Source organism: Arthrobacter sp. UYEF20, from assembly GCF_040546335.1.
Classification (GTDB): domain Bacteria; phylum Actinomycetota; class Actinomycetes; order Actinomycetales; family Micrococcaceae; genus Arthrobacter.
This window is the reverse complement of sequence record NZ_JBEPNP010000011.1, coordinates 55,903-170,025: the sequence shown is the minus strand read 5'-3', so window position 1 is coordinate 170,025 and position 114,123 is coordinate 55,903. Positions and strand designations below refer to the sequence as shown.

The following is a 114,123-nucleotide window of genomic DNA, read 5'->3' as shown; positions in this document are numbered from 1 at the left end:
GCCCCGGAGGACGGCCGGATGGACTTCGGCCCCGAGGCGATCGAGGTCCTGCTCAAGCGGATGGAGGACCACCGTCACCGCCTGGTCGTGATCGTGGCCGGGTACCCGCGGCTGATGGAGTCCTTCTTGCTCTCGAACCCCGGGCTGCGTTCCCGGTTCGCCCGCGAGATCATGTTCCCCGACTACTCCGTCGACGCACTCCAGACGATCTTCCACCAGATGCTGGCCCAGCACGAGTACACGCTGGAGCCGGGTGCGGACCAGATGCTGCGCCGCATCTTCACCGGGCTCCACGCGGGCGAGGACTCCGGCAACGCACGGTTCGCCCGCACGCTTTTCGAGCAGGCGCTCAACCGCCAGGCGCTGCGGCTGTCGCTCGACGCCGAACAAAGTCTCGACGCGCTCGATCGTGAGGCCGTCATGACGCTCACCGCGGACGACATCGTCGAGGCCGCGCTGGCCTTGGGCGAGAAGCCGGAGCCGGAACCGACGCCGGAACCGGAGCGGTCACGCTGGTGGCGCTGGCTGGTCTGACCGGATCTGCGGCGGCTGTCAGGCGAAGGCCCGTCCCGCCCCCGAGCGGGAAAAAGCACAACTATTCCACTGTTGTGCAACCGGAGGACAGCTTTCCTACCCACCCCAAGCTTGCTCGCTACGGCCCTGGACCCCCAACGGTCGCAAACAGCGCCACCGCGGCTTCGCGCTGCTCCTCAGACAACGAACTGCCCTTAAACCTGAAACTGCTCCCCGTAAGTTAGAACTGAATTTTCAGTCCAACTTTCGGGGAGCAGTTCACTAGCGACCCACTACCGTCCAGGATGGCCTTGCTAAGTACATCAGTAAGGGTCGTTTTTGACCGGGGATATGCTCTGGATATCGGCACAGCGTGAGCACCGCGGGGGACTCGGCTTCCGATGCATCTAGGGTGGCCTCCACTGCAGCTAGGCTGAGCGGCGTCCTGGGAGGCACTCTTAGAGGTCAGAGCGTCGGGGAATGACCGCAGCTAGCTTCTCCTGGGCTGCCCCGATGATCGTCGTCAGTTGGGGTGTATAGCCGGAATAGTCGGCGAACCGCAGAACGCCGTAAGTAAGCACCGCATCCGCCAGTTTCAGGACTTTCGTAATAGCCCCAGGATCGGGAGTTCGGTCAGTTGCGAACTGACCGGGTGAGATTTCTCTTCCTGGCTCCACTATTTGCAGCTCCAAGGCAGGCCACCTCTTGCCGTGCGCAGACCCCGCGGAAGCCCGCCACAAACGTTCAACCACCTCTGGGTCCGCCAGGTCGGCGTCCGCTGAACCCTTGACTGCCACTGTCGCAGCAGCCTCTTTGACAGCGTTCATATATCCGGGAAATCGACCTATCTCCTTCTCGTTGATGAAGGGTTCCAGTCGTTCCAGAACGACTTGGCGTGCCAGCCTAAGGCGCGTTTTTCTCTCATCACCCACTGCAGCTTTGCGCTGCTCATCCAGGTCGTCGAGCACAAGGCAGATGTGGCGTCGGGCGCGCTCTCGGGCCGAATCACCATTCATCATCCATACAGCCTGCGATGCTGACTCAATCGCGGCACGCGACAGGGTCTGAACCGGTCGAAACGTATGGGTCACCTCCGCGGCCTCATGGAAGTGGAGCGGCGCTACGTGGTCCGCCCATAGCGTCATATGCTCAATCCCCGCCGTCAAGAATTCTCGACACCAGTCAGAGGACCGCTCACGAGGGTAGTGGGCGGTTATCTCCTCGAAGTTGGACCCCTTCACGGGCTCCCCGATGTGTGAAAGCACGTCGGCCAACAGCCTAGACGACTGAGCTACTGCCACCCACGGTTCAACCGTTGATCTATCGACTGCGATTCTTCTAGCCACCGCCTCACTCTAATTCCCGATTCGGCGGGCGGACGGATAAACGTGGTCCGGAGTAATTGGTGTCCCTTCGAACGAGCTCTCGCGGGTTCTCGTCGCTTCGAGCTAACGAACGTTAGGATGCTGGCATGGCGTCAGTAAGCTAGACCGTTGCACGCGATTCATCAACTGCGAGACAGCAGCAATGAGTTCACGGCCTTCCGACGCTCGTGACGAGATTGCGGTGCCGGCGGCTGTCCGGACCCGGGCGCGAAAACTGGGCATGTCCTCCCGACCCGAAGAGGTCCTGGCCCTCACCCCCCGACGAATTTACGAAAATGACCACTAGCCGCCACGCCTGAGCAGCCACGAGCACGCACCGGCAGCCTGACCCGACGGCCTCAGCGAAAGTGACCCCCGGTCAGGACATGCCCCGCGCCGGGCGCCGCCGGAGGACATAGTCCGGCTATGCCCTGTCCCGGCGGCGAAGACTGGGCGGTGATGTCCTCCCCGAGCGCGAAGACTGGGCCTCACCCCCCGACGAATTGACGAAAATGCCCACTAGCCTTTGTGTCCTTGCCGGACGCGCGTTCCGGGCTGAAAATGTCATTTTCGACTGGTCCCTTTCGGTTGCGGGAGGGTCCGGGCAATGAGTCGGGTACGGCCACATGAATGATGAAGCCTTCGGCACCGGGAAGGACGAAAAGCCCCAACGTGTCAGGCGACACTGTGGGCCGCGAGGTGGGCTTCCTGGCTTGTTGAGTTTGAGTTGATTGCCGGTGAGACTCTGATAGTGTTCGGTAATCCACGGTCCTCCCGGCCACCCCTTAGGCCGGTTGTAGATAACGGGTGGGAGCTCGCGAAGTATCGCGAACCAAGGAGTTCTCAATGCATTTGTCGCCCAGGGAAAACGAAAAACTGATGATCGTGGTTGCCGCCGATCTTGCACGACGGCGGCAGAAACGCGGGCTCAAGCTCAACCATCCGGAATCCGTCGCGATTCTCACGTATGAGCTCGTCGAGGGCGCCCGCGATGGACGCCGGGTCGCCGACCTCATGAGCTACGGTACGAGCATCCTTACCAGGGAAGACGTAATGGAGGGTGTCGCTGACATGATCCGGGACGTCCAGGTCGAAGCGACGTTCCCCGACGGCACAAAGCTCGTCACCGTGCACAACCCCATTCGCTAGGCGAAGGAGACACCCCTTGAAACTCGGCGAATACATCCTGCGCCCGGAGCCCATCACATGCAATGCGGGCCTCATTCCCCGCGCACTGGCCGTGATCAACCGCGGTGACCGCCCCATCCAGGTGGGATCCCATTACCATTTCTTCGAGGTGAACGATGCCCTCGAGTTCGACCGGGAGGCGGCCTACGGCTTCCGGCTGGACATCCCGTCGGGCACCGCAGTGCGCTTCGAGCCGGGCGACGCCAAGACGGTCAATCTGCTTGCCCTGTCGGGCGAGCGGGAGGTCTACGGGTTGAGGGACCGCGTGAACGGCCCGCTCGAGCACAGCCGCGGTCTCATTTCACTTCAGGATGACACCAAATGAGTTTCCAGCTGAGTCGCAAGCAATACTCGGACCTCTACGGTCCCACCACGGGCGACGCCGTTCGCCTTGCTGACACTGATCTGTTCCTCGAGATTGAGCATGACCACACCAACTACGGTGAGGAGGTCGTGTTTGGCGGCGGCAAGGTCATCCGTGACGGCATGGGCCAGAACGGGCAGCTGGTTCGCGACGATGACATTCCCGACACGGTGATCACGAACGTGATCGTGTTTGACTACACCGGCATCTACAAGGCCGATGTGGCCCTGCGCGACGGACACATCTTCAAGATCGGCAAGGCGGGAAACCCCCAGATTTCCCGGGGAGTCAACATCGTCATCGGCGTCGCAACCGACATCATCGCGGGAGAGGGCAAAATCCTCACCGCTGGCGGCATCGATACGCACGTGCACTTCGTGAGTCCGGACCAGGTGCCGGTGGCGCTGGCTTCGGGAGTGACCACCCTGATCGGTGGCGGTACTGGCCCGAGCGACGCGAGCAAGGCCACCACCGTGACGCCGGGCGCCTGGCACATTTCACGCATGCTGCAGGCCACGGACAACCTGCCCATCAACATCGGCCTGCTTGGTAAGGGGCACGCGAGCGCGATCGAGCCCCTCGCCGAGCAGATCCGGGCCGGCGCCATCGGGCTGAAGGTTCACGAGGACTGGGGCGCCACCACGTCCTCGATCGACATGTCGTTGCGCGTGGCTGACGAGTATGACGTGCAGGTGGCCATCCACTCCGACACGCTCAACGAGTGCGGCTTCGTCGAAGACACCATCCGGGCCATCGCGGGCCGGGTCATCCACACGTTCCACACCGAGGGCGCCGGGGGCGGCCACGCTCCCGACATCATCAAGATAGCGGCGCTTCCCAACGTGCTGCCGGCGTCGACCAACCCGACGTTGCCGTACACGGTCAACACCATCGACGAACACCTCGACATGCTCATGGTCTGCCACCACCTGAGCCCCGACATCCCCGAAGATGTGGCCTTCGCGGATTCGCGTATCCGCAAGGAGACCATCGCAGCGGAGGACGTGCTGCACGACATGGGCATCTTCTCCATCACCAGCTCCGATTCCCAGGCCATGGGCCGGGTAGGCGAGGTGGTCCTGCGAACGTGGCAGGTGGCGGATGCCATGAAGCGCCAGCGAGGCAGGCTCGAGGGCGACCCCGAGGTGGGCGACAACTTCCGGCTCAAGCGCTACGTGGCCAAATACACGATCAACCCGGCCATCGCCCACGGCATCTCGGACTCGGTCGGAAGCATCGAGGAAGGGAAATTCGCCGACCTTGTGCTGTGGGACCCGATGTTCTTCGGCGTCAAACCCGAGCTCGTGCTCAAAGGCGGACAGGCCGTCATGAGCGTCATGGGAGATCCGAACGCATCGATCCCCACCCCGCAGCCGCGCCTCCTGCGCGGCAACTTCGGGGCACTCGGCACGGCCGTGCACTCCTCATCTATCACCTTCCTCTCCCAGGCCGCGATCGCGGCAGGCGTCCCCGGTCAGCTGGGCCTGCGCCGAGTGATCCGGCCGGTGAGCGGGATCCGGACCCTCACCAAGGCCGACATGAAACACAATGGCGCGACCCCTGACATCCAGGTCGACCCGGAAACCTACTCGGTGACCGTCGACGGCGAACGGATCACGGCGGAGCCCTCGACGGTGCTGCCCATGGCGCAGCGCTACTTCCTCTTTTAGACACGATTCCCCAAGGGGTATGCATGATCATCGACCACGTCATCGCCAACCGGCATGATCTCCCCGACGACGAGCTGGCCGGCCTCCACGAGGAACAGGTCCTCCTGCCGAGCGCGGAACTCGTCAAGAAAATCCAGCGGGTGACCACCGACCACGGCCGTGAGCTGGGCATCCGGCTCAGCAATGCCGCGGGCCCGGTGCGGGATCTCCGCGACGGCGACATCCTGTTCCGCGACCACAAAACGGTCATCGTGGTGACTGCCCTGGCAACCGACGTTCTTGTTATTGCCGCGCGCAGCATCCGTGAAATGGGGGTCGTGGCGCACAATCTCGGCAACCGGCACATGCAGACGCAGTTTTTCGACGCCGACAGCGAGTACACGGCCGAGGTGATGGTGGTGCAGTACGACCACACGATCGAGGCCTATCTGATCCACGTTGGCGTGCCGTACTCGCGCCAGGAACGCGTGGTGCCTGTGCCGTTTCGCCACGCCGAGCACACCCACTGAGCGCGTGAACGAGCCGCCGTCGTACCTGCTGCCGCTGTTGCAGCTGTCTGACTCCGCGCTCCCGACCGGGGGCTTCAGCCATTCTTTCGGAATGGAGACGTTCCTGGAACGTGGGCTCGTCGATGGTGAAGCGAGCTTCGCCGTCTGGTTGTGCCATTTTGTGCGTATCCAACTGACCCACAGCGACGGGTTCGCCCTGCGCCTGGCGTTTGAGGCGACCTCGCCCGAGGACCTCGCCCGGGTGGACCGAATGCTCGCCGCGGCGGCGTTGCCCCGTGAAGTTCGCGAGGCAGGAACCAAGATGGGCGCGCGGATGCTCGCCATCGCGGGCACGGTGGCGCCGAGTGCCCAACTCGCGGCGTACGCGGCCGATGTGGTGTCGGAGCGCTGCGCTGGGCATCCGGCCGTGGCGTTCGCCGTGGCAGGCCGGCAGCTGGGCGTGCCCCTCGGGGAACTGCTCGCGAGCTACCTCTTCGCCACGGTAACGTCACTGACCCAGAACGCCATTCGCGCTATCCCGATCGGGCAGAACGCCGGGCAGCGCGTGCTTCTGGGCGCCCACCACGAGGTCATGGACGCCGTCCGCCGCATCCAGCTGCTCGAACCCGATGACTTCGGGGTTGCGGCGCCTGGCCTTGAAATCGCCCAGATGCGCCACGAACGCCAGCGCGTCCGCATGTTCATGTCTTAGAAGTCCCGCGGTCCGCCGCACCCGGCACCCCCACACCTAGCAAGGAGCACCATGGAACTAATCAAGATCGGCATCGGCGGTCCCGTCGGAGCAGGCAAGACCCAGCTGGTGGAACGCCTCACCCGCCACCTCAGCGGCGAAGTTTCGATGGCCGCGATCACGAACGACATCTACACCATCGAAGACGCCAAGATCCTCGCGGCCAACGGCATCCTGCCCCTCGACCGCATCATCGGAATCGAAACCGGCGGCTGCCCGCACACGGCGATCCGGGAAGACACCTCGATGAATTCGGCCGCGGTGGAGGAGCTTCGGCAGCGCCACCCCGGCCTCGAAATCGTCTTCATCGAAAGCGGCGGAGACAACCTTTCCGCCACGTTCAGCCCGGAGCTCGTGGACTTCTCGATCTACATCATCGATGTGGCGCAGGGCGAGAAGATCCCGCGCAAGGCCGGCCAGGGAATGATCAAGTCCGACTTCTTCATCATCAACAAAATGGACCTGGCCCCGTATGTGGGCGCGGACCTCTCCGTGATGGAGGCGGACACCCTCGAGTTCCGCGGCGACAAGCCCTTCTGCTTCACGAACCTCAAGACCGACGAGGGCTTGGAGCACGTCATCAACTGGATCAGGCGCGACGTGCTCATGCTTGACCTCTCCCAGTGACGGCGGCGCCCGCCACTGTATTCCCTGTGCCTGGCACCGCTGCCGAACTCGCCGGAGTTCTCTCGCTTGTGGTGGGCGTGCGTGGCGAACGCTGCGTCGCCACGAGCCAGTACCATCAGGGAGCGCTCCGCATCCTGCGCCCGCACTACCTCGATGACACCGGCCAGGTCTGCTACGTGGTGGTCAATCCCGGTGGCGGGTACGTCGGCGGCGACGAGTACGAAATCGACATCACCGTCGAAGCGGATGCCCGGCTCCTGCTGACCACACAGGCCGCAACGAAGGTCTACCGCACTCCCGGCACCCGAGCCGAACAAAGGACGCACATTCGGCTCGGGCCCAACGCCAGCCTGGAATCCGTGCCTGACCAGTTGATCGCGTATCGCGGGGCAACCTACCGGCAGGCCACGGTGATTGAGATGCACCCGAGCGCCTCGCTGGTCATGGCCGAGGTGGTCACTCCGGGTTGGTCGCCGGACGGCACCCTGTTCGGCTACGACGAGATCCGCTTGCGGAACGAGATCGCTGTTGACGGCCGGCTGGCAGTGCTCGACAACCTGCTGATCCGCCCAGGGTCCGGCGGCGCCCCGGCCGTCGGCATGGCCTTTCTCGAGGACTACACCCACCTCGGTTCCCTCCTGGTGATGGACGCCCGCGTCGATGCCGCCCTACTCAACGAACTGCATGACCTGCTCCTGCCGCTTGCCGGCGGCTGCAACCTGGGCATGTCACTTCTCGACGGCGGCCTGGTGCTGCGGGCGCTGTCCCACGCCACCGAGCCGCTGGATGCGGTGATCCGCGCCGGGATCGACTTTCTGCGAGTTCGCTGGTTCGGCCAGCCCTGCCTCAACCTTCGGAAGTACTGATGAAGGCCGTCCTGACCTACCGGGAGCGGGAAACACTCCCGGCAGTCCGCCGCCTGGCGGTGACCTTTTCGGCCGTCGCCGCCCTCCACGGCGTGGTGCTGGCGCTGCTGGCCTTTTCGCTCAGCACCAATACCAGCCCTCTCTCCCTCGGCCTGCCCATCACCGCGTACCTGGCCGGGGTGAAACACAGTTACGACTGGGACCATATCGCCGCGATCGATAATTCCACCCGCCGCTTCGCCGCCCAGGGCCGCGCCCCGGTGAGCGTCGGGTTCGCCTTCAGCATGGGCCACAGCATGGTGGTGGTGGTGCTCGCCGGGGTACTCGTGGTCAGCGGCGCCGGAATAATGAAGAACCTGCTGAACGACGGATCGGCGGCGAATTTTGTTCTGAGCCTCACCGGGGCATCCGTATCGGCGCTGTTCCTGCTGACCATCGGTGTTTACAACGCCGCCGCGTTCCGCCGTACCGTCGTGTTGTATCGCCGGGTTAAGGGCGGCGCGCATGTCACTCGCGAGGGGCTCGCGCCGACCGGGCTCATAGCGCGCATGCTCGACAAACCCCTCTCCCGAGTCAAGCGCCCACGCGACATCTTCGTGCTGGGGTTCCTCTTCGGCCTCGGCTTCGACACGGCCTCGACCATCGCCTTCCTGCTGCTCACGGCGACGGCGGCCCTCGCCGGCATCTCCCCGGCCGCGCTGATGACCCTTCCCCTCGGATTCATGGCGGCGATGACACTGTGCGACACGGTGAACGGCGTCGCGATGATGAAGATGTACCGAAGCGCCGTTGTCCACCCCGCGCGCCGTATCGGCTTCAACATGGTCATCACGGGCGTCTCCGCGGCCTCTGCCCTGTTCATCTCGGCGATCACGATCTCCGGGATTCTGCACCGGGTTCTCGGGCTCACCGACCCTGTGACCACCTTCCTGGCCGAGCTCGACCTCGGCCACGCCGGGCTCGGCCTCGTGGCACTGCTGCTGGTCATCTGGGCCGCGCATACATGGGCGCGCCGCGCCGGCGAGGCCACGGCGACGACATCGCGGCGAAACCCGCGCGCATAAGGCGGGGCCATTGGTGGTGTGTTTGTGCGCGCCAGTCATCGGCCCGGCGGTTCAAAACGACCGGTACATGGTCCACTGCGGGCCGGCGTCGCCGCCGAGGTACTGTCCGCGGTCCTCGAAGCCGGCCTTGCGGTAGGCGGACTGCCCGGCCGGGTTGAGTTCGTTGACGGAAAGCACGACGCCGGTCTGGTCGCCGCCGAGCGCTGCCGTCAGTTTGGCGGCCTCCCGGACGGCAGCCTCGGCGGCCAGGGTGCCGAGGCCCATTCCCTGGTGCCGGCGGTCGATCAGGAAGCCGCGGAGCAGCCAGGCGGAATCGTCATCCGGCCACCCCGCGAGGGTCGCGGCACCGGCCTGCAGCGTCAGCACCCCCACGGCGGCACCGTTGGAGTCGACCGCAAACGGGTAGCGTGATTCCTCTTCCAGCGCAATCAGCACCATCCGCAGCGGATCGCCGACGAAGTTCCGCTGGTCCTGTCCGAGTTCAAGCTCCGCGATCTCCCCCAGTTTGATGGCGCGGGCGTCGTCGTCGAGGTTCTTCAGCGGAAGCAGCCACACATTTTCAGACATGACAGAAGCGTACCCAAGCGGGAGGTGCGGTCCGTCGTCGGGCGCGAGGATCGCGCTAGAGTGCGGCGTCCTTCGGCGGTCCGGCGGGATCCATCCAGAAGACTTCCCAGAGGTGCCCGTCCGGGTCCTGGAAGCTGTGGGTATACATGAAACCGTAGTCCTGGGCTTCCTCGGACGGCGTGCCGCCGGAGGTCAGCGCCGCCCGCACCAGCTCGTCGACGGCGTCGCGGCTGTCCACGGAGAACGCCATGATGGCCTCCGCGCTGCTGCTGGCGTCGGCGACCGGCTTGGAGGTAAAGGTCTTGAAGTAGCCCTCCACCAGCAGCATCACGAACGCGTCGTCATTGATGATCATGGACGTGGCGTTCTCGTCGGTGAAGTCGGGGTTGAAGGAGAAACCGAGCGCGGTGAAGAACGCGACGGATTTGTCGAGGTCCTGGACGGGGAGGTTGAGGAACATTTGCTTGGCCATGGGCCCAAAATAGCACCGGGCCAGCGGCGTGTCAGCACCCAGCGCTCCCCGTCGGGAAGGTGGGTCAGAGAACCTTGGAGAGGAAATCCTGGGTCCGCTGCTGCTGCGGGCTGCCGAACAGCTCCTCCGGGCGGCCTTCCTCGCAGATGACGCCGTCCGCCATGAACAGCACCCGGTCCGCGACTTCGCGGGCGAAGCCCATCTCGTGGGTGACCAGCACCATCGTCATGCCTTCGCCGGCCAGGTCCTTGATGACCTGCAGCACCTCGCCCACCATTTCCGGGTCCAGGGCCGACGTCGCCTCGTCGAAAAGCATGATGTCGGGGCTCATGGCCAGCGCCCGGGCGATCGCGACGCGCTGTTTCTGGCCGCCGGAGAGCGACGCCGGGCGGGCGTCCGCCTTCTCCGCCAGCCCCACGCGCGCCAGCAGCTTCACGGCGTTGGCGCGGGCCTCGTCCTTGCCCTGTTTTTTGGACTCGACCGGGGCGAGCATGATGTTTTCGATCACGCTCATGTGCGGGAACAGATTGAAGTGCTGGAACACCATGCCGATGTGCCGGCGGACCTCGTTGATGTCCACCTTGGGGTCCGTGACGTCGAAGCCGTCCACCGTCACGTGCCCGGCGGTGATGTCCTCAAGCTTGTTGAGGCAGCGCAGGAACGTCGACTTGCCGGAACCGGAAGGACCGATCACGCAGACCACCTCGCCTTCGGCGACTTCGGCATTGATGCCCTTGAGGACCTCGTTGGCTCCGAAGGACTTTTTCAGGTCCTTGACGGAGATCTTGCTGGGTGCCGTGACTGCCGTACTCATTTGTTGAACCTCTTATCTGCGACGTTGGCCAGCTTGGTCAGCAGCATGATGACCACGAAGTACAGGACGGCGACGATCAGCAGGGTTTCGGTGATCCGGAAGTTCCCTGCGTAGATCTGCTGGCCCTGGTAGAGCAGTTCGGCGAAGCCGATGGCGAGCAGCAGCGAGCTGTCCTTGAGCATGATGATCAGCTGATTGATCAGCGAGGGCGTCATGATCTTGAAGGCCTGCGGGACCACCACCTTCTGCATGGACTTGGCGTAGCCCAGGCCCAGGCTGCGGCTGGCTTCGAGCTGGCCGGGGTCCACGGACTGAATCGAGCCGCGGACAATCTCGGTGATGTAGGCGCCGGAGTTGAGGCTCAGCGTCAGCACGCCGGCCACCCAGATATCGATCGGCTGGCCGGTCAGTTGCGGGATGCCGAAGTAAAAGAAGAAAGCCCAGACCAGCAGCGGCGTGCCGCGGAAGATGCTGACATAGGTGGTGGCGATTCCGCGCAGCACCACGTTGGTGGAGATCTTGAGGAAGCCCATGAAGAGGCCGATCACCATGGCGACGGCGAACGAAATGGCCGTCACCAGCACGGTGTTGCCAAGGCCCTTCAGGAGGGCGGGAAAGCTGTTGACCAGCAGGTCCCAGAAGCTGGACGGGGTCACCTGGGTGGGATCCTTCAGGTATTTGTCGAGGATTCCCTGGTATTTTCCGTTGGACTTCAGCTCAGCCAGTCCGGTGTTGAACGCCTGCAGCAGCTCGGGATTCTGGCCCTTGTTGACGGCGAAGCCGTAGGAGCCGCCTTTCTCCTTCTCGGAGACGGCCTTCAGCCCGTTGTTCTGGCTGATCCCGTAGGCCAGCACGGGGTAGTCGTCGAACACCGCGACGGCGTTGCCGGACTTGACCAGCTCATACATCGTGGCCGACTGGTCCAAGGACTTGACCGTGAAGCCATACTGCCCGGCGATCGACTTGGCGAACGTCTCGCCCTCGCTGCCGGTTTTGGCGGTGACGGTCTTACCCCTGAGGTCCTCGTAGCCCTTGATGTCCGTGTTGGACTTGGCCACTGCCATCTGTACGCCCGACTCGAAGTACGGATCGGAGAAGTCGTAGATCTGTTTGCGCGGTTCCGTGATGGACATCCCGGCAATGACGCCGTCCACCTGGTTGGAGGACAGCGCCTGCAGGGCGGCGTTAAAGCCGAGCGACTTGATCTCGACGGCGAAGCCCTGGCTCTTGGCAATCTCACGGATGATGTCCATGTCGATGCCGGTCAGTTCACCGCCGGCGTCGCGGAATTCAAAGGGCGCGAACGTGGTGTCCGTGCCGATGACGTAGGTCTTTCCGGAAAGGCTCGACGGCGCCGGGCCGGCCTGCGCTGCTGTGACCTGGGCTGCTGTGACTGGTGGTGCGCTGTCCGGTGCGGCGGCGGCACCGGCGGCACCGAAAAACATTGCGGCAAGTGCCAGCAATGCTCCGATGACGGCGGCGGTCCGCCCTCTGGCGGCCCCGGTCGGCTGAAGTGTGGGCAAGAGTAACCACTCCTTGTTAAAGTGCGGAGTTAATGTTCGGAGTTAATGTGCGGCAGCCGGACTCAGGAGTCCGGCAAAGTACTTATAGAGGCTACCCGCATTTCGGCGGACGCCGTCGTGCACCCCCACCGGTCAGGTTCACCGGACGGGGTTCACTGGCCGTAGAAGACCCGCTCGAAGACACTCCGGGCGCGCCGGCTGAGCCGCAGGTAGTCCTCCTCAAGCGCGGCGGCATTTCCTTGGCCGTAACCGCACCAGCGCGCCACGGCCTCAAGGTCCCGGCGGGAGGACGGCAGCAGGTCCGAGGCCCGGCCGGTCCAGATCACGTTGGCGGACCGGATCCGGCTGGCCAGGCGCCAGGACCGGAGCAGGATTTCGACGTCGTCCTCCGCCAGCAGCCCCAGGCCGGCCGCCGCCTCGAGGGCTTCCACGGTGGAGGTGGTCCGCAGCTCCGGGTGCCGTCCGGCGTGCTGGAGCTGCAGCAGCTGGGTGAGCCATTCGACGTCGCTCAGGCCGCCGCGGCCAAGCTTCAGGTGGCGGGCGGGGTCCGCTCCGCGCGGCAGCCGCTCCGATTCGACCCTCGCCTTGACGCGGCGGACCTCCCGCCCATCGTGCTCGGAGAGCTCAGCCGGGTAGCGGATGGGGTCGATGAGCGCCACGAAATCGCGGGCCAGTTCATCGTCGCCGGCCATCGGCCGGGCGCGCAACAGCGCCTGGGCCTCCCAGATCAGGGACCACCGCCGGTAGTACTCGGCGTAGGAATCCAGGGATCGCACCATGGGCCCGCTCTTGCCCTCGGGCCGCAGGTCGGCGTCGACCACCAGCACGCGTTCGGCGGGGATGGCGGGTCTCAGCGGCTGGGTGAGGAGGTTGGAAAGCCTGCCGACGATCCGGGCGGCCTGGTTCTGGGCCTCTTCGTCGGGAACGCCCGGCAGGCCGCGGTGGACGTACATGACATCGGCGTCGGAACCGTAGCCGATTTCCCGTCCGCCCTGGCGTCCCATGGCGACGACGAGCACGTGCGTCTTGAGCGGCTCCTCCGCGGTGACCATGGTTTCCGCCACCCGGAGCGCCGCCAGCACGGCGGCGCGGTCGGTGTCGGCGAGAGCAGCCCCGACCTGGTCCTGGTCCAGCAGCCCGGCGCTGTCGGCGATGGCGACCCGCAGGATCTCCCGGCGCCGGATCAGCCGGATCAGGCGCATGGCGCTTTCCGGTTCCGCGTGCCGGGACATCTTGGCGGCGATCTCCTGCCATTGCGCCTCGAAGCTCCGCGGCGCCAGTTCCTTGTCCGAGCCGAGCCAGGCGACGGATTCGGGCGAGACCTCGAGGAGGTCGGCAATCAGGCGGGAGTTTGCGAGGACGTGGCAGAGGCGTTCGGCCGCGGCGGTCGAGTCCCGGAGCAGGCCCAGGTACCAGTGCGTGGTGCCCAGCGCCTCGCTGACCCGGCGGAAGGCCAGCAGCCCGCCGTCGGCATCCACGCCGTCCGCGAGCCAGCCCAGCAGGACCGGCAGCAGCTGGCGCTGGAGCGCGGCGCGGCGGCTGACGCCGGCGGTGAGCGCCTCGATGTGCCGCATGGCGCCCTGCGGATCGAGATAGCCCAGGGCCGCGAGCCGTCCCTGCGCGGCCTCCGGGGTCAGCCGGGCCTCTTCGCTGCTGAGCGTCGCGGCAGTGTTGAGCAGCGGCCGGTAGAAGATGCGGTCGTGCAGTTCGCGGACGGAGCGCTTGGTCTTGCGCCAGGCGGCCACGAGGGCATCGGGCTTGGGCCGCTCGCTGGAAAAGGGTCCGAGCACTGCCTTGGCCAGGGCGCGCAGCGATGCTTCCTGGACCGGCATCAGGTGGGTGCGGCGCAGCTGGAAGAGCTGGATCCGGTGTTCGAGCAGCCGCAGGTACCGGTAGTCGCGGTCGAACTCGGCGGCGTCCGAGCGGCCGATGTAGCCGCCGGCTGACAGCGCGGCGATGGCGGAGGTGGTGTCGCGGCGGCGCAGCGATTCGTCGGATTTTCCGTGGACCAGCTGCAGCAGCTGGACGGTGAACTCGACATCGCGCAGCCCGCCGCGGCCGAGCTTGATCTGGCGCTGTTCCTCCTCGGCGGGGATGTGCTCGGTGACCCGGCGGCGCATGGACCGGACCGATTCCACGAACCCATCGCGGCCGGCCGAGGACCAGATCAGCGGCGCGACGGCCGCCTCGTAGCGGGCCCCCAGCTCGGTGTCGCCGGCGATGGTCCGCGCCTTGAGCAGGGCCTGGAATTCCCAGCTCTCGGCCCAGCGGGCGTAGTAGCTCTCGTGCGAGGCCAGGGTGCGGACGAGCGGGCCGGACTTACCCTCGGGCCGCAGATTGGCATCGACTTCCCACAGCCCGGGTTCGCGGCCGGTGGACATGATGGCCCGGGAGATGCCGGAGGCGAGGGCGGTGCCGATGGTGTTGGCGCGGGAATCCTCCAGCTCACCGGATTCGATCACGTAGATGACGTCGACGTCGGAAATGTAGTTCAGTTCCCGGGCGCCGCACTTGCCCATGCCGATAACGGCGAGCCCGACGTCGGCCACTTCGGCGGCGCTGAAGTGCTCGGCGGCCTCGGCCCGGGAAACGGCGAGGGCCGCCTCGATGGCGGCGCCGGCGAGGTCGGCCAGCTCGGCGCCCGCGGCGGGCAGGAAGTCCAGCGGATCGGCGGCGCAGAGGTCCTTGACGGCCAGCTCGACGAGGCCGCGCCGGTAGGCCGTGCGGAGGGCTTCGTAGCCTTCCTGCCCCAACAGGCCGGCGACCGGCCGGGCGGACTTCGGATCGGCGTGCACGGACTGCAGCAGCCGGGCGCGCAGGCCGGCGGCGTCGGCCGCCCGGGGCTCCGGGCTGGCCGTCACCTCGAAGGCGTCGAGGTGCTCGGGGTGGCGGATCAGGAATTCGCCCAGCGCCTCCGAGGCGCCCAGCACCCGGTACAGCGGTTCGCTGGTTTCCAAGTCCGCCGCGGCCAGCTTCCGCAGCGCCGGGTGCTTCTCGATCAGCCGGACCAGCGACTGCAGGGCGGTGTCCGGGTTGGCCGCCAGCTGCAGCCCTGCAAACAGGACCTCCTGGTCCAGTCCCTCCAGTTCCGGGGCGGCCAGGAACCGTTCGCCTTTCTCCAGATCACTGAATCCGGCGGCAATGAGGCGTCGTGCCAGGCTCACCGGGGGCGCCTAAAGGATGCCGAGGTTGCGCCGCAGTTCGTAGGGCGTCACCTGGAGGCGGTAGTCCTGCCATTCGGCCCGCTTGTTGCGCAGGAAGTGCTCGAACACCTGCTCGCCGAGGATCTGCGGCATGAGCTCGGAGTCCTCCATGGTCCGGATGGCGTCGTGCAGGCTGGCCGGGAGCGGATCGTGGCCCATGGCGCGGCGCTCGGCCGAGCTCAGCGACCAGATGTCGTCCTCGGCGGCGGCGGGCAGCTGGTAGCCCTCCTCGATGCCCTTGAGCCCGGCGCCCAGGAGCACGGCATAGGCGAGGTACGGGTTGGCCGCGGAGTCGATGCCGCGGTATTCGATCCGGGCCGACTGGCCCTTGCCCGGCTTGTAGAGCGGCACCCGGACCAGGGCGGAACGGTTGTTGTGGCCCCAGCTCAGGTAGCTCGGCGCCTCTCCCCCGCCCCAGAGTCGCTTGTAGGAGTTCACGAACTGGTTGGTGACGGCGGTGAACTCCGGGGCGTGCTTGAGGATGCCGGCGATGAACTGCCGCGCGGTCTCGGAGAGCTGGAACTCGGCGCCGGCCTCGTAGAACGCATTCGTGTCGCCCTCGAAGAGCGAGAAGTGGGTGTGCATGCCGGAACCCGGATGCGCCGTGAAGGGCTTCGGCATGAAGGTGGCGTAGGTTCCCTGCTGCAGCGCGACCTCCTTGATCACGGTGCGGAACGTCATGATGTTGTCCGCGGTCTGCAGGGCATCGGCGTAGCGCAGGTCGATCTCGTTCTGCCCGGGTCCGGCCTCGTGGTGGCTGAACTCCACCGAGATGCCGACCGATTCGAGCATGGTCACGGCCGTGCGGCGGAAGTCCTGGGCCACGCCGCCCGGGACGTGGTCGAAGTAGCCGCCCTCGTCAACCGGGACCGGCGAACCGTCCGGCCCGGGCTGCTGGGACTTGAGCAGGTAAAACTCGATCTCGGGATGCGTGTAGCAGGTGAACCCCATGTCCGCGGCCTTGGCCAGGTTGCGCTTGAGCACGTTGCGCGGATCCGCGGCGGAGGGTTCGCCGTCGGGCGTCAGGATGTCGCAGAACATCCGGGACGTCGCTTCCGTCTCGCCGCGCCAGGGCAGGATCTGGAAGGTGGCGGGATCCGGCTGGGCCAGCATGTCCGATTCGAAGACGCGGGCCAGTCCCTCGATGGAGGAGCCGTCAAAGCCGAGGCCTTCCTCGAACGCGCCTTCCACCTCGGCCGGGGCAAGCGCCACCGACTTCAGCGATCCCACGACGTCGGTGAACCAGAGGCGCACGAACCGCACGTCGCGCTCTTCGATCGTCCGCAGGACAAACTCTTGCTGGCGGTCCATACTGGCCTCTTTCCGGTTCATGCGTCCGTGCCCCAGGCCCTTCGTGCATGGGTCCGCAGCTGCTCACCGTTCACTTTACTAAGCATTGCCACCGATTGCTGGCGCAGCCGCCGCCCGTAACACAGCGTTAACACAAGGAACCGGAAATACGCCCCGGCCGGCCCGGAGCGGGACGTTGTCCGCGCGCCGTTGTGACGCGATTCACCGGTTCCGGCTGTGGTACACGGTAGCTAGTGCGCGCGGTATCGCACTACGCTCGTGCCATGGCCACAAGCAGCAGTCCTGATTCGAGCACGCCCGCAGAGGTTGCGGCCCCCTTCGGCAACGGCCCGGCAGGGTCCGCCTCTCTGTCCACGACGGCGCCGGACGCCTCCCGGAAGCCTGCGGCCAGGATCCGCACCCATCACCTGCGCGACGCGAAGGTCAACGGGGAACGCTTCGCCATGCTGACCGCGTACGACCAGTACACGGCGGAGATCTTCGACCAGGCCGGCATCGAAGTCCTCCTGGTCGGCGATTCGGCCTCCAACAACGTCTTCGGCAACGAGACCAGCCTCCCGGTGACCGTCGACGAGCTGATCCCGCTGTGCCGCGCCGTGGCGCGCTCGGCCCGCCGCGCCCTGGTGGTCGCGGACCTGCCGTTCGGCAGCTACGAAGTGTCCGCGCAGCAGGCGGTGGCCACCGGCGTGCGCTTCCTTAAGGAGGGCCTCGCGCACGCCGTCAAGATCGAGGGCGGCACATTCTACGCCGAGACTGTACGGGCCATGGTCCACGCCGGCATCCCGGTGATGGCGCACATCGGCTTCACACCGCAGAGCGAGCACGCTCTGGGCGGCTACCGGGTCCAGGGCCGCGGTGACGATTCCCGGCGGCTGATTGACGACGCCGTCGCGCTGGCCGATGCCGGCGCGTTCTGCGTGCTGATGGAAATGGTTCCGGCCGCGACGGCGGCCGCCGTGGACGCCGCCGTCGACGTCCCCACCATCGGGATCGGGGCCGGCAGCGCCACCACCGGGCAGGTGCTCGTGTGGCAGGACATGGCGGGCCTGCGCGGCGGCAAGATGGCCAGGTTCGTCAAGCAGTACGCGGACCTGCGGACCGCGCTCAGCGACGCGGCGAAAGCCTACGGCGAGGACGTGCGCTCAGGGCAGTTCCCCGGCCCGGAACACTCCTTCTGAGCCATCTGAGGCGGCCGGGCCCGTGCCGCCTTAGCCCGCCTTAGCCCTCGGGGGTTCCGGCACTGACCTCGCTCTTGATAGCGGACACCTCGAACTCCAGGGTGATCTTGTCCGACACCAGCACACCACCGGAGTCCAAAGCAGTGTTCCACTTGAGCCCGAAATCCTGGCGGTCGATTCGACGGGATCCTTCGAAGCCTGCCCGGAGGTTGCCCATGGGATCCCGCTCGACGCCGATGAAGTCGATCGGGATGGAAATCTCCTTGGTGACGCCTCGGATGGTCACGTCACCGCTGACAATGAAGTGGCCCTCGTCCACCTGATCTACCCGGCTGCTCACAAAGGTGATCTCCGGGAACCGGGGGGCGTCAAAGAAATCGTTGGTCCGCAGGTGCTGATCGCGGTCGGCATTGCGGGTATCAATGCTCCCCACCTCGACAGTCAGCTCAACCTTCGAGCGTTCCGGGTTCTCGGCGTCGACCGTGATGAAGCCTTCAAAGTCATTGAAAGCTCCACGAACTTTGGTGACCATTGCGTGGCGGGTGGAAAATCCGATGCGCGTATGGGTGGGATCAAACCGCCAACGCCCTGAGTATTCTGACTTGAGTTCGGCCATGGATTGCCTCCTTGGGTTCCGGCAGGCCCGGTATCCCGATTCGAGTAGTACCGCTTGGCTGGGGGTGGCCGCCGGAGTAGGCATGGTTCGCAGAACCCGACGGCGGCACTGGGGTGCCTGTTGACGGTGTTAGTCGTCCTCGCCCTTTTCCCAGGTCTCATTGCGCGCCTTGACTTTTTCCAGGGCGTGCTCGGCTTCCTCACGTGTCTTGTAGGGGCCGATCAGCTGGCTCCAGTCGGACATGGCGTCCTCTTCAACCTCGTGCGTGTTGACGTTGTACCAGTATTCGGGCATCGCTGCTCCTCACGTTCCGCCGTACATTCCGGAGTTGTTTTCCGGAATTGTTTTCCGCTTTGTTTTCCAGCGTTTGGCCGGGGCCTTATATGATCAATCTATGCCCTCTCTCGCCTCGACTGCACCCACCGGCACCCTGGTCCCGGGAACAGTCAGCCCGCAGCTGCCCGTACCGGCGTCGATCCCGCGCCCTGAATACGTGGGGAAGCCGGCACCGGCGAAGTTCACCGGGTCGGAGGTCAAGACGGCGGAGACCATTGAGAAGATCCGGATTGCCTCACGGATCGCAGCCCAGGCGATCGTGGAGGTCGGAAAGTATATCCAGCCCGGTGTCACTACCGACCAGCTGGACCGGGTGGGCCACGAGTTCCTGCTCGACCACAAGGCGTACCCGTCCACCCTCGGCTACCGCGGTTTCCCCAAGTCGCTGTGCTCCTCGCTGAATGAAGTGATCTGCCACGGTATCCCGGACAGCACCGTTGTCCAGGACGGCGACATCCTCAACATCGACATCACGGCGTTCATCGGCGGCGTGCACGGCGACACCAACTACACCTTCCTGGCCGGCGACGTCGACGAGGAATCCCGGCTGCTCGTCGAGCGCACGCAGGAGTCGCTGCGCCGCGCCATCCGGGCGGTGGCGCCGGGCCGCGAAATCAACGTGATCGGGCGGACCATCGAGTCCTACGCCAAGCGCTTCGGCTACGGCGTGGTCCGGGATTTTACCGGCCACGGCGTCGGCGAGGCCTTCCACACCGGGCTGATCATTCCGCACTACGACGCCGCCCCGGCCTACAACACTGTGATGAAGACCGGGATGGTCTTCACCATTGAACCCATGCTGACCCTGGGGATCGTCGACTGGGATATGTGGGCGGATGACTGGACCGTAGTGACCCGGGACCGCAAGCGCACCGCCCAGTTCGAACACACGCTGCTGGTGACCGAGTCCGGCGCCGAGGTCCTCACCCTCCCCTGAGCCCTGCACTTCCCCCGAAGATCCCGTCTTCGCCGCCGGCCCTGGGCCGCACCTTTCCTAGCCCGCCCCCTGCCACGAACGGAACCACATTGGCCAAGAAGGACGAGAAGTCGCACAAGAACGCACCCCTGATCGGGATTGACATCGGCGGTACCGGGATCAAGGCCGGGCTTGTCGATCTCAAGAAGGGCAAGCTGGTGGGTGACCGGCTCCGCGTGCCCACCCCCCAGCCGTCAACTCCCGAGGCTGTCGCCGAAGTCGTAGCGCACGTCGTGGCCGAGCTGTCCAAGCGTCCCGACGCCCCGGCCCCTGATTCCCCGGTCGGAGTGACCTTCCCCGGCATCATCCAGCACGGCGTGGTGCACTCGACGGCCAACGTCGACAAAGCCTGGCTGGACCTCGACATCGACGCCCTGCTCACCGCCCGCCTCGGCCGCCCCGTGGAGGTCATCAACGACGCCGACGCCGCCGGCCTGGCCGAGGCGCGCTACGGCGCCGGCGAAGGCGTGGCAGGCACCGTGCTGGTCATCACGCTAGGAACCGGGATCGGTTCCGCCTTCATCTTCGACGGCAAGCTCGTCCCCAACGCCGAGCTGGGCCACCTGGAAATTGACGGATTCGACGCCGAGAGCAAGGCCTCGGCCGTGGCACGTGAGCGGGACGGCCTCAGCTGGGAAGAGTACGCCGTGCTGCTTCAACGCTACTTCTCCCACGTTGAGTTCCTTTTCTCCCCCGAGCTGTTCATCGTCGGCGGTGGCATCTCGAAGCGCTCCGACGAGTACCTCCCGCGGTTGAAGCTCCGCACGCCGATTGTCCCGGCGGAGCTGAAGAACGACGCCGGCATCGTCGGCGCCGCCGTCCAGATCGCGCTGCAGCACAAACTGGCCAAGTAGCACCATGGCTGGCTCCGGGCCCGACGTCGTCATCGTCACGGGCGGCAGCCGCGGCATCGGCGCGGCGATCGCCCTGCGGGCCGCCCGCGCCGGGTACGCCGTCGTCGTCAATTATTCAGCCGACGCCGACGGCGCCGCCGCGGTGGTCGGCACCATCCTCGCCGGGGGCGGTTCCGCGCTGGCAGTCCGGGCAGACGTCGGCGACCCCGACGCCGTGACCGCCCTGTTCGACGCCGCCCGGGCGCTGGGTCCACTGGCCGCCGTCGTCAACAACGCCGGGATCACCGGCAACCTGATCGGACCCCTCGCGGAGGTGCCCGCGGCCACGGTCCGGCGCGTCCTCGAGGTGAACGCGGCTGGCCTCATCTTTGTCTGCCAGGAGGCAGTGCGGCGGCTCAGCCGGGACCGCGGAGGCCGCGGCGGTTCCATTATCAACATCTCCTCGACCGCCACGAAAGCCGGCTCGCCCGGAACGTGGGTGCACTATGCGGCGTCCAAGGGCGCCGTGGACGTGCTGACTGTGGGCCTTGCGGCCGAAGTGGCGACGCAGGGCATCAGGGTGAACTGCGTGGCCCCCGGAAGCACCAACACCGGACTGCACGCGGCCGCGGGCATGCCGGACCGGGTGGAACGGCTCAACTCCACAATTCCGATGGGACGCGGGGCCGAGCCGGACGAGGTCGCAGCCGCCGTGCTCTGGCTGCTGTCTGCCGAGGCCGGGTACATCACCGGCGCCGTGCTGCCGGTGTCCGGCGGCAGATAACTCCCGGGGACCCAACTGGCTCGCAGTTGTTGTCGTTTGGAGCGCTCTAAACGACAACTATTGCGGGTCAGTTGGGTGTCAGGTCCTTCGCGCCGGCCTCGTGGCGCAGCAGCGAGATGGCGGACTCGAAGTCCTCGAGGGATTCAAAGGCCTGGTACACGCTCGCGAAGCGCAGGTAGGCCACCTCATCCAGCTTCTGCAGCGGGTTGAGGATGGCGAGGCCGACTTCGTGGGCGTCGATCTCCGCAGCGCCGGAGGCACGGATGGTCTCCTCGACCTCCTGGGCGAGCATGGCGAGGTCGTCTTCGGTCACGGGACGGCCCTGGCAGGCCTTCCGGACGCCGTTGATGACCTTGCTGCGGCTGAACGGCTCGCCGACGCCGGAGCGCTTGATGACGGTCAGGCTGGTGGTCTCCACGGTGGTGAACCGCCGGCCGCACTCGGGACACTGCCGGCGGCGCCGGATGGCCGAGCCGTCGTCGGCGATCCGGCTGTCCACCACACGGGAATCAGGATTACGGCAGAACGGGCAATACACGTCGTTTCCTCCCCTGTCGCAATCCTGGACTCGCTGCGCACCGGAACGGCCACCAGCAGTCTGCTGTCGTCATCAGTTTACGACTAGATGTAGCTGAATAACAAGCCTGTAATTACTACATGTAGTGGTCAGGCACCTGCGTTGAACCCTTTGCTGAACCCTGTACTGAACCGGGCCGTGACGGCCTCGCCGTGGGCGGGCAGGTCTTCCGCGCCGGCGAGGCTCACGATGTGCCCGCTGACCTCTTCCAGCGCGGCCTGGCTGTAGTTGATGACCTGGATGGCGCGCAGGAAGGTGGCCACGTTCAGTCCCGAGGAGAAAGCCGCGGTGCCGCTGGTGGGCAGCACGTGGTTGGACCCGGCGCAGTAGTCCCCCAAGCTGACGGGGCTGTAGTCGCCCACAAAGATGGCGCCGGCATTGCGGATCCGGGCAGCCACCCCGGGGGCGTCCGCCGTCATGATTTCCAGATGTTCCGCGGCGTAGGCGTCACAGGCCGCGATGCCCTGCTCGAGGTCTTCCACCAGGACGACGCCGGACTGCGGCCCGGAGAGGGCCTCGCGGACCCGCGCGCTGTGCTTGGTGGCGGCGGCCTGGCGCTCCAGCTCGGCGCGCACCGCGGCGGCAAGCTCCTCCGAATCCGTGAACAGCACGGAGGCTGCCTTGGGATCGTGTTCGGCCTGGCTGATCAGGTCCGCCGCCACGAGGTCCGGCCGGGCGGTGGCGTCGGCCAGGATCGCGATTTCGGTGGTGCCGGCCTCGGAATCGATGCCGACGACGCCCTTCACCAGGCGCTTGGCGGTGGCGACGAAGATGTTCCCGGGGCCCGTGACGACGTCGACCGGGTCCAGGCCGGCGTCTGGGTTGCCCTCCGTCCCGGAGTCGGGGTTCCCGGAGTCGGCGGGGATGCCGTAGGCGAACGCGGCGATGGCCTGCGCCCCGCCGATCGCGTAAACCTCGTCGATGCCCAGCAGGCAGGCCGCCGCGAGGATCGTGGGGTGCGGGAGACCGCCGAAGTCCTTCTGCGGCGGAGACGCCAGGGCGATGGACTCGACACCGGCGGCCAGGGCCGGGACGACGTTCATGATCACCGAGGACGGATACACGGCCAGGCCGCCGGGAACGTACAGGCCCACCCGGGCCACCGGGACCCACTTCTGGGTGACGACGGCGCCTTCGCCGAGTTCGACGTCGGTGTCCGCGGGGCGCTGGGCGTCGGCGAAACGGCGGGCCCGCCGGATGGATTCTTCCAGGGCGGCCCGCACCGCGGGATCGAGCCCGGCCAGCGCTGCCTCCAGGGCCTCCGCGGGGACCCGGGGGTGCTCCAGCTCGACGCCGTCGAACGTCAGGGCCAGCTCGCGAAGGGCATCGAAGCCGCGGCTGCGGACCGCCGAGATGATGCTGAGGACCTTCTCTTCGGCGTCGGCCCTGGTGCCGGTCTGCGCCCGCGGCACTGCGGCGCGGAGCCCTGCCAGGGTCAGCCGCTGGCCGCGCAGGTCAACGGTGCGGAAAGTCAGGTCGGCGGATATCGGGGCCGCAGGAACCGAGGGCGCAGTAGCCGGGGGCACGGGGCTGTCAGGAGTAAGGGTCACCCCTACATTTTACGTGCCGGCACCGGGGAGCCCTGACGCTGTTACGCCGCGGGGTCCCCGGACGCTGGCTTCGGCGGAGTCGTGAAGACGCCGCCCAGGAAGACGGAGAGGGCGACGGCGGCCGGCCAGATGGCCAGCATGGCGTACGACCGCAGCGAAAAGGCGGTGCTCGCGCTGGCCGAGGCGTCCGCCGCCGGCCCCCACCAGACGCCGCACAGCACTCCGGTCCGCCAGGCGATGACCGCCCCCAGCGCCCCGGCGAGCACCGCCAGGGCAACATCCCGCGACGGCGGCCCCTGGTCTTTCGTGCCGGAGACCAGGGCTCCGGCGATGCTGCCGGCGAGCAGGAACAGCCCGGCCAGCACCAGGTCCCGTGGCAGCCACGTCTCCATGTTGCTGCCGTTCCGCAGGGCCGCGTTGCCCGAGAGCAGGTTCAGGCCCGATGGCGCCAGAAGCCACCAGAGGATCCCCACCGGCACGCCGGCCGCGGTGATGGCCGCGGACTTCCGCCACGGCGTTGAGCCTCGGCCACGCTCAGGTTCCGGACCGGGCTGCCCCTGGCCGTCTTCCATAGACCCGTCCGGGCCGTGTACTGCGGACTGTGTCATGCAACAAACCTTAACAAGCTTTCCGCCGGCCGGGCACATGACACCGGGCGTCCCCGGATGACGTTCCCCATGACGGCCCGGGTAAACAAGTACCGCGGCCGGTCGCGGACGCAATACGCTGGCAGGGTAGGAACATCACACGCATGTGCAGCAGGGAGTCGGATCGCAGTGGCCTCAGAAGACGGAGCCTTCGAAGGAACGTTCAAGGAAATGTTCCGCCGGCATGCGGCCGGCGTGGCGATCATCACCGCCAACTCCAACGGCGTGCCGTTCGGTTTCACGGCGACCTCGGTGGCGTCGCTCTCGGCCAAGCCCCCGCGGTTCACCTTCAACATGGCGCGCACCTCGAGTTCGTGGCCGGCGGTGGCCAACACCACCTACATCGGCGTGCACATGCTCGGACTGGAGAACCAGGAGCTGGCCGACCGTTTTGCCCGGACCAGCAACCGCTTCGAAGGCGACCACTGGCAGCTCGGCCCCCACGAGGTGCCCATCCTGAAGGACGTCTCCGGCTGGCTGATCGGCAAGGTCCAGATGCGGCTCTCCTTCGAGAACAACGCCGTGGTGGTGGTCGAGGTGGTCGAAGGCGAGGTCGGCGAGGACGGCACTCCCCTGCTCTACCACTCGGGCTCCTACAGCCAGCCGGTCCCGCTCGACTACGAGATCTGAGCCCTTACCCAGGCAGCAGCGGCGTCAGCTATCCAAGCAGGTCGGGCCGAGGAGCACCTTCAGGTCACCGAACAATGACGGACTCGGGTTGACCCGCAAGTGCACGGGCAGCCCCATGACCTCCACCCGGGTATCGCCCTGCAGGTGCAGCCGGACCTCAGACTTGCCGCGGTGCGTCCTGAGTACGTCACCGAGTTCGGTCACCACGGCTTCGGTTGCCTTGTGCGTCTGCATGGTGATCACCAGCGGGCCGTTCAGGCCCTCGCTGAGGTCCGGGACCGAGAGTTCCATGCAGTTCAACGCGACGGCGCCGTCGTCCCGGCGCTGCAGCCGCCCCTTGACCACCACGATCAGGTCTTCGGCCAGCACGGAGGCGATGGGGCCGTAGACCTGGCCGAAGAACATGACCTCGACGGAACCGCCCAGGTCCTCGATCTCGGCGCGGGCATAGGCGTTGCCGCTGGCTTTGGCGATCCGCCGGCTCAGGGAGGTGATCATGCCCGAAATGGTGACGATGGCGCCGTCGTGCGGTCCGTCCTCGGCGATGAGCGAGGTGATGGACTGGTCGGCGTGTTGGCTCAGGAGCCCTTCGAGCCCCTGCAGCGGGTGGTCCGAGACGTAGAGCCCGAGCATGTCACGTTCGAACGAGAGCTTGTCCTTCTTCTCCCACTCGGGAAGGTCGGGAATCTCGATGCTCAGGGACGACTCCGATTCGGCTTCGTCGAAGCCGGCGAAGAGGTCGAACTGCCCGATCGCCTCATTCCGCTTGAGCGTGATGACGGAGTCGATGGCTTCTTCATGGATCATGGCCAGGGCGCGCCGGTGGTGGTTCAGCGAGTCGAAGGCACCGGCCTTGATCAGGGACTCGATGGTGCGCTTGTTGCAGACAACCGCCGGGACCTTCATGAGGTAGTCCTTGAAGGACGTGTAGGCGCCTTCCTTCTCGCGCGCCGCCACCATGGCTTCGACGACGTTGACGCCGACGTTGCGGATGGCGCCCATGCCGAAGCGGATGTCGGTGCCGACAGGGGTGAAGTTGAGCGCGGACTCGTTGACGTCCGGCGGCAGCACCGTGATGCCCATGCGGCGGCATTCGTTGAGGTAGATCGCCGACTTGTCCTTGTCGTCGCCGACGCTGGTCAGCAGGGCGGCCATATACTCCGGCGCGTAGTGCGCCTTGAGGTAGGCGGTCCAGTAGGAGATGACGCCGTAGGCGGCCGAGTGCGCCTTGTTGAAGGCGTAGTCCGAGAACGGCAGCAGGATGTCCCAGAGGGTCTTGACGGCGGCCATGGAGTAGCCGTTGTCCTGCATGCCCTGGGAGAAGCCGGCGAACTGCTTGTCCAGCTCGGATTTCTTCTTCTTGCCCATGGCGCGGCGCAGGATGTCGGCCTGGCCGAGGGTATAGCCGGCGAGCTTCTGCGCCACGGCCATGACCTGCTCCTGGTACACGATCAGCCCGTAGGTCCCGCCGAGGATTTCGGAGAGCGGCTCCTCCAGCTCCGGGTGGATCGGAATGACGTCCTGGATCTTGTTCTTGCGCAGGGCGTAGTCGGTGTGCGCGTTCGCGCCCATGGGGCCCGGCCGGTAGAGGGCCAGCACGGCGGAGATGTCCTCGAAGTTGTCAGGCTTCATGAGCTTGAGCAGGGAGCGCATGGGCCCGCCGTCGAGCTGGAACACGCCCAGGGTGTCACCGCGGGCCAGCAGCTCGTAGGACGCGGCGTCGTCGAGGGACAGGGAGTCGAGGTCCAGGTCCACGCCGCGGTTCATTGTGATGTTTTCCAGGGCGTCGGAAATGATCGTGAGGTTTCGCAGGCCGAGGAAGTCCATCTTGATCAGGCCGAGGCCCTCACACGTGGGGTAGTCGAACTGCGTGATGACCTGGCCGTCCTGGATGCGGCGCATGATGGGGATGACGTCGATGATGGGGTCCGAGGACATGATCACGCCGGCCGCGTGCACGCCCCACTGCCGCTTCAGGCCCTCGATGCCGAGAGCGGTCTCGAAGACTTTGGCGGCTTCGGGGTCCGTGGCGACCAACTGCCGGAAGTCCGCAGCCTCGCTGTAGCGCTTGGAGTCCTTGTTCTGGATGTCCGCCAGCGGGATGTCCTTGGCCATCACGGCCGGCGGGAGCGCCTTGGTGAGCTGTTCGCCCATGCTGAACGGGTATCCCAGCACGCGCGAGGAGTCCTTGAGCGCCTGCTTGGTCTTGATGGTGCCGTACGTGACGATCATGGCGACGCGTTCGTCGCCGTACTTTCGCGTCACGTAGTCGATCACTTCGGAGCGGCGCCGGTCATCGAAGTCGACGTCGAAGTCAGGCATGGAGACGCGGTCCGGGTTCAGGAACCGCTCGAAGATCAGGCCGTGCAGCAGCGGATCAAGGTCGGTGATGCGCATGGCGTACGCCACCATGGAGCCTGCGCCCGAGCCGCGTCCCGGACCTACCCGGATGCCGTTTTTCTTGGCCCAGTTGATGAAGTCGGCCACCACGAGGAAGTAGCCCGGGAATCCCATGGAGGTGATGACGCCGAGTTCGTAGTCCGCCTGGGTGCGTACCTTGTCCGGCACGCCGCCCGGGTAGCGGTACGCCAGTCCCGTGGCCACTTCCTTGACCAGCCAGGAAGTCTCGTCCTCACCCGGCGGGCAGGGGAAGCGGGGCATGTAGTTGGCGCCGGTGTTGAACGAGACTTCGCAGCGCTCGGCGATCAGCAGGGTGTTGTCGCACGCCTCGGGGTGGTCGCGGAACAGTTCCCGCATTTCCTGCGGGGACTTCAGGTAGTAGCCGCTGCCCGAGAAGGCGAACCGGGAACCGCCGTTGTCGTAGCTTGGCTCCACGAGCGTCGAACCGGACTGGATGGCCAGCAGGGCCTCGTGCGCCTTGGCGTCGTGCTCGTGCGTGTAATGCAGGTCGTTGGTGGCCACGAGCGGCAGGTTCAGGTCCTTGGCAAGGCGCAGCAGGTCGCCGGTGACGCGCCGCTCGATGTCCAGGCCGTGGTCCATGAGTTCGCAGAAGTAGTTTTCCGCCCCGAAGATATCGCGGAATTCGGAGGCCGCCTCCAGTGCCTCCCGGTACTGGCCGAGCCGGAGCCGGGTCTGGACCTCGCCCGAGGGGCAGCCCGTAGTGGCGATCAGCCCTTCGGAGTACGTGTTCAGCAGTTCGCGGTCCAGCCGCGGCCATTTGCCGAAGACGGCGTCCAGCGAGGCGAGGGATGAAGCCCGGAAGAGGTTCCGCATGCCCACGTTGTTGTAGCTGAGCAGCGTCATGTGCGTGTAGGAGCCGCCGCCGGAGATGTCGTCCTTGCGCTGGCTCTCCTCGCCCCAGCGGACCCGGGTCTTATCCGTGCGCGCGGTTCCCGGCGTCACATACGCCTCGACGCCGATGATCGGCTTGATGCCCTTGTCCGTGGCCCTTTTCCAGAAATCGAAGGCTCCGAAGAGATACCCGTGGTCCGTCGTGGCCAGCGCTGGCATACCCAGCCGCTCGGTTTCATCGAACAGCTCTCCCAGCCGGGCGGCGCCGTCCAGCATGGAGTACTCGGTGTGGTTGTGGAGATGGACAAACGAGTCGTTGCTGGAAGTCACCGGACCATTCTAGTGCCGGGCCACGACCTTAACTGCCAGGCACGCCCCGTGGCCGGCCCCGGCGCCGCCGGATCAGGCACCGCCGGATCAGGGACGCGGAATCAGGCCTGTCCGGATTCCAGGACTTCCAGCGCGTAGCGCAGGTCTTCCGGGTATTCGCTCGTGACGGTGACCCGCTCCCCTGTCCGGGGGTGGTCGAAGGACAGCTGCCGGGCGTGCAGCCACTGCCGCGTGAGTCCCAGGTTCGCCGCGAGGCGCGGGTCCGCTCCGTAGGTCAGGTCGCCGGCGCAGGGGTGCCGCAGGGCCGAGAAGTGTACGCGGATCTGGTGCGTGCGCCCGGTTTCCAGGTGCACCTCCACGAGCGAGGCCTTACCGAAGGCTTCCAGGACCTCGTAGTGCGTGATGGAGTCGCGGCCGTCCTCGATCACGGCGAAGCGCCAGTCGTGGCCCGGGTGCCGGCCGATCGGGGCGTCGATGGTGCCGGCCAGCGGGTCCGGGAGGCCCTGGACGACGGCGTGGTACACCTTGTCCACCGTGCGCTCCTTGAAGGCACGCTTCAGGGCCGTATAGGCCCTCTCGGTCTTGGCGACCACCATCACGCCGGAGGTCCCGACGTCGAGCCGGTGCACGATGCCGGCGCGCTCCGGCGAGCCGGAGGTGGAGATGCGGTAGCCGAGGCCTGCCAGGCCGCCGACGACCGTGGTGCCTACCCAGCCCGGCGACGGATGCGCCGCCACCCCCACCGGTTTGTCGACGACGACGAACTCGTCATCGTCCAGCAGGATCACCAGGTCTTCCACTACTTCCTCCACGACTTCCAGGGGGTCCCGCCGTTCCGGGACGACGACGTCGAGGACGGCACCGGGGCTGAGTTTGAGGGATTTTCCGACGGCTTTGCCGGCGCTCGTAACGTTGCCTTCGGCGATCAGCACGGCAGCCTGGGAGCGGGAGATGTCCATCAGTTCGGCCAGTCCGGAGTCCACCCGGGTCCCTGCCAACTCCTCCGGGACCACGATGCGCCGTGGCGCGCCGGCTTCCGCGGCGAGGTCCGCCAGGTCCTCGGCCTCGTCTTTGCTCAGGTTCTTCGGCATATGGTCAGACATCGCGTTCCGCCGTTTCCTTGGTGTGGTGCGAGCCGTCGAGGGCAATGCCCCTGAGGGTGAGCAGGCAGATGATCACGACCGAGGACACCACGGCGGAATCGGCAATGTTGAAGATCGCGAAGTTGGGCAGCTGGATGAAGTCCACCACGTGGCCCATGGCGAAAGAGGGCTCCCGGAACAGCCGGTCCGTGAGGTTTCCCAGGGCTCCGCCCAGCAGCAGGCCCAACGCCAGCGCCCACCAGACCGAGCCGAGCTTCCGCAACTGCAGCAGGATCGCCACGGACACGGCCGCCATGATGATGGTGAATACCCACGTGACGTTCTCGCCGATGGAGAACGCGGCCCCGGAGTTGCGGATGTAGTACCAGTGCAACAGCGGGGGCAGCACGGGGATCCGTTCGCCCTCGATCATATGGCCGGTGACCCACAGCTTGGTCAGCTGGTCGAACACGTAGGCGAACACCGCCAGGGCCGAGAAAACCGCGAGCAACAGGGACCGTCGGGGCTTGGCGTGCGCCACGGGCTCGGGCGTCGTGGCGTCAGGCGTCGAGGCGTCAGGACTCGTGGCGTCTGGTGTTGGGGCGTCAGTCATAGGGCTTTCATTCGGGAGCCAGTGCGGTGACTGGGAGCGTACTTCTGGGCACGGAGACCACGGACGATGGCGGTCAATGGCAAAAGCCGGCGGCCGAGGAAACCTCAGCCACCGGCTTTCAGAATACTTGGCTTAATGCCTAGCTGCTGGCTTCGACCTCAGGGGCCGCCACGGAACCGCGGGCATCGAGGTCGCGGAGCTGGCCTTCGATGTAGGCCTTCAGACGTGAGCGGTAGTCGCGCTCGAAGCCGCGGAGCTGCTCGACCTTGCGTTCCAGCACGGAGCGCTGCTGCTCGAGGGCACCGAGGATCTTGCGGGACTTCTCCTGGGCGTCGTTGACAAGGCTGCTGGCTTCGATCTGGGCTTCGGCGATGATCTTGTCCCGCTGCTGCTCGCCGTCGGCGATGTGCTTGTCGTGCATCTGCTGCGCCATGGCCAGCAGGCCTGCGGCGGACTCCGAGACCGGGGTGGCGGCGACGGGTGCCGGGGCAGGAGCGGGAGCCTTCTCGGCTTCCTTCTTCTTCGCAGCTTCGGCAGCCTTGGCCTTGGCCTCGGCTTCTGCCTTGGCCCGGTCTTCCTTTTCCTTGTCGGCCTTGACGGGTGCCGGCACCTTTTCCACGACGGGGGCCGCGGCGGCGGAGCTGGCGGGCGTGCCGGCGCCGACTTCGGCGAGTTTCTTGCGCAGCTCGTCATTCTCCTGGTTCAGACGTCGCAGTTCCACGACGATCTCGTCCAGGAAGTCATCAACTTCGTCCTGGTCATAGCCTTCGCGGAACTTGGTCGGCTGAAAGCGCTTGTTGACAACGTCTTCTGGCGTCAAAGCCATCTGGTCACCTCGTTGGTCTAGTTCGTCAGGAGGCCTTCCGGCCGTCAAAACTACGGTACCTAAATATGGTCTGGTTCCTCTAATTCAACACCGCAGTGTCAAACCGGAGTTTTGTATCAGTTTGGCAGGCGCGGCGCGGTGCGGCGCGGTGCGGCGCGGGTCCGCCGTCCCGCTACGCTGCGATGGGCTGGGCGTATACGAGGTTCTTGGTGACCGCCATCGCCACCGTCACGGCCACGAAAAGCAGCAGGAAGCCCAGATCGAGCGAGATCCCGCCGAGCCGGAGCGGTGGAATGAGCCGCCGGAGCAGTTTGAGGGGTTTGTCCGTGACGGAGTACACAGCGTGCGCGGCCACGAGAGCCACGCCGCTCGGCCGCCAGCTCCGCGCGAACATCTGTACCCAGTCAAAGACCAGCCGAACAATCAGGGCCACAAAAAAGAACAGCAGCGCGATATAGACAAGTCCGAAAACAATTCCCATGAGTTAACTCATATCTCCATGTTCATTCCGGAAACCGCAGTGTCCTTAAAGCAGTGTCCTCAAAAATGGTTACGCCTCTATTTCAACACGGATAATTCAGCACGGATGCCAGACAGGTGTCCCTGCCTGGCATCCCTGGAAAAATCCTGCGCTAGCTCTGGTTGAAGAAGGCTGCCTGCGTCTCGCTGACCTTCTTGTCATCGCCGATGACTTCAACGTACGACGGCGAGAGCAGGAATACCTTGTTCGTGACCCGTTCGATGCTGCCACGCAAGCCGAAGACCAGTCCGGCGGAGAAGTCGACGAGGCGCTTGGCGTCCGCTTCGCCCATGTCGGTGACGTTCATGATGACGGGGATGCCGTCACGGAAGCTTTCGCCGATGAGTTTGGCGTCATTGTAGGAGCGCGGGTGGATCGTGGTGATCTGCCGGAGTCCGGTGGTCTCTTCGCGGCTCGATGCCGCTCGCTTGATGGGTGTCACAGGTGCGCGATATTCCTCTTCAGCGGCGTGGGGCTCTTCCCGGGGGACCTCGCGGACCGGCGCCGGCGCACGGCGCTCCTCGCGGTCGTGCTCCATGGAATTGTCCTCATCCTTGTGCGGTGTGGGGTGCTCGGACTCGTAGTGTTCCTCGCCGTCGGCGAGCCCAAGATAGATCATTGTCTTGCGCAGAGCGCCAGCCATGGTCGACTCCTATCGTGTCCGTAAGCGGGCCGCTCAAAATGACCTGACAGCCTTGGAATTCCCGCCATTACCTTCCAATACGTTTGAACCTACCGCAACGCCGGACGCGGACCGAGAATATCCGAGCCAATACGAAGGTGTGTCGCTCCGAACCGGATGGCAGCTTCGAGGTCCTGGCTCATGCCGGCGGAAATACCTGTGGCGTCCGGGTGTACGGTCCTCAGCCGGGCCGAGATCTCCGCGAGCTTCTCGAAAGCGCGGCCGGGATCCGCGCCGAGCGGAGCCACCGCCATGACCCCCGCCAGCCGAAGCCCGTCGGAGCTTGCCAGGCGGTCGGCCAGCACGGGGACGTCGTCAGGAAGCGCGCCGCCCCGGTGGCCGCCGGCGTCGTCGTCCAGGCTGACCTGGATAAAGCAGTCCAGCGGGTCCCTGCCGGTGCGTTCGCGCTCGGCAGCCATGGCCTTGGCCAGGGCGCCGGCGATCTGGGGCCGGTCAACGGCGTGTACGGCGTGGGCGTACTTCACGACCGATTTGGCCTTGTTGCTCTGGAGCTGGCCGATGAAGTGCCAGCGGAGGTCAAGGTCGCCGAGCCCGGCAGCCTTGTCCGAGGCTTCCTGGTCCCTGTTTTCGCCGACGTCGGTGACGCCCAGTGATGCGAGCCGCCGTACGTCCTCCGCGGGGTGGAACTTGGTGACGACGATCAGCCGCGGCGGCGATTCCTGCCGTCCGGCGGCCGCCGCGGCGCCGTCGATCCGGGACCTGAGCGCGGCAAGGCGCCCCCGGAGCTCGGCCAGCCGGGGATCCTGCTGCTCATCCATCGTGGTCCGGCCCCGCGCCGAGCGGGGAGCCTGTCCAGACCAGGCCGGCGAACCGGCCGGTGTTGCTGTTGCGGCGGTAGGAGAACAGCTTTTCGTCTTCCAGGGTGCAGCCGCCGGAGTATTCGACCCGCACGCCTTCGGCCTCCAGCTGGCTGCAGACTCCCGCCGGCAGGTCCAGCCCGGGCGTACCCCAGGAAGTGCTGCACCAGGTCGCGGGGACGATGGCCGCTACGTCCGCCCGCATCCCGGCCGGCACCTCGTAGCACCGCCCGCAGATGGACGGGCCGATCCAGGCGCTGATCTCCGCAGCGCCGAGCTCACGCATGCGCGCCACTGCGGCCGGCACCACCCCGTTTGCCACGCCCGGCCGTCCCGCATGCACCACGCCGAGAACCGGCGCTCCCCCGGCAGCCTGCTCCGCCACCAGGACCACGGGCACGCAGTCGGCCACCATGACCGCCAAAGGCTGACCGGCGGACACCATGGCGTCGGCGGTCGGGGCGGCGGGGACGCTGCCGGCGATCGGGGCGGCGGGGACGCTGCCGGCGATCGTGGCGACGTCGTGGCCGTGGACCTGGTTCATGTAGTGGAAACCTCGGCTGCCGAGGCTAGCGGCCAGTTCGAGCTCCCTGCGGCGGCGCCGGACTTCCGCCGGATCGTCGCCGACATGGAGCGCCAGGTTGCCGGCGGCGGCGTCGGTGAAAGCCACCCAGACGCCGGGCCGGACTTCCGTCCGCCACGAAAACACTCGAAACCCCAAATCGTTGTCAAACTTGTTTGCAGAACTTCGATCCTACGAGAAAGCACCATGGCACTGCCAACCGGCAGTGCCATGGTGCCTCGGGACCTACTTCAGGAAATCGGGGACATCCAGGTCATCCGAGTGGCGGCCGGACAGGTCCGGTTCCACGACGGACGGCAGGTCGACGTCGAAGCCGGAGTCCGCCGGGACGGCGGACGGGCGCTGCTGGCCCCAGCCGCCCAGTGCGGAGGCGCCGACGGTTGCGTGCAGCGGCTGGACGTGGGCCGAGGCCGGGGCCTGCGCCGGAGCCGGTGCGGCGGCCGGGGCTGCCGGGCGCTGCGGTGCCGTCTGCGGGAGCGACTGGTCCATCGACGGCGAGGTGGCCTTGACGTCGTCGAAGCCGGCGGCGATGACGGTGACGCGGGCTTCGTCGCCGAGGGCGTCGTCGATGACGGCGCCGAAGATGATGTTGGCCTCCGGGTGGGCGACTTCCTGGACCAGGCGGGCCGCCTCGTTGATTTCGAAGAGGCCCAGGTCCGAGCCGCCCTGGATGGACAGCAGGACGCCGTGCGCGCCGTCAATGGAGGCCTCGAGCAGCGGTGAGGCGATGGCGAGCTCCGCGGCCTTGACGGCACGGTCTTCACCGCGGGCCGAACCGATTCCCATAAGCGCCGAACCAGCGCCCTGCATGACGGACTTGACGTCGGCGAAGTCCAGGTTGATCAGGCCCGGGGTGGTGATCAGGTCGGTGATGCCCTGGACACCGGACAGCAGGACCTGGTCGGCGGAACGGAATGCGTCCAGCACGGAGACGTTGCGGTCGCTGATGGACAGCAGCCGGTCGTTCGGGATGACGATCAGGGTGTCGACTTCGTCGCGGAGGGCGTCGATGCCCGCCTCGGCGGAGCCGGCGCGGCGCCGGCCCTCGAAAGTGAACGGGCGGGTGACGACGCCGATGGTCAGCGCTCCGAGCGAGCGTGCGATCCGGGCCACGACGGGCGCGCCACCGGTGCCGGTGCCGCCGCCTTCGCCTGCGGTGACGAAGACCATGTCAGCGCCGCGGATGACCTCTTCGATTTCCTCGGCGTGGTCCTCGGCCGCCTGCTTGCCGACCTCGGGGTTCGCACCGGCTCCCAGCCCGCGCGTCAGCTCGCGCCCGATGTCGAGCTTGACGTCGGCATCGCTCATCAACAATGCCTGCGCATCGGTGTTGACCGCGATGAATTCGACGCCGCGGAGACCGACCTCGATCATGCGGTTGACTGCGTTCACGCCACCGCCGCCGATGCCGACGACCTTGATGACGGCCAAGTAATTCTGCGGAGCTGCCACGTTACGTGTCCCTTGTTCGTGTTCTGTTGCGAAACTGATGGAGTCGGGCTTGAAGCTTGGAACCTTAACCTTCGAGTTGAAGGTTATAGTTATGTCAAGTAACTCATGCTGTGACGCTATTTCCTATGTAGGGGACATTCAATTACCGGCGCCGCGTGTCGCGGGAATACCGGTCAAATACCCCTAATTTGTGTTGGATCTTACTGCTCTCCTGCGGACGCCGGCGGCCCGGCGGTTTGCCGCCGGGCGCATGATGCCGCGCCCCCGTCCCGGGATCCCCGGATAAGCGATCGGCTGCTATCGGGTGACCGGGTGCCTAGGCACGCTGACATCGTAGATCTTTACCGGATTTTTCGGGTCGGCGGGAACCTTGAGGAGCGCGGCGAGGACCCGGGCTTTGAGTTCCTTCTCCCCCGCATTTCCCCAGATGATGGTCTGGCCGTCAACGAGTTTGAGTTCGACGGCGTCCGCGGACTTCGCCGAGGCATCGGAGAGCCTGGCGAGCACGTCTACCGGGAGCGCGCCCAAGACGCCGGCGATCGCGTGGAACAGCTCCGGAGCCGGCGCGCCGTCTCCGGCGTCGATCACCGGCAGCGCAATCGAGGCGGAGTCCGTGGTGCTGCTGAGCCGGACGCCGTCGACATCCACCAGCTGGAAGCCGTCGCCCTGCTTGAGCATGGCCACCGGGAGGCGCTCCGTGATGTGCACTGCCAGCGTGCCCGGCGGGCGTGCCTGCGTGGTCACCGCCTTGATCTGGACGAACGGCCGCAGGAGGGCTGTCACGTCCTCGTCGCCGATCTGCGGCAACGGCTTGCCCTGCAATGGCGCCAGGGCGGCCTGCACCTGCCCTGCGCTCAGCAGCTTCGTGCCCTCCACGGTGACGGTCCGCAGCGCCAGCACCGGCGTGTAGACGGCCGCCAGCACGATCGCGGCGACGAGCCCGGCGATGACCCCGATGGTGCTCAGGAGGATCCGTTTCCGCCGCTTGGCCTTGGGCTCGGGAAAGGACAGCACATTGTCCTGCTGCCGCACCGGACCGCCGGGGGCAGAGGTTCCGCCGGCCGCGGTTCGGGCGCCCGGCCCGGAATCGGCCTTGGACGCCGAAATCACATCCGCTGGCGCCTCGGCCTGACCGTCCGACGACGGCCGCCGTGTCCCGGTCTTATAGGTGGGGCGGCGGGTGCTAGGCACCGGCTGCTCCAGCTGCCGCGGCGCCGTCGTTCGTGGCGCCGGCGTTCAGGGCCGCGACGATCAGCGGGCCGTAGGCCGTGACATCGCCGGCTCCGGCCGTCAGCACGATGTCGCCGGGGGCTGCCGCGGCCACCACGGCCTGCACCGCCGCCTCGTCCGGGCCGATCAGCCGGCCGCCCGGGGCCAGGTGGTCGCCGATCAGCTGGCTGCTGACGCCGGGGATGGGGTCCTCACGGGCGGGATAGATGTCCAGGACCAGGGCCGTGTCCGCGGCGTTGAGCGCTTCGGCGAATTCACGGGCAAATTCTCGGGTCCGGGAAAACAGGTGGGGCTGGAAGAGCACATGCACCTTGTGCCCGCCGGCCACGGACCGTGCGGCGGACAGCGCGGCCCGGACCTCCGTGGGGTGGTGGGCGTAGTCATCGTAGACACGCACTCCACGGCCCTCGCCCTTGAATTCGAAGCGCCGCGAGGCTCCGGAGAAGTGCGCGAGGGCTCCCGCCGCGGCCTCGGGCGCGACGCCGAGTTCGAGCGCAACGGCGAACGCCGCCGCGGCGTTGAGCGCGTTGTGCCGGCCGGGAACCTGGAGTTCGACGGCGAACCGTCCCCCGGGGGTTTCGATCCAGACGTCGCCCGGACCGCCGTCGTGCAGCCGGAGCCCGGCATCGTCTGCCGTGCCGTAGAGGACCACCCGGGTGTTGCCCCGCTCCAGGGTGCGGCGGGCCAGGGCCCGGGCGCCGTCGTCGTCCGCGCAGGCCACCAGCACGCCGTCGGCGGGCAGCAGCGCGGTGAAGCTGTCGAAGGAGGCGTACACGGCTTCGGCGGTGCCGTAATGGTCCAGGTGGTCCGGTTCGACGTTGGTGACCACGGCGATCCGCGGGCGGTAGTTCAGGAAGGACCCGTCGGACTCGTCGGCTTCCGCGACGAAGATGCTGGAGCTGCCGTGGGCGGCGTTGACGCCCAGCGCCGGCACGTTTGCGCCGATCGCGAAGGACGGGTCCAGCCCGGCGCCCTGCAGCAGAATGGTGATCATCGACGTCGTGGTGGATTTTCCGTGCGTGCCGGCCACGGTCACCACCGTGTCGTCGGCCATCGTGGCCGCCAGCGCCTCGGAGCGGTGCAGGACGGGCAGCCCGGCGGCCCGTGCTGCGGCCAGCTCGGGGTTGTCGGGGCGGATCGCGGAGCCGGCCACCACCGATTGCGCGTCGCCGAGGTTGGCGGCGGCATAGCCGACGTGGATCCGGGCACCGGCCGCGGCGAGTTCGGCCATGACGGGCAGGTCCTTGGCGTCGGAGCCGCTGACCGGCAGGCCGCGGGCCACCATGATCCGGGCGATTGCGGACATGCCCACCCCGCCGATGCCGATGAAGTGCACCCGGCCGAGGGACTCCTGGGTGCGGCCGGCCTGCGGCTCCGGCTGGTGTTGGGGCTGGATCATGGCTCTACCGCTTCCTGCTGTGCTTTTTCCAAGGCGCTGACTTCAGCGGCTCAGCCTTCAAGGACGCTGCATCCAAAGACGCTGCCGCTGCAAGGACGAGATCGGCGACGCGCCGGTCTGCGTTGCGAATGCCGAGCTGGCCGGAGCTGGCTGCCATTCGGGCGAGCCTGTCGCCGTCCAGCAGCAGCGGGATGAGGTTCTGGCGCACCCACTCGGGGGTGAATGCACTGTCTGCCACGATCAGGGCGCCGCCGGCTGCGACGAGGCCGGCGGCGTTGAGCGCCTGCTCGCCATTGCCGATGGGCAACGGCACGAAGACTGCCGGCACGCCGACGGCGGCGGCTTCGCAGACGGTGGCGGCCCCGGCGCGTGCCAGCAGCAACCCGGCCGCGGCGTAGACGGATTCCATTCCGTCCACGAATTCCACCTGCCGGTAGCCGCGTGCTGCGAGCGGCTTGCCGTCGGCGTCGTGGACCGACTTGCCGCGTCCGGTGATGTGCAGGGTCTGGATGCCGGCCTCGGCGAGGGCTCCGACGGACGCCGCGATGGTCCGGTTGATGCTCTGCGCTCCCGAGGAACCGCCGGTGACGATCAGCGCGGGCTGCCGGGGATCGAGCCCCAGGGCCGTCCGGGCGGCCGCCGTGGCTGCCGCGCGGTCGAGTCCGGAGATCTCCCGGCGCATGGGCATGCCGACGTGCACCGCCCCGGGGAGCCGGGTGCCGTCGAAGGAGACGGCCACCGTGGCGCCCAGCCGCGCCCCCACCCGGTTGGCGAGTCCCGGCCGGGTGTTGGCTTCGTGGATGACAATCGGGATTTTCCGGCGCCAGGCGGCGAGGTACATGGGCGTGCACACGTATCCCCCGACGCCCACCAGCACGTCGGCTTGGGCCTCATCGAGAATGACCCCGGCCTGCTTCACCGCACCGGCGAGCCGCCCGGGGAGCCGCAGCAGGTCCAGCGACGGTTTGCGCGGGAAGGGCACCCGGCTGATCGTGGCGAGGTCCAGCCCCGCGGCCGGGACCAGCCTGGCCTCCATGCCGTTGGGTGTGCCGACGGCGAGAAGCCGCGCACCCGGACGGGCTTCCCGGACCGCGTTGGCGATGGCCAGGAGCGGGCTGATGTGCCCGGCTGTGCCGCCGCCGGCGAGGACGACGGATAAAACGGATAAAGGGCTCTCGGTACTCATGAAGGCCTATTTACGCTTTCGTGCGGGGTTCTTGGGGGCGGGGTTCCGGGGTGCGGAGTCCTGAGGGACGGGGTTCTTGGGGGTGGGGCTTTTGGGTGCCGGGTTCGTTGGCGCGTTCCCGGCAGCGGCCCGGGCGGCGGAACTGCTGGTCCCGAACCGCTTCCGCAGGGACCTGGCCAGTCCGGCTGGGCCGAACCTAAAGAGCCCCTTGGGCTGCATGCCGGGCGCCATCTGGGCCCTGGCCAGAGACAACACTACGCCGATGGCGCACAAGGACATGAGCAGGGCGGAGCCACCATAGGAAATGAACGGCAACGGGATGCCCACCACGGGAGCCAGGCCGGTGACAACGGCCATGTTGACGGTGGCCTGGCCCAGCAGCCAGACCATGATGGTGCCGGCAAGGACCCGGTGGAACATGTCCTTCTGGGCCACGACGACGCGGTAGATGGCGGTTCCCAGGATGCCGAACAGGACCAGGACCACGAGGGTGCCGATCAGCCCGAGTTCTTCGCCGATGATCGCGAAGATGAAGTCATTGTGGGCTTCCGGGATCCAGCTGTACTTCTGCCGGCTCTGGCCCAGCCCCACCCCGAACCAGCCGCCGGAGGCGAGCCCGTAGAGGCCGTTGGTCGACTGGTAATTCAGATCGGAGCCGTCGGCGCAGGTCTGGCCGGTCCAGGACAGGATGCGGCAGACGCGGTTGGGGTTCGTGATGGCCAGGACGGCCGTGGCGGCGCCGAGGAATATCGCGCCAATGCCGAACACGTAGAGCCGGACACCCGCGAAAAAGAGCGCCGCCGCGGTGATCATCATGACGATCATCGCCGTGCCGAGGTCGTTGCCGGCCAGGATGAGGCCGATCACGAGCGCCGCGACGGGTGCCACCGGGACCAGTGCGTGCTTCGACTGGCTGAGGAGCTTCGTCTTGGCGCCGAGCACCGTCGCCATCCACAGGGCGAGGGCCAGCTTGGCGGCCTCGGAGGGCTGGAAGGTGAACGGCCCGACGTCGATCCAGTTCTTGTTGCCCAGGGCGCTGCGCCCCATCACCAGCACCAGCACCAGCAGGATCAGTGCAAGGAAGATGGCGAGCCACGCGAATCGTTTGAGCCACACGACGTTGACGCGGGAGAGCAGGAACATGCAGAAGAGGCCGATGGCGGCGAACACGCCCTGCTTGAGGGCGGCCGAGTACGGCGACTCCCCCGCGGCGATGGCCTCCACGCTGGACGCGGAGAGCACCATCATGATGCCGATCGCCGTCAGCGCCAGCGTGGCGCCGAGGATCAGGTAGTAGGTGGAGCCGTTGCGGGACTTTCCGGTGCCTTCCAGCGCGGACCAGAAGCTGCGGAACCAGCCGCGGACCCTTGCTGCGGGTGACAGTCTTTTTCCCGGCGCTTGGCCGGGCACCTTTGCGGCGGACGCTTTGTTCCCGGCTGTGCCAGATTTTGCCGCGGCGGGCTTGGCCGGCGGCGTGCGTGTGGGCGTGCTGACCATTGTTACTCCTCGCTGGTCTGAGCCTGCCCTTCCACGAGCCCGCGGACAGCTTCGATGAAGGCGTCGCCACGCTGAGCGTAGGAAGAGAACTGATCCATGGATGCAGCCGCCGGGGCCAGGAGCACAGTGTCCCCCGAGGCAGCCAGTTGCGCCGCCGCCGCGACGGCTCGGGCCATCACAGTCTCGCTGAATATCGGCGAAGGGCCTGCTTCGGCACCGGCCGGTCCGGCAGTCTGCACGTCTTCAGTGTCGCCCTTCGCCTGGCCGATCACGGGGACATCGGGTGCGTGTCGCTGCAGCGCGGACAGGAGCGCGCTGGAGTCCGCCCCGATCAGCACCACGGCCTTGAGCCGGTGGGCGTTTTCCCGGACCAGGGAGTCGTAGTTGACGCCCTTGGAGAGTCCACCGGCGATCCACACCACGTTCTGGAACGCGGACAGTGCCGCGGAGGCGGCGTGCGGGTTGGTGGCCTTGGAATCATTGACCCAGAGCACACCCTCATGCCGGGCAACCGGCTGGATCCGGTGGTCTCCGGGAAGGTAGTTAAGCAGTCCTGTGCGGACCGCGGACGGCTCCACCCCGTAGGCGCGGACCAGGGCGGCCGCGGCCAGGGCGTTGGCCACCATGTGGCGGGGGGCCGCCGTCCCCAGGTCGGCGATCGAGGCGAGTTCGGCCGCGCTGTCCCTGCGCTCGGCGATGAAGGCGCGGTCCACCAGGAGGCCCTCGACGACGCCGAGCATGCTGACGGCCGGGGCGACGGTGGTGAAGCCCACGGCGCGGCAGCCCTCGACCACCTCGGCGTCCTCGACCATGCGTTCGGTCTCGATCTGCTCGGCGTTGTAGATGCAGGCCTTCTGCGTGTTCGCATAGACCTTGGCCTTGTCGGCCAGGTAGGAGGCGTAGGAACCATGCCAGTCCACGTGGTCTTCAGCGACGTTGAGGCACACGCTGGCCACCGGGGACACGGAATGGCTCCAGTGCAGCTGGAAGCTTGAGAGCTCGACGGCGAAGACGTCGTAGTCCACCGGGTCCCGGAGGGCGTCCAGGATGGGCGTCCCGACGTTGCCGACGGCGATCGCCTTGAGTCCGGCGGCCTGCAGCATGGACTCGGTCAGGCCCACGGTGGTCGTCTTGCCGTTGGTGCCCGTGATGGTCAGCCAGTCGGCGGTCTTGCGCCCCTTGCGTTCGCGGACGCGCCAGGCGAGTTCGACGTCGCCCCAGACCGGGATGTGTGCCCTCGCCGCGGCGGCCAGCAACGACTGGTCCGGCCGCCAGCCCGGGGAGGTGACGATCAGATCGGGCTTCCCGCCGTCGATCCTGGGCACGGCGGTCACGGCCTCTTCGCCCAGCAGCACGTCCACCGCCCCGACAATCCGCAGCGTTTCCGCCTGCGCCTGCGCCTTCGGGCTGGTGGCGGAGTCCACCACGACCACCCGCGCGCCGAGCTCGATCAGGGTGTCGGCGGCGGCAAAGCCGGAGACGCCGATGCCGGTGACCACAACGCGCAGGCCGGCCCAGTCCGAATCCCAGCTGACCAGGTCCTTCAGCCGGGGCGAGGTGGTGAGCGCTGCCGGAATGGAGCCGGTCACAGGAGCACCACCCATTCGGCGTAGAAGATCCCGAGCCCGGCGGCGACGAACAGTCCGCACAGGATCCAGAACCGGACAACGACCGTGACTTCCGCCCAGCCCTTAAGTTCAAAGTGGTGCTGGAGCGGGGCCATTTTGAAGAACCGCTTTCCCTTGGTGATCTTGAAGTAGCCGACCTGGATGATGACGGACAGGGTGATCAGGACGAACAGGCCGCCGATGAAGGCAAGGAGCAGTTCGGTCCGGGAGAGGATCGCGAAGCCTGCGACGGCGCCGCCGATGGCGAGCGATCCCGTGTCTCCCATGAAGATTTTTGCCGGCGAGGTGTTCCACCAGAGGAAACCGACCAAGGCGGCGCTGAGGATGGCCGCCAGCAGCGCGAGATCCAGCGGATCGCGGACGGAGTAGCAGCCGCTGCCGGCCTGCCGCGGGGAGCCGCAGGCCTGGTTGCTCTGCCAGATACCCATCAGCGTGTAGGCGCCGAACACCATTATCGAGGCGCCGGCGGCGAGCCCGTCGAGGCCGTCGGTGAGATTTACGCCGTTGGTCGCGGCGGTGATAATCAGGTTCGACCACAGCACGAACAGGATGGCGCCGAGCACGGTTCCGCCGAAGGCCAGGTTCAGCCACGGGATGTCGCGGACCAGGGAAATCTGCGTGGACGCGGGGGTCAGCCTGTTCTCGTCCGGGAACTGCAGCGCCAGGACCGCGAAAATGATGCCGACGGCGGCCTGCAGGATCAGTTTGGCCTTGGCGTTCAGGCCGAGGCTGCGCTGCTTGGAAATCTTGATGAAGTCGTCCAGAAAACCGACGAGTCCCATTCCGACCATGAGGAACAGCAGGAGCAGCGCGGAGGCGGAGGGGCCCGGCGAGAGCGGGTTGATCATCCACATGATGAGGTGGGTGAGCCCGTAGCTGGCGAGGACCGCCAGGACCACGATGGTGCCGCCCATGGTGGGGGTGCCGCGTTTGGTGTGGTGCGAGGTGGGACCGTCATCGCGGATGAATTGTCCGTAGCTCTTGCGGACCAGCAGCCGGATGAACAGCGGGGTGCCCACGAGGGCAAAGAGTAGCGCCAGGCCGGAGCCCATCAGCAGTGCAATCACGGCAGTGCACTCCCTTCAGTGGCGGTTCCGGCAGGTTCTCCAGCGGCATTTCCAGCGGCATTTCCACCGGCGTTTCCAACGGCATTTCCAACAGTGACTTCGGCACCGCTTCGGGCGGCGTGTGGAGGTAATGCTATCCGATCGCCCAGATGGCGCAGGCCGATGCCGTTCGAGGATTTGAACAGCACCAGGTCGCCCGGCTCAAGCTCGGCCTGCAGGAGCTGGTAGGCCTCCTCCGCGGTCTCGGCGAAGACGCATTCGTTGCCCCAGGATCCTTCGTTGACGGCAGAGACATAGAGCGATCGTGCCTCCCGTCCGACGACGACCAGCCGGGAGATGTTGAGCCGGACCACCTGGGTGCCGACGGCCATGTGCTCCCGGATGGAGTCGGGTCCGAGTTCGAGCATGGCGCCGAGCACCGCCCAGGTCCGGCGTCCGCGGCCGAGGTCGGCCAGTGTCCGCAAGGCGGCCCGCATGGATTCCGGGTTCGCGTTGTACGCATCGTTGATGACGGTGACGCCGTCGGCGCGTTCGGTGCGTTCCATCCGCCACCGGCTGGCGGCCGTCTGTGCGCTCAGCGAGGCCGCGATGTGCGCTGCGGGAATGCCCGCGGCGTGGGCTGCTGCGGCCGCTGCCAGCAGGTTGGATACGTGGTGGGCGCCGATCAGCCTGGCTGTGACGTGCTGCGGCGCCGTCCCACCCGCGGCCGTCCCATCCGCGGCGCTTTCACTGACCACGGATTCATCAGGCAGGAACAGCTCGAATTCGGGGTGGCCGGCGGCGTTCAGTTCGACGCTTTCGGCGCGGACCCCGGCCGGCTGGCGGTCGCCGGAGGGCCGGGAGGGCTGGGACGAGTATCCCAGCACGGTGGCCCGGGTACGGTCGGCCATGGCTGCGACGCGGGCGTCGTCCAGGTTGAGGACGGCGGTGCCGGTGGCCGGAAGGGCTTCGACGAGTTCGCCCTTGGCGACGGCGATGTTCTCCACACCGCCGAATTCGCCGGCGTGGGCGGTGCCGACGCCGAGCACGACGCCGATGTCCGGGCGGACCATGTCCGCAAGGTAGCGGATGTGCCCGACGCCGGTGGCGCCCATCTCGATCACCAGGTACCGGGTGTCGTAGCCGGCCTTGAAGACGGTGAGCGGGACGCCGACCTCACCGTTGTAGGACCCCTGCGGGGCGACCGTGTGGCCCGCCCCGGATTCTCCGGCGAGGATGCCGGCGAGCAGGTCCTTGGTGGTGGTCTTGCCGGCGGAACCGGTGATGCCTATGACGGTCAGCGGCGCTCCTTCAGCCTCGCGGCGGGCCCGGATCCGGCGGACGGATTCGGCCGCGAGGGCCCCCATGGCCAGGACCGAGTCCTGCACCACGACGGCGGGGAAGTTCTGTCCCGCGGCGTCGGCGACGTCATGCTCCACGAGGGCCAGCACGGCGCCACGCTCCACCGCGGCGCCCACGAAGTCGTGGCCGTCGGCCGTTTCCCCCGGCTTGGCCACGTAGAGGGAACCCGCTGTGGCTGCACGGGAGTCGGTCACCACGGAGCCGGGCGTGATGCCCGGTTCGGCGGCCAGCCGGCCGTTGGTTATTTCGGCGATTTCCGCCGCTGTAAATGCAATCATCTCGGTTTAGGACTCTATCCGTTGGTCTTGGAGAACGGTGAATCCCCGTGCTGTCAAGGCGGAACGGAGCTCCACCCTGTCGTCGAGGGCGAGGTTGACGCCCTTGACTTCCTGCCACACTTCGTGGCCCCGTCCTGCGACGAGGATGGTGTCCGCCGGCCCGGCCAGCTCGACCGCCCGGCGGATGGCAGCGTCCCGCGGGAAGACTTCCTCAACCGTGCACGCAAGGCCCTCGCGGTCCTTGGCCTCAAGGGCTCCGGCCAGAACGTCGGCGCGGATGGCCGCGGCGTCCTCGTCGTGCGGGTCGTCGTCGCTGACGATCACGGTGTCCGCGAGCCGGGCGGCGATGGCACCCATCGCCGGGCGTTTGCCCTGGTCGCGCTGACCGGTGGCACCGAAGACGATGATCAGCTTGGAGCCCGGCTCCGGCGGGCGGACGGCCTCCAGGGCACGGGCCAGGGCATCCGGGTTGTGCGCGAAGTCGACCACCGAGGCCGGCGCCGTGGAGACGAGCTGCATGCGGCCCGGGACGGCGACGGTGAACGGATCCCGGGCGTCGAGGGCGGCCTGCACCGCCGCGGCGTCGTGGCCGCCGGCGAGCACCATGACGGTGGCCAGCGCGGCGTTGGCGACGTTGAAGCTGCCCGGGAGGCCGGCGTGAACGCGCAGGGCGGTACCGTCGCGGTGCTGGAGCGTGAAATCGGTGCCGAGTCCGCGCGGGGACAGGCCGGTGACGGTCCAGTCCGCTGCGGGCCCGCCGTCGTCATGTGTTGCCGGGACCAGTGCCGCCGGGAAAGTCGAGAGGGTGGTGACGGGGATGTCGGCGGAGGCTGCCAGCCTCCTGCCCCATTCATCGTCCACGGTGACGACGGCGGTGCGGGCGCGTTCTGCCGTGAAGAGCCGGGCCTTGGTCCGGAAGTACTCCTCCATGCTGCCGTGCAGGTCCAGATGGTCCTGGGTCAGGTTGCTGAACCCGGCGACGTCGAATACCACACCGTCCACGCGGTGGAAGGAGACGGCATGCGAGGAGACCTCCATGGAGACCGCATCGAGGCCGCGTTCACGCATGAGGGCGAGGAGGGCGTGGACGTCCGTGGATTCGGGTGTTGTGAGCAGACTGGGAATCGGCGCGCCGCCGGCGAGGATCTCGATGGTCCCGATCAGGCCGGTCTTCTGGCCCAGGGCCTGCAGCAGGGCGTTGATGAAGTAGGTGGTGGTCGTCTTGCCGTTCGTGCCGGTGACGCCGTAGAGGGCAGGCGCGGCCGCGTCGTCCGGCCGGCTCCGGTAGATCAGGGCGGAGAGCCGGCCGACGACGCCGCGGGGTTCCCCTGCCAGCAGCACGGGCACGGAGATGTCGTTCGAGAGCGCCAGCAGGCGCGCGCCGGCGTCGTCCGTCAGCACCGCGGCAGCCCCGGCCTCTACGGCCTGGGCGACAAAGTCGGCCCCATGCCGGGTGGCGCCTGGCAGGGCGACGTACAGGTCGCCCGGCTGAACGGCCCGGGAGTTCAATGAGATCCCGGTGACGGCTACTGCGCCGGATACCCCGGGGACAGCGACGCCGATCGCCGCACCGATCGTTTCCAGCGGCACCGCGGCGACCATAGCGGGCCGGAAGCCCGAGGTGGCGTCCTGGCCGGAGGGCGCGGCGGAAGCGTCTGGGGCGTTGAGCTGTGACAAGGGGATCTCCGTTTGCGGTGCTAGTGGATCTGGCGCTGCGCACGGAAAGATGCTCCGGCCCGCAGGCTTCGTATTCGTGCTGGGTGCTAAATGGTGCGGGCGCTACTTGGCGTACTGCGGCAGCCGGGCGGGTTCGCCGGACGACGGCTGGACGTTGAAGGTGCGCAGCGTCTGGCTCATCACCGAACGGAACACCGGTCCGTTCGAGATGCCGTGAATATCGCCCTTGGGCCGTTGCAGGACCACTCCAACAATAAACCGCGGATCGTCCATCGGCGCCATCCCCACCATGGAGGCGGTCAAGCCGCAGAACCCGGGTTTGCCGTCGTCGCACGGCGACTGGGACGTTCCCGTCTTGGCGCCGACGCGGTAGCCGTCGATGCCGGCCTCCTTGATCTGGCCCTCGGTCACGGCACTTTCGAGAATGTCGCGGACCTGCTGGGCGGTGTCCTTGGAGACCACCTGCCGCGGGGGCTGGGCCGGGACCTTTTCCTCGGTGCCGTCGGGGCTGATGTAGCTGTCGATCAGGCGCGGCTGGAGCATCACGCCGTCGTTGGCGACGGACTGGAAGGCCCGCACCGTCTGGAGCGTCGACTGCGACACCCCCTGGCCGAAGAGGACTGTGTACTCCTGGCGTCCGTCCCATTCGTCAGCCGGCGTCAGGATGCCCGTGGCTTCGGAGGGAAGCCCGATGTCGGGTGCCTCGCCGATGCCGAACTTCTGCAGCCAGTCGTGGCGCTGGTCCTTGCTGAGCCGCTGGCCTGCCATGACCGTGCCGGTGTTCATCGACCAGCCCAGGATGCCGGCCAGGGTCCGTTCCTCAGTGCCGTGTTCGAACGCATCGCTGAAGGTCTGCCCGTCCACCGTGTAGGTCGGCGGGATGGTGAACTTGTCCAGCGGACTGGACTTGCCTTCCTCGATGAGCGCGGCGGCGGTGATCATTTTCTCCACCGACCCGGGCTCATAGGCGGCGGTGACTGCCCGGACACCGCGGTCCTCCGGCGCGGAGCTTCCCGGGTCGTTGGGATCCGGGGTGTTGGTGTCCGCCATCGTGACGATGTTGCCCGTTTTGATGTCCATGACGATGATGATGCCCCACTCGGCGCCGAACTTGTCCTGCTGGCTCTGGATCGCCTGCTGGGCGAAGTACTGGAGATCCGAGTTGAGCGTGAGCTTGATGTCCTTGCCGTTCACGGCCGGGGTCAACTGGTCCACGCCCACCGGGATGCGCAGCCCGTCGGCGCCGATTTCGAAGAGCCGCTTGCCCGGGGTGCCCTTGAGGATCTCGTCCTGGGTCTGTTCGAGCCCGGCCTGGCCGGTGGTGCCATCCTTCAGGAAACCCACGATTCCGCCGGCGACTGCCCCGTTGGGATAGACCCTCTTGCTAGTCCCTTCGGTCACGATGCCGGGGATCTGGAGTTTGGAGATCCGGTCCTCCACGTCGGGCAACAGGTCCTTGGCCACGATGTAGTAGCCCCTGGTGCCGGTGAGGGCGTCCTTCACGTCGTTCCGGTCCATGCCAAGCGCTGCGGCGAGCTCGGAGATGCCCTGGTCCCGGGAGACCTTGACAATCTCGTCCTTGCCCTCGTCGAGCCTGGGGAACGACTCGGTCTTGGTGTTGACCCTCTGGTCCACCACGATGTTGTAGCGGATCACACTGCTGGCCAGAACCGTCCCGCCGGCGTCCAGGATGCTGCCGCGTTCGGCAGGGAGTTCGATCGGCGTGAGGCGGTTTTGGAGGGCTGCCTCGGCCATGCCGCCGACGTCGAGTCCCTGGACCACGAAGAGTTTGCCGCCGACGACGAGCAAGAGCGTGAGCATCAGGCCGAGGCCGATCCGCAGCCGCCGCGTGGCGCTCGGCACCTTTGCCTTGCGTGCCTTGCCGGTGTTCTGCGCCACGATGTGTCCTTGCTGCTCGCCGGGCTGGTGATCCGTCCTGGGTTATTGTCCCGGAACCTTCTCTGCCGGAATCTTTTGGGCCGGAACCTTTTGGCCGGGAACCTTCTGGGCGGGGGCCGGGACGGATCCGCCGTGGAGTTCCGCAGCCGGTTCTGGTACGGGCGCAGCGGCAGCGGCCGGTGCCGGTGTCGCCCCCGCGGCGGGCTGTGCCGGCGCGTCGGCTGCCGGTTTGCGGCCCACGAGCGGCTCCTTGCCGGTGGCGGGCGGGACGACACTAAGCTGCCCCGCGACGGCCGGCGCGGCGATGACGGCACCTGCGGCGTCGCCCTTCACCGCGGCCTTGGCCTTGCCGGTGACGCGGAGGGTGGACAGGTCGATCTGGCCCTTGCCGGTGGAGGCCACCATGCCCAGCTCGGTGGCTTTTGCCGCCAGGTTCTGGGGGGCGTCGAAGTTCTGCACCTGCTGCGTCAGGTCCTGGTTCTGCTTCGTCAGGGTCAGCTGATCGCTCCTGAGCTGGACCAGCTGGTACTGCGAGGTGGATACGGAGATGTTCAGGACCAGCACCGCCATCAGGGCTACGGCAAGGATGCCGAAGCAGAGCACGGCGAACGGGGCCCGGCGCTTGCGCGGGGCCGAGCGGACCAGCGAGAGCGGGGTGCGGGACTTGCGGGCCGGACCGGGGTTTAGCCCGGGAAGGGCGCGGGCGGTGGCGCCAGTGGCAACGGGGAATCGGTTGACGGCAGCGGTGCTCATGCGGCTCTCCTGGCTTTGATGCGTTCCACTGCGCGGAGCCTGGCGGAGGCTGCGCGCGGGTTCTCGGCAATTTCGGCGGCGGTGGGCACCTCGGTGCCTTTCGTCAGGGTCTTCAGTTCAGCCTTGTGTTCCTCCAGCTCCACCGGGAAACCGAGCGGGGCAGAAGATTTGGACCCGGCCTGGAAGAAGCCCTTGACGATCTTGTCCTCCAGCGAGTGGTAGGACATGACGACGACGCGGCCGCCGACGGCGATTGCGTTGACGGCCGCGGGGATCGCGCGCTCCAGCACGTCGAGTTCCTCATTGACCTCGATCCGGAGCGCCTGGAAAGTGCGCTTGGCGGGGTGCCCGCCGGACTTCGCAGCGCCCGCCGGGACAACCCCGCGGATCTGTTCGACGAGCTCACCGGTGGTGCTGAAGGGCTTCCCGGCGCGGGCGGTGACGATCCTGTTGGCGATGCGGCCGGCGAACTTCTCTTCGCCCCACTTCCGGATGATCCGGACGAGGTCCTCTTCGCTGTAGTGGTTGACGACGTCGGCGGCGGTCTGGCCGCGGCTCGTGTCCATCCGCATGTCCAGCGGGGCATCGAAGGAGTAGGCGAAACCGCGTTCCCGCTCGTCCAGCTGGAGCGAGGAGACGCCTAGGTCCATCAGGACACCGTGGACGTGGCTGAAGCCAAGGTCCGCCAGGACCTCCGGGATTTCGTCGTACACGGCGTGCACGAGGTCGATCCGGCCGGCAAAGGGCGTGAGCCGCTCCCCCGCAAGGGCCAGGGCTTCCTCGTCGCGGTCGATGCCGATCAGGTGGAGATCCGGGAAGCGCTGGAGCATGGCCTCGGAGTGCCCGCCCATGCCAAGGGTGGCGTCGATGACCACCGGGGACTCGCCGCGGCCGCGGGCCGCCTCGAATGCCGGTGCCAACAAATTGATGCACCGGTCCTTGAGGACCGGTACATGGCGTTCGGACGTGGGCTTCTGGTGAGGGTCAGTCATACCTGCGTCCTTTCCTTGTCCGGGCGTGCTTGCTGTGCTGCCTGCGCAGCTGCGCGTTCCGCTTCTTGATCCAGATCCCCATCCGCGCCTACCCGGCGTCCGCCTGGCTCCGGGGAAGTGAGCCAGGAGAACAACTGGATGGGCGGCTGGAGATCTGGGTCAAGAAACGTAGTGCTGGTGGATCCGTGGGGCTCAGAAAATCCCCGGTATGGCGTCGTCAGTCTCCGAGAAGGCTGTTTCCTTTTCGGCCAGGTACTCATTCCAGGCTTGGGCGTCCCAGATCTCCGCCCGGGTACCGGCGCCGATGACGGCCAGTTCCCTGCCGAGTCCTGCGTACTCCCGGAGCGCCGGCGGAATCGTCACGCGCCCCTGCTTGTCAGGTACCTCGTCAGAGGCTCCAGAGAGGAACACCCGGATGTAGTCACGCGCCTGCTTGCTGGAGATTGGAGCCTCCCGCATCTGCTCGTGAACCCGGCCGAATTCAGCCTCACTGAAGACATAGATGCAACGTTCCTGGCCCCTTGTGAGAACCAGCCCGCCGGCAAGTTCCTCGCGGAACTTGGCGGGAAGGATGATCCGGCCCTTTTCGTCCAGACGCGGCGAATGTGTGCCGAGAAACACGGCCCACCGCCCGTCTGTTCGTAGGAAGCCCAACGTCCCCTTGCTGCCACTACCCTCTTACGTCCTCCACAATACTCCACATCCCTCCACAGTCAACGACACGCCGAAGAAAATCGCGCATTTCCGGGGGCGCGTGGGTCCCAAAGATCCGCGCAGCTGCAGCGAAACGTGCCTGGTGGTGCTCAGTGGAGGGATTCCGGCCCCCGGCGCCGCCGGGCCCGCGGAAATCACGACGCCGGACACGGCCGGGCGTCCCTGCATCTGCGCGAGCCGGCGAATCCCCTGCGGTTGCCGCCAAAAGCCCCCGTTAACGGCAAAAGACCCGCCGGAGCGGGTCTTTGCGTGCCGACCGGGCTAGACGGGTGCTAGACGGGTGGGTGGGAATGGAGGGTGCGCCTGAGGCGGCTCAGGACTCCCCCCGGTGCCGTTCGTCCCAGCGTTCCTCGAGGTTGCTCATAAACGAATTCCTCGGCTTTCCGGACTTCCGGGCCGATCCTGTCGATTTTGCCTTGCCGACGGCGGAACTGCGCATTGTCGCGAAGTAGACGCCGGCGCCCATCACGACAAAACCCAAGACCCCGACAACGATGTTTTGGACGGTCACCCCAACCAGCAGGAGCATGATCCCTGCCAAAGTGGCCAGGACCCCAATCACCAGATGGCGGGTAGACCATGAACGTCCCGGGTCCGAGCCCATCGAGCTGGCGAACTTGGGATCGTCCTCATTCAGCTGCTTCTCAAGTTGCTCAAGCAACTTCTGTTCGTGCTCCGAGAGCGGCATCACGACCTCCTTAAGTCGGCCAACGTCCAGACTTGACGTGGCCAGTGTCTCAATCCCCTAACGACCGGGAATCCGGAGTGGTTCCCGTCCGCCGTCGTTGCGCGGATCGGGGTTCCCACAGGTGGTTTTCCTGGTCCCTTTTGGGTGTTCAACTGCTCACGCATCAGCCCGAACGCTCGTTCCAGTCGTTCTAAACCTACGTACATCTAAGGATAGTTTGTTACGGCCCGTTCTGAAAGATGTGGCACCAGCTTGGACACCTTCAAGACGCCGACCCGGCCGCAGATGTCAGCCGGAGCCGCTGCCGGGATCGAGAAGCCGGGCCGGGAACACCGATTTTGTCCCGAATTTCCGCGTCACCGCGTCCAGTACCTGTTCGGCCGCCCGCCAGTTGTCATCCCTGCGGTCCAGGCTCAGCTGCAGCGGCGCCTGGGCGGCTTCCTCCAGCTGCTCGGCCCGGATGCCGACGAGCCGCACCGTCATGGGCCGGTCCCCGACGGATTCCAGGAGCTGGACGGCCACGGCGTAGAGCAGCTGGGCGCTGTCGATCGGGGTGCTGACGGTCCGGCTCCGGGTGATGGTGGAAAAGTCCGCGTACCGCAGCTTGAGCGCCACCGTCCGGGCGTGCATGCCGGCGCTGCGCAGCCGCTCCGCCGTGCGGTGTGAGAGCCGCAGCAGTTCGCGGTGCAACAGCGCCTCGTCGGCCGTGTCCACCGCGAAGGTCTCTTCCGCCCCGATGCTCTTTTCCAGCCGGACCGGTGTTACCGGACGGGGATCGATCCCCCATGACAGGTTGTAGACGTGTTCGCCGGAGGCGCCGAGCACCTTGCGCAGGGAAGGCAGCGGCGAGGCGGCGACGTCCGCCACGGTCCGGATGCCCATCCTGGACAGCACCTCGACGGTCTTGGCGCCGACTCCCCAGAGTGCGCCGACAGGAAGACTGTGAAGATACGGCACCGTCTCCTCCGGACCGATCAGCAGCAGTCCGTCCGGCTTGCACCGGGTGGAGGCGATCTTGGCCACGAACTTGCTGGCCGCAATCCCGACGGACGCCGTGATTCCCAGTTCCAGCTGGACCTGGGTCCGGATGAGTTCGCCGATCTCGCGGGGCGTACCCAGCCGGCGGATCGCTCCGCCGACGTCGAGGAAGGCCTCGTCCACGCTCAGCGGTTCCACCAGATCGGTGATGGAGCCGAAGATTTCCATGATCTGGCCGGACACTTCGTAGTACAGCTTGTGCCGGGGTTCGATGATGACGGCCGAGGGGCACATCCGGGCCGCCACCACCATCGGCATCGCGGAGCGCACGCCGAAGGCGCGGGCTTCATAAGAGGCGGAGAGCACCACGGACCGGTCCGCGGGGTAGCCGACAATGACGGGCCTGCCCTTCAGTTGGGGCCGGCTGCGCAGCTCCACGGAGACGAAGAACGCGTCCATGTCCACGTGCATGATGCTGCTGCGCCGGAGTTCGCGAAGGCTCACTTCGAGCTGCTGTTTATCCCTGTCCGGCCCCACAACTTCAATCCTATGCCCCGGGACTGACTAAACTGGAGGCTGAATCCGGCGTCAACACCAGTCAACACCCCAGGAGGAACGTGTCTGTGAAGGTTTTTGGAGAGCGCAAACGTGCTGCGGTTGCCGTTATTGCGGCAGGCGCCATCATGGCCCTGGCCGCATGCACGCCCGCCGCCCCCGGGACCGCTTCCTCGGCTTCCTCGGCGTCGTCGACGGCGCCCGCGGCGACGTCGACCGCCCCGCCCACCACCACCGCGCCCCCCAGCCCCTCCGCGGAGCCCGGCACCTCGGCGACGGTAGGGGCCGTGGTTTCCGGTTTCCCGCAGCAACTGCTGCCCCTGATGCCCGGGGCAAAGGTGGTCTCGAGCAGTTTCGACAGGACCACGGTGCCGGCCACGGTGGCACTGGTCGGCAGCATCAGCTCGCCGCCCGCCGCGGTCCTGGCGTTCTATACGACGCAGCTGGAGGCCCAAGGCTTCACGGCCATTCCGGGCGAGGCCGTGGGCTCGGTCCCGTCCAAGGACTTCCTGCGCGGTGACAACGAAACAGTCAACACCTCTGTGGTCGAGACCGCGGGCGTCTCGACCTTCACCATCGGCGCGAACGTCGCCGCTGAGTCCGTCAAGTGACGCTCGCGGAACAGCTGCGCCTCGAGCAGACTGCCTACGTAGCCGCCGTCGCCGGCAAGCTCACCGATTTCCTGACCACCCGCCAGGCGGTGATGTCCTCAATCTCCCAGGACATCGATCCGCTGATGGGCTCCATCTCCAACCTCGTCACGGGCGGCAAGAGACTGCGGGCGCTCATGTGTTACTGGGGATGGCGCGGTGCAGGCGGTGAGGCCGGGGCCGGCGAAGTGGTCACGGCCGGGTCCGCCCTGGAACTGTTCCAGGCCGCCGCGCTGATCCACGACGACATCATTGACCGCTCGGACACCCGCCGCGGCGGACCCAGCGTGCACCGCCGTTTCAGTGATCTGCATGAGGAGCAGGGCTGGGCGCTGGACCGCGAACGGTTCGGGCACGCTGCGGCCATCCTGACCGGCGACCTGTGCCTGTCCTTCAGCGAGGAGTCCTTCACCGAAATCGGGGACCGGGCCGCTTCCGGGAGCCAGGCCCGGCTCATCTTCAACCTGATGCGCGCCGAGGTCATGGCGGGCCAGTACCTCGACATTCTCGAGGAGGTTGCCGGACCGCGGCGGGACCGCGCCGGCGCCGTCGGCCGTGCCCAGTCCATCATCCGGTTCAAGTCGGCGAAATACTCCACAGAGCACCCGCTGGCCCTCGGCGGTGCCCTCGCGGGTGCGCCCGATGAGCTGCTCCGCGGCTACTCGGCCTTCGCCCTCCCGCTTGGCGAGGCCTTCCAGCTCCGGGACGACGTGCTGGGGGTCTTCGGCGATCCGGTCAGTACCGGCAAGCCCGCAGGAGACGATCTGCGCGAAGGCAAACGCACCGTCCTGGTGGCTTTCGCCCTGGACCAGGCCACCCCTGCCGATTCAGCGTTCATCGATGCCAAGCTGGGCAACCCCGAGCTGAGCGAGGCGGACGTGGACGCGATCCGAGGCATCATCGTGGACTGCGGTGCGCTCCAGGCCACCGAAGTGCTGATTGAGGAGTTCGGTCACGCGGCTTTCGCGGCCCTGGACCTGCTGCCGCTTGAGGAGCTGCCCAAGACGGCGCTCCGGGAGCTCGCCGAAGCCACCGTCAGCCGAACAGCCTGATCAGCCGAACAGCCTGAGAGGCCGAACGGCCTGAGGGGCCTGCCGCCGGTCAGGCCGGCCGCCCCGGGAGTCCGTGGGCGGACTCGACGGGAGTGGCGCGTGCTACCAGGCCAGGGACTGTGCCCGGCGGCGGATCTCCGTCTTACGTCCTTCGCGGAGGGCGTCGATCGGCCGTCCGCGCAGGGATTCGTCGGGCGTAAAGAGCCAGGTGATGAGTTCCTCGTCCGAGTAGCCGGCGTCTGCGAGGACCACTATGGTGCCCTTCAGGCTCTCCACGGCGTGGCCGTCCTGGATGAAAGCCGCCGGCACCGAACGGATACGCCGGTCACCGACCCTCAGTGCCGCCAGTGCGCGTTCATCGAGAAGCGCATGGACCTTCGTAATGGAAACATTCAGAAGCTGGGCAACATCGGGCAGGGGCAGCCATTCGCCCACGAGGCTTTCTACAGTACTCACGGATCAAGATTGCCATGGCGGACGCTTCTGCGCCTAGTCGAGGCTGAGCGATGACTGCGGGCACCTGTTTGGCCGCCGCTGATACCGGTGCCGGACCCTGGCGGCAGGCCCTTGCCACGCTCACGTGGATCGACATACTTTGTTCAGCGCATCCGTTTCGGCATTTCCATCGACACTCCGCAAGTGTTTGTTTGCAGAATGTCCGGGGCTTCTTGTGCTAACTCCCAATTCATGAGAGATTCACATAGATCACATTTGTAACAGCAATAACTTTGGTCACACTGGTAACACCAGTAACACCCCGGCCTGACCCGCAGCGTTCGCCGCTGAGAAGAGGATTTTTCCCATGACGACGTCACGTTCGCCGAAGCACCAGGCGAGGCCCAGCCTGCCGATGATTGCGGCCACGACCGCCGCCCTTCCTGCCGTCGTCCTTTCCTCGTTGGCGATCGCCCAGCCGGCGTCGGCTGAAGTCCGCAGCCGCGCGATCCCGTCGACGCTGGCAGCTGCCATGCGCGCACAGGCACAGTCGGCAACCCTGACGGCATCCGCCATGATTCCGTCCAGCTCCGTCTCGGCGGCCATCCCCAGCTCGTTCCGCCCGGCCCAGATGACGGCACCCGCGGAGTACACGATCGCGCGCGGGGACACTGTCAGCGGGATCGCCGGCAAATTCGGCCTGGACACCGACGCCGTCCTGGCGCTGAACGATCTGCAGGCCAATACGATCATTTACCCCGGGCAGAAGATCAAGCTTGGCGGCAACACACCTGCCCCCACACCTGCTCCGGCGGCTCAGCCGAGCACTCCGGCCGCCACCGGAGGGTCCTCCACCGGCGGGTCCTACACCGTGAAGCCGGGAGATACCCTGAGCGCCATCGCGGCCCGCCACGGCGTCAAGCTCTCCGAGGTCTTCGGCTGGAACGGGCTCAACATGGGCTCCATCATCTACCCCGGCCAGAAGATCAAGATCGGCCCCGGCACATCGGCGCCGTCCGCTGCCGATCCGGCAGCGCCGGCACCGTCCGCGCCGGCAGCGCCGGCTCCGGCGTCCACTGGCGGCGGCTCCTACACCGTCAAGCCGGGAGACACCCTGGGCGCCATCGCGGCCCGCCACGGCGTCAAGCTCTCCGAGGTCTTCGGCTGGAACGGGCTCAACATGGGCTCCATCATCTACCCCGGCCAGAAGATCAAGATCGGCTCCGGCACATCGGCGCCGTCCGCTCCCGCACCGTCGGCGCCGGCTCCGGTGGCACCGGCCTCGACTCCCACGGCCCCGGCCTCCGGTTCGTACACCATCAAGGCCGGTGACACCCTTTCCGGCATCGCGGCCAGGAACGGCGTCAAGCTGTCCGACATGCTCTCCGCCAACCGGCTGACGCTGAGCTCCGTGATCTACCCCGGCCAGAAGCTGGTGCTTCCGGGCGGATCGATCGCACCGGCGTCGAGCCAGCCTCCGGCCCCGGTGACGCCACTGGTGCCGAGCACCTTCCTCGGATTCACTTACCCGGCCGCCGTGGTGAGCTCCGCCAACGAGAACAAGGCAGTCCTGAACGCTTCGCCGGTCCCGAGCCGGGAGCAGATGAAGTCGATTGTGGCCGACACCGCCCGCCGGATGGGCGTCGACGTCTCGCTGGCGTTGGCCTTCGCGCTGCAGGAATCCGGCTTCAACCACCGCTCGGTGTCCCCCGCCAACGCGATCGGCACCATGCAGGTGATCCCGTCCTCGGGCGAGTGGGCCTCGGATCTCGTGGGCCGCAAGCTCAACCTGCTGGACCCCTATGACAACGCCACCGCCGGCGTCGCCATCATCCGCCAGCTCATCCGCACCAGCAGCGACGTGGACAACGCCATTGCGGGTTATTACCAGGGCCAGTACGCGGTGAGCAAGTACGGGATGTACGAGGACACCAAGCAGTACGTTGCCTCCATCAAGGCCAACCAGCAGATCTTCGGCTAGTTCCCAGGACAGAATCCCGACAGAACCGGTGGGGCGATGCTCCGCCAGGCCCTCGAAGGATAACGATACGGGTCCGGATCGCATGTTGATCCGGACCCGTTTCCGTGCAGCGACTAGGATCGTAAGGTGCAGGAATACACGTCGGACCCTCTCGTTGGCACTTTGGTGGATGGCCGGTACCTGATTCAGTCCAGACTGGCCAGCGGCGGAATGTCCACGGTCTACCTGGCCACGGACCGCCGCCTCGAGCGCGGCGTCGCGCTGAAGGTGCTGCACCCCCATCTGGCCGGCGACCCCCAGTTCCTGGACCGCCTCGGCCGCGAAGCCAAGGCTGCGGCCAGGCTGTCCCATCCGCACGTCGTCGGCGTCCTTGACCAGGGCGAGGACGGCCGGGTCGCCTACCTCGTGATGGAGTACATCAAGGGCCATACCCTCCGGGACGTCATCACGGACAAGGGTGCGCTCGCACCGCGCCTCGCCCTGGCACTGATCGCCCCCGTCGTGGAAGGTCTGGGGGCCGCCCACGAGGCCGGCCTCATCCACCGGGACATCAAGCCCGAAAACGTGCTTATTGCCGACGACGGCCGGATCAAGGTCGGCGACTTCGGCCTGGCCCGGGCCGTGTCCACCTCGACCAGCACCGGCTCGCTGATCGGAACGGTGGCCTACCTCTCCCCCGAACTGGTGCTCGGCAAGCAGGCTGACGCCCGCAGCGATATCTACTCCGTCGGCATCATGCTGTACGAGATGATCACCGGCCGGCAGCCGTTCGACGGCGAGGTTCCCATCCAGGTGGCGTACCAGCACGTCAACTCGACCGTGGGCGCACCCTCGGAGCTGGTGCCGGGCCTGGCCGAAGAAATCGATGAACTGGTGCAGTGGTGCACCGCCAACGATCCCGATAAACGGCCCGTGGACGGGAACGCACTGTTGTCTGAGCTGCGCCACATCAGGACCAACCTGAGCGACGCCGAACTCGATATCCAGCCCCCGGCGGGCCGCAGCGCCCTGCCCGCGGTTGCGGCCGCAGCGGCGACGCCGGCCGGCGTCGCCGCCTCCGCGGACCCCTGGCAAGATCGCCCGGAAGGTCCCTCGGAAGTCCCCCCGGAGGACCACACTGACCAGTCCCGGACCGAGGTGATCGGCGGGATCCAACGGCCTACCGAAGTCATCTCCCGGGGCAGCAATCCCACCACCGTGATGTCCGCGCCGCCCCGGCGCCCGGCCTACGGCCCGCTGTCCGCCCCGGAGGAGGTGGTCCCGGACCAGGAAACGTACAGCGATGACGGTCTGGAATCCGTGCCGGCCCCCGCCAGCAAGCGTGCCCAACGAAAGCAGGACCGCGATGAGGAGCGGGCACGCCGGCGGGCCGCGGCCACGCCCGTCCGGAGCCTGCGCGGGGGCAATGCACGACGCCGGGGGCTGCTGTGGATTCTGCTGCTGGTGGTTGCCGCGTTGCTGGCCGCCGGCGCTGGCTGGTTCTTCGGCATGGGTCCCGGCTCCCCCGGGACGATTCCGGAACTGGCGAACAGGACCGTGGCGGAAGCGCAGCAGCTGCTGCGGACGGCCGGCTTCCAGTCCACCACCAAGGACGTCTACGACGACAACGTCCCGCCAGGGCTCGTGGTCGGCTCGGAACCCGAAGCCGGACAGGTCATCCGGAAGTTCCAGACGGTGTCCCTTGCCGTCTCGAAGGGGCCTGAGCTGTTCCCCCTGCCGGAGCTGGCCGGAAAGACCCTGGACGAGGCCAAGACGGCCCTCAACGGCACAGGGATGGCGCTGGGGCTGATCACCGAGACCTTCGACGAATCGGCAGCCGCCGGCACTGTCCTGGCCCAGGCTCCCCGCAGCGGCAACCCGGTGCGGCACGGCACCCCCGTGGACCTGACGGTGTCCAAGGGCCCCCAGCCCATCCCGGTGCCGGATGTGCGCGGCCAGGAACAGGACGCGGCGGTCAAGGCCCTGGAAGCGGCCGGGCTGAAAGCCGTAATCTCGCCGGAAACAGTCAACGACCGGAAGATCCCGAAGGGCTCCGTCGTGGCGCAGGACCCGGCCTCCGGCAACCTCACCAAGGGCGGCACCGTCAACCTCACGATCTCCAAGGGCCCCAAGCTCGTCGACGTCCCGAGCTTCGTCGGGAAACAGGCCAAGGAAGCGCGCGAGGCCCTCGAGAATCTCGGCTTCGAGGTCCGGGTGAACAACATCCTGGGCGGCTTCTTCGGCACGGTCCGTGACCAGGACCCGGTAAACACCAAGGCCCCGGAGGGTTCCGTCGTGACCCTGACTGTGGTGTAACGGTGGGTTAGCGGTGGGTTAGCAGTCCGCACAGCAGTTAACGAAGCTCCGCCCGGCTGAAACCAGCCGGTCTGAAACCAGCCGGGCGGAGCTTGCTGCTGTTTGAGGACCGGTCCCTAGCGCTTGGACAGGGCGCCTGCCACCAGGAAGGCCATCTCGAGGGACTGCATGTGGTTCAGGCGCGGATCGCAGACGGATTCGTAGCGGTCCAGGAAGGCTTCCTGGTCGATCGGGTCCGCCCCGCCGAGGCACTCGGCCACGTCGTCGCCGGTCATCTCCACGTGCAGTCCGCCCGGGACGGTTCCGAGGGCGTGGTGCACCTCGAAGAAGCCGCGCACCTCGTTGATGACGTCGTCGAAGTTGCGGGTCTTGTAGCCGTTGGGCGAAGTAACCGTGTTGCCGTGCATGGGATCGGTAACCCACAGGACCTGCGCGCCGGAGGCCGTGACCCGCTCCACGATCGGCGGCAGCTTCTCGCGGATGTTGGACGCGCCCATCCGGGTGATGAACGTGAGGCGGCCGGGCTCGCGGTCCGGATCCAGTTTGTCGATCAGGCGCAGTGCGTCGTCGCCGCTCGTGGACGGCCCCAGCTTCACACCGATCGGGTTGCGCACCCGGGAAAGGAAATCGACGTGGGCGTGGTCCAGTTCGCGGGTCCGCTCGCCGATCCAGAGGAAGTGCGCGGAGGTGTCGTAGGGGAAGCCGGTGCGCGAATCGATCCGGGTGAGGGCGCGTTCGTATTCCAGCAGCAGCGCCTCGTGGCTGGCGTAGAACTCCACGCGTTTGAGCGCCTCGAAGTCGGCCCCGCAGGAGGCCATGAACTTGATCGCACGGTCGATATCCCGCGCCAGCGACTCGTAGCGGGCGTGGGCCGGGTTCTCCGTGAAGCCCTTGTTCCACTGGTGCACGAGGCGCAGGTCCGCGAAACCACCCTGGGTGAAGGCACGGATCAGGTTCAGGGTTGAGGCGGAGGTGTGGTAGGCGTTGAGCATCCGGCTGGCATCGTGCGCCCGGGACTTCGGAGTGAAATCGTAGCCGTTGACGATGTCGCCGCGGTACGCCGGCAGCGTGACGCCGTCGCGGGTCTCGTCATTGGACGAGCGCGGCTTGGCGAACTGGCCTGCCATGCGGCCCATCTTGATGACCGGCATGGCCGCGCCGTAGGTGAGGACGACGGCCATCTGGAGGATGGTGCGGACCCGGGCGCTGATCCTGTCCGCCGTCGCGGCCTCGAACGTCTCCGCGCAGTCGCCGCCCTGGAGCAGGAACGCCTTGCCCTGCGCCGCCGCCGCGAGCCGTTCCCGCAGGATGTCCACTTCGCCCGCAAAAACGAGCGGCGGAAGGACGGAGAGTTCCTTGACCGAGGCTTCGAAGACTGCCCCGTCCGACCAGTTTGGCTGCTGGGAGGCCGGCAGCTCCCGCCATCGGTCCAGGCCGGGATAGTTGGCGGCACCGCTCTGGGCGGTGCTGCTCAGGGAAGAACCGGTGAACGGGGAGGCCGAAGGCGCAGATAGCTCAGTCACCTTACTAGGATAGGTGCCTTCGTGGTGATCGACGGAGCCGCCCGTCATTGACAGGGCGGGCACCGTCACACAGTTCCGGGTGTTGCCGGGTCTCCGGCGGCTCCGTCTTCGGGCTTGTCCGTTGCTTTTCCGGCCAGCCGGAGCTTGACGACGGCGGCGTACTCGTCGACGTATTCCTGACCGGAGAGCCGCATCAGTGCGTACATGATCTCGTCGGTCACGGAACGCTGGATCAGCCGGTCATCCTCCATGCCGTAGTAACGGCTGAAGTCGAGCGGCTCCCCGAAGATCATTCCGATGCGCCGGATGTTGGGCAGCCGCTTGCCGATCGGCTGGACTTTGTCCGTACCGATCATGGCCACCGGAATGACCGGGACCCGGGCCTGCAGCGCCAGCCGTGCCACGCCCACCTTGCCGCGGTAGAGCCGGCCGTCGGGGCTGCGCGTGCCTTCGGGATAGATCCCGAGCAGCGATCCGTTCTTCAGCACGTCCATGCCGGCGTTGAGCGACATCGCCGAGGCCGTTCCCCCGGACCTGTCCATCGGCAGCTGGTTCGTCAGCCGGAAGAAGGCGGCGGTCAGCCTGCCCTTGATCCCCTTGCCCGTGAAGTACTCCGACTTCGCCAGGAACACCACGGGACGGGGCACCGTGAGCGGCATGAAGATGGAATCGGAGAAGGAGAGGTGGTTCGAGGCCAGGATGGCGGCGCCCTCGGCGGGAACATTGTCCAGACCCTTGACCCACGGCCGGAACAGCAGCTTCAGCACCGGTCCGAGAACGAACGTCTTCATGAACCAATAGAACACTGGGTGTACCTCTCCGGAAGGCGCCTGGCCTGCCCTCCGTCGGGTCCGGCCAAGGCTTCAATGACACCCTACTCTAGTGAGTTTTGTGCCGAACAGTGACACGATGGGCACATGACCGGAAGCAGCACTCCCCTGGCGCCGGCAGCGTTCAGTTACCCCGGCCACGGCGGCAACGCGGGCATCGGGGTGGCGATCTGCCACGGCTTCACCGGCAGCCCACTCAGCGTCCTTCCCTGGGCCGAGTATCTCGCCGCCCGGGGCTTCGCCGTGTCCGTCCCGCTGCTGCCCGGCCACGGCACCGACTGGCGCGACCTCGCCCGCCACGGCTGGCAGGACTGGTACGCGGCTTTCGAGGCCGCGTACCTGGAACTGGCCGCCGGAACCCGCGGCTGCTTCGTCGCCGGGCTCTCCATGGGCGGGACGATCGCCCTGCGCACCGCCGCCCGGCACAACGTTTCCGGGGTCGCCGTCGTGAACCCGGGCTTGAGCTTCTACGACCGCCGGGTGCGGTACATCGGCCTGCTGAAGTACCTCCAGCGCACCACCGTGCCGGTCCCGGAACAGAACCCGACGGCGTCGCCCACCGAGGACGGCGATTACTCGCTGACCCCGCTGGCGGCGGTCCATCAACTGAGCCGGCTGTTCAAGGCCACGGTCCGGGACCTTCCCGGCGTCCAGGCGCCGGCGCTCGTCTTCAAGTCGGACACCGACGTCGTGGTCCCGCCGTCCTCCCTGGAGCTGCTGCGGAACCGCCTGGGCTCCCGCGAGCTGGACGTGGTGCCGCTGCGGGACAGCGGGCACGTGGCCACGCTCGACGTCGAGGCGCCCCTGATTTTCGAGCGATCCGCCCGTTTTTTCCTGCAGCACGCACCCGCACCGGCCGTGCCGGCAGCCCCGTCGTCGACCACAACAGCCCTGGAGACCCCATGAGCATGAGCCCCGATCACACGCCGTTCAGCAGCCCGTTCACGGGTACGGGCCCCCGGACCGGCGTCGTGGTGTCCCATGGCTTCACGGGCAGCCCTCACGGCGTCCGGGACTGGGCAAGATCGCTCGCGGACGCCGGTTATGCCGTGCGGATGCCGCTGCTGCCCGGCCACGGCACCAGCTGGCAGGAGCTGGCCCGGACACGCTGGCAGGACTGGCACCTGGCCCTGGACGCCGCCTACCTCGAGCTCGCGGACGAATGCGAACACGTTGTCGTGGCCGGCCTGTCCATGGGCGGGGCACTCGCGCTCCGGATCGCCGCCACCCGTCCCGTGGCCGGCGTCGTTGTGGTGAACCCCGGCCTCGTCATCGATGACCGCCGCGCCCCGCTGGCGGGCATCCTCAAACTCGTGCTCAAGAGCACCCCGGCCATCGCCAACGACACCCTCAAGGAAGGCATCGATGAGGGCGCCTATCCCAGGACGCCGGTCGCGGCCGCGCACGAGCTGAACAAGATGTTCAAGGACACGGTGCGCCTGCTGCCGCGGATCACGGCTCCGGTCCGGGTCTACCGCTCCGCCGTGGACCATGTGGTCTCCGATTCGAGCATGCTGGCCCTGCGCCGCGGGCTGACCCACGCCCCGCTGGAGGTGATCCGGCTGGAAAACAGCTACCACGTGGCTACCATGGACAACGACGCGCCTGAGATCTTCCGCGGCTCGGCCGAGTTCATCCGCTCGGTGGTTGCCGCGGGCACTCCGGACGCCGCCAACGCTAGCCAGAAGGACACGGCAGATGACTAGACCGGACCCCAACTCTCCTGACCCCGATTCATCGGATTCCCGCGCCAACCAGGACGACGCCGTCTGGCTGGATCTGGTGGCCAGGCTGGAGGCCGACTCCGGCCCGGCAGACCCGAAGGACAAAGCGACCGGCGGCCCGGCCGAGGGAACTGCTCCGGCCAGGCCGTTCAGCGACTTTGACCCGTTGCGCCTCGCCGGGGCCCCGCCGGTCGAACTTTCCGCCAGGGAACGGCTTGCCCGCACGCCGGAAGCCCCGGACGCGGGTTCCGCGGGTTCCCCGGGTTCCCCGGGTTCCGCGGGCGGGGGTGCTGCCGCGGGTGGTCCGGGTCCTGTTACCGGGCCCCGGGACTACGAGGCCGAGGACGAAGACGACGGAGCGTTTGTGCCGGAGGATCCGCCCAGCCTGGCGGGGGCTGACCCGATGACGGTCCTTGCCTGGCTTGGCGCGGTGGGAGGGCCGATTGCGCTCGTTATGTCCGCCATGTTCTGGCGCTCCGCGCCGCTGACGGCAATCCTGGGCATGGTCACGGCCTTTGCGGCGTCAGTGGTCTTCCTGATCATGAAGCTTCCAGGTGAGAAGGACGAGCACGACGACGGCGCCCGCGTCTAGGCCTGTTCCCTCCCCCTTGCAGTGCCTGCCCTGGCTGTCTGCGGCCTGCCCGGGCTGCGGCCTGCGCGTGCAACCCGCCGGGGCTGCGCCGCTGCGGAGTACTGGCACGCCGGGGCTGCGCCGCTGACCTCAGCGAAAATGACCACCGGACAGGACATGCCCCGCGCCGGGGGCCGCCGATGGACATAGTCCGGATATGCCCGGTCCCCGAGGCGAAGACTGGACATGTCCTCCCGGGGAAGTGGCCCGACGCTCCCGGCGGAGCCACTGCACGTGCCCCCGGATCAGGATATGCCCCCCGCCGCGGCCCGCCGATGGACATAGTCCGGATATGCCCGGTCCCCAGGGCGACGACTGGACATGTCCTCCCGGGGAAGTGGCCCGACGCCCCCGGCGGAGCCACTGAACGTGCCCCCGGATCAGGACATGCCCCGCACCGGGACCGGCGACACCGTGACGTTCCCGGACGGAAGCCGGGCACGTGGACGCGGGCAGTCAGCGGGGCGCTCCTTCCCGGTTGCTTGCCCGCCCGACCGCCTGCCTGCCGTGGCGAACCCCGGATTCCCGCGGGCGGTTTGCGCGTGGCGCCGAAGCAACCGGGGAGGAACGTCACGGCCGCGGTCCGTGGGGCGTTTCCGGTGGCCGGCGCCGGGCTACTTCCCGGGAGGACATGCCCATTCCTCGCGCCCGGGACCGGGCAGAACCGGAATATGCCCATCCGCCGACCCCGGCGCGCGGCATGTCCTCCCGGGCGCGAAGACCGGGCATGACCCCCGACGAACTCACGAAAATGACCCCTAGCCGTGCATCCGGCTGCTGACCCGGGACAGGTCGGCGGCACCGATCAGTCCGGCGTTGGGACCGAGTGCCGCGAGTTCAATCCGCGCCGCCGGCCGGAACCCGCGTCCGGTCAGGTTTCTGGCGAAGGCCTTCCGCGCCGGCGCGACGAGCAGTTCGCCGGCGTCGCAGAGCCCGCCACCGATGACGAACGTTCCCGGATCCAGCGCGGCGGCCAGATTGGCCAGGCCCAGCCCGAGCCACTCGCCGACGTCCTCGATGAGCTCGCGCGAGGTGGGATCCCCGGCCTCGGCCAGCTCGGTGACGATCACCCCGGTGATGTCTTCGACCTGGCCGTCCACGGCCTTGAGCAGCTCCTGGGCCACGGGGGAATTCGCGGCCGCCAGCTCGCGGGCCTCCCGGCCGAGCGCATTGCCGGAGGCATACTGCTCCCAGCAGCCGCGGTTGCCGCATTCGCAGCGGTGGCCGCCCGGCACGATGATCTGGTGACCGAATTCCCCGGCCACGCCGAAGCGGCCCCGCTCCACCCGTCCATCCATAACCATGGTGCCGCCGATGCCGGTGCCCAGCGTGATGCAGACCAGCCGGTTCTCCCCCCGGCCGGCCCCGAAGCGCCACTCGGCCCAGCCGGCCGCGTCGGCGTCGTTGGTCAGCAGCACGGGACGGCGCAGCAGCCGCTGCAGATTGTCCCTTAACGGTTCGTTGCGCCAGGCCAGATGCGGGCTGAACAGCACCGTACCGCCGTCGAGGTCCATCCAGCCGGCGGCGCCGATGCCGACCGACCAGATGCGGTGACCCTGGCCCAGTTCCTCGACGAGTTCCACAATGACCTGTTCCACCGCCCGTGGGTCATTGCCCGGTGTGGAGCGCTTGGCCTGGCTCAGGATCCGCCCTTCGGCGTCCACGACGCCCGCCGCCACCTTGGTGCCCCCGATGTCGACGCCGATCGCCAGGCCCTTGCGCCCCAGCCTCAGGTGGTCCCGCAGGCCCTGTCCCGCCGCCGTGGCACCGCCACCGGCGCCTGCTGCGGCGCCTGCTGCGGCGCCTGCTCCGGCGCGCATCCTGCGCCGCCACGCGGCGGTCCGGCGGTAGGGGGCTGGCTGCGGGCCGGGCGTCGGTGTGTGCATGGTTCCTTATTCTATTCATCGGACCGCCCGGTTCCCCGGAGGCCGGCTGTCGGCGCCAGCCGGGGGTCCGCCGGCGGCCCCCCGGGGTTGGCGCTGGCAGGCCCCCCCGAGTGGCGCCGGCCGCGGCCTAACCATATAGTTACCCGCCAGTAGGTGTCGTGGAACATACTCGACGCGGACCACACACTAGTCTTAGTTGTACCCTGACCCGCCTGCGGGTCTATGGATATCAAAGGAGCTATCGTGCGAGAAGTCAGTGTCCCGCCCCTGGTGAGCGTCCCCCCGGAATCGAACGTCACGGACCTGGTGCTGCGCCAGGCGGCCAAGGCGTCAAACCCCGCCTTGTTCGCGCGCCTCGACGCGACGGGCCAATGGCAGGACGTCCGGGCCACCGATTTCCTGGCCGACGCGTCACTGCTCGCCAAGGGCCTGATGGCGAGCGGAGTTGGCGCCGGCGACCGGGTCGGCATCATGTCCCGCACGCGGTACGAATGGGCCCTTATTGATTTCGCGATCTGGTTCGCCGGCGCCGTCTCCGTTCCCATCTACGAGACGTCCTCCCCCTCCCAGGTCGCCTGGAACCTTGGCGACTCGGGAGCCGTGGCCGCTTTCGGCGAATCGGCCCACCATGAGGACATCATCCGGCAGGCCGCGGCATCGGAAGGCCTGACCGCGCTGGCGCACGTCTGGCAGCTTGAGGGCAACGGCCTGGACGAGGTCCGCGCCGCCGGTGCCGGGATCAGCGACGAGGAGCTGGAGGCGCGGCGCAGCAAGGCGGGCCTGAAAGACATCGCTACGGTCATCTACACCTCCGGCACCACCGGCCGCCCCAAGGGCTGCGAGCTGACCCACGGCAACTTCGTGGAACTCTCCGAAAATGTGCTGGCCACCTCACTGGGCAGGGTCGTCCACGAAAATGCCAAGACCATCATGTTCCTGCCGCTGGCGCACGTCTTCGCCCGCTTCATCTCGGTGCTCGCCGTGGCGGCCGGCGTGACCGTCGCGCACACGCCCGACATCAAGAACCTGCTGCCGGACCTGCAGAGCTACCGGCCCACCTTCATCCTCGCGGTACCGCGGGTCTTCGAGAAGGTCTACAACTCGGCCCTGACCAAGGCCGAGGACGGCGGCAAGGGCGCCATCTTCCACCGCGCCGCGGACACCGCCATCGCCTACTCGCGGGCCCGGCAGGCCGGCAAGGTGGGCCTCGGGCTCAGGCTCCAGCACGCCGTGTTCGACAAGCTCGTCTACAGCAAGCTCCGCGCGGCGATGGGCGGACAGGTGGCGCACGCCGTGTCCGGCGGCGGTCCGCTGGGCGAACGGCTCGGGCACTTCTTCCAGGGCGTCGGAATGCAGATCCTGGAGGGCTATGGGCTGACCGAAACGACGGCGCCCGTCACGGTCAATACCCCGGAGTTGATCAAGATCGGGACCGTCGGCGCACCGATTCCCGGCAACGCCGTCAGAATTGCCGACGACGGCGAGATCCTCGCCAAGGGCGTCTGCGTCATGCACGGCTACTACCAGCGCGAGGATCTCTCCGGGGATGCCTTTGAGGACGGCTGGCTGCGCACCGGTGACATCGGTCAGCTCGACGATCAGGGGTTCCTGACCATCACGGGGCGCAAGAAGGAAATCATTGTCACGGCCGGCGGCAAGAACGTGGTGCCTGCCCTGCTGGAGGACCAGATCCGTGCCGACGCGCTCGTCTCGCAGGTGCTCGTGGTCGGTGACAACCGCCCGTTCATCGGCGCACTCGTCACCCTCGATGAGGAGGCCTTGCCGGGCTGGCTGCACCGCCACGGGCTGCCGGCGTCGACCCTCAGCGAGGCGACCGAAAACGCGGTCATCAAAGCGGCAGTGCAGGAGCTCATCAACCACGCCAACCAGTCGGTGTCGCAGGCGGAGGCCATCAAGTCCTTCCGGATTGTGCCCGCCGACTTCACCGAGGCGTCCGGACACCTGACCCCGTCCATGAAGGTCAAGCGCGCCCAGGTCATGAAGGACTTCGAGGACGTGATCGAGGATATGTACAGCGCCCCGCGTCCCACCCACGCGTAGGCCGCATCGGTTCCACAAAGCAACGCGGGGTCATTCCACGCCCATCCGCCACCTTCGGACGGGCCGGATCTGACCCCGCGTTGCCTTATGCGTTGTTGCTATTCGACCACCAGCAACAGGTCCCCGCCCTGAACCTGTTCGACGGCGCCCACGGCAAGCCGTGACACGGTGCCGGCCACCGGCGTCGTAATGGAGGCCTCCATCTTCATGGCCTCGATGGTGGCGACGGTGTCCCCGGCCTTGACCGTGTCTCCGGCCTTGACGGTCAGCGTGACGGCTCCGGCGAACGGTGCGGCCACCTGGCCCGGCTGGGAGGTGTCGGCGCGTTCGGCGGCCTTGACGTTGCTGACCACGGAACGGTCACGGACCACCACCGGCCGGGACTGGCCGTTGAGCGTGCACATCACGGTGCGCATGCCCTTCTCATCCGGTTCGGAGACCGCTTCGAGGGAGGCGATCAGGCTGACGCCCTTCTCCAGCTCGATCTCGTGCTCCGCGCCGCGCTGCAGGCCGAAGAGGTAGTCCCTGGTGTCCAGCACCGAGAGGTTTCCGTAGGTTTCCACGCTCTTCTGGTAGTCCTTGGTGGGACCGGCGAAAAGCAGCCGGTTGAGCGTCTGCTGCCGTGTCTTGGAATCCGAGCCGAGCGCGGCGATGTCATCGGCGCTGAGCTCGACGTCGCGCACCTTGACGGTGCGGCCCTGCAAGGCCTTGGTCCGGAAGGGCTCGGGCCAGCCTCCGGGCGGGTCGCCGAGCTCACCGGAGAGGAAGCCGATCACGGAATCCGGGATGTCGTACTTCTGCGGGTTCTCGTTGAAGTCCGCGGGGTCGGCGTTGAGGCCCACAAGGTGCAGGGCCAGGTCCCCCACCACCTTGGAGGACGGCGTGACCTTCACGAGGCGGCCGAGGATCCGGTCCGCGGCGGTGTACATGTCCTCGATCGCTTCGAACCGTTCGCCGAGGCCCAGCGCCATCGCCTGCTGGCGCAGGTTGGAGAGCTGGCCGCCGGGGATCTCGTGCTGGTAGACGCGGCCGGTGGGGCCCGGCAGCCCGGATTCGAAGGGCGCGTAGACCCGGCGGACGGCCTCCCAGTAGGGTTCCAGGGCGCAGACGTTCGCGAGGCTGAGCCCGGTGTCCCGCGGGGTGTGGGCCAGCGCGGCGACGAGGGCCGAGGCCGAGGGCTGGCTCGTGGTGCCGGCCAGGGCGGCGGAGGCCACATCCACCGCATCCACGCCGGCGTCCACGGCGGCCAGCAGCGTCGCCAGCTGACCGCCTGCGGTGTCGTGGGTGTGCAGGTGGACCGGGAGGTCGAACCGTTCCCGCAGCGCCGTCACGAGGCGCGCGGCGGCAGCCGGGCGAAGCAGCCCGGCCATGTCCTTGATTGCCAGGATGTGCGCACCGGCGTCGACGATCTTCTGGGCCAGCCCAAGGTAGTAGTCCAGGGTGTAGAGCTTTTCCTCCGGATCCAGCATGTCCGCGGTGTAGCAGAGGGCCACCTCCGCGACAGCGGTGCCGGTCTCGCGGACGGCCCGGATGGCCGGCGCCATCTGGTTGACATCGTTGAGCGCGTCGAAGATGCGGAAAATGTCGATGCCGGTCGCCGCCGCCTCATTCACGAACGCCACCGTGACCTCTTCCGGGTACGGCGTGTAGCCCACGGTATTGCGGCCGCGAAGGAGCATCTGCAGGCAGATGTTCGGCAGCGCCTTGCGCAGCGCGGCCAGGCGGTCCCACGGGTCCTCGCCCAGGAAACGCAGCGCGACGTCGTAAGTGGCGCCGCCCCAGGCTTCGACGGACAGCAGCTCGGGGAGCAGCTTGGACACTGCCGGGCCGGCCGCCACCAGGTCGCGGGTGCGCACCCGGGTGGCGAGCAGCGACTGGTGCGCGTCACGGAAGGTGGTGTCCGTGACGGCGACGGCGGTCTGTTCGCGCAGGGCCTTCGCGAAGCCTTCCGGGCCCAGCTCCAGCAGCCGGTGGCGGGAGCCGGCCGGGGACGCCGAGTCGTCCAGGGCGGGGAGCTTGTCGGCAGGGTCGCTGTGGACCGTGAGCTCGCCGTTGGGCTTGTTGACGGTGACCTCGGCGAGCCACGTCAGCAGCTTGGTTCCGCGGTCCGCGGAGACGCGTGCCTTCAGCAGTTCGGGGCGTTCGTCAATGAACGAGGTGGCCACGTTGCCGGCGACGAAGTCCGGATCGTCCAGCACGGCCTGCAGGAAGGAGATGTTCGTGGACACCCCGCGGATGCGGAATTCGGCCAGCGCGCGGCGGGCCCGGGCCACGGCGGCCGGATAGTCGCGGCCGCGGCAGGTCAGCTTGACCAGCAACGAGTCGAAATGCGGGCTGATCTCGGCACCCGAGTACACGGTCCCGCCGTCGAGCCGGACCCCCGCGCCGCCGGCCGAACGGTAGCCGGTGATCTTTCCGACGTCGGGCCGGAAGCCGTTTGCCGGGTCCTCGGTGGTGATGCGGCACTGCAGGGCGGCGCCCTTGAGCTGGACGGTCTCCTGCGAGAGGCCCAGGTCCGCGAGCGTCTCGCCGGCGGCGATGCGCAACTGCGCCTGGACGAGGTCGACGTCGGTGACTTCCTCGGTGACGGTGTGCTCAACCTGGATGCGCGGGTTCATTTCGATGAACACATGCTGGCCAGCGCGCTCCCCGACGGTGTCGACCAGGAACTCCACGGTGCCGGCGTTGACGTAATTCAGTGCCTTGGCGAACTTAACGGCGTCGCGGTAGAGCGCCTGCCGGATGCCCTCGTCGAGGTTCGGTGCGGGCGCGATCTCGATGACCTTCTGGTGCCGGCGCTGGATGGAACAGTCACGCTCGAACAGGTGCATGACATTGCCCTCGGCATCGGCCAGGATCTGGACTTCGATGTGGCGGGGGCGCAGCACCGCCTGCTCGAGGAACATGGTGGGGTCCCCAAACGCGGCGTCCGCCTCGCGCATGGCGGCCTGCAGCGCTTCGGGCAGTCCCTCCCGGGTGTCGACGCGGCGCATGCCGCGGCCACCGCCGCCGGCGACGGCCTTGGCGAAGATGGGGAAGCCGATCTCGTCCGCGGCGGCGATCAGCTCGTCAACGTCTTTGGACGGCTGGCTGGACTTGAGCACCGGGACGCCGGCCTTGCGGGCCGCCTCGAGGGCGGCGACCTTGTTGCCGGCGAGTTCCAGGACCTCAGCCGGCGGTCCGACGAACGTGATGCCGGCTGCTGCGGCGGCCCGGGCCAGCCGCGGGTTCTCGGAGAGGAATCCGTAGCCGGGGTAGATGGCGTCGGCCCCGGATTCCTTGGCTACCCGCACCACCTCGTCGACGTCCAGGTAGGCCCGGACCGGATGGCCCTCTTCGCCGATCAGATAGGCCTCGTCGGCCTTCTGGCGGTGGATCGAATTACGGTCCTCGTTGGGGAACACGGCTACAGTCTTGGCACCCAGCTCGTAGCCGGCGCGGAAGGCACGGATCGCGATTTCGCCGCGGTTGGCCACCAGAATCTTGGAAAACATACTTCTCCTGCATCATCGCGGGGCTATCGGTAAGTGCTCACAGTGTCTAAGACCGGCGTAGGCAAATACAAATCATTGTGGTCACCGTCACAGCATTGTCCGTCACGGATGCCGCCTGCGCGCAAGTCCGCCGGCTGGGTGGGGAGCCGGCTGGCGGGGGAACGGGCGGCCCGGCCGAACCTTCCTGACGATCTGCCGCCCCTCCACCCGATGAAACAGGATTCGACGGACCATCAACATATGATGAGTGGGTGGGTGGCGCATGCACGCCCCGGCTCCAGAACGCAGGAGCCGGCAGGACCCCGTCCCGGCAACCGGCGTTAGGTATTGGTTTTTCAAGTGCAAGTAATCAGCATCAGCAGCCTCAAAGGCGGTGTCGGCAAGACATCGGTGACCACCGGATTGGCGTCCGCGGCCCTGGCCGCCGGCATCCCCACCCTTGTAGTCGACCTTGACCCCCATGCCGATGCGAGCACGGCTCTCGCCGTGCGGCCGGATGACCAGCTGGACATTGGCCGGATGCTCAAGTCACCCCGGCGCGCACGCCTGGCCGAAAACGTCGTTCCCAGCGGCTGGGTGGAACGGGCGCGGGCCAACGGCTCCTCCCCCGCCAGCTCTGCCGGATCCGTCCTGGATGTGGCCGTAGGTTCCGCGTACACCGGCATCTACGACCGTCCGGATCTCGGCCGCCGCGATCTGCGCAGGCTCTCCGCGGTGCTGGCCGGAGCCGAAGGCTACGAACTGGTCCTCGTCGACTGCCCGCCCTCGCTCAACGGCCTCACCAGGATGGCATGGTCCGCGAGTGACAAGGTGACCCTGGTGGCCGAACCCGGCCTCTTCTCCGTTGCCGGCACAGAACGCACGATGCGGGCGATCCAGCTCTTCAAGAACGAATTCGCCCCGAACCTGTCTCCGGCGGGGATTGTTGCCAACCGGGTGCGCAGCGGCTCCGCCGAGCACACCTTCAGGCTTTCCGAAATGCAGTCCATGTTCGGTGAACTTCTCCTGGCCCCGAACATCCCGGAGCAGGCCAACTGGCAGCAGATCCAGGGTGCGGCCCACGCCATCCATCACTGGCCCGGCGACTCGGCCAAGAACGCCGCTGCGCTTTTCGATGCCCTGCTGGCGAACCTGCTGAAGTCCAACGGCAGCGTCCGGAACCGCAGCCAGCGCTAGGATCCGGTACAACCTCTTCCCCACGACAAAGGCCGCCTCCCCTCCGGGAAGCGGCCTTTGTCTAGGTCCTGTTAGTCCGGGGCTTAGCCGGTCTTGCGCGCGGTCCGTCGCTTGCTGAGCTCATCGTCGGGAAAGGACTGGTCTGCGGCGTGTTCGCTGGGAAGGGCTGCGAGGCTGCCTTCCACTTCCCGCCACACCCGGCCCACGGCAATGCCGAAGACACCCTGTCCGCCCTGGACGAGGTCGATCACTTCGTCCGCCGAGGTGCACTCGTAGACGCTGGCGCCGTCGCTCATGAGCGTGATCTGGGCCAGATCCTCGACGCCGCGCTCCCGGAGGTGCTCGACGGCGGTGCGGATCTGCTGCAGCGAGACGCCCGTGTCCAGAAGCCGCTTGACGACCTTGAGGACCAGGATGTCGCGGAAGCCATAGAGCCGCTGGGAACCGGATCCGGCGGCACCGCGCACGGCAGGTTCAACGAGTCCGGTCCGGGCCCAGTAGTCCAGTTGGCGGTAGGTGATGCCGGCGGCCTTGCAGGCGGTGGGCCCCCGGTAGCCTGCGTCCTCGTCCAGGACGGGAAGATCCTCGGTGAACAGCAGGCCTTGGGCACCGCTGGCAGGTACGGCGATACCAGCCGTCGAGGTCTGCTTGAGCTCGCCCGCTTCGCCTTTCGGACTCACGTGGATCCTCCTTGTCATGGCTCCCCGAGGGAAGGTGCAGCAACGGCCGGTCATCTGACCGGCTAAGTAACCCAGCCACGGAGTGAAATTCATCCGTGTAATTCGGCCGGGCTGCACTTTCAGTGTGACTTGCGCGGCTGTTGTATGCAATGGGAACTTGTACCTCCGACGTTAGGCCTGCCGGGGCCCAAGGTCAAAGACGTTCGCGATATTGGGGGGCGTGTCGAAACTCTAATCCTCGACTTTAACCTTAACGTGACCTCAGCCGGCTCAACCGGCGAAGTCTTCAGGCTCGACGTCGTCCAGGAACTCGCGGAATCGCCGCAGCTCGCCTTCTTCATCGACGGCCGGACCGGGGTGCGTGTCCTCGCCCTCGTCGTGTTCGGTGATCCGGACCCCGGCCTCCTCCATGACGGCATCCGCGCACCAGATCCGGCATTTCGCGCGGAGGGCGAGGGCCAGTGCGTCCGAGGCCCGGGAACTGACGGTGGTGCCGTTCTCAAACTGGAGCTGGCCGTAGAAAATGTTGTCTTCCACTGCCACGATGTTGACACTGACAATGGTGTGTCCCAGGGACTCGACGACGTCGACGAGGAGGTCGTGGGTCATCGGGCGCGGCGGGACCACACCCTGCTGGGCCAAGGCGATGGCGCTGGCTTCCGGCGTCCCGATCCAGATCGGCACGTGGCGTTCCCCATGGATCTCTTTGAGCAGGACAAGCGGCTGGTTGGACGGCAGCTCAATCCGCACGCCCACAATCTCCACCTCAATCATCAGATGTCCATCCTTGAGATGCGGTCCTGGACCAGGGCCTGGTGCAGCGAGAGGCAGAGCTCGCTGATTTCCCGCGCTGCCTCGGCGGCACGGGCGTGGGAGGCGGCGTCCTTGCGCGAGGTCAGGGTTGCCACCGCGCGTTCCACGAGCCCGAATTCGCGTTCCGCGGCCGCCTGGAAGGGCCGCAGGTGGCGTGGCTCCAGGCCGTGGCCCTCCAGCTGAACGCAGGCGCGCGCCACCTGGAGGGCGTGTTCGTCGAACTTGCCGTTGACGTGACCGATCAGGCCATAGCTGAGCAGCGACTCGAGCAGCGGCACGCTCGCGCCGGACTCGGCCCGGAGCTGTTCCTCGCTCAGCCGCCGCACCCGGTTCTGCAGTTCGGAGGCGAGCTCCGCGGAAACGATCCGGGGTGACACCGTGACGCCCGGGGGCAGGTTGTCCGGGCGTTCGCCGCGGTCGATCGCGTCGAGGTAGTCCTTGATGACCTTCAGCGGCAGATACTGGTCCCGCTGCAGGGACAGGACAAACCGCAGGCGTTCGACGTCGCCCTCCGCGTACTGCCGGTAGCCGGCAGGCGTCCGTTGCGGGTTGATGAGTCCCTTTTCCTCCAGGAACCTGATTTTCGACGCGGTCATGTTGGGGAAATCGTCGCTCAACTGAGCCAGGACTTCGCCGATGTTCAGGACATGGGGTCCGCGCCGTTCCGCTTGTGCCATTGCCACAGGCAGCTACCCCGGAATCAGACGTTGCCTGCTGCGCGGGCAGGGCTCAGGTAGAAGGTGAGGCGGAACTTCCCGATCTGCACTTCGGTGCCGGACTTCAGCTCCAGGCTGTCGACGCGGTCATGATTCACGTACGTGCCGTTCAGGCTTCCGGTATCCACGACTTCGAAGCTGCGTGCCGTGCGGCGGAATTCGACGTGACGGCGCGAAACCGTGACGTCGTCAAGGAAGATGTCGGCGTCCGGGTGGCGGCCCGCCGTCGTGGTGTCCGAATCCAGCAGGAAGCGCGCGCCCGTGTTGGGCCCGCTGTGGGCGACCAGCAGGGCAGAGCCGGACGGCAGGGCCTCAACTGCAGCCCGCTCCTCGGTGGAAAGCTTCGGCGTGAAGTGGGGCTCGTCGCGGACCGGCGTGAGGTTGATCGATGTGGTCTCCGAAGCTTTCACTCCACGCGTGCCGTGACCGTCACCGGGGTGGTTCCGTTCGTGCCGAAACATTGAGTCCTCCTCATTCGTTGCAGGTGTCCCCCCTGCAAACAACGCATGCCGTCCGGAAATGCCTGGCAGATCCGGTGTTCGGTCCTCCGGCGGGCCGTGGTTGGTATTCCAACGGCCCGGCCCGTAAGACCGTTTCCTTTAGCCTACCTGCTGTTCGTACTCCGACGCACTGAGCAGCGACTCGACCGCGTCGGCCTCCGCAAGCTTGATTTCGATCAGCCAGCCCTCTCCGTACGGATCCGAATTGATCAGGGCAGAATCGGTGTCCAGCGACTCGTTCCGGGACACCACTTCGCCCGAGACCGGGGCGTAGATGTCGCTCACGCTCTTGGTGGACTCGACTTCGCCGACGACGTCGTTGGCCTTGATTGTGGTGCCTACTTCGGGCATCTGGGCGAAAACGACGTCTCCGAGGGCGTCCTGGGCAAAATCGGTGATGCCCACGCGCACGACCCCGTCGGCGTTCGGGGCAGAAATCCACTCGTGTTCTGCGGTGTAGGACAGCTGTTCGGGAATGATGCTCATGACGGGCCTTTCATCGGGTCAATCACCAATGTCGACGGCGGCCAATCGAACTGACCGCCGCTGAAAGTATATGCATATCCGGCCGGTGCCCGGGGTGGAAACTGAGATGATGGTGCGATGACAGAACAAGCCGATAACGGCTAGCCGATGCCCGAACTTCCGGAAGTGGCGGGCCTGACGGACTTTCTGGACGAGCAGCTGCGCGGTGCTGTCGTGACGAAGGTCCAGATCGTCTCGTTCGCGGTACTCAAAACGGCGGATCCGCCCTTCTCCGAACTTCAGGGCAGGGCCGTGACCGGGGTGCGCCGCTTTGGGAAATTTGTCAGCTTGGACGCCGACGGGCTGTATGTTGTCTTCCACCTGGCGCGGGCCGGCTGGGTCCGGTTCACCGACTCCCCCACCGATATCCAACTGAAAATGGGCAAGGGACACATAGCGGCGCGGCTGGCGTTTTCCGGCCCGGCCGGCCCGCTTGGCCTGGATCTGACCGAGGCCGGCACGAAAAAGAGCATGGCGCTCTATGTGGTGCGGGATCCGTACGACGTTCCCGGAATCGCTGCTCTCGGACCGGATCCCTTCAGCCCCGGGTTCGACGTCGATGCCTTGGCGGAGATCCTTGGATCCAGTACCCAGCAGGTGAAGGGTCTCCTGCGGAGCCAGAGCGTCATTGCGGGCATCGGGAACGCCTACAGCGACGAGATCCTGCACGCAGCCAAGACGTCGCCTTTCGCCATCGCCAGGTCATTGGACCGGGACGCGGTCAGGCGCCTGTACGAGGCCATCCACAGCATTCTCGGGACAGCCCTGCAGGAAGCCCAAGGCAAAGCACCCAATGAGCTCAAAGACACCAAGCGGAGCCACATGAGGGTCCACGCCCGGACCGGCGAAGCGTGCCCGGTGTGCGGTGACACCGTTCGTGAGGTTTCATTTGCGGACACTGCCCTGCAATACTGCCCGAACTGTCAGACGAAGGGAAAGATCCTGGCCGACCGCCGGACGTCGCGCTTCCTGAAATAGGCGGTGCCGACTCAGCCGCCGGCCCGGGTTCCCCGCAATACCGGAACGGTTGGCACTCCGCCGGCCGACGAATTTTGGCACTCCGCCGGGCCGACGAATACAGGAAGCCCCGCCATTCCTTCATTGGGAATGGCGGGGCTATTTCAGTTACCAGATGGCCGTTTTCTGGTCGCGATCCGGACAAACGCGGCCCGGACCGGGCGGACAAACCAGACCAGCGCACCGGCCAGCATTGCCCCACCGATAGTGAGGACGAGGGGCAGCGGCCGGAAGTCTCCCGCGGTGGATAGCTGAGATCCTGACATCGTGACCGGTTCGGACGGTTTTGCGCTCGGGCCGGGAGTTGCATCGGCGAGCGGTGCAGCGGTCACTGACGGTCCTGCGCCAGGAGTCGCCGGCGCTGCCGCCGAGACAGCCTGTTCCGGGGAATCCACGGCTGGGTAGCCCGTGTCCGTACCGGGGGTCGTATCGAACTGAACGCCGGGCAGCGGGGCTTGGACGGAGGCTTGCGGTTCGACGTCTCCGCCGCCAATCCGCGCCGGAACGAAAATTCTGACACTGCCCTCCGGGGACGGGATCGCTTCCGGAACGGACGTCCGGGACGGCGTTTGCGCCGGAGACGCCGTGACCGTCGCGGTGGCCGTGGCCGTCGGAGACGCCGTGGCCGCCGGAGACGCCGTGGCCGTCGGGACGGAAGTAGCCGCCGGAGACGCCGTGGCCGTCGGGACGGAAGTAGCCGACGGAGACGCCGTGGCTGTCGGGACGGCGGGGACAGGCGTCGGGTCAGTGTCGCCGTCGATCACCACATACAACGACGATTGGGGATTCGGCCCATATCCTACTGCCGTTGCTGTGACGACAACGGCGATCTGGTGGCCCTTGTCGTCAGCGACAATCTCGTAGGTGCTCGCGGTGGCCCCTGCTATCGGCTGGCCGTCCCGCTTCCACTGGTAGAGGAACGACATCGGTTCGCCGTCGGCATACCACCCGAATGGTCCCACGCCGAGGATGTCTCCGACTTTGGTCCCACCGACCGGGTACAGCTCGCCGTTTCCGGGGTGTATATAGCCTCCTGTGACCACCGGAGCCGTATTCGACTTGGAGACACTTTCCAGGCCAGGCCAACTGCCGGTCACCTTGAGCGTGATTCTCTTGCCCAGGTCGGAAACCTTGATCGGGTAGGAGTCCCCGGTGGCGCCCTCGATGTCAACCCCGTCGGCCTGCCACTGCATCGTCACAAACTCCGGCGACCACGTGCCGAGATTGATGACGTCCAGCGTAAAACCGACTCTTGAGAAGCCGTCCACAACCGGAGCCTCGCCGGTGATAATTACGTCGGGCAGCGCGGTGTATTCCGCCGTGTTGCCGTTGCTGACTTTCGGGGACGGGAGTGTCGCAGCCACCCCGTCCTTGAGCCCGGAGTTTGAACCTGTCACCCGCAGCGCCAGGGTGTGTCCGGTGTCGGCGGCCGTAATCTCGTAGGTCTCGCCGTCTGCACCGGGGATGTCGGCACCGTCGCGCAGCCACTGGTACGTCAACGTTTGCGCCCGGGCCCATTCCCCGGAATAGGACGTCAGGATCTGCCCCGCTGCAAGGATGCCGGAGAAGGTGGGATAGTCGACCGGCCGGACGGTGGCCCGTCCCGTTGCACTATCGCCGGTTTCGCGGCAGTGCCGCCCGTCTTCGGAGTTCCAGCAGGTGTAAGTAGCTTCGGCTGGGCCAGCGAAGCTGACGGTGGCCAGGATGATGGCGGCGCCGACGGCAGGAGCCGCCCACGTCAGTGGTCTCTTCAAGTTTGTTTCCCCCAAGTTATGACCCCGCCGCGGACGGGCAGGGCCAAGACACATGCTACAAGAGAAAAACAGTCGTCTCCGGTCGGCTGACAAGCGTCCGGCCCCGCAATTTGTACACCCGCCATCGTTTCGGTCTGACGGCAAAGAAAAACCGCCCCACCACCAAGATGATTCCCGGTGATGGGGCGGATTTTTTGTTGGTCGGGCTGACAGGATTTGAACCTGCGACCCCCTGACCCCCAGTCAGGTGCGCTACCAAGCTGCGCTACAGCCCGCTGGTTCCGCCGTTCTCCGCCTCGATGTCATCCTCTTGTGTATTCAAAAGATTTCCATCTGAGCAGTCCGGCCGAACCACCTCCAAAAGCTTACACGATCCCGGAGGGTGCCCGTGACATTTTCAAGGTGCCACGGGCGCGGTGTGTCGGGATTAACGCTTCTTGCCACGCTTTTCGCGCACGCGCATGTTGACCTCGATCGGGGTGCCCTCGAAACCGAAGGTCTCGCGGAGCCGGCGGGTGATGAAGCGGCGGTAGCCCGGATCCAGGAAACCTGTGGTGAACAGCACGAACTTCGGCGGGCGGCTGGAGGCCTGGGTGCCGAAGAGGATGCGGGGCTGCTTGCCACCGCGGACCGGGTGCGGGTGCGCCGCGACCAGTTCACCCAGGAACGCGTTGAGGCGTCCGGTCGGGATGCGCTTGTCCCAGCTTTCCAGCGCGGTGTCGAGGGCCGGGACGAGCTTGTCCTTGTGCCAGCCGGTCAGCGCCGAAATGTTGACCCGCGGCGCCCACGCCACGTGGGCCAGGTCCTGCTCGATCTCACGCTCCAGGTAGCTGCGGCGTTCGTCGTCGAGCAGGTCCCACTTGTTGAACGCGAGGACCAGTGCGCGGCCGGATTCGATCGCCAGCTGCAGGATGCGGACGTCCTGCTCGCTGAGGACCTCGTCCACCGCGAGGAGCACGACGGCGACCTCCGCCTTTTCGAGCGCACTCTGGGTCCGCAGCGAGGCGTAGAAATCCGCGCCCTGGGCCATGTGCTGCCGGCGGCGGATGCCGGCGGTGTCGACGAAGCGCCAGGTCCGGCCGCCGAGTTCGATGAACTCATCGACCGGGTCCCGGGTGGTGCCGGCGGTGTTGTCCACCACCACGCGCTCGGAACCGGCGAGCTTGTTCAGCAGCGAGGACTTGCCGACGTTGGGCCTGCCGATCAGGGCGATGCGGCGCGGGCCGCCGGAGCGTTCCAGCCCTTCGATCGTGGAGAACTCGGGCAGCGTGTCCATGACGTGGTCCAGCAGGTCGGCGACGCCGCGGCCGTGGAGCGCCGAAACCGGGTACGGCTCACCGAAGCCGAGGCCCCAGAGCGTCGCCGAATCGGCTTCCTGCGCGAAGTCGTCCACCTTGTTGGCCACCATGATGACCGGCTTCTTGGACTTGCGGAGCATTTTCACAACGCCCTCGTCCGTGGCCGTGGCGCCGACGGCGGAGTCGACAACGAACAGCACGGCGTCGGCGAGCTCCACGGCCATCTCGGCCTGTTCGGCCACACGGGCGTGGATGCCGCGGGCATCGTGCTCCCAGCCGCCGGTGTCCACCACGGTGAAGTTCCGGCCGTTCCAGGTGGCCGAGTACATGACACGGTCACGGGTGACGCCCGGGGTGTCTTCCACCACGGCTTCGCGGCGGCCGAGGATTCGGTTCACCAGGGTGGACTTGCCCACGTTCGGACGGCCGATGATGGCCAGCACGGGATCAAGCTTGACCGGACCGTCGAAATCCTCGTCGTCGTACTCGCCGCTCAGGAGGGCGGCGTCCTCCTCGTCGAGTTCGTAGTCGTCCAGGCCGGCACGGAGGGAGGCCGCGCGGACCTCTGCTTCCTCGTCGTCCAGGGCGGCGAGATGCTCAGCCACCTGGTCCGTGCCGGTGGGCGTGTATTCGTCTTCGCCGGCGCCAAATTGGCCGGAGGTTTGAGTCGTATCGCTCATTGCACATTCCTTATGGGGTGATCTGCCGGCGTCCCGGCTACTGCTTCATGACGTTCTTGCGGGGAATCCGCGTCGGGCAAGGGCTGCCCACTGTATGTAATGGAGTCCTGGACATGCCGGGCCAGCGCAGCGCGGATCTCGGTTCCCGCCCTGTCCATTGAAACACGGCCGGTCTCACCCGGCCGGCGGCTGACATTGAGGGCCCCGCCGAAGCTGACATGCAGCCGGCGGCGCAACCCGGGGACGGCGTCCAGGTGCTCGGCGCCGATCCGGGTGCCGAGGATGGACACGGGGACCACGGTGGCGCCGGCGGTCAGCGCGAGCCAGGCGACTCCGTTGTTGATCGCCGCGGCTTCGCCGCTCCCCCGGGTTCCTTCGGGGAGGATCCCGACGCACCGTCCGGCGTCGAGGACTCTCCTGGCTTTCTGCAGCGCCGCGCGGTCGCCGGCACGGTCCACGGCCAGCTGGCCGGAGGCTGTGAGCACCCGGCCGAGGAGGCCGGTGAACAGCTCCTTCTTGACCAGGATGTGCATGGGCCGGGGTGCGGCGCCGAACATGACGGGTCCGTCCAGGAAACTGATGTGGTTTCCGGCAAAGATTACCGGGCCCGTGGCCGGGACGTTGGCCCGCCCCGTCACGGAGGTCCGGTACACGACGTGGTCCAGCAGCCAGCCCACGGGCCGGCTCCAGGCGGTCGTCCACCGGCCCGGCGCTGCCGGCTGGGGCTCAGACACCCTTGGTGACCGTGTGGTTGATGACACTTTCCACAATGCCGAGGGCGGCGTCGACTGTCTGGGCGAAGTCCAGGTCCGAGGAATCCAGGGTCACCACGCCGTCGGCGGCCTGGGTGAAGTTCACCACGGTGGAGTCTTTGGCGTCGCGCTGGGTCACCTGGGCGGCGAGCTGCTCGGCGTTCTGGCTGCCGCCAAGCTGGATGCCGCGGCGGCGCAGGCGCGCCTCCTCGCTCGCGGTGAGCAGCATCCGCACTTCGGCGCGCGGCGCGACGACGGTGGTGATGTCACGCCCCTCGACCACCATGCGGCGGTGGTGCTGTTCGATCAGTTCGCGCTGGCGGCGGATCAGTTCGGTGCGGGCGCCGAGGGTGGTGGCCACGGCACTCACCGCAGCGGAGATCGCCGGCTCCCGGATGGCCAGGGTGATGTCGATGCCGCCGACGCGGACGTACTCTTCCTGCGGGCTGGTGCTGATCTCGAGCGAAAGGTTCTCGGCTGCAGCCTCGACGGCGGCCCCGTCCTCCAGGTCCGTGCCGGAATCAAGGCAGAACCAGGTCAGGGCGCGGTACATGGCGCCGGTGTCGAGGTAGGCAACCCGGAGCCGCCGGGCGACTTCCTTGCTGACGCTGGACTTGCCCGATCCGGACGGTCCGTCGATAGCCACGACGAGGCTTTTTCCGGGGCGGACGACGTCCACCGTTTCTATGAGTTCCTGGGTCATTACTGGAGTACCCGCCATCCGCGATCGTTGAGGGCTTCGATTAATAGGTCATGTTTGTTCGGCAGTACGGAGATTTCCACCATGCCCACGTTCTGGCCGGAGGAGTGGTCCAGGCGGAGGTCCTCAAGGTTGACGCCGATCTCGCCGATCTCCGTGAGGAGCCGGGCGATCTGGCCCGGGGTGTCATCCACCAGGACCGTCAGCCAGGAGTAGGCCTGCGGGGGTCCGCCGTGCTTGCCCGGAATCCGGGACTGTCCGGCGTTGCCTTCGCTGATCAGCTGGGCCAGGTCGAGCCGGGCGCCGGGGGCGGCCGGGTTCTCGAGCGTGCCGATCAGGCGGTTGAGGTCCTCGCGGACGCCGTTCAGGATCCCGACGACTTTGCCCGCGTTCGCACCGAGGATCTGCACCCAGAGGGTGGGATCGCTGGCCGCGATGCGGGTCACGTCCCGCAGCCCGTTCCCGGCGAGGGACAGCGCGTGCGGGGGCGTGCCCTGCAGGCGGCTGGCCACGAGCGAGGACATGATCTGGGGCAGGTGCGAGACGAGCGCCACGGCCTCGTCATGTTCCTCGGCGGAGAATTCGGACACGACCGCGCCAAGGTCCGTTGCCAGCGCGCGCGCCGTCTGCAGGGCCTCGGGCGACGTTTCCGCCGAGGGGCACAGCACCCAGGGCATGGAGGTGAACAGCTCACCGCGGGCGGCCACCGGACCGGACTTCTCCCGGCCGGCCATGGGGTGGGTTCCCACATAGCGGCCGAGGTCGGCCCCGCGGGCGCGGAGTTCGGCCTGGATGCCGGCCTTCACACTGGCAATGTCGACCACCGCGGCCTGCGGGTACTCCGTCAGGGCCTTGGCCACCACGTCTGCGGTGACATCCGGCGGAGCGGCAACCACCACGAGTTCAGGCTGCTCGGCGTCGAGGCGCGCCAACGGCAGGCCTGCGCCGATGTCGACGGCGACGGCCTGGTTGGTGGGCGAGGGATCGGAGAGGAACACGGGGACCCCGCGGCCCCGCAGCCCCAGCCCGATGCTGGTGCCGAGGAGCCCCGTTCCAACGACCACTACCGGGCCGTTGAGGTGGCCGCGGCCGTGGGTGCGAAAAGCGGACATGCCCTACAGCCCTACGGATGCCAGCAGGTGGCCGACTTCCTGCTTGCCAAGGTTGCGGATGCTGCCCTGGCGCTGGTCGCCCAGGCCGATGGGTCCGACCTTGACGCGGACGAGGCGCAGCACCGGGAAGCCGACGGCGTCGAAGAGGCGCCGGACGATCCGGTTCTTGCCCGAGTGCAGTATGACCTCGATCAGCACGTGGCCCGGGGTGGAGTCAACGAGCTTGAAGGAATCGACCGAGGCGATGCCGTCCTCGAGTTCGACGCCGGCCTTGAGCTCGGCACCGATGCCCTGCGGGAACGGCCCGCGGACCTGCACGAGGTAGGTCTTGGGCACTTCGTAGGAGGGGTGCGTCAGCCGGTTGGCGAGTTCGCCGTCGTTCGTCAGCAGCAGCAGGCCCTCGGTGGCGACGTCGAGCCGGCCCACGTGGAAGAGCCGCTCGCCGTGGTTGTTGCGGACGAAGTCGCTGATGCAGGGACGGCCGTCCGGGTCTTCCATGGTGGAGACGACGCCCTTGGGCTTGTTGAAGACCATGTAGACCATGTTCTCGTCCAGCTGGATGCGGAGACCGTCGACGTGGATCACGGCGGCCTTCGGATCGACGCGGACGCCGAGCTCGGTGACCACCTGGCCGTCGACCTCGACGCGGCCCTCGGCGATCATTTCTTCGCAGACACGCCGTGAGGCGACGCCGGCCGACGCCATGACCTTCTGCAGGCGGATGCCGTCCTGGTCGTGCAGTTCAGACTGGGGTACCTCGGCGCGCGGTCCGCGCTTGCGGGCGGGCTTGCGCACGGGGCCGAGGTTCTGGCCGAAGCGTTCGCTGCCGAAGGCGCGGGGGCCGGCGAACTTGGCGGCGCCGGTACGCGGCTTGGGCTTGAGGGCGCCGGGGGTGCCGGGTGACTTGCCGAAGCCGGGTTTGCGGGCGGCGGCCTTGCGGGCTGCTTCCTTGCCGGAGGGCGCCTTTGACTTCCAGTCGCCGGAAGCCGCGCGGCCTGCCGGCGCGCCGTCCGGAGCCTGCAGGTCAGGATCGATGAAGGCCTCTTCGCGGGGCTTGGGGTGCTTGAAGGGGCGGTCTCCGCCGCCCTTGAAGCCGGCCCCGCTGCGGCTTCCGCCGCCCTGAGAACCGCGGCTGGCGCCGCCCTGTGCCGGGCGGCCCGCGCCCTGTGCGCCGCGGCCTGAGCCCTGCGCCGGGCGACCTGAGCCCTGTGCCGGTTTTTGTCCGGCACTGTTTTGTCCGGCACTGTTTTGTCCGGCACTGTTACGTCCCGAACTGTTACGTGGTGAACCCTGGCGTCCCGCCTGTGTCATGACCCGTCCTTCGTTTGTTGGCCGACGGCCGCTGTCTCCCGACAACACCCGCCAACGAGGGCAAAATGGTTCTGCCCTGGTGGATACTCGTGCGCAGGCAGTTTTTCCTGCCTACATTCTTCCTGCGTCGTAGAACTCTTCGATGCTTTCCAGCCCTGGAAGATGGGGTGAAAGCTGCGGCAATTCAGCCGCCGAGCCGATTCCCATTCGCTCCAGGAAATACGACGTCGTACGGTACAGGATGGCCCCGGACTCGGGATCTGTTCCCGAGTCCTCGATCAGCCCGCGCTGCGTCAGCGTCCGCACGACCGAGTCAACATTGACTCCTCGAATTGCAGACACCCGCGCCCGCGATACGGGCTGGCGGTAAGCGATGACGGCGAGCGTTTCGAGCGCCGCCTGCGTCAGCCTGGCTGTCTGTCCCTCCAGCACGAAACCGCCGACGACATCTGCGAATTCAGCGCGGGAATAGATCCGCCAGCCTCCGGCGATATTCCGCAATTCAAAACCCCGGGCGGTGGAGCTGAAGCCGTCATTGTTGCTGCTATGGCTGGCGTCGTCCACATCCGGGGCATTAACAGTATAACCGTTATACTCCCGCTGCAGTTCCGCCAGCAGACCCTCGACGACGTCGACCGTCAGGTTCAGCCCCGCCGCCAGCCCGGTGGCCGTGGCCGGCTCGTCGATCACCATCAGCACGGCCTCGAGGGCAGCGCGGGCGCCGCCCGGCAGGCTGGCGACGTCGGGTCCGGCGTCGCCCGCTTCTTCTGCCGCGGCCCCAGCGGCTGCCGCTTCGCGGGCCGGGCCGGAACTCGTGTCACTCAAGGCTGTTCCTCATATTCTTCACTCAGGTTCCCGCTGCTCCAGGCCTCTGCCCCGGCGGTCCAATGGACGGTCAGGTCCCCCAGCGGCAGCAGCTGGTCGAAAGCGACGGCGCGGTCGCGGAACATCTCCAGCAGCGCCAAAAACCGCGCCACCACGACGAGGGTGGATTCGGCGTCGGCGATGAGCGCCCGGAAAGTCAGCGGATTGCCGAGGCGCAAGCGCGCCCCGAGCAGTTCAGCCTGCTCCTTGACGCTGACGGGGCTGCCGTGAAGGTGCGCCAGGCCCACCTCGGTGGGGGCGGCCGCCCTGGGCTTAAGGGCCGCCTCGGCCAGGGCGGCGAACTGCTGTGGGCTGTGCCGCCAGATAAGTTCAGGAAGCAGCGCGGCGAAGTGCTCCTCGAGCGCCACCTGGCGCGGAAACCGGCAGGCCTCTAGCTCCAGGGTGGACCCCATCATCCCGGCGACATGTTTGAAGGCCTTGTACTGCAGCAGCCGGGCGAAGAGCAGGTCACGGGCTTCCAGCAGCGCGATGTCCTCATCGTCTTCGACCTCGCCGGCGGGGAGCAGCCGGGCCGCCTTGAGGTCCAGCAGGGTGGCGGCGATCACCAGGAATTCGCTGGCCTCATCCAGGGCCCACTCCTCCCCCAGTGCCTGCAGGCCCTTGGTGTACTTGATGAATTCATCCGTGACCGTGGACAGGGACACCTCGGTGATGTCCAGCTGGTGCTTGGAAATCAGGCCAAGCAGGAGGTCGAACGGGCCGGTGAAGTTGGCCAGCCGGACTTCAAAGCCGGGCGTTTTCCCCGCCGGCGCACCCGCCGGCATATGCGGCCCCGCTGGCGCCCCCGCCGGCACACCCAGCTCCGCTGGCGCACTCAGCTCCGCGGTGGGAGCACCCGACGCTGCCACGGACCTGACTAGGGCGCGCCGCCGCGCGAAATGAGTTCTTTGGCTAGGTTGCGGTAGGCCTCGGCCCCGATGTGGTTGCCGGCGTAGGTGGTGATGGGCTCTGCGGCCACGGTGGCATCGGCAAACTTGATGGACCGCTTGATGACGGTTTCGAAGACCTTGTCACCGAAGGCTTCCACAAGACGGGAGATGACCTCGCGGCTGTGCAGGGTGCGGGCGTCGTACATCGTGGCGAGCACGCCGTCGACCTGGAGCCGCGGATTCAGGCGGTCCTGGACCTTGTCGATGGTCTCGACGAGCAGCGCCACCGCACGCAGGGCGAAGAATTCGCAGATCAGCGGAATGATGACGCCGTGGGCAGCGGTCAGCGCGTTGACTGTGAGCAGGCCCAGCGAGGGCTGGCAGTCGATCAGGACGATGTCGTAGTCGTCCTCGACCTTTTTCAGCGCACGGTCAAGAACCTGCTCGCGGGCCACCTCATTGACCAGCTGGACCTCCGCGGCGGAGAGGTCAATATTGGCCGGCAGCAGGTCCACGTTTTCGACGTCGGTCTTGTGGATGGCGTCACGGATGTGGACCTTGCGGTCCATCAGCACGTTGTAAACCGTGAGATCGAGTTCGTGGGGGTTGATGCCCAGTCCCGCGGACAGCGCCCCCTGCGGGTCGAAATCGACCAGGAGCACCCGGCGGCCGTATTCCGCCAGCGCAGCGGCGAGGTTGATGGCGGACGTAGTCTTGCCCACCCCACCCTTCTGGTTGACCATGGCGATGACCCGGGCAGGGCCGTGGGATGACAGCGGCGCGGGCTCCGGAAAGTCGCGTTTGGGGCGCCCGGTGGGGCCCATGACGGCGTCTTCCAGATCGAGTTCGGTGCCTTCCAGAGTTGCTGAACCCTGTTCGCTGCTCACGTATCTATCCACACTTTCGATGACGGTGATTGTCGTGCTTGATATTGCTGCCTGCTTGATTTCTGCCTGCATGATCCTGCCTGCATGATTCTGCCCTGGACGTCCAGCGCCGATCTTATTCCTCCCAAGGCTACAGCGCCCGACACGGTATTCCGCGGACCTTGACAGCGGCCTTTATGTGAGCCTGAACCTTCTGGTAAAACTCGAAGGTTGGCGTTTTGCCACGAAAAACCGCCCGGACGCTGGTCTGCGTCCGGGCGGTCCTGCCGCGGTTTCACCCCAGGATCAGGCCGTGGGATCAGGCCGTGGCGTCAGGAGCCGGCCGGCCGCGGATGGGCCGGCTGGGCCGGCTGGGCGGGCTGTGCGCCAGCGGCGTCGTCGTCGTAGCCCATGCCGTGGTGCGGGTTCATGGTCAGCTCGTCGAAGGGCTCCGCGCCGGAGAGGACGCGCTCAACCTGTTCGCCGTCGATCTCCTTGACCCAGGTGCCGATCAGGACAGTGGCGACGGCGTTGCCGGTGAAGTTGGTCAGCGCGCGGGCCTCGGACATGAAGCGGTCGATGCCGACAATCATGCCCACGCCGCCCAGCAGCTGGGGCGCGTGCGCCTGGAGACCGGCGGCCAGGGTGGCCAGGCCGGCGCCGGTGACGCCGGCGGCGCCCTTGGACGCAATGATCATGAAGATCAGCAGGGAAATCTGCGCCCCGAGGTCCATCGGCATGCCCATGGCGTTCGCCACGAACAGCGACGCCATGGTCAGGTAGATGGCGGTGCCGTCCAGGTTGAAGGAGTAACCGGTGGGCACGGTGACGCCGACGACGGGCTTGGACACACCGAGGTGTTCCATCTTGGCGATGAGGCGCGGCAGGGCAGCCTCGGAAGAGGAGGTGGAGAAAATCAGCAGGTATTCGCGGGCCAGGTACCTCATCAGCTTGAAGATGCTCACGCCCGCCACGATCTGGAGGAGACCGCCGAGGATCACCACGACGAACAGCGCACAGGTGATGTAGAAGGCGATCATCAGGGTGAACATGCTGACAATGGCCTGGAAGCCGGTGGCGCCGACCACAGCGGCAATGGCGCCGAAGGCACCCACGGGGGCCAGCCACATGATCATGATGAGGATGCGGAACACCACTGCCTGGCCGTGGCCGATTGCCTTGAGGATCGGGGTGCCCTGCGGGCCCATCTTCTGCAGTGCGAAGCCGACCAGGATCGCGGCGAGCAGCGTCGGCAGCACGGGGATGTCACCGGGGATGATCCCGAGCAGGAAGTCGACGGTGCTGTCGGTAGCCGCCTTCTTGTTGGGGTCGTACGGCGTCAGGTTCAGGCCTTCACCCGGGTGGATGAGGTTGCCGACCACCAGGCCGATGGCCAGGGCGAAGGTGGACATGACGACGAAGTAGCCCAGGGCCAGGCCGCCCACCTTGCCCACGGTGGCGGCTTTGGCGATGGAACCGATACCCAGCACGATGGTGCAGAAGATGATGGGGCCGATCATCATCTTGATCAGCTTGATGAAGCCGTCACCGAGCGGCTTGAGGTTCTTGGCGAATTCGGGGAACAGCAGACCGACGACGGCGCCGAGGACCACGGCGGCAATGACGGCCATGTACAGGTAATGGGATTTGTCGAGCCCTTTGCGCGCAGCCTTGGCCGGTGCGGCTGACTCTCCTCGTTGAGAAGCCATGATGTGTCTCCTTATGGATAGTCTGGAAGACGCTGGGCCCATACTCTGGGCTGATCACGTCGGTCCGGTGTATATCCATCATTGGTGTCCGGGTGACTTGGCTCACTGTTGCGTTCATATTGGTCATGGAAGGTGTTGATGATCCACCGCTGGAGCATCGCGCGGAGGCTGTTCGTGGCCCACCTGCTGTTCATGCTGGCCCTGACGGCAATCGTGGGCACTGCCAGCTTCGTTGATGCCCGCGACCACGCGTACGAGGAGGCAGGCCGGCGGATGACCGGCATCGCCACGGCCGTGGCGGACAACCCCCTGGTGCTGCAGGCGGCGAGCGCCGCCGACCCGACGGCCGTGCTGCAGCCCTATGCCTTGGACGTCACGCGCGATGCCAATGCGGATTTCATCACGATCATGGCACCTGACCGGACACGGTGGACGCACCCCAACGACGAAGAGCTGGGAAAGCCGTACATCGGGTCCATTGACGCTGCCCTGAACGGCGGGGTCTTTACCGAGATCACCGCCGGAACCCTCGGCCCCTCGGTCCGCACCATCGCTCCGGTCAAGGACCAAAATGGAACCGTGAGGGCGCTGGTGGCGGTGGGCGTGACCGTGCGGACCGTGGACGTGGCCGTTTCCGGCAGGCTGCCGGCGCTGCTGGTCATCGGACTGGCCCTGCTGGCGGGCGGCTCCGTGGCGTCCTGGCTGCTGGGGCGGTACCTGCGCCGGGTCACGCGGGGCTGGGGTCCGGAACAGCTCGCCCAGCTGTTCGCCTACTACGAATCGGTCCTCCACTCGGTCCGGGAGGGCGTGATCCTGATTGATTCCAGGGGCAGGGTGGTGATGTACAACGACCAGGCCGCGGAACTGCTGGGGCTGACGAAGCGCTCCTCCGACGGCGCCGCGGCAGGCGCCGCCGCGGCAGGCGGACGGCAGGCGGCCCCTTCCCTGGCGGAGCTGCCGCTGGCGCCCAGCCTCAAGGAACTCTTCGAATCGGGGCGGACCGCGCTCGACGAGATCCACCTGACCGGCTCCCGGATCCTGGTGGTCAACCAGGGACCGGCGGTGGGCCCGGGATCTCCCGCCGCCCGCCAGCGGGCGGCGGTCTTCGGCACGGTGGCCACCATCAGGGACCGCACCGAGATCGAATCGCTGGGCAGCGAACTGGAAACCATGCGCACGCTGTCCGACGCCCTGCGTGCCCAGACGCACGAGCACGCCAACCGGCTCCACACCATCGTCTCGCTGATGGAACTCGGGCGGGCCCCGGAGGCCCTGGACTTCGCCACCAAGGACCTCGAACTCAGCCAGCGACTGACCGATGTCCTCGTAAGCTCCATCGAGGAACCCGTGCTCGGCGCCCTGATCATGGGCAAGGCCGCCGAAGCGCACGAACGCGGCGTCGAACTGATCCTCACCACCGGCGGCTCCACGGCGGCGACCGGACTGGCCGTGCAGGATCTCGTGGCCATCCTCGGGAACCTGCTGGACAACGCCATCGACGCCGCCGCCGAAGCACCGGCGCCCAGGCTCGTGGAACTGTCCGTCCAGACCACCGGCGCGGCCCTTGAGATCATGGTCGAGGACAGCGGCCCCGGAATCGACCCCGAGGCCGTGGAGGACGTCTTCCGGCACGGATTCAGCACCAAGGCGCCGGGGCCGTTCGGACGCGGCCTGGGGCTGGCCCTGGTCCGCCAGGCCGTGCAGCGCCTGGGCGGTACCATGACCATCACCAGCCCGGCCGGAGCACTGTTCCGCGTCACACTGCCGGTCGCAACAGAGGGACAGCCATGAGTGACATCCGGGTGCTCGTCGTCGAAGACGAACCGATCGCCGCCGCGGCCCACGCCGCTTACGTCAACCGGCTTGACGGTTTCACCCTGGCCGGCTCCGCACCCGACGGGCAGTCAGCCCTGCGCCTGCTGGCGGAATTCGCGGCGGCAGGCAACCCGGTGGAGCTGGTTCTGCTGGACATGAACCTCCCGGACCTGCACGGGCTCGACATCGCGCGCCGGATGCGGGCGGCCGGGCTCTTCGCGGACATCATCGCCATCACCGCCGTGCGGGAACTGAACATCGTCCGCAGCGCGGTGGCCACCGGCGTCGTCCAGTACCTGATCAAGCCGTTCACCTACGCCACCTTTGCGGACAAACTTGCCAGCTACCGGCTGTTCCGTGAACAGCTGGCCTCGCCCGGGACCGGGGCTTCCGGGCCCGGCGCCTCCCAAAGCGATGTGGACCAAGCGTTTGCGAGCCTGCGGGCACCCTCCGAACTGCCGCTGCCGAAGGGCCTGGCCGTGTCCACGCTGGAATCCGTGCAGGACTTCATGAAACTGCAGACCGGAGCGGTGTCGGCCAGCGAGGTCATGGAGGCGCTCGGGATGTCCCGGGTCACCGCCCGGCGCTACCTCGAATACCTCGCCGACGCCGGAACGGTCTCCCGCACGGCGCGCTACGGCGCGCCCGGGCGGCCGGAGAACGAATACCGCTGGAACCGGCCGCCGTCGTAAGGCTGCTCCTCCCCTGCTGCTACACCTGGGTCAGGCGGACGTCCGGGACGGCCGCCCCGCCCAAGTTCCTCAATTGCCGTGTTCTGCTGCTACTTCGGCATGGTTGGTTTTGCCTGAGGTGTGAGATCCATGGTTGTCAGGCGCAGCCAGAGCCAGAGCCGCTGCTGCGGGTCGTCCAGATCGAGGTCAAAGTCCTTGGCCAGGCGTCCCACCCGATAACGGACGGTGTTGTTGTGCACATGGAGACGTGCCGCCATCGTGGAGATATTTCCGTTCGACGTCAGGTAGGCCCGCAGGGTTTCCAGATAGTCGGTTTGCTGTTCGGCATCGTGGGCCTGGATCTTGGCGATGTCGTCGAGATCGGCAAACCCGTTGACATCGATGAATGCCCCAATTTTCAAGAGGTTCAGCGGGATCCGGTGGTCCTCGAAAAGCCCGGTGGCGGAGACCCGCCCGCCACCATCGCCCGGCATTGCCGAGTGCCGGTGGAACAGGTATTGCAGTGTTTGCAGCGCTTCAGCTCTGGATCGGGGTAGGTCCTCCACCCGGGGCGCTATGCCTCCAACGGCGGCGATGATCGGGTAGGAGCTGATCGTGTGGGCGTACGCCCCAATTTCCTGGACCACGCGCCGATGCACGGCCCTGGGGCCGGTTCCCTCGCAGGGCAGGAGGGCATAGACAACCGAGCCAATGAGGGCACTGTGGCTCGTTTTGAACTGGATGTTACAAACGGTCGTGACAAGGTGCAGCAGTCGATGGATTTCACGCACCGACTCCAAGCTCCCGGTCTCGGGGCGGACGATCGAAAATGCCGCGACCGCGAGCCCATGGTCTGCATCAAGCCCGAGCTGGGCGGCCGCAAAAGATGCGTGGACGGTGTCGTCCATGAGCGTGCGGATCAAGTCCCCGTTCCGGCGTTCGCCAAAATCGGACGCCGATCGGGCATGGAGCATGTGCAGACCCGCCAGTGGCGCCATCCTGTTGAGCGCCTCCAGCGCCGCTTCCCGATTGTCGTCGCCGGGGTCGATGATCCAGATCGAGCCAAGCAGTTCACCGCCGGCCCTCACGGCAAGGGCCAGCCTGGCCAGCTCTTCGTCTGCCGCGGGGATCAGCACCGCACGCGCGGACGCATAGACGATCTTGAAATCCGCATCGAATGCCGGCGGCTTGATCTCTTGCAGGGAGAGGGTGGTGACGCGGCGCAATTCGTCGATGGGCTGGCCCGGCAGGGTCGAATAGCCAAGCACCCGTCCGAGCGGATCGACGATGCTGGCCGCGCCATTGGTGATGGAAGCGGCAGCGTTGGCGAATGCGTAGAGATCCCCGAGCCGGACCCCTGAAACGGAATCCGCGGCCGCACCCATGACGGACGCCCTGGCCAGTGCCACGAGCCGCGTCCAATCCGTGTTGTCGGGCGCGACGAGCACCGCGAGGCTGTGGCGGACCGCGGCGGAGCGCAGCTGCTCCAGGGACGTCCCGTGGGCCTTGACGATCACCGCGGCCGCGTTGCTGTTCGAAGCCCGGTGCAGCAGCTGGTCAAAATCCGGCGAGCCGCAGCTCAGCCCGACAGCCAGGATGATCCGGTCCTCGATGCTGGTCCATTCGTCCATGGGGTCATACATGAGGACGTCCGAGACGGGATGCGCGAGGTTGTCCGGAGCCGGATTGGCGTGCACCAGATCGGCCTGCATGAGCTGGATGCAGTCCGACAACCGCACCACCGCAGCGTTCTGGTCGGGCTCTGCAACAGGCTGTTCCCCTGAATCCATATGTGGACGATATCACAGGTAAAAATCGAATCTTTTGGAGGAATCAACATATAGAGGGGGTGAGATCTTCGTCACCATTGAGGGACGAAGTTGATCGAGGTTTCCACCCAGGAAATAGAGGACCCCGTAATGAGAATCAAAGACATCAAGTCACTGGCCACGGTGCACGGGCCTGCCCGGTCAGTGCCGGAGCGGCTGTCGCGGCGTTGCTACAGCGTTGAGGACATGAGGAAAATGGCCGCCAAGCGCCTTCCCGGAAGCGTGTTCGACTACATCGAGGGCGGCGGCGAGGACGAGGTCTCCCTGCGGCGCAACCAGTCGTCCTTTGATGACTGGGCCTTCCTCCCGAAGTGGGGATCGGTGGAGCACCTGGACCTCAGCTCAACCCTCCTGGGCGCCAAGGTTGCGATGCCGCTGACCTTGTCCCCAACCGGCGGCACCAGGTTGTTCCACCCCGACGGCGAGACTGCCGTGGCCCGCGCGGCCCTTGAAGCCGGCATTCCCTACGGGCTGGCACACCTGAGCACCACCACCATGGAGCACGTCAGCGCCGCCGCTCCCGGGCTGCGGCGATGGTTCAACCTCGAGCCCACTGCGGACAAAGGCCTCCTGCAGGCTGTCCTGGACCGGGTCTCGAACGCAGGCTACGAAGCGCTCCTGGTCAACGTCGACTGCCGGGCCATTGGTCACCGGGAGCGCGACTACCGCAACGGATTCACCGCGCCGCCGTCAATCAAGCCCAAGACCGTCATTGAAGGGGCACTGCACCCCCGGTGGGCTCTTGGATTCCTGGCGAACGATGCGATCGCATTCCCGAACCTGGACGCCGAAATTCCTGAAGGCCCGCTCTCCAGCACCCCTGACATGTGGCGGACCCTGCTGGCGGGGTCCTACGAACCAACGGACTGGGACGACATCCGGGACCTGAGGGCGCGGTGGAACGGTCCCATCATCCTCAAGGGCGTCGTCAACCCCAGGGACGCCGGCATGGCGGCCGACATCGGCATCGATGCCGTCCAGGTCAGCAACCACGGCGGCAGGCAGCTGGACCACATGGCCTCGGCCCTGGACGTACTTCCCGAAATAGTCGAGATGACCGCCGGCCGGCTTGAAATCATCGTCGACGGCGGCATCCGCCGCGGCTCGGACATCGTCAAGGCCCTCGCCCTCGGCGCCGACGCCTGCTCGATCGGCCGCCCCTACCTCTACGGCCTTGCCGCCGCGAGCCAGGCAGGCGTTGCCCATGTCCTGAAGCTGCTGGCAGCGGAAATGACGCGCACCATGATGCTGCTCGGAGTATCCACGATCCAGGAGTTGCGTGACGAGGGCCGGGACCTGATCCGGCACCGCAGCGAGGCCTTCACCCGCACCCTTCCCCCCGAAATCCCCCCTGCCAAATTTCCCGCTGCCCAGCTGGCCTACTCCGATCTGAGGACCCCCTGATGAAAACCCCCACCGCAACCGCTCCCATGAAGCTCATTCAACGCGGCATCCCTGCCGTCATGGCCACGGCGGCACTCCTGCTGGCGGCCACCGCCTGCGCGCCAAGCACCGCATCCTCACAATCAACGCAGTCGACGCCGTCGGGAGACTCCGCCGGGTCCGGCACCGGGGTCCCAGCCCTCGCGGTCAACGATGCCGCCGCCGCGTTGCTCCCGGAATCGATCAAATCAACAAAAATCCTGCGCGTTGCCATCCCCACCAACGAGCCGCCGACACAGTTCTACCGTGAAGGCACCCAGGACATGACGGGGACCAACCCGGACATCGCCCGCCTCCTCGGCCAGGCCCTGGGCGTGAACTTGGAGATCCAGGTGGCCAATTTCGACTCCATCATCCCCGGGATTGCGGCGGGCCGGTACGACATGACCGTCTCCTCGATGACCCCAACGGAAAAGCGCATGGAGGTCCTGGATTTCGTTGACTACATGCAAATGGGCAATTCCATTGCGGTGGCTCAGGGGAACCCGCAGGGGATCACTGATCAGCACGCCTTGTGCGGCCGGAAGGTGGGCCTCCTGACCGGGTCCTACCAGCTCACGGTCAACGTCCCCGACTACGACAAGGCGTGCACCGCGGCCGGCAAGGACTCGATCCAGAGAAGCGAGTTCCAGGACACGCGGCAGGCAATCTCCGCCCTGAGCAGCGGGCGGCTGGACGCCGTACTGGCGGATTCACCGATTCTGAACTTCGCTGCCACGCAGAACCCCCAGATCGAGATCGCCGCAAAATATGACTTCACGCCGGTCGGTGTGGGCATGCCCAAGGACTCCGGCCTGGTCAAGTCCGTCTCCGCTGCGCTCTCCGGTGTCATCCAGAGCGACTCCTACCTCAAGGTCCTCGGGAAGTACGGCCTCGAGTCCAGCGCCATCACCGACGCCCGCGTCAATTTCGCCCAATAGGAGGTGACAACCGTGCAGCAACAACACTCCCTCCCCGACACCCGTCAGGACACGCCGGCGGGGCCGGGCGACTCCATCCCGGTGGTGCCGCTCAGGCACCCGCTCCGGCTGGCGACCGCCGTCGTCCTCATCCTGGTCGCGCTCAGCGCCGCGTGGGACGTGGCCGTGAACCAGCGGTACCACTGGGACGTCGTCGTCTCCTATCTCTTCTCCCCGCAGATCATCGCGGGGGCCGGGCTGACCATCCTCCTGACCGTGGTGTCCATGAGCGTCGGCATCGCACTGGGTACGGTCCTGGCCGTCATGCGGCACACGGCCAACCCGATCCTGAGCACCATCAGCCGGGGCTACATCTGGTTCTTCCGGGGCACACCGCTGCTCGTGCAGCTGATTTTTTGGTACAACATTGCCGCCCTGTATCCGGTGATCGCCTTCGGTCTTCCCCTCGGCGGCCCCTCGCTGGTCCTGGGATCGGCCAATGTGCTCATCACGCCCCTTGGCGCCGCGCTGCTGGGGCTGTCCCTGAACGAGGCCGCCTACATGGCCGAGATTATTCGCGGCGGCATCGGATCGGTGGACAAGGGCCAGTACGACGCCGCCCGGGCCGTGGGGATGAACGGCAGCCAGCTTATGCGCCGGGTCATCCTTCCCCAAGCGATGCGAGTGGTCCTTCCGCCGACCGGCAACCAGGTCATTTCCATGCTCAAGGGCACGGCCCTGGTCAGTGTGCTGGCGATCTCGGACCTGCTCTACTCGGCCCAGATTATTTACTCCAACAACTACCAAACGATCCCGCTGCTTATTGTCGCCAGCCTCTGGTACCTGCTGATGACAACCATCCTGAGCTTCTTCCAAACCAAACTTGAACGGCGCTATGGCCGCGGCTTCGACGTATCGCCGCGGCCGGCCCGCCGCGCGAAGAGCCCCGCAAAGACAAGGACAGCATGATGAACACCGCCATGGTGGAAGCCCAGGGAGTCCGCAAGAGCTTCGGCTCAACGGAAATCCTCAAGGGCATTGATCTGAGGGTCGAACGCGGCTCGGTGACCTGCCTGATCGGCCCGTCCGGTTCCGGGAAGACGACCTTCCTGCGGTGCATCAACCACCTGGAAAAGGTCGACGCCGGACGCCTGTACGTGGACGAACAGATGGTCGGCTACGCCGAGCGCAACGGCCGGCTGTTCGAAATGAAAGAGCGGCAGACAGCACGCTCACGACTGACCGCAGGAATGGTCTTCCAACGCTTCAACCTGTTCCCGCACATGACCGTGCTGGAGAACATCGTCGAAGCGCCCGTCCATGTCCTTGGCCGTCCCCGGAACGACGTCACCGAAGAAGCGCAGACCCTGCTGGACCGCGTCGGACTCGGGAACCGGGGACACTCATACCCCCAGGAGCTCTCCGGCGGGCAGCAACAGCGGATCGCCATTGCGCGCGCACTGGCCATGAAACCCAAGCTCATGCTCTTCGACGAACCCACGTCCGCGCTCGATCCCGAACTCGTCGGCGAAGTCCTCGACGTCATGAAGTCCCTGGCCGAGGCCGGGATGACCATGGTGGTAGTCACCCACGAACTCGGCTTCGCCCGCCAGGTCAGCGACCAGGTGGTCTTCATGGACCAGGGGGTCGTCGTCGAAAGCGGAGCCCCGGCCGACGTGCTTGGCTCACCGCAACACGAACGAACACAAGCCTTTCTATCAAAGGTCCTCTGACGTCACCAACCCAGGCCGGCCATTGGGCCGGCCACAAGAAAGGACAGCTCAATGCCTCGACAGCAGGTAAGCACAGACCTCGCTCCCAGCCCTGCCGGCCCCTACTCCCAGGCCATCGCCGCCAACGGCTTCCTCTTCACCGCAGGCCAGACACCGCACCAGCCCATCACCGGAGACACCGTCGGTACCACCATCGAGGAGCAGACAGTACAGGCCATGAAAAACCTGGCTGCCGTCCTGAACGCACACGGACTGGACTTCTCCCACGTCGTCAAAGCAACGGTGCACCTGCACCACCCCGGCCGGGACTTCGCAGGCTTCAACGCCACCTACGAAGAATTCGTCGAAGCCCCCTACCCGGCACGAACAACCGTAGGTTCGTTCCTGGGCGACTTCCTCATCGAAATCGACGCCGTCGCAGCCATACCCGAGCCTCTCGGGAACTCCGCGGAGGAATGATCGCTCGACCACGGCGCCGTCTGATGCAGTGCCAAGCATCAGACGGGGCCGTGTCAGGTGGGAGCGGCTACAGCGCCCGCAGCTAAATAAAAGTCTTCCCAAGCCGGACAGTGTTATGTACCATTGCACATATGATGTGACACGGCCCACAGGGACCGTGTTTACCTAGTCCACACATGGAAGATCGCTATGACCCTTTCAGAAATCGCGAACGGCAAGCTCGCCCCCCGTACCGGCATCAAGCTGGACAACATCTCAAAGCGTTTTGGCGACCACGTCGTCCTTGACGATGTGTCCCTGCACGTCGAGCCCGGGACGGTAACGGCGCTCATTGGCCCCTCCGGCGCCGGCAAGAGCACATTCCTTCGGTGCATCAACCTCCTGGAGCGGCCTGACTCCGGCACCATCCAGGTGGGCGAACACACCATTCAGCCGGGTAACGACGTCAATGCCCGGGACCTTGCCGCGCTGCGGCGCACGGTCGGCATGGTTTTTCAGTCCTTCAACCTTTTTCCGCACATGTCCGCGCTGAAGAACATCAGCTTTCCGCAGCAGAAGGTTCTTGGCCGCAGCAAGGAGGAAGCCGATGAGCGTTCGATGCAGTTGCTTGAGCGGGTGGGCCTGAAGGAGAAAGCGGGCGAGCATCCTGGCCGGTGCTCCGGAGGCCAGCAGCAGCGCATTGCCATCGCGCGGGCACTGGCCCTGGACCCGGGCATCATGCTCTTCGATGAACCGACTTCAGCCCTGGACCCCGAGGTGGGGCTTGAAGTCCTGGCCGTGATGCGCGAACTGGCAGCAGACGGGATGACGATGATCGTTGTAACCCACGAGATGCAGTTCGCCCGTGACGTCTCGGACACGCTTGTGGTGATGGCCGACTGCAAGATCATCGAGCAAGGCGACCCGCGGGCCATCATGAGCGATCCCCAGGAGGCCCGAACCCGCCGCTTCCTGCGCGCCGTGCTGGAGCGCTGACATGGATGCGCTCTCCGCCGTCCTGCAGGGGCTGCCCATGACCCTGGGGCTGACGCTGTCGGCATTCGCCATCGGCATGGTCGGTGCCGTTCCCCTCGCCATCGGACTGTCATCATCGAATTTGCCGGTGAGGCTGGCCTGCCGGCTCTTCGTTGATCTTGTCCGGGGAGTGCCCATCATCGTGTGGCTGTTCCTGCTCAAGTTCGGCATCCAGATCGGAACCTTCAAGTTCAACCCGGTCAGCGCGGCCATCGTCGGCCTCGGTATTGTCTCCGTGGCCTACCTGGCCGAGATTCTTCGCGGCGGTCTGCAGTCTGTCCCCCGCGGTCAGGGCGAGGCGTCACACGCCCTGGGGCTGGCCCCGGCGGCCGCGTTCTTCGGTGTGCAGGCCCCGCAGGCTTTCCGCATCGTATCCCCGTCCATCGCCACCTACCTGACCGGCCTGCTCAAGGACTCCTCGATCGCCTCCACGATCATCGTCACCGAGATGGTGTTCCAGTCCCAGGCCTTCGCACGCCAGCACCCCACGGTCGAGGGGATCCTGCCCTACATCATCGTGGGCGTCCTCTACATCGTGCTTAGCCTGCCGGTCGCCTATCTGTCCCGTCGACTCGACTCCCGCATGAGGAAGGCCATCTACGCATGACTTGGCTTACAGAATGGGTGGGCTACCTCCCGCAGATGATGTCCGGCCTCGGCGTCAGCCTCCTCATCGCAGGCATCTCAATCCTCTTCGGCTATCCGCTGGGTCTGGGCCTCAGCCTCATGGTGACCGCCAAGAACCTGGCCGTCCGCACTCTCGGACTCGCCGTCGTCGAGATCGGCCGCGGCGCACCGGCCCTGGTGATCCTCTACCTCTTCTACTACGGCCTGCCGAAGTTCGGGATCGCATTCGAGAGCATCACAGCAGCATGCCTCGCCCTCACCTGGAACTCGGCCGCGTACTCGAGCGAGATCATGCGAGCAGGCCTCCGGTCCGTGGCCCGCGGACAGCGGGAGGCCTCCAACGCCCTGGGCCTGTCGCAACGCGACACCTTCTTCCGGGTCATTATGCCGCAAGGCATGCGCTCGGCGATCCCCGGACTGATGGGCGTCGCAATCCAGGTATTCCAAGGCACGTCGCTCGCTTACGGCATCGCCGTCCCCGAATTGATGAAGACGGCCTACAACATCGGCAGCCAGGACTTCAACTACCTGCAAATCTTCACCCTCGCTGGCCTCTGCTACGCCGTCATCTCGATGCCGGCCACGTGGATCACCGTCTTCTTCGAGAAGCGCATGGGCCGCCACACCTGACCGTTCCACCCCACGTTCCACCCCACTTACTCAGCACCATCCCCAACACACCCAGGAGAAATCATGAAAACGCACCCCCTCAAGAGCGCCGGCATCCTGACTGCCACCGCGATCACCGTCGGCCTCGCACTAACGGCGTGCGGCGGATCCACGAATGCGAGCACATCGTCGTGCACACCCCAGCATTCGGGAATCCAGACCGTCGCCCCGGGCAAGCTCACGGTGGGCGTCATCGATATCCCGCCGTTCAGCAGCTACAACAGCGGCAAGCCCAACGGCATCGACATCGCAATCGTCAACAAGATCGCCAAGGACGAGTGCCTCGAACCGGCCTACCAACAGGCCACCTACGCGGATGCCGTGCAGTCCATTTCCGGTGCCAACATCGACCTGGCAGTCGGCACGATCGACGCAACCGAGAAGCGCCTCAAGGCCGTTGACTTCTCCGCCTCCACATATCTGGACGGCATGGGCATCACCTCGAAGACCGGCGCCACCACCGTCACGGACCTTGAGAAGATGAACAAGGTGGGCACGATCGACGGCTACTTGTGGGTTGAAGACCTCAAGAAGATTCTGGGCGACAAGCTTGTCACCTACCCGAGCAGTGTTGAGCTCAAGGCCGACTTCGACGCCGGCCGCCTCGACGCGGACGTCGACGCCTATGGTGTGCAGGTGCTCCAGTTCAAGGATGTCGCCGGCGTCAAGGTGGCGCTCGCGAACGAGAAGCCGGACCCTCGGGTCGGGGCAATCGCCAACGCACCCGAGGCCGCTTTCCCGATGACCAAGGGCAACAATAGCCTGCGCGAAGCGCTCGACGCCGGCATCACCGCACAGCGCGGGGATGGGACCATCACCAAGCTCCTGACCGACGCCGGCCTGTCCGAGGGGCTCGGGAAGGTTGCCTCGAAGCAGTACGTCGTTCCCGCAAGCTGACCCCAACGACCGACCCAGAGTGCCGGGCTTCGGCCCGGCACCATATTTAGACCACCTGTGCAATGTCACATGGTAAATTAGGCTGTGAGGCATCTCACGGCAACGCAATGACGGCGCCGCGTGTGCCCCACGAAAGGACATCATCATGACAGAATCCCGCAAGCCCTGGCACGGCGTACTCGTCGCGACAGCACTCCCGTTCCAGGACGACCTGAGCGTCGACTACGACGCCTATGCCGAGCACGTCCGGTTCCTGGCCAATGCAGGCTGCGACGGCGTGGCCCCCAACGGCTCCCTGGGCGAATACCAGACCCTGAGCGATGAAGAGCGCGCCCGCGTCATCACGACGGCGGTCGAGGCGGCGCCCGAGGGCTTCACCGTCATGGCAGGAGTGGGCGCCTACGGGGGGCTGCAGACGCTGAAGTGGGCGGAGCAGGCCGCCGAGGCCGGAGCCAGCGCACTGATGCTGCTCCCTCCGAACGCCTACCGGGCCAACGACGACGAGGTGGTGGAACACTACCGCCGCGCTGCCGCCGTCGGGCTGCCCATCGTGGCATACAACAACCCCATCGACACCAAGGTGGACCTGACCCCGCAGCTCATTGCCCGCCTTCACGGCGAAGGCCTCATTGTCGGCGTCAAGGAATTCACCGGCGATGTGCGCCGCGCCTACGAAATCAAGGAGCTGGCCCCCGAGGTCGATCTGCTCATCGGCACCGACGACACCGTAGTCGAGATGGGCCTGGCCGGAGCCGTCGGCTGGGTGTCCGGCTACCCCAACGCAATTCCGGAGTCCACCCTCGAGCTCTACCGGCTCTCCACCTCGGGCGACGTCTCGGATCTGGAGCGCGCCCGTGAGATCTACCGTGATCTGCACTCCCTGCTGCGTTGGGACAGCAAGACCGAATTCGTCCAGGCCATCAAGCTGTCCATGGACGTCGTGGGCCTGCGCGGTGGCGTCTGCCGCCCGCCGCGCGGACCGCTCAGCGCAGCGGTGCGCGACGCCGTCGTCCGCGACACCGAGGCGGCCCTCGCCAAGGGCTACAAGTAACCTACCAACCATCGATTGCTCCGTAAGTGCCCTTATGCGCCTCCAAAAGGGCACTTCCGGAGCAGTCGATGAAAAAGAAGAAGGAGTACCCGATGAGAACCAACCGCATTTTCCACGCCGTGGACTCGCATACCGAGGGCATGCCCACGCGCGTCATCACGGGCGGCATCGGGACGATCCCCGGCGCCACCATGGCGGAGCGCCGCCTGTGGTTCATGGAGCACAGCGATTGGATCCGCACCCTCCTCATGACCGAACCGCGCGGCCACGCTTCCATGAGCGGGGCAATCCTCCAACCGCCCACACGGCCGGATGCGGACTTCGGCGTCCTCTTCATTGAAGTGTCCGGGCTCCTGCCCATGTGCGGGCACGGCACCATCGGCGTCGCGACCGTGCTGGTGGAGACCGGAATGGTCGAGGTGGTCGAGCCGGTCACGACGGTGCGGCTGGACACGCCGGCCGGCCTGGTGATCGCCGAAGTATCCGTCGAGGACGGGAGGGCGGCGTCGGTCACGCTGCGCAACGTCCCCTCCTTCGTGGACCGGCTCGATGCCACGGTGGAAGTCCCCGGCTTCGGCACCGTCGCCTATGACCTGGCCTTCGGCGGGAACTTCTACGCGATCGTAGACCTCGAGAGCCTGGGACTGCCCTTTGAGCGCTCGCGCAAGGATGACATCCTCAAGGCCGGCCTCGCGATCATGGACGCTGTTAACGCCGCGGACGAGCCCGTGCACCCCGAGCGCGCCGACATCCGTGGCTGCCACCACGTCTACCTCAAGGCCCCAGGCTCCACCGCCGAGCACTCCCGCCACGCCATGGCCATCCATCCCGGCTGGTTCGACCGCTCACCATGCGGCACCGGCACCAGCGCCAGAATGGCTCAACTGCACGCCCGCGGCGAGCTTGCCCTGGGCGCCGACTTCGTCAACGAGTCCTACATCGGTTCGCGCTTCACCGGCAGGCTGATCGAGGAGACCGAGGTGGCCGGCCGGCCGGCCGTTGTCCCAACAGTGACAGGCAGTGCATGGCTGACCGGCACGGCGCAGTACTTCCTCGATCCCACCGATCCTTTCCCCTCGGGGTTTCTGCTGTGAGCCTTCCCTACTTTGATGCGGCGGCCGTTCGCACGGCCGCCCCGTGGACGACGGCGATCGCGGCCCTGGAGCGCGCCCTCCGGAACGGCGTGAATCCGGAGGAGGACAGTCCGAGGCTCTTCAGCCCGGCCCCGGGCGGGGAGTTTCTCCTCATGCCGGCGGTCGGCCACAGCTACAGCGGCATCAAGGCCCTCACCGTTGCCCCGGGCAACCCCGCGCGCGGACTGGAGAAGATCCAAGGCGTCTATGTCCTCGTCGACTCCGGCACCCTGGCGCCGCTGGCCGTGATGGACGGCAACGAACTCACCGCAGTCCGCACGCCTGCCACCACGCTCCTGGCCATAAAACACATCCTGGGCGCAGCGCCCGGCGGCGCCCCCGCGGCTCCCCGGGTGCTCGTGTTCGGCGCCGGAACCCAGGCACTCAACCACGTTCGCGCGGCGCACGCGGTCATCCCCGAGGCAAAGTTTTCAGTCGTCGGCCAGCGCCCCGAGCGCGTGCGGACGCTCATCGCGCAGCTGGCCACCGAGGACATCGAGCTCCGCCCGGGAACCGTCGCAGAGGTGCCCGACGCGGACATCGTGCTCTGCGCGACCTCCTCGCGCACTCCGCTCTTCGACGGCAACCTGGTGGCCCCCGGAGCCGTGGTCGCCGCGGTGGGCCAGCACGGACTTGACGCGCGCGAGGTTGACGCCGCACTCGTGCGCCGCAGCGACGTCGTCGTGGAGGGACGCGCCTCGGCCTGGCGCGAGGCCGGGGACCTTATCCCGGCCCGAACCGTCCCGGAGTGGGAAGAGATCCGTCCCGCCAACCTTCAAGACCTGGTCACCGGACGGTTCAATCGCACGCCCGGCCGCCCCTGCCTGTACGCCGGTGTTGGCATGGCATGGGAAGACCTCGTCACGGCCGCCGTGGTGTATGAAGGAGGCACCAAACCATGAAGACCGCACAAGGAGTTCTCACCGTGTCAGTCAACAACGAACTCCCGATAGCACCGCTCGGCCGCCAGTACAGCCTGCGCGAATCCGTCACAGAGTCTCTGCGCACCGCCATCATCGCCGGCACGCTCAAGGAAGGCACCCTGTACTCGGCGCCCGCCCTGGCCGCGGCCTTCGGCGTCTCGGCCACGCCCGTGCGGGAAGCCATGATGGACCTGACCCGCGAAGGCCTGGTCGAGACGATGAAGAACAAGGGATTCCGCATCACCAGCATGAGCGACCGTGAGCTCGACGAGCTCTCGGAGATCCGGCTGCTCCTTGAGCCTCCCGTGATGGCCGACATTGCCGGGACCGTCCCGCCCGCAGGCATCACCACACTTCGCTCGATGGCAGACGCCATCGTCAACGCAGCGCGTGAGGGGGACCTGGCCTCATACCTGGCCGCCGACCGCGATTTCCACGCCGAGCTTCTGCGCTACACCGGCAACAACCAACTCGTTGAGCTCGCGACCAGTCTTCGCGCACGCACCCGGATGTACGGTCTCAAAACGCTGAGCGAGAGCGACCGCCTGGCCGACTCGGCCCAAGAACACCACGAGTTGCTCAACCTCATTGAATCCGGCGACGGACCGGCGGCACGCGAGCTCATGCGCCGCCACATCGGCCACGCCCGCGGCCTCTGGGCCACCGGCGAGCACGAAAAACCAGACCAGGAGCAACAGCCATGAACGCAGCCAGCGACGTACTCGTCATTGGCGCCGGAGTGGTCGGTGCGGCCACCGCGTACTTCGCCGCGCAGCAGGGCCTGACCGTCACAGTCCTGGACAAGGGCCTGCCGGCCAGCGGCACATCCTCCGCAGGCGAGGGGAACATTCTGGTCTCGGATAAGGAACTGGGACCCGAACTCGAACTGACACGCTACTCCTTGGGGGTATGGCACGGAGACCTCAGCGAACACAAGAAGCTGTGGGAATTTGAGTCCAAGGGCGGGATCATCGTGGCCTCCAGAGAGAGCAGCCTCGCTTCCCTTCACCGCGTCATGGCCGTCCAGACCGGTTACGGCGTCGCCGTCGAGGAGCTCGACCGGGACGCGCTCCGGGAAGCAGAGCCGCATATTTCCCCCGAGGCCCTTGGTGGGGCCAGCTACCCTGAGGACTGCCAGGTCCAGCCGATGCTCGTCGCGGCGCACCTGGTCCGACTCGCAGCCGAGGCGGGGGCCCGCTTCTTGGCCGAGACGCCCGTGACGGGTTTCCTGCGCAGCGGCGACCGCGTGACCGGTGTGCGGACCCCTCGAGGGGATTTCTCCGCCGGCGCCGTCGTGAACTGCACCGGCACCTGGGCGGGCGAACTCGCCGCACTGGCCGGCGTCAACGTACCGGTCCTGCCCAGACGGGGCTTCGTCTTGGTCACCGAGCCGCTCCCGCCGATGGTCCACCACAAGGTCTACGCGGCGGAATACATCGAAAACGTCGGCAGTTCAGACGCCGGGCTGCAGGCCTCGCCGGTGGTTGAGAGCACCCCCGGAGGAACCATCCTGATCGGCTCGACGCGGGAGCGCGTGGGCTTTGACCGCTCGGTGAGCACCAGCGCACTGCGCCTGCTTGCCCGCAACGCGACCGCCCTCTTCCCTTTTCTTGAGGACGTCAAGGCCATCCGCCACTACCACGGCTTCCGCCCATACTGCCCGGACCACCTGCCGGTGATCGGACACGATGAGCGCGCCCCGGGGCTATGGCACGCCGCCGGGCACGAGGGCGCCGGCATCGGCCTGTCCGCCGGAACCGGCAAGCTTCTGGCCCAGGCCCTGGCCGGCCAGTCCCCGGATCTGGACCTTTCCCCCTTCGCGCCGGCCCGCTTCGGCTTGGCGGCTGATCCCACCCCGACACATCACCAGGAGGCTACCGCATGAGCACCCAGGCACACGGCGCGGCAGAGACGCCCGGCGGGTCCACCGATGAACTGACCCTCCGCTTCGACGGCCGCCCGCTCAAGGCTGCACCCGGCCAGAGCGTCGGCGCCGCCCTGGCGGCCCATGGCATCACCGCCTGGCGGAGCACGCGCAAGGGAGAGAGGCCTCGCGGGTTATTCTGCGGAATCGGCGTGTGCTTCGACTGCCTCGTCACCGCCAACGGCGCGGCCAACCAGCGCGCGTGCCTCGTTGAAGTAAGCGATGGCATGCAGATTGACGGCTCGTACCCTCATGCCGAGGGAGGCCGGCCGTGAGCCCCGGCGAGGTTGGCAGCCTCGTAAAGGCTGACGTAGCCGTCGTGGGCGCCGGACCCGCCGGCCTGGCCGCGGCCGTCGCGGCCGCCGAGGCAGGGGCCCTGGTCGCAGTTGTGGACGCCGGCGCCCAGCCGGGCGGGCAGTTCTGGCGCCATCGCCCCGAGACCGTAGTGCCGGAGCCGGACGGTGCCGGGCACCATGGCTGGCGCCATTACGTTGACCTCCGTGCCCGCTTCGATGCGGCGCGCCGCCGTGGGCAAATCACCTACCTTCCCGGCCTCCAGGTCTGGATGCCGGAGAAGAACGACGCCGGCTTCACCCTGCGCACGACACCAACGGTGGCCGGGGCAAGATCCGAAAACGCCGCCGGCAACGCCCCAGCGGGCCCTGGCGCCGGCAACGCCCCAGCGGGCCCTGGCGCCGGGCGGACCGTCGTCGCGCGCCGTCTCGTGCTGTGCCCGGGAGGCTACGACCGGCAGCTGCCGGTCCCCGGCTGGGAGCTGCCCGGGGTCATGGCCGCCGGAGGCATCCAGGCCTTCCTGAAAGGAAACGGAACACTGCCAGGTCGCAGATTCGTCGTCGCCGGCACCGGCCCGTTCCTGCTCCCGGTGGCGGCCGGAATCGCGGAAGCCGGCGGACACGTCCTTGCTGTGTTCGAGTCCTCCTCCCCGACAGCATGGCTGCCGCATCTGCGCGCGGCCGCCGGAGTTCCCGAGAAGGCCCTTGAAGGGGCCGAGTACGCAGCAGTGTTCGCCCGGCACCGGATCCCGTACCGCACCCGCAGCATCGTCACCGAGATCCTCGGCCAGGACCGTGCATCAGGCGTGCGGACGGCCAAGGTCGATGCCGACGGCAGGGTCCGTCCGGGCACCGAACGCGTCTACGACGACGTCGATGTGGTCGGCTTTGGCTGGGGCTTCACCCCCCAGATGGAACTGCCCGTAGCCCTCGGGGCCGATACCAGGCTCGACGCCGACGGCTCCCTTGTCGGCATCGTCGATGAGCGCCAGGAGTCCAGCATCCCCGGCCTGTTCCTGGCGGGGGAAATCACCGGCGTCGGAGGGGCATCCCTGGCCGTAATTGAGGGTCTCACGGCAGGCGCGGCGGCAGCCCGGGAGCCCGGCGCGGGGGCCTACGCCGAACCGTCCCGCGCCGCACCGACCCGCGCCGCACCGTCCCGCGCCGCACGGCATCGGCGCTTCGCCGAGGCCATGCACCGGGCCCACCCGGTGCCCGCCGCTTGGCAGGAATGGCTCACACCCGACACCACCGTGTGCAGGTGCGAGGAGGTCACGGCCGGCCAGCTCACCGAGGCCCGGGAAACGCTTGAGGCTCGCGACAGCCGCAGCCTGAAATCCTTCACCCGTGCCGGCATGGGCTGGTGCCAGGGCAGGGTCTGCGGTTTCGCAGCAGCCTGCCTGGCCGCCGGGCCGGGCGCTTCAGCCTCCGCCCAGTCCCTGAACGACTCAGCCAAGAGACCGCTCGGCGCGCCCGTCAGCATCGGCGAACTCGCCTCCCTCGACATTGCAGCCAGCTGAACCCCGTACCGCTGACCCCGTCCCGGAAGGACAACGCACACATGACCGCGACCGCCCCCGCCATAGTAGAGCCCACCACTGATGCCGAACTTGAGTCGCTCCTCGCCGCCGCGCATACGGCCGCCGCGCCGCTCGCGGCCTTGCGCCCGGACGAGCGCGCCACGCTGCTCGAGAGCGTGGCGGACGCCCTCGACGCAGCGGCAGACCAGCTGATCCCGGTGGCCGAACGCGAGACCAACCTGCCGGAGGCCCGCCTCCGGGGCGAACTGAAGCGCACCACCTTCCAACTGCGCCTCTTCGGAGAGGTGCTCCGGGATGGCACCTACCTGGACGCCCGTGTGGACCACTCCGACGCCGACTGGCCCATGGGCGCACCACGGCCAGACCTGCGCCGCATGCTGGTTCCCCTGGGCCCGGTCCTCGTGTTCGCAGCCAGCAACTTTCCCTTCGCGTTCTCGGTGGCAGGCGGCGACACCGCCTCCGCCCTTGCCGCGGGCAGCCCTGTGCTGCTCAAGGCCCATTCCGGGCACCCGGGCCTCTCCCGGATGACCGGTGAAGTGGTCACAACCGCCCTCGGCGCGGCCGGAGCACCAGAGGGAACCTTCGCTCTGATCACCGGTACCGCCGCCGGCTCCGCGGCGTTGCGGGACCCCCGGGTCAAAGCCGGAGCCTTCACCGGCTCCATCCCCGGCGGACGGGCACTCTTCGACATCGCCAGCTCCCGGCCCGAACCGATCCCCTTCTTCGGCGAGCTGGGCAGCAACAACCCGGCATTCGTCACCGAGGCCGCAGCCGCGGAGCGTGGCGCGGAGATCGCCGAAGGGTTCCTTGGGTCCTTCACCCTGGGGGCCGGGCAGTTCTGCACCAAGCCCGGCATGCTGTTCGTCCCGGCCGGCTCGGGCGTCGTGGAGGCGCTGCGCAATGCCACCCTGCCGCCTGCCGCTCCGCTGCTCAACGAACGGATCCAGTCCGGCTACACCGCGGTGCTCGCTGGCCTGCAGGCCAACCCCCGCATCGACGTCCTGGCCCAGGGCCCGGCACCTCTGGCCGCCCCTCCCGGCCCCACCCTCCTGCTCACCACGGCCGCGGACGTGCTTGCTGAGCCGCAAACGCTCCAGACAGAATGCTTCGGCCCGGCGGCCGTCGTAGTGGTCTACGACGACGAGTCCCAACTCCCGGAACTCGCCGAGACCTTCGAGGGGCAGCTGACCGCCACGATCCAGGGCACGGAATCGTGCAATATCGCAGACCTGGTAGAAGTCCTCGCCCGCAAGGCCGGCCGCGTGGTCTGGAACCAGTGGCCCACAGGCGTCTCGGTCACCTACGCCCAGCAGCACGGCGGTCCCTACCCGGCGACGACTGCTGTTGGCAGTACTTCCGTCGGCACGGCAGCGATCGAACGCTTCCTCCGACCGGTCGCGTACCAGGGCTTCCCGCAGCACCTGCTGCCCGACGCCCTGCGGGAGGAAAACCCGCTCGGACTGCCGCGCCTCGTAGACGGCCGCCGGAACGGGTAGCCGCACCAAGCCACTAACGCGAAAAGGAACTGAACTGATGGTTGCTTCAAACTGGCTGCACGCGGCCGCCTCGCACCTTGTGCGCTCGCACCTTGTCCGCTGGCGACGCCTCGATGGCGATGATCCCTTCTGGTGGATACTCGCCGGCGGGACGCACGTTCCGGGATTCGGTGCCCATACAGGAAACAGCCATCCCGTGCAGGCACCTGGGAGATATTGAGCACCGGGTTCAAAGCACCGGGTTCAACCAGCGCAAAACGAACAATTCGCTACAACAAAAAGTACGCCATAAATGCGGGGAGGTGCTTCCTGTGCCCCGCATTGAGGTGGAGATGGGAAACAAAACTCGTATGACTTCAACAGACGCCACCGCCGTCCGTTCCATGCCGGCACCCCTTGGGACGGACCCCCGCCTGCCCCGGCTGGCAAACATCCCGGCGTTCGCCGAGTACATGAGCCAGGGATGGGGCACCCCGGACCGGACGCCGCGCGTCGTGGCCGGTGCTGCAGCAGCGGCCGGGGAGCACCGGGCCCGGGCATCCGAGGCGTTCCGCGGCCAGACCCTGGTCATCGGCGCCGGAACGGCCCCCGTGCGCAGCAATGACACATACTACGACTTCCGCCCGGACTCCGATTTTTACTGGCTGACCGGTGCCCCGATTGACGGCGCGGTCCTGGTCATGGCGCCGTCGGCCGCCGGGCACGACTCCGCGCTCTACATCCCGGCACCTTTTTATGCCGACAACCCCGAGTTCTTCACAAATGCCGCCCAGGGGGAGATGTGGGTTGGCTCGGCACCCGACTTTTCCGACTGGGCCGAAGCCTTGGCGCTGCCCGTGAAGCCGCTGGCCGAGCTCGACGCCGGCATCACCGCGGCCATGCGGCCCGGGTCCGCCACCCTGGGTGCCGGCATCCTGCCTGCCGGGCTTGCCGCCCGCCACGGCATCGACGCCGGTGCCGTGCTGGGCAGGGAGCTCTCTACCTTGCGCATGGTGAAGGATCCATGGGAGATCGCCCAGCTGCGCGAGGCCGTGGACCACACTGTTGAAGGTTTTGCGGCCGTGCTGGCCGAGGTGCCGACGGCCATTTCCGGCCGCGGCGAACGCTGGCTGCAGGGCACCTTTGACCGGCACGCCCGCGCCTACGGCAATGGCGTCGGCTACGCCACCATTGTGGGCAGTGGAAAGCACGCCCCCACGCTGCACTGGGTGCGGTGTGACGGCCCCGTCCTGGAGGACCAGGTCCTGCTGCTGGACATGGGTGTGGAAACCAACAGTTTCTACACTGCAGACGTCACGCGCACGTTCCCGGGCTCCGGTACCTTCAGCCCCATCCAGCGGCAGGTCCACGACCTCGTGGAAAAGTCGCACCGGGCCGGGCTGGCCCAGGTGGGGCCGGGCAAGTACTTCGCCGACTTCCATCAAGCCTGCATGGAGGTCATTGCCAACGGCCTGCACGACTGGGGCCTGCTGCCGGTCTCCGTGGACGAGGCGCTGTCCCCGAAAGGCCAGCACCACCGCCGCTACCTGGTGTGCGGGGTGGGCCACCACCTGGGCCTGGATTGCCACGACTGTGCGCAGTCCAGCTACGAAAGCTACCAGGGTGCTGCGATGGTGCCGGGCATGGTGCTGACGGTGGAGCCGGGGCTGTACTTCCACGAACACGACCTCACCGTGCCGCCGGAACTGCGCGGAATCGGTGTCCGGCTGGAGGACGATATTGTGGTCACTTCCGCGGGCTCCGACGTCATCTCCGACGCCCTGCCGCTGGATGCCGCCGGCATAGAGGCATGGATGAAGTGGGCACAGCAAACCCCAGGTTCACGGTAACTCTGCAACACAAGGAAGACCCACGTGCCGGCCGCTACTCCCCCGCCTGTTACTCCCCGCCGGTTATTCCCCCGCCGGCGGCGGGGCGCAGGGTCGCGAGCAGCTGGTCGATCACGCCGGCGTCCTCGATCGTGGACGGCACCACGTAGTCGTCGCCGTCGGCGATCTGGCGCATGGTCTTGCGCAGGATCTTTCCCGAACGGGTCTTGGGCAGGGCCTCCACCACGGTGACGTGCTTGAAGTCCGCCACCGCCCCGATGTCGCGCCGGACCAGGGCAATGAGTTCCTTGGCCAGAATCTCTTCGGGCACGTCCACGCCGGACTTGAGCACCACGTAGCCGCTGGGCCGCTGCCCCTTGAGCGGGTCGGCGAGACCGATCACGGCGCATTCGGCCACCGACGGATGCTGCCCGATCACCTGTTCCATCGCACCGGTGGACAGCCGGTGTCCGGCCACGTTGATGATGTCGTCCGTGCGGCCCATGACGAAGACGTAGCCGTCCTCGTCCCGGTAGCCGGAGTCGCCGGTGGCGTAGTAGCCCTCAAATGCCTGCAGGTAGGACGAAATGTAGCGGTCGTCGTTGCGCCAGAGCGTGGTCAGCGTGCCCGGCGGCAGCGGCAGTCCCAGGACGATGTTGCCTTCCGTGCCGGCCTCCACGTCCGCGCCGGTGCCGTCGACGACGTCGAGCCGGAAGCCGGGCATCGGGACGCTGGGCGAGCCGGCCTTGATCGGCAGCCCGTCAAGGCCGCGGGGGTTGGCGCAGATGGCCCAGCCGGTTTCGGTCTGCCACCAGTGGTCCACCACCGGGACGCCCAGGACCCGGGAGGCCCAGTGGAACGTGTCCGTGTCCAGCCGCTCGCCGGCCGCGAAGAGGGTGCGGAGGCTGGAAATGTCATAGCCTTCCAGGAGCTTCGCCTCGGGGTCGGCTTTCCGGATGGCACGCAGCGCGGTGGGCGCGGTGAACAGCACGTTCACCTTATGGTCCTGGACCACCCGCCAGAACGCACCGGCGTCGGGGGTCCCCACCGGCTTTCCCTCGTACAGGACGGTGGTGGCGCCGGCCAGCAGCGGCCCGTAGACGATGTAGGAATGCCCCACCACCCAGCCGACATCGGAGGCGGTCCACATGACGTCCCCCGGGCCGACGTCGTAGATGTTTTCCAGGGTCCAGCTGAGCGCCACGGCATGGCCGCCGTTGTCCCGCACGACGCCCTTCGGCGCGCCGGTGGTTCCGGAGGTATAGAGGATGTACAGCGGATCCGTGGCCGTGACGTCGACCGGTGCGGCCGGCTCGGCGGCAGCCATCTCGGTGTCCCAGTCCAGCCAGCCGGGATGCCCGGCCACAGTGGAGGCGAAGCCTTCCCTGGCCTTGACCAGCACCGGGGTGTCCGGCGTTCCGGCCAGTTCCAGGGCCTCGGCGACGGCGGGCAGGTATTCGATCCGGCGTGATGGCTCGAGGCCGCCGGACGCCGTCACCACCGCGGCGGGGGCGGCGTCCCGGATGCGGGCGGCGAGTTCCTTGGGGGCGAAGCCGCCGAAGACCACGGAGTGCACGGCGCCGAGCCGGGCGGTTGCCAGCATCGCGATCACCGCTTCGGGGATCATCGGCATGTAAATCACCACGCGGTCGCCCTTGCCCACGCCGTGGCTGCGCAGGACCCCGGCGAAGCGGGCCACCAGCTCCGTGAGCTCGGCATAGCTGTACCGCTGCTGGGTTCCCAGCATGGCGGAGTCGTAGATCAGGGCGTCCTGTGCGCCCCGGCCTTCCGCCACATGGCGGTCCAGGGCGTTGTAGGAAGTGTTCAGGATCCCGTCCGGAAACCAGCCGTAGAGCGGTGCCCGGCTGGAATCCAGCGCCCGCCGCGGCGGCGCCGACCAGGAGATCTTCCCTGCGGCTTCCAGCCAGAATGCTTCAGGCTTTTCCAGGCTGCGTTCGTAACTGTTCCGGTAGCTCTTGGTGACCACGAAATGAATCCCGTCCACGACGTTGTGATGGAGCTCATGGTAGCCCGGCCCCGGCGGGCAGCACAAGGGCTTGTGTATACACGGCTAGCGCTTTACGGCCAGATATCGGCGAATTACTGGCCAAATGGCCCTTGCGTGTATACACTGTTTTTGGTCCACCACTGAGAGCCCAGCACTGAAGGAGGCAGGATGCGCGCCAGCGACAAGGCCTACGCGGCCCTCCGCGACGACATCATTGAATGGCGTCTCCTTCCCGGAACGGTGCTTGCCGAAGTTGAGCAGTCCGAACGGCTCGGCATCTCGCGCACCCCGCTGCGGGAGGCCCTGAGCCGGCTCACCGCAGAGGGCCTGACGACGACGGCGGGCGGCCGCGGCGTCGTCGTCACCGACATTTCGCTGGAGGACATCGATGAGCTGTTCGAGCTGCGCGATACCCTGGAAGGGAAGGCCGCCGCCCTGGCCGCCGAACGCGGCGACCGCGCCACCTTTGAGCAGCTGCGGAACGAACTGCTCCAGGCCCCCGCCTTGATCAACGGCGAGGATCCGGCCCGGCACGACTACTACGGGCTCGTCGGAAGGCTGGACGCGGAGATCGACGCCGCGATCTCCAACTCCTACCTGGCCCAGGCGATGCGCAGCCTGCGCGTGCACCTGGTCCGGGTCCGCCGGCTCGCGGCCGACGACGCGGCCCGGCTCACCGCGGCCGCCGCCGAACACGCGGCCATTGCCGAGGCGATCGCGGCCGGCAACCCCCGGCTGGCCGAAGCCGCCACCACGCTCCATCTGCACCGCAGCCTTTCCCACGTCAAAGCCACGCACATACCTCACTAAAAGGAGCACCATGGTTAAGGAACACCACGTCCGCGTTTACAAGAGCGAGGAAAACCTGGCCCGCGAGGACCAGCTCGCCTACAAGATCGCCAAGGTGGCCGCGGATCCCGTGGCCGTCACCGACGAGGTCACCGACATGGTGATCAACCGCGTCATCGACAACGCCTCGGTGGCCATCGCCTCGCTGAAACGTGCACCGATCG

The 114,123-nt window shown here is 67.0% G+C and carries 102 protein-coding genes, 1 tRNA gene and 1 pseudogene (1 of these 104 only partly in view); 46 read left to right on the top strand and 58 right to left on the bottom strand.

The features are described 5' to 3' along the window. Positions 1-534: pseudogene (locus ABIB26_RS14060) on the top strand (AAA family ATPase); the annotation flags it as partial. Between the two features lie 437 nt (positions 535-971). Here the strand turns inward: ABIB26_RS14060 and ABIB26_RS14055 are convergent. Further along, the gene (locus ABIB26_RS14055) at positions 972-1,859 is read right to left on the bottom strand and encodes a hypothetical protein (RefSeq protein WP_354244115.1); all 888 of its coding nucleotides are present in this window, start codon (positions 1,857-1,859) and stop codon (positions 972-974) included. Positions 1,860-2,723: 864 nt separating this feature from the next. On the opposite strand from ABIB26_RS14055, the gene ABIB26_RS14050 reads away from it, so the two are divergent. The 8 genes from ABIB26_RS14050 to ABIB26_RS14015 all read left to right on the top strand — a co-directional run bounded on the left by ABIB26_RS14050 (position 2,724) and on the right by ABIB26_RS14015 (position 8,895). After that, positions 2,724-3,026, top strand: a complete 303-nt coding sequence (locus ABIB26_RS14050; protein WP_354244112.1) for an urease subunit gamma — start codon at positions 2,724-2,726, stop codon at positions 3,024-3,026. 16 nt (positions 3,027-3,042) lie between these two features. Continuing rightward, entirely contained in the window at positions 3,043-3,390 is a 348-nt protein-coding gene (locus tag ABIB26_RS14045; protein WP_354244109.1) for an urease subunit beta, read from the top strand. Further along, positions 3,387-5,099, top strand: coding sequence for an urease subunit alpha (gene ureC / locus ABIB26_RS14040; RefSeq protein ID WP_354244106.1), 1,713 nt, complete (start codon positions 3,387-3,389; stop codon positions 5,097-5,099). The genes ABIB26_RS14045 and ureC overlap by 4 nt, the downstream gene beginning before the upstream one ends. 23 nt (positions 5,100-5,122) lie before the next feature. Beyond that, positions 5,123-5,608, top strand: a complete 486-nt coding sequence (ureE, locus tag ABIB26_RS14035; RefSeq protein WP_354244104.1) for an urease accessory protein UreE — start codon at positions 5,123-5,125, stop codon at positions 5,606-5,608. A gap of 91 nt (positions 5,609-5,699) precedes the next feature. After that, positions 5,700-6,299, top strand: coding sequence for an urease accessory protein UreF (locus ABIB26_RS14030; RefSeq protein WP_354244101.1), 600 nt, complete (start codon positions 5,700-5,702; stop codon positions 6,297-6,299). A gap of 51 nt (positions 6,300-6,350) precedes the next feature. Beyond that, complete coding sequence (gene ureG / locus ABIB26_RS14025; protein WP_354244098.1) at positions 6,351-6,965, top strand: urease accessory protein UreG; 615 nt, start codon at positions 6,351-6,353, stop codon at positions 6,963-6,965. Between the two features lie 26 nt (positions 6,966-6,991). Continuing rightward, entirely contained in the window at positions 6,992-7,831 is an 840-nt protein-coding gene (locus ABIB26_RS14020) for an urease accessory protein UreD (RefSeq protein ID WP_354244096.1), read from the top strand. Then, positions 7,831-8,895: a HoxN/HupN/NixA family nickel/cobalt transporter gene (locus ABIB26_RS14015; RefSeq protein ID WP_354244094.1), complete on the top strand. Its 1,065-nt coding sequence runs from the start codon at positions 7,831-7,833 to the stop codon at positions 8,893-8,895. Before ABIB26_RS14020 ends, ABIB26_RS14015 begins: the two co-directional genes overlap by 1 nt. Before the next feature lie 51 nt (positions 8,896-8,946). Here the strand turns inward: ABIB26_RS14015 and ABIB26_RS14010 are convergent, their stop codons facing one another. From ABIB26_RS14010 to glnA, 6 genes are all read right to left on the bottom strand, one after another. Beyond that, positions 8,947-9,462: a GNAT family N-acetyltransferase gene (locus ABIB26_RS14010; RefSeq protein ID WP_354244091.1), complete on the bottom strand. Its 516-nt coding sequence runs from the start codon at positions 9,460-9,462 to the stop codon at positions 8,947-8,949. A gap of 55 nt (positions 9,463-9,517) precedes the next feature. After that, a complete protein-coding gene (locus ABIB26_RS14005; protein ID WP_354244088.1) occupies positions 9,518-9,934 on the bottom strand; it encodes a VOC family protein in 417 nt (138 codons plus the stop codon). 64 nt (positions 9,935-9,998) lie between these two features. Continuing rightward, positions 9,999-10,748: an amino acid ABC transporter ATP-binding protein gene (locus tag ABIB26_RS14000; protein WP_354244085.1), complete on the bottom strand. Its 750-nt coding sequence runs from the start codon at positions 10,746-10,748 to the stop codon at positions 9,999-10,001. Next, positions 10,745-12,193: an amino acid ABC transporter substrate-binding protein/permease gene (locus ABIB26_RS13995; protein WP_354244145.1), complete on the bottom strand. Its 1,449-nt coding sequence runs from the start codon at positions 12,191-12,193 to the stop codon at positions 10,745-10,747. The genes ABIB26_RS14000 and ABIB26_RS13995 overlap by 4 nt, the downstream gene beginning before the upstream one ends. Positions 12,194-12,423: 230 nt before the next feature. Further along, positions 12,424-15,435 carry a bifunctional [glutamine synthetase] adenylyltransferase/[glutamine synthetase]-adenylyl-L-tyrosine phosphorylase gene (locus ABIB26_RS13990; protein ID WP_354244082.1) on the bottom strand — a complete coding sequence of 1,004 codons (3,012 nt, stop codon included), beginning with the start codon at positions 15,433-15,435 and terminating at the stop codon, positions 12,424-12,426. Between the two features lie 9 nt (positions 15,436-15,444). Further along, positions 15,445-16,785: a type I glutamate--ammonia ligase gene (glnA, locus tag ABIB26_RS13985; RefSeq protein ID WP_354244079.1), complete on the bottom strand. Its 1,341-nt coding sequence runs from the start codon at positions 16,783-16,785 to the stop codon at positions 15,445-15,447. Between the two features lie 263 nt (positions 16,786-17,048). On the opposite strand from glnA, the gene panB reads away from it, so the two are divergent. Further along, on the top strand, positions 17,049-17,963 hold the full coding sequence (gene panB / locus ABIB26_RS13980; RefSeq protein WP_354244076.1) for a 3-methyl-2-oxobutanoate hydroxymethyltransferase: 915 nt from the start codon (positions 17,049-17,051) through the stop codon (positions 17,961-17,963). Between the two features lie 40 nt (positions 17,964-18,003). Here the strand turns inward: panB and ABIB26_RS13975 are convergent, their stop codons facing one another. Together ABIB26_RS13975 and ABIB26_RS13970 are read right to left on the bottom strand one after the other, a co-directional pair. Beyond that, positions 18,004-18,579 (bottom strand): YceI family protein, encoded by a 576-nt coding sequence (locus tag ABIB26_RS13975; RefSeq protein ID WP_354244073.1) that lies wholly within the window; start codon positions 18,577-18,579, stop codon positions 18,004-18,006. A gap of 129 nt (positions 18,580-18,708) precedes the next feature. Next, complete coding sequence (locus tag ABIB26_RS13970) at positions 18,709-18,873, bottom strand: SPOR domain-containing protein (RefSeq protein ID WP_354244071.1); 165 nt, start codon at positions 18,871-18,873, stop codon at positions 18,709-18,711. Between the two features lie 100 nt (positions 18,874-18,973). Here ABIB26_RS13970 and map point away from each other — a divergent pair, with 100 nt between their 5' ends. From map to ABIB26_RS13955, 3 genes are all read left to right on the top strand, one after another. After that, positions 18,974-19,852, top strand: a complete 879-nt coding sequence (gene map, locus ABIB26_RS13965) for a type I methionyl aminopeptidase (protein WP_354244068.1) — start codon at positions 18,974-18,976, stop codon at positions 19,850-19,852. Between the two features lie 89 nt (positions 19,853-19,941). Further along, positions 19,942-20,745, top strand: a complete 804-nt coding sequence (gene ppgK, locus ABIB26_RS13960) for a polyphosphate--glucose phosphotransferase (RefSeq protein WP_354244065.1) — start codon at positions 19,942-19,944, stop codon at positions 20,743-20,745. Between the two features lie 4 nt (positions 20,746-20,749). Continuing rightward, positions 20,750-21,508, top strand: a complete 759-nt coding sequence (locus ABIB26_RS13955) for an SDR family oxidoreductase (RefSeq protein WP_354244062.1) — start codon at positions 20,750-20,752, stop codon at positions 21,506-21,508. A gap of 67 nt (positions 21,509-21,575) precedes the next feature. Here ABIB26_RS13955 and nrdR read toward each other — a convergent pair whose 3' ends face one another. The 3 genes from nrdR to ABIB26_RS13940 all read right to left on the bottom strand — a co-directional run bounded on the left by nrdR (position 21,576) and on the right by ABIB26_RS13940 (position 24,243). Then, entirely contained in the window at positions 21,576-22,046 is a 471-nt protein-coding gene (gene nrdR, locus ABIB26_RS13950; protein WP_354244059.1) for a transcriptional regulator NrdR, read from the bottom strand. Between the two features lie 128 nt (positions 22,047-22,174). Next, positions 22,175-23,611: a histidinol dehydrogenase gene (gene hisD / locus ABIB26_RS13945; protein WP_502913672.1), complete on the bottom strand. Its 1,437-nt coding sequence runs from the start codon at positions 23,609-23,611 to the stop codon at positions 22,175-22,177. Positions 23,612-23,676: 65 nt separating this feature from the next. Next, the gene (locus tag ABIB26_RS13940; RefSeq protein ID WP_354244053.1) at positions 23,677-24,243 is read right to left on the bottom strand and encodes a hypothetical protein; all 567 of its coding nucleotides are present in this window, start codon (positions 24,241-24,243) and stop codon (positions 23,677-23,679) included. 210 nt (positions 24,244-24,453) lie between these two features. Between ABIB26_RS13940 and ABIB26_RS13935 the strand changes: the two genes are divergently transcribed. Beyond that, positions 24,454-24,912 (top strand): flavin reductase family protein, encoded by a 459-nt coding sequence (locus tag ABIB26_RS13935; protein WP_354244143.1) that lies wholly within the window; start codon positions 24,454-24,456, stop codon positions 24,910-24,912. A 24-nt stretch (positions 24,913-24,936) separates the two neighbouring features. On the opposite strand, the gene dnaE is transcribed toward ABIB26_RS13935, so the two are convergent. The 23 genes from dnaE to dinB all read right to left on the bottom strand — a co-directional run bounded on the left by dnaE (position 24,937) and on the right by dinB (position 52,934). Then, positions 24,937-28,494: a DNA polymerase III subunit alpha gene (gene dnaE / locus ABIB26_RS13930; protein WP_354244050.1), complete on the bottom strand. Its 3,558-nt coding sequence runs from the start codon at positions 28,492-28,494 to the stop codon at positions 24,937-24,939. Between the two features lie 101 nt (positions 28,495-28,595). Beyond that, a complete protein-coding gene (locus ABIB26_RS13925; protein WP_354244047.1) occupies positions 28,596-29,597 on the bottom strand; it encodes an RluA family pseudouridine synthase in 1,002 nt (333 codons plus the stop codon). Beyond that, entirely contained in the window at positions 29,590-30,189 is a 600-nt protein-coding gene (gene lspA / locus ABIB26_RS13920) for a signal peptidase II (RefSeq protein ID WP_354244045.1), read from the bottom strand. Before lspA ends, ABIB26_RS13925 begins: the two co-directional genes overlap by 8 nt. 139 nt (positions 30,190-30,328) lie before the next feature. Beyond that, positions 30,329-31,015, bottom strand: a complete 687-nt coding sequence (locus ABIB26_RS13915; RefSeq protein WP_354244042.1) for a DivIVA domain-containing protein — start codon at positions 31,013-31,015, stop codon at positions 30,329-30,331. A 172-nt stretch (positions 31,016-31,187) separates the two neighbouring features. Beyond that, entirely contained in the window at positions 31,188-31,496 is a 309-nt protein-coding gene (locus tag ABIB26_RS13910; RefSeq protein WP_354244040.1) for a YggT family protein, read from the bottom strand. Positions 31,497-31,647: 151 nt separating this feature from the next. Further along, positions 31,648-32,178 (bottom strand): cell division protein SepF, encoded by a 531-nt coding sequence (locus ABIB26_RS13905; RefSeq protein ID WP_354244037.1) that lies wholly within the window; start codon positions 32,176-32,178, stop codon positions 31,648-31,650. 89 nt (positions 32,179-32,267) lie between these two features. Continuing rightward, the gene (locus ABIB26_RS13900) at positions 32,268-32,996 is read right to left on the bottom strand and encodes a YggS family pyridoxal phosphate-dependent enzyme (protein WP_354244035.1); all 729 of its coding nucleotides are present in this window, start codon (positions 32,994-32,996) and stop codon (positions 32,268-32,270) included. After that, the gene (locus tag ABIB26_RS13895; RefSeq protein WP_354244032.1) at positions 32,989-33,744 is read right to left on the bottom strand and encodes a purine nucleoside phosphorylase YfiH/LACC1 family protein; all 756 of its coding nucleotides are present in this window, start codon (positions 33,742-33,744) and stop codon (positions 32,989-32,991) included. Before ABIB26_RS13895 ends, ABIB26_RS13900 begins: the two co-directional genes overlap by 8 nt. A gap of 99 nt (positions 33,745-33,843) precedes the next feature. Beyond that, positions 33,844-35,070, bottom strand: a complete 1,227-nt coding sequence (gene ftsZ / locus ABIB26_RS13890; RefSeq protein ID WP_354244029.1) for a cell division protein FtsZ — start codon at positions 35,068-35,070, stop codon at positions 33,844-33,846. Between the two features lie 297 nt (positions 35,071-35,367). Beyond that, positions 35,368-36,261: a cell division protein FtsQ/DivIB gene (locus tag ABIB26_RS13885; RefSeq protein WP_354244027.1), complete on the bottom strand. Its 894-nt coding sequence runs from the start codon at positions 36,259-36,261 to the stop codon at positions 35,368-35,370. Continuing rightward, positions 36,254-37,699: a UDP-N-acetylmuramate--L-alanine ligase gene (murC, locus tag ABIB26_RS13880; protein WP_354244024.1), complete on the bottom strand. Its 1,446-nt coding sequence runs from the start codon at positions 37,697-37,699 to the stop codon at positions 36,254-36,256. The genes ABIB26_RS13885 and murC overlap by 8 nt, the downstream gene beginning before the upstream one ends. 4 nt (positions 37,700-37,703) lie before the next feature. Then, positions 37,704-38,885, bottom strand: coding sequence for an undecaprenyldiphospho-muramoylpentapeptide beta-N-acetylglucosaminyltransferase (gene murG / locus ABIB26_RS13875; protein ID WP_354244022.1), 1,182 nt, complete (start codon positions 38,883-38,885; stop codon positions 37,704-37,706). A gap of 6 nt (positions 38,886-38,891) precedes the next feature. Further along, entirely contained in the window at positions 38,892-40,382 is a 1,491-nt protein-coding gene (ftsW, locus tag ABIB26_RS13870) for a putative lipid II flippase FtsW (protein ID WP_354244019.1), read from the bottom strand. A gap of 2 nt (positions 40,383-40,384) precedes the next feature. Continuing rightward, on the bottom strand, positions 40,385-41,986 hold the full coding sequence (gene murD, locus ABIB26_RS13865) for a UDP-N-acetylmuramoyl-L-alanine--D-glutamate ligase (RefSeq protein WP_354244016.1): 1,602 nt from the start codon (positions 41,984-41,986) through the stop codon (positions 40,385-40,387). Next, positions 41,968-43,077, bottom strand: a complete 1,110-nt coding sequence (gene mraY, locus ABIB26_RS13860) for a phospho-N-acetylmuramoyl-pentapeptide-transferase (protein ID WP_354244013.1) — start codon at positions 43,075-43,077, stop codon at positions 41,968-41,970. The genes murD and mraY overlap by 19 nt, the downstream gene beginning before the upstream one ends. After that, positions 43,074-44,696 (bottom strand): UDP-N-acetylmuramoyl-tripeptide--D-alanyl-D-alanine ligase, encoded by a 1,623-nt coding sequence (locus tag ABIB26_RS13855; RefSeq protein ID WP_354244010.1) that lies wholly within the window; start codon positions 44,694-44,696, stop codon positions 43,074-43,076. Before ABIB26_RS13855 ends, mraY begins: the two co-directional genes overlap by 4 nt. A gap of 6 nt (positions 44,697-44,702) precedes the next feature. Beyond that, positions 44,703-46,298 (bottom strand): UDP-N-acetylmuramoyl-L-alanyl-D-glutamate--2,6-diaminopimelate ligase, encoded by a 1,596-nt coding sequence (locus ABIB26_RS13850; protein WP_502913671.1) that lies wholly within the window; start codon positions 46,296-46,298, stop codon positions 44,703-44,705. Positions 46,299-46,475: 177 nt separating this feature from the next. Continuing rightward, positions 46,476-48,272, bottom strand: coding sequence for a peptidoglycan D,D-transpeptidase FtsI family protein (locus ABIB26_RS13845; protein WP_354244004.1), 1,797 nt, complete (start codon positions 48,270-48,272; stop codon positions 46,476-46,478). 42 nt (positions 48,273-48,314) lie between these two features. Next, complete coding sequence (ftsL, locus tag ABIB26_RS13840; protein WP_354244001.1) at positions 48,315-49,025, bottom strand: cell division protein FtsL; 711 nt, start codon at positions 49,023-49,025, stop codon at positions 48,315-48,317. Next, positions 49,022-50,017 (bottom strand): 16S rRNA (cytosine(1402)-N(4))-methyltransferase RsmH, encoded by a 996-nt coding sequence (rsmH, locus tag ABIB26_RS13835; RefSeq protein WP_354243999.1) that lies wholly within the window; start codon positions 50,015-50,017, stop codon positions 49,022-49,024. Before rsmH ends, ftsL begins: the two co-directional genes overlap by 4 nt. A 192-nt stretch (positions 50,018-50,209) precedes the next feature. Further along, a complete protein-coding gene (mraZ, locus tag ABIB26_RS13830; RefSeq protein ID WP_354243998.1) occupies positions 50,210-50,638 on the bottom strand; it encodes a division/cell wall cluster transcriptional repressor MraZ in 429 nt (142 codons plus the stop codon). A gap of 406 nt (positions 50,639-51,044) precedes the next feature. After that, on the bottom strand, positions 51,045-51,419 hold the full coding sequence (locus ABIB26_RS13825) for an SCO2097 family morphological protein (protein WP_354243996.1): 375 nt from the start codon (positions 51,417-51,419) through the stop codon (positions 51,045-51,047). Positions 51,420-51,707: 288 nt separating this feature from the next. Further along, positions 51,708-52,934: a DNA polymerase IV gene (gene dinB, locus ABIB26_RS13820; RefSeq protein WP_502913668.1), complete on the bottom strand. Its 1,227-nt coding sequence runs from the start codon at positions 52,932-52,934 to the stop codon at positions 51,708-51,710. An 86-nt stretch (positions 52,935-53,020) separates the two neighbouring features. On the opposite strand from dinB, the gene ABIB26_RS13815 reads away from it, so the two are divergent. Next, complete coding sequence (locus ABIB26_RS13815; protein ID WP_354243994.1) at positions 53,021-53,563, top strand: hypothetical protein; 543 nt, start codon at positions 53,021-53,023, stop codon at positions 53,561-53,563. Next, on the top strand, positions 53,560-54,654 hold the full coding sequence (locus tag ABIB26_RS13810; protein WP_354243992.1) for a polyprenyl synthetase family protein: 1,095 nt from the start codon (positions 53,560-53,562) through the stop codon (positions 54,652-54,654). Before ABIB26_RS13815 ends, ABIB26_RS13810 begins: the two co-directional genes overlap by 4 nt. A gap of 102 nt (positions 54,655-54,756) precedes the next feature. Here the strand turns inward: ABIB26_RS13810 and ABIB26_RS13805 are convergent, their stop codons facing one another. Then, the gene (locus ABIB26_RS13805) at positions 54,757-55,110 is read right to left on the bottom strand and encodes an Rv2175c family DNA-binding protein (RefSeq protein WP_354243990.1); all 354 of its coding nucleotides are present in this window, start codon (positions 55,108-55,110) and stop codon (positions 54,757-54,759) included. A gap of 346 nt (positions 55,111-55,456) precedes the next feature. Here ABIB26_RS13805 and ABIB26_RS13800 point away from each other — a divergent pair, with 346 nt between their 5' ends. Beyond that, entirely contained in the window at positions 55,457-57,070 is a 1,614-nt protein-coding gene (locus tag ABIB26_RS13800) for a LysM peptidoglycan-binding domain-containing protein (protein ID WP_354243987.1), read from the top strand. Positions 57,071-57,196: 126 nt separating this feature from the next. Then, positions 57,197-59,365 (top strand): Stk1 family PASTA domain-containing Ser/Thr kinase, encoded by a 2,169-nt coding sequence (locus ABIB26_RS13795; protein WP_354243984.1) that lies wholly within the window; start codon positions 57,197-57,199, stop codon positions 59,363-59,365. A 116-nt stretch (positions 59,366-59,481) separates the two neighbouring features. Here ABIB26_RS13795 and ABIB26_RS13790 read toward each other — a convergent pair whose 3' ends face one another. Next, complete coding sequence (locus tag ABIB26_RS13790) at positions 59,482-60,888, bottom strand: class II 3-deoxy-7-phosphoheptulonate synthase (protein ID WP_354243981.1); 1,407 nt, start codon at positions 60,886-60,888, stop codon at positions 59,482-59,484. Positions 60,889-60,953: 65 nt separating this feature from the next. After that, positions 60,954-61,694: a lysophospholipid acyltransferase family protein gene (locus ABIB26_RS13785; protein ID WP_354243978.1), complete on the bottom strand. Its 741-nt coding sequence runs from the start codon at positions 61,692-61,694 to the stop codon at positions 60,954-60,956. A 111-nt stretch (positions 61,695-61,805) separates the two neighbouring features. Between ABIB26_RS13785 and ABIB26_RS13780 the strand changes: the two genes are divergently transcribed. The 3 genes from ABIB26_RS13780 to ABIB26_RS13770 are packed head-to-tail and all read left to right on the top strand — an operon-like array spanning position 61,806 to position 64,034. Beyond that, a complete protein-coding gene (locus ABIB26_RS13780; RefSeq protein ID WP_354243976.1) occupies positions 61,806-62,624 on the top strand; it encodes an alpha/beta hydrolase in 819 nt (272 codons plus the stop codon). Next, positions 62,621-63,424, top strand: coding sequence for an alpha/beta hydrolase (locus tag ABIB26_RS13775; RefSeq protein ID WP_354243974.1), 804 nt, complete (start codon positions 62,621-62,623; stop codon positions 63,422-63,424). The genes ABIB26_RS13780 and ABIB26_RS13775 overlap by 4 nt, the downstream gene beginning before the upstream one ends. Next, entirely contained in the window at positions 63,417-64,034 is a 618-nt protein-coding gene (locus ABIB26_RS13770) for a hypothetical protein (RefSeq protein WP_354243971.1), read from the top strand. Before ABIB26_RS13775 ends, ABIB26_RS13770 begins: the two co-directional genes overlap by 8 nt. 797 nt (positions 64,035-64,831) lie before the next feature. Here ABIB26_RS13770 and ABIB26_RS13765 read toward each other — a convergent pair. Then, positions 64,832-65,959 carry an ROK family glucokinase gene (locus tag ABIB26_RS13765; protein ID WP_354243969.1) on the bottom strand — a complete coding sequence of 376 codons (1,128 nt, stop codon included), beginning with the start codon at positions 65,957-65,959 and terminating at the stop codon, positions 64,832-64,834. 243 nt (positions 65,960-66,202) lie between these two features. On the opposite strand from ABIB26_RS13765, the gene ABIB26_RS13760 reads away from it, so the two are divergent. Next, the gene (locus ABIB26_RS13760; RefSeq protein WP_354243967.1) at positions 66,203-68,020 is read left to right on the top strand and encodes an AMP-dependent synthetase/ligase; all 1,818 of its coding nucleotides are present in this window, start codon (positions 66,203-66,205) and stop codon (positions 68,018-68,020) included. Between the two features lie 98 nt (positions 68,021-68,118). Here ABIB26_RS13760 and ABIB26_RS13755 read toward each other — a convergent pair whose 3' ends face one another. Beyond that, complete coding sequence (locus ABIB26_RS13755; RefSeq protein ID WP_354243964.1) at positions 68,119-71,514, bottom strand: pyruvate carboxylase; 3,396 nt, start codon at positions 71,512-71,514, stop codon at positions 68,119-68,121. 339 nt (positions 71,515-71,853) lie between these two features. On the opposite strand from ABIB26_RS13755, the gene ABIB26_RS13750 reads away from it, so the two are divergent. Next, positions 71,854-72,690 carry a ParA family protein gene (locus tag ABIB26_RS13750; protein WP_354243961.1) on the top strand — a complete coding sequence of 279 codons (837 nt, stop codon included), beginning with the start codon at positions 71,854-71,856 and terminating at the stop codon, positions 72,688-72,690. An 83-nt stretch (positions 72,691-72,773) separates the two neighbouring features. Here ABIB26_RS13750 and ABIB26_RS13745 read toward each other — a convergent pair whose 3' ends face one another. The 5 genes from ABIB26_RS13745 to gcvH form a co-directional block, all read right to left on the bottom strand. Then, complete coding sequence (locus ABIB26_RS13745) at positions 72,774-73,370, bottom strand: MerR family transcriptional regulator (RefSeq protein ID WP_354243958.1); 597 nt, start codon at positions 73,368-73,370, stop codon at positions 72,774-72,776. A 270-nt stretch (positions 73,371-73,640) separates the two neighbouring features. Beyond that, complete coding sequence (locus ABIB26_RS13740) at positions 73,641-74,144, bottom strand: bifunctional nuclease family protein (RefSeq protein WP_024365115.1); 504 nt, start codon at positions 74,142-74,144, stop codon at positions 73,641-73,643. Further along, entirely contained in the window at positions 74,144-74,860 is a 717-nt protein-coding gene (gene ftsR / locus ABIB26_RS13735; RefSeq protein ID WP_354244138.1) for a transcriptional regulator FtsR, read from the bottom strand. The genes ABIB26_RS13740 and ftsR overlap by 1 nt, the downstream gene beginning before the upstream one ends. 23 nt (positions 74,861-74,883) lie before the next feature. Further along, positions 74,884-75,360 (bottom strand): FHA domain-containing protein, encoded by a 477-nt coding sequence (locus tag ABIB26_RS13730; protein WP_354243955.1) that lies wholly within the window; start codon positions 75,358-75,360, stop codon positions 74,884-74,886. 138 nt (positions 75,361-75,498) lie between these two features. Further along, complete coding sequence (gene gcvH, locus ABIB26_RS13725; RefSeq protein ID WP_354243953.1) at positions 75,499-75,885, bottom strand: glycine cleavage system protein GcvH; 387 nt, start codon at positions 75,883-75,885, stop codon at positions 75,499-75,501. Positions 75,886-76,032: 147 nt separating this feature from the next. Between gcvH and ABIB26_RS13720 the strand changes: the two genes are divergently transcribed. Continuing rightward, positions 76,033-76,902 (top strand): Fpg/Nei family DNA glycosylase, encoded by an 870-nt coding sequence (locus ABIB26_RS13720; RefSeq protein WP_354243950.1) that lies wholly within the window; start codon positions 76,033-76,035, stop codon positions 76,900-76,902. 143 nt (positions 76,903-77,045) lie between these two features. Here the strand turns inward: ABIB26_RS13720 and ABIB26_RS13715 are convergent, their stop codons facing one another. From ABIB26_RS13715 to ABIB26_RS13665, 11 genes are all read right to left on the bottom strand, one after another. Further along, complete coding sequence (locus ABIB26_RS13715) at positions 77,046-78,695, bottom strand: hypothetical protein (RefSeq protein ID WP_354243948.1); 1,650 nt, start codon at positions 78,693-78,695, stop codon at positions 77,046-77,048. Positions 78,696-78,893: 198 nt separating this feature from the next. Next, positions 78,894-78,970, bottom strand: a tRNA-Pro gene (locus tag ABIB26_RS13710). Positions 78,971-79,122: 152 nt separating this feature from the next. Beyond that, on the bottom strand, positions 79,123-80,673 hold the full coding sequence (gene der / locus ABIB26_RS13705) for a ribosome biogenesis GTPase Der (protein WP_354243945.1): 1,551 nt from the start codon (positions 80,671-80,673) through the stop codon (positions 79,123-79,125). After that, positions 80,670-81,350: a lysophospholipid acyltransferase family protein gene (locus tag ABIB26_RS13700; RefSeq protein WP_502913670.1), complete on the bottom strand. Its 681-nt coding sequence runs from the start codon at positions 81,348-81,350 to the stop codon at positions 80,670-80,672. Before ABIB26_RS13700 ends, der begins: the two co-directional genes overlap by 4 nt. 49 nt (positions 81,351-81,399) lie before the next feature. Next, positions 81,400-82,128 carry a (d)CMP kinase gene (gene cmk / locus ABIB26_RS13695; protein WP_354244135.1) on the bottom strand — a complete coding sequence of 243 codons (729 nt, stop codon included), beginning with the start codon at positions 82,126-82,128 and terminating at the stop codon, positions 81,400-81,402. Further along, positions 82,128-83,237, bottom strand: coding sequence for a prephenate dehydrogenase (locus ABIB26_RS13690; RefSeq protein ID WP_354243940.1), 1,110 nt, complete (start codon positions 83,235-83,237; stop codon positions 82,128-82,130). Before ABIB26_RS13690 ends, cmk begins: the two co-directional genes overlap by 1 nt. 3 nt (positions 83,238-83,240) lie before the next feature. After that, the gene (locus tag ABIB26_RS13685) at positions 83,241-84,548 is read right to left on the bottom strand and encodes a pseudouridine synthase (RefSeq protein WP_354243937.1); all 1,308 of its coding nucleotides are present in this window, start codon (positions 84,546-84,548) and stop codon (positions 83,241-83,243) included. Between the two features lie 111 nt (positions 84,549-84,659). Further along, complete coding sequence (gene scpB / locus ABIB26_RS13680; RefSeq protein ID WP_502913669.1) at positions 84,660-85,241, bottom strand: SMC-Scp complex subunit ScpB; 582 nt, start codon at positions 85,239-85,241, stop codon at positions 84,660-84,662. Positions 85,242-85,369: 128 nt separating this feature from the next. Further along, positions 85,370-86,281, bottom strand: a complete 912-nt coding sequence (locus ABIB26_RS13675; RefSeq protein WP_502913667.1) for a segregation and condensation protein A — start codon at positions 86,279-86,281, stop codon at positions 85,370-85,372. Between the two features lie 8 nt (positions 86,282-86,289). Continuing rightward, positions 86,290-87,189, bottom strand: a complete 900-nt coding sequence (locus ABIB26_RS13670) for a ParA family protein (protein ID WP_354243934.1) — start codon at positions 87,187-87,189, stop codon at positions 86,290-86,292. Positions 87,190-87,500: 311 nt separating this feature from the next. Next, the gene (locus ABIB26_RS13665; RefSeq protein WP_354243932.1) at positions 87,501-88,877 is read right to left on the bottom strand and encodes a cation:dicarboxylate symporter family transporter; all 1,377 of its coding nucleotides are present in this window, start codon (positions 88,875-88,877) and stop codon (positions 87,501-87,503) included. Positions 88,878-89,015: 138 nt separating this feature from the next. Between ABIB26_RS13665 and ABIB26_RS13660 the strand changes: the two genes are divergently transcribed. Together ABIB26_RS13660 and ABIB26_RS13655 are read left to right on the top strand one after the other, a co-directional pair. Further along, the gene (locus tag ABIB26_RS13660) at positions 89,016-90,668 is read left to right on the top strand and encodes a sensor histidine kinase (RefSeq protein ID WP_354243929.1); all 1,653 of its coding nucleotides are present in this window, start codon (positions 89,016-89,018) and stop codon (positions 90,666-90,668) included. Then, positions 90,665-91,384: a response regulator gene (locus ABIB26_RS13655; protein ID WP_354243926.1), complete on the top strand. Its 720-nt coding sequence runs from the start codon at positions 90,665-90,667 to the stop codon at positions 91,382-91,384. Before ABIB26_RS13660 ends, ABIB26_RS13655 begins: the two co-directional genes overlap by 4 nt. A gap of 89 nt (positions 91,385-91,473) precedes the next feature. On the opposite strand, the gene ABIB26_RS13650 is transcribed toward ABIB26_RS13655, so the two are convergent. After that, positions 91,474-93,075, bottom strand: coding sequence for a PucR family transcriptional regulator (locus ABIB26_RS13650; RefSeq protein ID WP_354243923.1), 1,602 nt, complete (start codon positions 93,073-93,075; stop codon positions 91,474-91,476). Positions 93,076-93,282: 207 nt separating this feature from the next. On the opposite strand from ABIB26_RS13650, the gene ABIB26_RS13645 reads away from it, so the two are divergent. From ABIB26_RS13645 to ABIB26_RS13560, 18 genes are all read left to right on the top strand, one after another. Then, the gene (locus tag ABIB26_RS13645; protein ID WP_354243920.1) at positions 93,283-94,596 is read left to right on the top strand and encodes an alpha-hydroxy acid oxidase; all 1,314 of its coding nucleotides are present in this window, start codon (positions 93,283-93,285) and stop codon (positions 94,594-94,596) included. Continuing rightward, complete coding sequence (locus ABIB26_RS13640; RefSeq protein ID WP_354243919.1) at positions 94,596-95,555, top strand: ABC transporter substrate-binding protein; 960 nt, start codon at positions 94,596-94,598, stop codon at positions 95,553-95,555. The genes ABIB26_RS13645 and ABIB26_RS13640 overlap by 1 nt, the downstream gene beginning before the upstream one ends. 12 nt (positions 95,556-95,567) lie before the next feature. Next, positions 95,568-96,503: an amino acid ABC transporter permease gene (locus ABIB26_RS13635; protein ID WP_354243917.1), complete on the top strand. Its 936-nt coding sequence runs from the start codon at positions 95,568-95,570 to the stop codon at positions 96,501-96,503. After that, a complete protein-coding gene (locus ABIB26_RS13630; protein ID WP_354244127.1) occupies positions 96,503-97,267 on the top strand; it encodes an amino acid ABC transporter ATP-binding protein in 765 nt (254 codons plus the stop codon). The genes ABIB26_RS13635 and ABIB26_RS13630 overlap by 1 nt, the downstream gene beginning before the upstream one ends. A gap of 51 nt (positions 97,268-97,318) precedes the next feature. Continuing rightward, the gene (locus ABIB26_RS13625) at positions 97,319-97,726 is read left to right on the top strand and encodes a RidA family protein (protein WP_354243914.1); all 408 of its coding nucleotides are present in this window, start codon (positions 97,319-97,321) and stop codon (positions 97,724-97,726) included. 189 nt (positions 97,727-97,915) lie between these two features. Beyond that, positions 97,916-98,701, top strand: coding sequence for an amino acid ABC transporter ATP-binding protein (locus ABIB26_RS13620; RefSeq protein ID WP_354243912.1), 786 nt, complete (start codon positions 97,916-97,918; stop codon positions 98,699-98,701). 1 nt (position 98,702) lies between these two features. After that, positions 98,703-99,347, top strand: coding sequence for an amino acid ABC transporter permease (locus tag ABIB26_RS13615; protein WP_354243909.1), 645 nt, complete (start codon positions 98,703-98,705; stop codon positions 99,345-99,347). After that, on the top strand, positions 99,344-99,997 hold the full coding sequence (locus ABIB26_RS13610) for an amino acid ABC transporter permease (protein WP_354243907.1): 654 nt from the start codon (positions 99,344-99,346) through the stop codon (positions 99,995-99,997). The genes ABIB26_RS13615 and ABIB26_RS13610 overlap by 4 nt, the downstream gene beginning before the upstream one ends. A 63-nt stretch (positions 99,998-100,060) precedes the next feature. Continuing rightward, entirely contained in the window at positions 100,061-100,933 is an 873-nt protein-coding gene (locus ABIB26_RS13605) for a substrate-binding periplasmic protein (RefSeq protein WP_354243905.1), read from the top strand. A gap of 145 nt (positions 100,934-101,078) precedes the next feature. Further along, complete coding sequence (locus tag ABIB26_RS13600) at positions 101,079-101,984, top strand: dihydrodipicolinate synthase family protein (RefSeq protein WP_354243902.1); 906 nt, start codon at positions 101,079-101,081, stop codon at positions 101,982-101,984. A gap of 92 nt (positions 101,985-102,076) precedes the next feature. Continuing rightward, complete coding sequence (locus ABIB26_RS13595) at positions 102,077-103,078, top strand: proline racemase family protein (protein ID WP_354243899.1); 1,002 nt, start codon at positions 102,077-102,079, stop codon at positions 103,076-103,078. After that, entirely contained in the window at positions 103,075-104,019 is a 945-nt protein-coding gene (locus tag ABIB26_RS13590; protein WP_354243897.1) for an ornithine cyclodeaminase family protein, read from the top strand. The genes ABIB26_RS13595 and ABIB26_RS13590 overlap by 4 nt, the downstream gene beginning before the upstream one ends. Further along, complete coding sequence (locus ABIB26_RS13585; protein ID WP_354243894.1) at positions 104,016-104,744, top strand: GntR family transcriptional regulator; 729 nt, start codon at positions 104,016-104,018, stop codon at positions 104,742-104,744. The genes ABIB26_RS13590 and ABIB26_RS13585 overlap by 4 nt, the downstream gene beginning before the upstream one ends. Beyond that, positions 104,741-105,925: an NAD(P)/FAD-dependent oxidoreductase gene (locus ABIB26_RS13580; protein ID WP_354243891.1), complete on the top strand. Its 1,185-nt coding sequence runs from the start codon at positions 104,741-104,743 to the stop codon at positions 105,923-105,925. Before ABIB26_RS13585 ends, ABIB26_RS13580 begins: the two co-directional genes overlap by 4 nt. Further along, positions 105,922-106,239 (top strand): (2Fe-2S)-binding protein, encoded by a 318-nt coding sequence (locus ABIB26_RS13575; protein WP_354243888.1) that lies wholly within the window; start codon positions 105,922-105,924, stop codon positions 106,237-106,239. Before ABIB26_RS13580 ends, ABIB26_RS13575 begins: the two co-directional genes overlap by 4 nt. Beyond that, a complete protein-coding gene (locus tag ABIB26_RS13570) occupies positions 106,236-107,777 on the top strand; it encodes an FAD-dependent oxidoreductase (protein WP_354243885.1) in 1,542 nt (513 codons plus the stop codon). The genes ABIB26_RS13575 and ABIB26_RS13570 overlap by 4 nt, the downstream gene beginning before the upstream one ends. Positions 107,778-107,818: 41 nt before the next feature. Next, positions 107,819-109,294: an aldehyde dehydrogenase (NADP(+)) gene (locus tag ABIB26_RS13565; protein WP_354243883.1), complete on the top strand. Its 1,476-nt coding sequence runs from the start codon at positions 107,819-107,821 to the stop codon at positions 109,292-109,294. Positions 109,295-109,644: 350 nt separating this feature from the next. Further along, positions 109,645-111,123: an aminopeptidase P family protein gene (locus tag ABIB26_RS13560; protein WP_354243881.1), complete on the top strand. Its 1,479-nt coding sequence runs from the start codon at positions 109,645-109,647 to the stop codon at positions 111,121-111,123. Positions 111,124-111,172: 49 nt separating this feature from the next. Here the strand turns inward: ABIB26_RS13560 and ABIB26_RS13555 are convergent, their stop codons facing one another. Continuing rightward, positions 111,173-113,089 (bottom strand): AMP-binding protein, encoded by a 1,917-nt coding sequence (locus ABIB26_RS13555; protein ID WP_354243879.1) that lies wholly within the window; start codon positions 113,087-113,089, stop codon positions 111,173-111,175. Between the two features lie 189 nt (positions 113,090-113,278). Between ABIB26_RS13555 and ABIB26_RS13550 the strand changes: the two genes are divergently transcribed. Both ABIB26_RS13550 and ABIB26_RS13545 read left to right on the top strand, forming a co-directional pair. Continuing rightward, positions 113,279-113,920, top strand: coding sequence for a GntR family transcriptional regulator (locus tag ABIB26_RS13550; protein WP_354243876.1), 642 nt, complete (start codon positions 113,279-113,281; stop codon positions 113,918-113,920). A gap of 10 nt (positions 113,921-113,930) precedes the next feature. After that, positions 113,931-114,123 carry the start of an MmgE/PrpD family protein gene (locus tag ABIB26_RS13545; RefSeq protein WP_354243873.1) on the top strand. It continues 1,328 nt past the right edge of the window, so the window shows 193 of its 1,521 coding nt (coding positions 1-193); its start codon is at positions 113,931-113,933; its stop codon lies off the right edge, out of view.

Bases quoted from the DNA above. Each gene is read 5' to 3' on its own strand.
- ABIB26_RS13935 (WP_354244143.1), top strand. From the start codon at position 24,454: ATGTTCCGCCGGCATGCGGCCGGCGTGGCGATCATCACCGCCAACTCC.
- murG (WP_354244022.1), bottom strand. From the start codon at position 38,885: ATGAGTACCGAGAGCCCTTTATCCGTTTTATCCGTCGTCCTCGCCGGC.
- ABIB26_RS13720 (WP_354243950.1), top strand. From the start codon at position 76,033: ATGCCCGAACTTCCGGAAGTGGCGGGCCTGACGGACTTTCTGGACGAG.
- ABIB26_RS13905 (WP_354244037.1), bottom strand. From the start codon at position 32,178: ATGGCTGGCGCTCTGCGCAAGACAATGATCTATCTTGGGCTCGCCGAC.
- ABIB26_RS13600 (WP_354243902.1), top strand. From the start codon at position 101,079: ATGACAGAATCCCGCAAGCCCTGGCACGGCGTACTCGTCGCGACAGCA.
- ABIB26_RS13655 (WP_354243926.1), top strand. From the start codon at position 90,665: ATGAGTGACATCCGGGTGCTCGTCGTCGAAGACGAACCGATCGCCGCC.
- ABIB26_RS13770 (WP_354243971.1), top strand. From the start codon at position 63,417: ATGACTAGACCGGACCCCAACTCTCCTGACCCCGATTCATCGGATTCC.
- ABIB26_RS13665 (WP_354243932.1), bottom strand. From the start codon at position 88,877: ATGGCTTCTCAACGAGGAGAGTCAGCCGCACCGGCCAAGGCTGCGCGC.
- scpB (WP_502913669.1), bottom strand. From the start codon at position 85,241: ATGGTGATCGACGAGCCGGCCACGGCCACCGGGCTGGCGGCGGGGCTG.
- ABIB26_RS14030 (WP_354244101.1), top strand. From the start codon at position 5,700: ATGGAGACGTTCCTGGAACGTGGGCTCGTCGATGGTGAAGCGAGCTTC.
- map (WP_354244068.1), top strand. From the start codon at position 18,974: ATGCCCTCTCTCGCCTCGACTGCACCCACCGGCACCCTGGTCCCGGGA.
- ftsL (WP_354244001.1), bottom strand. From the start codon at position 49,025: ATGAGCACCGCTGCCGTCAACCGATTCCCCGTTGCCACTGGCGCCACC.
- ABIB26_RS13925 (WP_354244047.1), bottom strand. From the start codon at position 29,597: ATGTCTGACCATATGCCGAAGAACCTGAGCAAAGACGAGGCCGAGGAC.
- murD (WP_354244016.1), bottom strand. From the start codon at position 41,986: ATGGGTGGTGCTCCTGTGACCGGCTCCATTCCGGCAGCGCTCACCACC.
- ABIB26_RS13855 (WP_354244010.1), bottom strand. From the start codon at position 44,696: ATGATTGCATTTACAGCGGCGGAAATCGCCGAAATAACCAACGGCCGG.
- ABIB26_RS13630 (WP_354244127.1), top strand. From the start codon at position 96,503: ATGAACACCGCCATGGTGGAAGCCCAGGGAGTCCGCAAGAGCTTCGGC.
- ftsW (WP_354244019.1), bottom strand. From the start codon at position 40,382: ATGGTCAGCACGCCCACACGCACGCCGCCGGCCAAGCCCGCCGCGGCA.
- ABIB26_RS14010 (WP_354244091.1), bottom strand. From the start codon at position 9,462: ATGTCTGAAAATGTGTGGCTGCTTCCGCTGAAGAACCTCGACGACGAC.
- ABIB26_RS13640 (WP_354243919.1), top strand. From the start codon at position 94,596: ATGAAAACCCCCACCGCAACCGCTCCCATGAAGCTCATTCAACGCGGC.
- rsmH (WP_354243999.1), bottom strand. From the start codon at position 50,017: ATGACTGACCCTCACCAGAAGCCCACGTCCGAACGCCATGTACCGGTC.
- ABIB26_RS13585 (WP_354243894.1), top strand. From the start codon at position 104,016: ATGAAGACCGCACAAGGAGTTCTCACCGTGTCAGTCAACAACGAACTC.
- ABIB26_RS13610 (WP_354243907.1), top strand. From the start codon at position 99,344: ATGACTTGGCTTACAGAATGGGTGGGCTACCTCCCGCAGATGATGTCC.
- ABIB26_RS13625 (WP_354243914.1), top strand. From the start codon at position 97,319: ATGCCTCGACAGCAGGTAAGCACAGACCTCGCTCCCAGCCCTGCCGGC.
- ABIB26_RS14015 (WP_354244094.1), top strand. From the start codon at position 7,831: ATGAAGGCCGTCCTGACCTACCGGGAGCGGGAAACACTCCCGGCAGTC.
- ABIB26_RS13975 (WP_354244073.1), bottom strand. From the start codon at position 18,579: ATGGCCGAACTCAAGTCAGAATACTCAGGGCGTTGGCGGTTTGATCCC.
- cmk (WP_354244135.1), bottom strand. From the start codon at position 82,128: ATGACCCAGGAACTCATAGAAACGGTGGACGTCGTCCGCCCCGGAAAA.
- gcvH (WP_354243953.1), bottom strand. From the start codon at position 75,885: ATGAGCATCATTCCCGAACAGCTGTCCTACACCGCAGAACACGAGTGG.
- ABIB26_RS14000 (WP_354244085.1), bottom strand. From the start codon at position 10,748: ATGAGTACGGCAGTCACGGCACCCAGCAAGATCTCCGTCAAGGACCTG.
- ABIB26_RS13850 (WP_502913671.1), bottom strand. From the start codon at position 46,298: ATGGTCGCCGCGGTGCCGCTGGAAACGATCGGTGCGGCGATCGGCGTC.
- ABIB26_RS13755 (WP_354243964.1), bottom strand. From the start codon at position 71,514: ATGTTTTCCAAGATTCTGGTGGCCAACCGCGGCGAAATCGCGATCCGT.
- ABIB26_RS13955 (WP_354244062.1), top strand. From the start codon at position 20,750: ATGGCTGGCTCCGGGCCCGACGTCGTCATCGTCACGGGCGGCAGCCGC.
- ABIB26_RS13580 (WP_354243891.1), top strand. From the start codon at position 104,741: ATGAACGCAGCCAGCGACGTACTCGTCATTGGCGCCGGAGTGGTCGGT.
- ABIB26_RS13910 (WP_354244040.1), bottom strand. From the start codon at position 31,496: ATGGGAATTGTTTTCGGACTTGTCTATATCGCGCTGCTGTTCTTTTTT.
- ABIB26_RS13995 (WP_354244145.1), bottom strand. From the start codon at position 12,193: ATGTTTTTCGGTGCCGCCGGTGCCGCCGCCGCACCGGACAGCGCACCA.
- ABIB26_RS13765 (WP_354243969.1), bottom strand. From the start codon at position 65,959: ATGCACACACCGACGCCCGGCCCGCAGCCAGCCCCCTACCGCCGGACC.
- ABIB26_RS13615 (WP_354243909.1), top strand. From the start codon at position 98,703: ATGGATGCGCTCTCCGCCGTCCTGCAGGGGCTGCCCATGACCCTGGGG.
- lspA (WP_354244045.1), bottom strand. From the start codon at position 30,189: ATGACTGACGCCCCAACACCAGACGCCACGAGTCCTGACGCCTCGACG.
- ABIB26_RS13550 (WP_354243876.1), top strand. From the start codon at position 113,279: ATGCGCGCCAGCGACAAGGCCTACGCGGCCCTCCGCGACGACATCATT.
- ABIB26_RS13825 (WP_354243996.1), bottom strand. From the start codon at position 51,419: ATGCCGCTCTCGGAGCACGAACAGAAGTTGCTTGAGCAACTTGAGAAG.
- der (WP_354243945.1), bottom strand. From the start codon at position 80,673: ATGAGCGATACGACTCAAACCTCCGGCCAATTTGGCGCCGGCGAAGAC.
- ABIB26_RS13690 (WP_354243940.1), bottom strand. From the start codon at position 83,237: ATGTCCGCTTTTCGCACCCACGGCCGCGGCCACCTCAACGGCCCGGTA.
- ABIB26_RS14005 (WP_354244088.1), bottom strand. From the start codon at position 9,934: ATGGCCAAGCAAATGTTCCTCAACCTCCCCGTCCAGGACCTCGACAAA.
- ABIB26_RS14050 (WP_354244112.1), top strand. From the start codon at position 2,724: ATGCATTTGTCGCCCAGGGAAAACGAAAAACTGATGATCGTGGTTGCC.
- ABIB26_RS13780 (WP_354243976.1), top strand. From the start codon at position 61,806: ATGACCGGAAGCAGCACTCCCCTGGCGCCGGCAGCGTTCAGTTACCCC.
- ureE (WP_354244104.1), top strand. From the start codon at position 5,123: ATGATCATCGACCACGTCATCGCCAACCGGCATGATCTCCCCGACGAC.
- ABIB26_RS13775 (WP_354243974.1), top strand. From the start codon at position 62,621: ATGAGCATGAGCCCCGATCACACGCCGTTCAGCAGCCCGTTCACGGGT.
- ABIB26_RS13565 (WP_354243883.1), top strand. From the start codon at position 107,819: ATGACCGCGACCGCCCCCGCCATAGTAGAGCCCACCACTGATGCCGAA.
- ABIB26_RS13605 (WP_354243905.1), top strand. From the start codon at position 100,061: ATGAAAACGCACCCCCTCAAGAGCGCCGGCATCCTGACTGCCACCGCG.
- ABIB26_RS13970 (WP_354244071.1), bottom strand. From the start codon at position 18,873: ATGCCCGAATACTGGTACAACGTCAACACGCACGAGGTTGAAGAGGAC.
- ureG (WP_354244098.1), top strand. From the start codon at position 6,351: ATGGAACTAATCAAGATCGGCATCGGCGGTCCCGTCGGAGCAGGCAAG.
- glnA (WP_354244079.1), bottom strand. From the start codon at position 16,785: ATGGACCGCCAGCAAGAGTTTGTCCTGCGGACGATCGAAGAGCGCGAC.
- ABIB26_RS13660 (WP_354243929.1), top strand. From the start codon at position 89,016: ATGATCCACCGCTGGAGCATCGCGCGGAGGCTGTTCGTGGCCCACCTG.
- ABIB26_RS13645 (WP_354243920.1), top strand. From the start codon at position 93,283: ATGAGAATCAAAGACATCAAGTCACTGGCCACGGTGCACGGGCCTGCC.
- ABIB26_RS13595 (WP_354243899.1), top strand. From the start codon at position 102,077: ATGAGAACCAACCGCATTTTCCACGCCGTGGACTCGCATACCGAGGGC.
- panB (WP_354244076.1), top strand. From the start codon at position 17,049: ATGGCCACAAGCAGCAGTCCTGATTCGAGCACGCCCGCAGAGGTTGCG.
- ABIB26_RS13800 (WP_354243987.1), top strand. From the start codon at position 55,457: ATGACGACGTCACGTTCGCCGAAGCACCAGGCGAGGCCCAGCCTGCCG.
- ABIB26_RS13730 (WP_354243955.1), bottom strand. From the start codon at position 75,360: ATGTTTCGGCACGAACGGAACCACCCCGGTGACGGTCACGGCACGCGT.
- murC (WP_354244024.1), bottom strand. From the start codon at position 37,699: ATGATCCAGCCCCAACACCAGCCGGAGCCGCAGGCCGGCCGCACCCAG.
- ABIB26_RS13620 (WP_354243912.1), top strand. From the start codon at position 97,916: ATGACCCTTTCAGAAATCGCGAACGGCAAGCTCGCCCCCCGTACCGGC.
- ABIB26_RS13940 (WP_354244053.1), bottom strand. From the start codon at position 24,243: ATGACACAGTCCGCAGTACACGGCCCGGACGGGTCTATGGAAGACGGC.
- ABIB26_RS13650 (WP_354243923.1), bottom strand. From the start codon at position 93,075: ATGCAGGCCGATCTGGTGCACGCCAATCCGGCTCCGGACAACCTCGCG.
- ureC (WP_354244106.1), top strand. From the start codon at position 3,387: ATGAGTTTCCAGCTGAGTCGCAAGCAATACTCGGACCTCTACGGTCCC.
- ABIB26_RS13575 (WP_354243888.1), top strand. From the start codon at position 105,922: ATGAGCACCCAGGCACACGGCGCGGCAGAGACGCCCGGCGGGTCCACC.
- ftsR (WP_354244138.1), bottom strand. From the start codon at position 74,860: ATGGCACAAGCGGAACGGCGCGGACCCCATGTCCTGAACATCGGCGAA.
- ABIB26_RS13900 (WP_354244035.1), bottom strand. From the start codon at position 32,996: ATGGATGAGCAGCAGGATCCCCGGCTGGCCGAGCTCCGGGGGCGCCTT.
- ABIB26_RS13915 (WP_354244042.1), bottom strand. From the start codon at position 31,015: ATGGCTTTGACGCCAGAAGACGTTGTCAACAAGCGCTTTCAGCCGACC.
- ABIB26_RS13740 (WP_024365115.1), bottom strand. From the start codon at position 74,144: ATGATTGAGGTGGAGATTGTGGGCGTGCGGATTGAGCTGCCGTCCAAC.
- ABIB26_RS13560 (WP_354243881.1), top strand. From the start codon at position 109,645: ATGACTTCAACAGACGCCACCGCCGTCCGTTCCATGCCGGCACCCCTT.
- ABIB26_RS13685 (WP_354243937.1), bottom strand. From the start codon at position 84,548: ATGACACAGGCGGGACGCCAGGGTTCACCACGTAACAGTTCGGGACGT.